This is a genomic window from Methanoculleus chikugoensis (assembly GCF_019669965.1).
Classification (GTDB): domain Archaea; phylum Halobacteriota; class Methanomicrobia; order Methanomicrobiales; family Methanoculleaceae; genus Methanoculleus; species Methanoculleus chikugoensis.
Genome location: NZ_AP019781.1, coordinates 2,296,252 through 2,406,923, shown reverse-complemented (window position 1 = coordinate 2,406,923; position 110,672 = coordinate 2,296,252). Strand labels below are relative to the sequence as shown.

The following is a 110,672-nucleotide window of genomic DNA, read 5'->3' as shown; positions in this document are numbered from 1 at the left end:
TGTATCCGGAACCCGGTTCCCCCGGGTGGAGAAGGCGCACCGGAGCATTGCTGTGTTCGCATCGACCGGGCGTGTACCGGAGGTCCCGGGACTATCTATCGCAAAAAGAGGTGTTATCCGATATAACTCAGTTCTTCGCGGCCTTTTGCCTCTTCGGCTTCCTGGATCTTTGCTATGATCTGCTCCATATCCCCGGCACGCTGCTGCAGCGAGGTGTGGTCGACCTCGATCCCGGTCAGGCGGGAGAGCACCGTAAGAAGGCTGTCGGCGCTCTTCGGGTCGACGATGTAGCCGCTCGTCTCGCCCATCAGGCAGATCCCCTCGATGCCCCGCGCCTCGCCGAGGCCGAGCAGGAGGCCCGAGGCCCCCACGATCATCCCGCCGCTCCCGGCGTTCTCAAACGACCCGCCGGATGCCTCCACCTCGGGGCGGAGATGCTCCATGTTGACGGCCGAGAGCACCCTCGGGTTCTCGACCAGGTGGCCGACACCGTAGCCTCCGAGCGCGTATATCCGCTCAACACCGAGGTCTTCGGCGATATCGAGGTAGTGCTCCGCGAGGATGTAGTGGCCCTCGGCCGAGTTGCTCTGGAAGTCGCCCACGAGGAAGAGGGCCGCCCTGCCGTCCTTCTCGTAGCGGTAGATCTCGTTGTTGGCGAGGTGAGTGGTGCCCCGCTCGTCGACAATCACCTGGGGTGGGAAGTGGAGGGAGGAGATCTCCCCTATCTTCTCGGCGCCGAGTTCGTGGATCAGGTGGTCGGCAACGAGTTTCCCGACGTGTCCTATGCCGGGCAGACCCTCGATCAGGACCGGAGCGCCGATATTGCCCTCTCGCAAAAAGGTTACTCTGACGTGTTCCATCTGCGTACGGCCCTCCTGTACCTACCGTACCTATCCTCGGGTGAAAAACGTGCCGGGTGGGCCGGCCGAGACGGCCGGCCGCAGACCGGGCAGAGATCCGAGAGCGTGTATCTCCGGTCGTGCGGACAGCGGCGAATGCGGCTGCTCATATCCTTTATCCGGCCTTCTGCTTCCGGATAAATTTGCCGGAGCCGCCGGCCCGCTCGACCACGCCGACGGCGGCGTTTGCCGCCTTCTCGATCGCCTTCTCGGCTTCCTTATAATCGGGCGCGGTCACTTTTATCCGATATTTCGGGGCTCCGACGTAGATCAGGTCGATATCCACATTCTCGACCTTCGGTTGCGCACTCCGGAGCGCCCGGCGGATCACGTTGACGCCGTCGGGCCGGGGCGACGACAGGATGAGGTTTCCCGTGATCGTCACCCTCGAGACCTTCACGTTCTCGTTCGCGACGGTGATGAGTGCCGCTTTGACCGGCTCATCGAGGTTCAGTTTATCCGCTGCCTCGCCGCCGGTGGTGACGATATCCTCGAAGGCCGGGTACAGCTGGCCGTATTCGCGGAAGATCGCCTCCTCGATGACCTTCCTGTCCACTCCCGAAGCCTCGGCGGCGAACCCGACCCATTTCGTGGCCTTCTGTTCGTTCTTCCACTCGTGGACCTTCTCGCGCCGCTGGTGCTCGTTTACATCTTTTAACGAGAGATCGATGTGGCCGCGATCGGGGTCGACGTTCAGGACTTTGCAGACGACCTTCTGTCCTTCTCGTACGAAGTCCCGGATATACTTAATCCAGCCCCGCGCTATCTCGGATATCGGTATGAGCCCTCTCCGCTCGTTGTACTCGTCCAGGGTCACGAACGCCGCAAAGTCCTTGACGTCCGCGACCGTGCAGACAACGAGTTCTCCTTCCTCGGGCCACTCTCTCTCATTCATGCAATTATCACTCAAGTACTGCCATTATCTCAGCTTTTATATCAGCCTTCCCGCCGTGAGGCTCCGCAAGGATACGTCCGCAGACGGTGCACTCCACGACGGTACTCGCTCTCTCAAAGACTACCTGCTCATTCTCGCAGTCGGGGCACTTTACCCGGAGGAATGTGCTCCTGTTCTCCCTGTTTACCCGGACCATACCAACTCACTCCGTAAGCTCGAATTTGCCGATCCTGAATCCCGGCCGGAGGTGCGCCTTGCCGCAGACCGTACACCGGTATCTGACGTTGATCTTCTTCGTCGGCTTGTCGCCGCCGGGCACCTTGTTGAACTTGCCCATGTTGCCCACCGTGCTCCTGCGCGCCTTCTGGCGGTCGATCCAGTTGAAGTGGCGCACTTTGCCCTTCTTTACCTTCACGACTTCGTGAACCTGGTGGTTCCTGCAGAACGGGCAGTACGTCTTGAATTTTGACGGCATTTTCATGATAGTAACCTCTATTCAATAGATTCGAGTACCTATATTACTTGTTAAGCCTAATATTTAAGGCTATGTCGTGCTCGCAGAGCACATCTGCATTGTTTTCCGGCAGGGTGACGATATCCCCCATCTTCAAGACGTATGTCCTGCCGTCCATCCCCATGAACGACTCCACATCGGAGCGGATATGCACGAGGGCGTAGGGAGACCGGGCGGGACGGGGAGCGGGAACCGCAGGTGTTCCCCGGGGTTCCGGGATGCCGTCGGCCTCGTCGCTCCGGCCGACGGCGGCCGCATCGTCGCCGCCGAACGGGGCGGCCTCGCCGTGGACAAGTGCCTCCCGGCACTCCTCGATGGCGCTGATGATCCGCTCGTACATCGCCCGCTCCTCCGGGAGCATCTTGCGGGCCTCATCCTTGCTGGCGTACTGCCCCTCCGCCTGCTGGAACGCAAGGTCGAGAACCTGCCGGGTCCTGACCGAGAAGATCTCCTGGACGGTCTCGGTGACGCTCCCGATCTCCTCGATGATCAGGCTTCCCATCCGGCTCTCCAGGGGGTTTTTGAGGTCGTAGTAGTCCGTCTTGCGCTTCTCGACGTACGCCCGGGCATCGTCGTAGAGGCCGGGATCGATGTAGGAGAGCCTTCCGGAGTGCTGCATATCGAGCAGCATCTGCCGGAGTTTCTCTAAAAGATCGACGGCCATACTTCATGCACCCCCGGCTATCTCCGCCATGCCCCGGCAGCAGAGGAAGATCGCGAGCGCTTCGGGGACGTTCTGGATCCCTGCGTTGAGCGTGTAGGTGTTCCCGAGCAGGGACGTGGTGAAATTTGCCTTCAGGTCGACCCGCACGTCGCGGTCGCCGAAGACCACGGCGTCCACGAGCGGATCGAACTCCGCGAGGTCCCGGATATCGAGCGGCACGACCCGCATGCCGCTGCCGCCGTGCAGCGACCCCGGCGTCCGGATCAGCCGCTTGATATCGGTCGTGACCGGTTCGTCCGCACGCGCCCCGGCGTCCCGGAGCCTCTCCTCAAAGTCGGGTGCGGCCACGATCGCCCGGACGACCCGGTTCTTGAGGAGATCCTCCGGGCGCCCAGCGGCGAGGCTGCCGATATCCGCAAGGAACTCCGCGGCCGTTCGCTTCCCGATACCGTCGAGTCCCGCAAGGTAAGCCGTTGCTTCCGGCGGGTCGCGAGCCGCAAGCCCCGCGAGGTGGGCGCGGAGCGCTTCCACGTAGCGCCGCCGCCACCCGGTCTCGCCGCCCGCCGGTGTGAGCATCGCATCCGGATCGAGCCCGATGCCGCAGACGTAATCGACGATCTCGCGCCGCTCCTGGCTGCCCCATCCCCGGACGGCGATCTCGGTGACGTGGATATGGTAGCCGCGCCCCCCGGAGAAGGCGATCCGGATCTGGTTCCTGGCAAAGCCGAGTTCGTCGATCAGCATCGCGAGCAGTTTCTCGGTCTCCTCCTTGACCCGCGCGAGCATCACCGCGTAGGGGCCGCGAACGATCTGGTCGGCGTCGAGATCGAAGATGAGGTCGGCGCCCGCCCAGTGCTTCTCGTTCATCGTCGGCGCCGACGGCGTCTGGTAGTAGGCCGTCGAGTAGTAGACGTGCGCGGGGACCAGGTTTTTCACGTACGCACCGAGTTCCAGCGGATCGGCAAACGCCATGTGCCGCCGCATCCGGACTTCGGCCGTGGGGTCGAAGAAGATGAATCCCCATTCGCGCTGCTCGAGGGAGGACGGAACGGTGAGGTTCTGCCGCTGGTAGTACTCGGCGAACCTCTGCTTCACAAACTCGAGCGTCGCGGGTTTCATGGGAACGTCTTGATCATATATGGCCCCACTCGTTCATATCCCTGTTTCCTGTAGTAGGGCCGCACCCCGACACCGCTCATCACCGCGAGGCGCCGGTAGCCGTGATCCCGTGCCTCCTCTTCGGCCGCGGAGAGGAGGACGCTCCCGAAACTGCGGTGCTGCCACTCGTCGGCGGATGCCGGGGCGCTGATCGGCACCACGCTCCCGTAGACGTGGAGCTCGCGCAGGAGTGCGGCGCCCGCGAGTTCGTCGCGGAAGGGGTTGTACGGGAACCGGAGCCGGGCGAACCCGACGAGGGCGTCTTTTGAACCCGCCTGGATGAAGCGCTCCTCCCCGCCGCACGCCCGGTAAACCAGGGTCGAGATCGCCACCTCCTCCGGTTCGGGCGCTCTCCCTACCTCGCGGCAACGGATGCACCGGCAGCGGAGCCCCTGCGAATGAAGCCGCGCCTCCGCGAGCTGCCGGAAGTTGCTGTGCCGCGAGCCCGCGACGATCAGTTTCGCCGGGATGTCGCGCTGGATCCGCTGGAGGCGAACGTATTCCGGGAGGAGGGACTTCGCGTAGGCGACGAGGTCGATCAGTTCCTCCTCGGTGTAGGGACGGTACTCTCCCCGCTCCCAGAGCGCCTCGATCTCTGATCCCGGCGTCACCAGGGTCGGGTAGATCTTCAGGAAGTCCGGTCGGAACCGCTCATCGGCGAAGAGTTCCCGAACCATCCGCCGGTCGTCCTCCATACTCGCCCCGGGGAGGTTCGGCATCATGTGGAACCCGACCTTCAGCCCGGCGTCCCGGAGGAGGCAGTTCGCCGCGACCGAGTCCGCGACCCCGTGGCCGCGGCGGTTGTGATCGAGGATCCGGTCGTCCAGGTGCTGGACACCGAGTTCCACCTTGGTCACGCCCATCGAGAGCATCCGGTCGATATGCTCCTCCCGGCACCAGTCCGGCCGCGTCTCGAAGGTGGCGGCGACGCACCGGACCCGTGCCGACTCGTTCGCGGCAAAGATGGCATTAAGATCGGGGTTCTCCTGCGCAGTCCCCGCCCGGGGGTAGTCGTTCATCGCCTGGACGGCGGCCCCGACGAACCACTCCTGGTACTCGAGCGGGCGGGCGGTCATCGTCCCGCCCATCACGATCAGCTCCGCCTTGTCGACGTGATGGCCCAGCGCCTCGAACTGCCCGAGGCGTGCCTGCACCTGGGCATAGGGGTCGAAGGCGTGCTCTCTCGCCCGGAGCGCCGCGGGCTCCTCTCCAGTGTAACTCTGGGGGGATGCAAAGGGGTGCTCCGGCCCGCCGGGGCAGGGGAGGCACTTGCCGTGGGGGCAGGGGTGGGGCGAGGTCATCACCGCAACGGGGGCAACCCCGGAGATCGTCCGCGTGGGCTTCACCTGGAGGGCCGGCCGGAGCCGCTCGCGCTCCTCGGGCGTGGCGGCAGCGAGGATCGCGGAGTTTTTGGGCATGTTCGCGCCGTGCTCACGGCAGACCTCGAGTTTGGTCTTCTGGACGTCGGCAGGGCTCGGACTGGTAGAAAGGATGCGGGAGATGATCTCCCGGAGTATATTGGTATCGTTCATCGTTTAGTGTTCGGTTGCAATACGTTCGGACTGAAAATCGGCATGGTATTCGATGTAAGGATTGTGATTGGCCCGTATGTGGTGGATGATCTCGCTCCCGAGCGTTAGAATTGCTTTCTTGTGTGTGACCTTATTCTTGTGGATATGGACGGGTGAGATGTGGAGAGCGTTATACTGGTCGGTCGGGACATCCTCCCCCGTCGTGCTTTCGTAGTACTTCCTGATGTGGACTAATAGCATGTGTAAGTGGAGCAGCTCTTCCTTTTGCACGATATCACCTTTCCTCGAAGAATACTACTGTCCGCGGGTAGATATAATTTGTTGGTGATCTTTTTATATGCACAAGATGCGGGCGGTCGGGGCGCTCGTAGGGCTCGCAATCGGCGATGCGCTGGGCGCGCCCCTGGAAGGTCTTCCGCCGGCTCCGTTGGCCGTAACGGAGATGCAGGGAGGCGGAATTCACAACGTCTCTGCGGGCCAGTATACCGACGACACCCTCCAGGCGTCAGCCCTGGCGCAGACCCTTCTTGCGTGCGGGGGATTCGACTCGGCGGACTTCGCCCGCCGCCTGGTTCGGGTGTACCACGCCCACCCGGAGTTCTTCGGGCCGACGTCCCGTGCCGTCCTCGATCTCATTGAGGCGGGTGTCGCGCCTACTGTCGCTGCAAGGATGGCGCACGAGGAGCGGGGCGGGAGCCGGAGCAACGGGAGCGTCATGCGCGGCATCCCGCTCGGCATCTTCTACCCGCCCGGAGAGGTGCGGGAGGCGAGCCTCGCCGCATCCCGCGTGACGCACTTCGACCCCGCCGCCGGCGAGGCTTCGGCGTTCGTCAACCGGATGGTCAGCGGGATCTGCCGGGGGGAAGAGGTTCCCGTGGCCTTCGACCGGGCGCTTGCCGCCTGCGAGGATCGTGAACTCCGCGGGCCCCTCGAGGACTACTGGGCGTATCCGCCGGAGCCGTCGCTCGACGCCGTCCTCTGCACCCACTGCGCCGTCAGGGTCTTCATGGACGCCGTCTCCTTCCGCGAAGCGGTGGTCACGGCGGTCAATCTCGGGGGCGACGCCGATACCGTCGGCGCGATCGTCGGCGGGCTTGCCGGGGCGCGGTACGGGTTCGAGGCGATCCCCGGGTCGTGGCTCGCCGCGCTCCGCGACCGGGAGGAGATCGTCGATCTCGCCCGGCGGCTCGCAGGGGTGAGCCGGGCTTAGGGGTCCGGGAACCTGATGGCTCTCTACCAGTTTCCTTCAGAATCAGGATCGGGTGCCCGTAGCCCCTGCCCCTGGAGTAAAATAAGCCCGTGAAGTGCGTTAGATCTCCCTTTGCAAGTCCTTTCACAGTATTTACTGCAATTTCCTCCGCCGTTTACAGAGTATGTATCATCTGCATTGTAGCGGCCTCGCGCCGGAAGCGTGGGGAGACTCTGGAGAAGAGCCGTGCACGGTTGCTCACTAGACATCGCCATGACTGCCCCTTCCAGCGCGGGAGGAGGAGAGGTTACACAGGAGAGCATACGCGATGGAGACAGGGGAGGGGGGCGAGCCCCCCTCCCCGTCGGCCCCACCCCCGATGGCGATATGCGACTGGCCGAAGGGCAGGAGCACGAGCACCGAAGGTGCGTAGTCCCCACAGTCCACTGCATGGGGAGATGCCGGGAGAAGGGTGATTCCCCGGCTCGTTTCCGGAAGCACGGCTTTCTCCGGCTATCGCCACGCACTGCCCCTGCCCCCGGGAGGGGGCGGGGGAGGAGCGCCGAAGGCGCGGGCGGAGTGGGGGTTGCCGAAGAAGGGTATAGGGGCATTCCCCGCCCCTTGTGAACCCTTTCGTAAATTTCCCTGCAACTCCCATCACCATCGTGGCGGAGCATCCGCCGCGATCTGGATGAGGGGTTGAGAAAAATACCAGAGCAGGTACGGGCGAGGTCTCGCAAAGAGCCGTCACACCGGCCGGAGTTCCACCAGTTTCAGTGCCCGGCCCCGCTCGCAGACGTCGGGAGCGTTGCCGAGAACCTCCCCGACGACGTACTTCTCCCCCTCGATGATGCCGTCGGGACGGCAGAGCCGGTAACTCCGGCACCCGGTTCTCGGGCAGGAGAACTCGTAGCTGATCCTCGAGTTCGCTATCGCCATATCGGCACCGATCAGCGCGACGAGGGGGGCCTCCATGACGTCGACCGCGATCACCGCCTCGTGGTGGACGGGGCAGTCGTGCCGGGTGTTCGTGCGGACGGCGGCAACGCGGTACTTCCTGCCCGGCTGCAGGTTGTGGCAGGCCTTGCGGACCCTGCAGTTCTCGCACTCCGGGCACGAATCGCCTTCGTATACGAAATCAAGCCCCTGCTTTGCGAGTTTCGTCCCGATCAGCGTCACCTTTGTCTTCCCTTTCGCCATCTCTCCTCACTCCCGGTAGAGCATCTTCACCAGATCCCGCGCCGACTCCTCGGTCAGTCCCATATCCAGGATGGTGAACCGTTCCGGCCGGATCGTCCGTGCGGCGAGCAGCGCCGCAACCGCCGTCTCGTCGTCGACCCCGATCTCGGCGGGGGTCGTCGGTGCGCCGATCGTTTTCAGCGAGTCGCGGATCCCCTCCCAGTCCCCGCCGTGGAGGTACATCGTGATGATCGCCCCGATTCCGCACTTCTCCCCGTGGAGCCCCTTCCCCGGCGCGAGCTGTTCCAGCGCGTGGGAGAACTTGTGCTCGCCACCGCTCCCGGGTCGGGACGACCCGGCGATACTCATCGCGACGCCTGAAGAAACCAGCGCTTTCGTCACGAGCCAGGCGCTCTCCTCGGAGTGAGGTTTGATGAGGTCGGCGTTCTTAAAGAGGATCTCGGCGGTCATCCGGGAGAGGGTCAGCGCGTACTCCGAGAGCGGTTCGCCCCGGAGACGGTGGGAGAGTTCCCAGTCGAGGATTGCGGTGTAGTTCGCGATGATATCCGCGCACCCGGACGCCAGCAGCCGGTGGGGCGCCGACGCGATGACGGCGGTGTCGGCGACGACGGCGATGGGGGGTTCGGCCGCGAGCGAGACGTTCCCCTCGGCGGTCGGAACCGAGGCGCGCGATGAAGCGATCCCGTCGTGCGATGCGGCGGTGGGGATGCTGATGAAGTGGCGGTCGGTGTTGTAGGAAGCGATCTTCGCCATGTCGATGATCCGGCCTCCGCCGACGCCGATGACGAACCCCGCCGTTGCCGCCGCCGCCTCGGCCTTCCTGATCGTCTCGAGAGGACCGCCTTCACCCGCGGCGAACGTCGCGATATCGTAGGAGCCGGAAAGGAGCGCCTCGACCCTCTTCCCGGCGACGTCCCGTGTCCGGCCTCCCGATACGATGAGCACAGAGTCGCCGAGGGCAAGGTCTTCGCAGACAGCCGGGATCTGCTCGATGACGTCGTGGCCGATGACGACGTCACGGGGGAGCTGCATCCATTTCGACTTGTCGAAGACCTTGGTTCTGAGTAGGTTTATGCGGTCTGCGCTCATTTAGATCAACAATGATTAGGGAGTTCCTCTACAAATACTACATCGATCCCATCCGTTACGGCGAGGCGTATACGCTCGTCGATACGTTGACCTATGCCCTGATCCTCATCGCAGCAGTCTACCTTGTCTATCGGGGGCTCCGGCGGTATAAGATTGCTATCGACGACGAGCTGGTGCTTGCAACCCTGCCTTTCGTCGTACTCGGTGGGCTTCTCCGGGTTGTCGAGGATACCGGGATGATCGCCTCCGACCTCCGGTTCCTCCTGATTACGCCCCTGATCTTCTTCTCGATCTTTGCGGTTGCGGTAATCGCTCTCTTTGCCGGAAAAATCGCGGAGAACGCCGGGCTTGTCAAGCGCTACAGCCGCTTCTACGCGGGGGCGGGGATCGCCGCCTGTCTTCTCGCCACAGCGGCGCTCGTCTGGTTCGGTCTTACCGAGACGACGATCGCGCTCGACGTCCTCGCCGTCATCCTGGTGCTTGCCTCTGTTACGTCGCTCGCCCTCTGGGCATTCTTCGTGTACGTGCTGAAGTGGGACTATGCCTCACACATTCTCTACAAACTCCTCATCTTCGGCCACATGCTGGACGCAAGCGCCACGAGTTACGGGATCGACATCCACCCTGTCCACTACGTGGAGCAGCACGTCGTGGGTGGAGCCCTGATCGATGCGACCGGCACCGCGTTCTCGATGTTCCTCCTGAAGCTCGCGGTGCTCGTCCCCGCCGTCTACGTCCTCGAGGTGTACCGGCGCGAAGGAAATCCCGATCTCTGGCACCTCATTCTGCTCGCCATGATCGTCGTCGGCATGGCGCCGGGGATACGCGATCTCGCGCGGATGGTGCTCCATGTCTGAGGCATCGCTTGCCCGGTCCACGATCTTCGCGGCCGTCCTCTTCGCGGTCTCGATCGGCATCGGTGTCGTTGTCGTGGCCCGCGACCCGGGCATAGGGGCAGAGGCCGCGACCCTCTTTGCCGAGCAGGTGATAGGCGATCTCCTCTCCGACCCCCCGGCGGTCCTTGCGGGGAAACTCTTCCTGAACAACCTGGTCGCCTGTCTCCTCCTCTTCCTCGGGGGAGCCTCTCTCGGGGTGGTCACGATGCTGATCCTCTCGGTCAACGGCCTCTTGATCGGCGCGTTGACGGAGCTCGTGCGGCAGCAGCAGGGGATGCTCTTCATTGCGGCGGCGCTCGTCCCCCATGGCATCTTCGAGATCCCCGCCTTCCTCATCGCGGGAGGCCTCGGTCTCCTCCTCGGGAGGGAGCTCATCGCCGAATGGCACGGCACGGCCGATGCCGCCGCGGAAGCCCTGCCTCTTGCCCGGCTCTTTCTCCGGGTAGTCGTCCCGCTCCTCGCGGTCGCCGCGGTCGTAGAGGCATTTATTACGCCGGCAATCCTAAGTATGATAGCTTAGAGAGGCAGATCGATAGGTTTTGAGGTACGAGTCGGATGGAAGAAGATACAGGAGCACTTCCCCGGAAAGAGAATTTTTCCGAGTGGTACAACGAGATTCTCTGGCGAGCCGAGATCATGGACGTCCGCTACCCGGTCAAGGGGCTGTACGTCTGGTACCCCCACGGGTTCGGCATCCGGAAGCGTGCGTATGGGATACTCCGGGACCTGATGGACCGCGACCACGCTGAGACGATGTTTCCGCTCCTCATCCCGAAGACCGAGTTCATGAAGGAGGCCGAGCATATCAAGGGCTTCGAGGACGAGGTCTACTGGGTCACCCACGGCGGCACGAGCGAGCTCGACGTGCCGCTTGCCCTCCGGCCGACGAGCGAGACCGCCATCTACCCGATGTACTCCCTCTGGATCCGGTCGCACACGGATCTGCCCCTGAAACTCTACCAGATCGTCAATACGTTCCGCTACGAGACGAAACATACCCGCCCGCTCATCCGTCTCCGGGAGATCACGTCGTTTAAAGAGGCGCATACCGTGCACGCGACGCGGGAGGAGGCAGAGGCGCAGGTCGAGATCGCGCTCGGCCTCTATAAGGAGTTCTACGACAGCCTCCGCGTCCCGGTGATCCTCTCCCGCCGTCCGGACTGGGACAAGTTCCCGGGCGCCGACTACACCATCGCGGTCGATACCATCATGCCCGACGGCAAGACGCTCCAGATCGGGACGGTGCACATGCTCGGCGACCACTTCTCCCGCACCTACGCCATCACCTACGAGGACGCGAACGGCGAGCGGCAGTACGCCTGCCAGACCTGCTACGGCATCTCCGAGCGGTCGATTGCGGCCACGATAAGCGTCCACGGCGACGATAAGGGACTCGTGCTGCCCCCGGAGGTTGCGCCGATCGAGATCGTCATCGTGCCGATCATCGTCGGGAAGCGGCGCGACGAGGTGCTCGCGTCGGCCGCGGCGCTTGAAACGGAGCTCCGCGACGCCGGGTTCGCCGTGAAGCTCGATGCCCGGGATATGCGGCCGGGCGCGAAGTACTACCACTGGGAGATGCGCGGCGTCCCGCTGCGGATCGAGGTCGGGCCGCGGGACATCGATGCGAACACGGTCATCGCCGTCACCCGCACGGGCAAAAAGACCACGCTCGACCGACGGGGCGTCGTCGAAGGGATCAACTCCGTCCTTGGAGCGTTCGGGGAGGATCTCTCGCAGGCGGCGAAGCAGGCGATGGCCGACCGGATAACCGCTGCCGCGACGCTTGAGGAGACCGCCGAGGCGGTGAAGAGCGGGGTTGCGGTCGTTCACTGGTGCGGTTCGCAGGAGTGCGCAGAAAAGATTGAGGCGGCGGTGGATGCAAGCGTCCTCGGTTCCGAGATCCGCTCGGACCTGATTGCCGTCTCGGACGGCCCGTGCATCGCCTGTGGAGGCGAAGGCACGTCCGCCCTGGTTGCCCGGACCTACTGATCAGCAGGACGGGCAGGTATACGTTTTTACGTGTTCGGGGGCCGCGAGGTCTCCCGAGATTACGGCTTTGCCGCCCAGGATGAATATTCTCCCGCATTTTTCGCATCTCTTCGGGAGCAGCCGTTCCCAGCGGCTCATCGGAACTTCCAGAGTGAACTGCATCTTCTCCGCGTCGGCGGGATTGCACTGGGTGAGCTCCTCGTACCGGGAGAGGATCTGCATGACCTGGAGCGGATTTGCTCCCTCGCTGCAGAACCGCTTGAAGACATAGAATTGAAAGATCATCCACCCGAGGTCAGAGCGCTCTATGGTCTCCTCGTACTCGCTGCACGTTCCGTCGTCTTCATCGAGGGAATACCCGCAGAGGGGGCAGCGCCCACCCACGAGTTCGTCCAGGTAGACCTCTTCGTGGCAGCTGGGACAGGTGGTGTGGGGGGTATGCATTCTGGAAGTCATGTTAATACTGGCCTCATACCTCTTACTCTTCCAGAGACACCGGGCGCGGGGCTTCGTGCCTTCCGGAAGCATTCCACGCGAGATGCGCGATCTCTACGATTGTCGTGAGGTTTACTACGTATTGCGCTCGGGGTGCTCTTATACGTGTCGAATGTGGCGCATGGATCCGCCCGCCCACGGTGCCGGAACCTGCCGCGATCCCCGCCCCCTGCAAACGCGAATGCCTGCAAATCGGTCATGTTATCTCGATCCGGACTGCCGGCATAGACTTTTATAGGTTGTCGTGGCACTCTGCGCGCATGGCATCCCCCGCGGCATCAGAAGTCTACGTCATCGATGCATCCGATCGCTCCCATGCCGTCGAGGCGCTCTGGCGCGAGATCGATCTCTCCTCCCTCGACGGAAAGGCCGTTGCGGTCAAAGCGAACTTCAACAGCGACGATCCGTTCCCCGCGACGACCCATCCCGATATGCTGGAGGCGATCCTTTCGCAGGTCCGCGACGCCGGTGCCCGGTCGGTCGTGCTCGGCGAGCGGAGCGGGATGGGAAAGACCGCCCGGGTGCTGAAGAACCGGGGCGCTGCCGGGGTAGCGGCCCGGGTGGGTGCGGAGGTGAGGGTGCTCGACTCGCTTCCCGTGGAGGGATGGGAGGCGATCCCGCCGGACGGCCTTCACTGGGAGCGCGGGTTCCTGGTCGCCCGGCTCTTCCGGGAGGCCGATGCGGTGGTCCAGACCTGCTGCCTGAAGACGCACCGGTTCGGCGGCCACGTCTCCCTCTCCCTGAAGAACACGGTCGGAGCAGTGGCGGCGAGGAACCCGGGGGACGGCTACAACTACATGGCGGAGCTGCATTCGTCGCCGCACCAGAGGAGGATGGTCGCCGAGATCAGCCGGTTCTGCCCCTGCGACGTCGCCGTCATGGACGCGACGGAGGGGTTCTCGACCGGGGGGCCAGAGCGGGGGAGCCGTATCGCTCCGAACGTCATCCTCGCGAGCACCGACCGGGTCGCCCTCGATGCCGCCGGGATCGCGCTTCTCCGGCACTACGGCTCGACGCCGGAGGTGATGCAGGGCCGGATATTCGCAATGGATACCGTTTCCCGGGCTGCACAACTCGGGGTCGGCGTTAAGTCGGCCGGGGATCTCCGGCTCGTCGCGCTCGACTCTGAGAGCAAAAACCTCGTCCTCGATATGCGGCGGATCCTGGACGAGACCGCCTGAGGCTTAGAAGAAGAGGTGTTCGAGCAGGATCCGTAGACCGATCGCGACAAGGATTATACCGCCGACGATGCCGGCCTTCTCCCCCATGATATGGCCGAACGCGCTCCCGAGGAGCACGCCGGCGGCGGAGAAGACGAAGGTGACGACGCCGATCGTGATTGCGAGTGAAACGATCGGGATATCCAGCACGGCAAACGAGACGCCGACGGCGAGGGCGTCGATACTCGTTGCGACGGCGAGCACCAGAAGGGTGGCCGTGCCGCTCTCGAACCGGACGCTCTCGCCGTCACCCCGCACCGCCTCGGCGATCATCTTCCCGCCGATCAGGGCGAGCAGCAGGAAGGCGATCCAGGGGCCGTAGGTTCCGACGAACGAGGCGAGCCCCATCCCCCCGAGCCACCCGAGCATCGGCATTCCTGCCTGGAACCCGCCGAAGAGCGCTCCGGCAATGACGGCCCACCGGAGTCGATCCTCCCGCAGACCGGCGCCTCCGCTGATCGAGACCGCAAATGCATCCATCGCAAGCCCGACGGCGATGAGAAGAGTCGTCGCGAACTCCATTGCTTCCTGAGAGGTTCGGCACGGTGCGGGATAACGGTATGGCCCGGCGGTTGATATAAAACGCTGGAGTGCCCTACCGATACGGAGAGATGATGGAGATGAGCACGCAAACGATCGGCCTCATCCAGACGGCGGTGAGCGAGGACCCCGACCGCAACCTGGAACGCACCCTTGAAGCGGCGAGAGCGGCGATCACGAGGGGTGCGCGGATCCTCTGCCTGCAGGAACTCTACCGCGCCCCCTACTTCCCGCAGTACGAGGATACGGACGCTTCCCGCTACGCCGAGACGATCCCGGGGCCGTCGACCGAAGCCTTCGCGGCACTCGCCCGGGAGCACGACGCCGTGGTCGTCGTGCCGATCTACGAGCGGACTGCGTCCGGCGAGCACTACAACACCGCCGTAGTGATCGATGCCGACGGCCGGCTCCTCCCCGCCTACCGGAAGGTGCACGTCCCCTACGATCCGCTCTTTTACGAGAAGACCTATTTCCTGCCCGGAGACCGCTACCGGGTCTACGATACCCAGTACGGCCGCATTGCCGTGCTCATCTGCTACGACCAGTGGTTCCCGGAAGCCGCGAGAGCGGTTGCGCTCATGGGCGCGGAGATTATCTTTTACCCGACCGCCATCGGCCGTATTGCCGGGGAAGAGCCGCCCGAGGGCGACTGGCGCGAGGCGTGGGAGACGGTGCAGCGCGGCCACGCGATCGCAAACAGCGTCCACGTCGCAGCCGTCAATCGGGTGGGAAAAGAGGGCGATATTCGGTTCTTCGGGAGTTCGTTTGTCGCCGACGCGTTCGGGAACGTCATTGCCCGGGCGAGCGAGACCGACGAAGAGGTTCTCGTCGTGGAGGTCGACCTCGCGGAGAACGAGACCGTCCGGGAAGGCTGGGGGTTCTTCCGGAACCGGCGGCCGGAGACCTACGGCCTGCTCGCCCGGAGGCTCCCGCCGGGCATGGCCCCGGCAATCTCCGGCTACCGCATGCCTGCGGAGTGGGAGCCGCACGACGCCGTCTGGCTCTCCTGGCCCCATGACCGCGAGACGTTCCCCGACCTTGCCGCGGTGGAGGGGATCTACGTCGAGATCATCGCGGCGCTCCGCGCCTCAGAGACCGTCGACCTGCTCGTCACGGGCGAAGCGATGCGCACCCGCGTCGAGGCGATGCTGGAGGAGGAAGGGGTCGATACGGGCGGCATCCGGTTCCACATCGCCGATTACGCCGACGTCTGGTTCCGGGATTACGGGCCGACCTTCCTCGTGAACAGAAAGACCGGGAACCTCGCGATGGTGAACTGGACGTTCAACGCCTGGGGAGGGAAGTACCCTGAACTCATGGAGGATACCCGGATCCCGCTTGCCATGAACCGCGAGATGGAACTCCCCCTCTTCACCCCCGGGATCGTCCTCGAGGGCGGTTCGATCGAGGTGAACGGGTGCGGCACGGTGATCACGACGGAGGCCTGCCTCTTAAACCCCAACCGGAACCCGGACCTCACCCGGGAGGAGGTCGAGGCCTACCTGGAGGCATACCTCGGCGCCGGCCACGTTATCTGGCTCAAGCAGGGGATCGCCGGCGACGACACCGACGGTCACGTCGACGACATCGTCCGGTTCGTGAATCCGACGACGGTTCTCTGCGCGCTCGAAGAGAACGAGGACGACGAGAACTACGCTGTTCTGCAGGAGAACTACGAGATCCTCCTCTCCTCGACCGACCAGGACGGCAACCCCCTGACCGTTATTCCCCTTCCCATGCCGGGGAGGGTCGGCGGCGCGGAGAGGCTGCCGGCGAGTTACGCGAACTTCTACATAGGAAACACCGTCGTGCTGGTGCCGGTCTTCGGGCACCCGAATGACAGGATCGCCGTAGCCCGGATCCAGCAGGCCTTCCCCGACCGGGAGGTCGTCGGGATCGACTGCACGGCGATGGTCGCGGGTTTCGGCGCGATTCACTGCATCAGCCAGCAGCAGCCGTCGGCGGGAACAGCCGCAGCACGGCCGGAATAAGAAGATCTGTTACCGTGATCCTGGTGATGCGCCGGCAGGAGAGCGAGGACGCTCCGGCCTCACCTTCCCGGGGGGATGGTGTGCCACCCCTCCATGCTCCTGTCCACCGGACCGGGTTACGGGCGCCGGGGATCTAAGGGTTCTGTCCCCTCGCCCTCCTCGGCCGTTTCTTCTTCCGGCGGCTTCTGGCGGCTTTTCTTCCGGTAGTTCCTGATGGACGAGAAGGGGAACTTCACCATATCCCGAAGACCCCCCGCCGGGGAGAAGTTGCGCATATCCCGCCTGACCCCTGCGATGAGTTCGTCGACGACCTCCTGCTCCTTCGCCTCCCCCTCCTCCTGCACCGCCGCAAGGCGGTGGAGGGAGTAGAGCCCGAGGAGGAAGGCGAACAGGAAGAAGAACTCCCACTGCTGCAGGTCGAGGGTGACAAAGACGAGTTCTCGCACCGGGTCTTTCCAGATCAGGGTCCAGATGAGTTCTCGCTCGGCAAAGAAGTCCACGAAGAGCCCGCCGAGGATCGGTGCGACGCCGGCGGCGACCGAGTTTGCAAAGGTGCTCGCTGCAAGATAACTGGTCGCCTGACCCTTTGGGGCCAGCTTCAGACCGATGTTTCCCGAGGCGAGCGAGACCCCCGCAAGCGAGATCCCCATCAGGATGTGGATGAGGACGAGCAGCGGGTAGGTCAGGATGTAGACGTTCGGGAGCGTGACGAACAGCCATGCGAAGATCGCGAGCATGAACAGCGGCCCGCTCACGGCAAGAACCGACTTGTTGGAGTAGCGGTCGGAGACCCGGCCCCACGAGCGGTAGAAGATGATGTTCATGACCTGGCTGAGGACGCTGAGGGCGACGACGAGCGAGATATCGAGGCCGATCCTCTGCAGCATGTAGACGGTGAAGAACGGCGATGCGAGATTGACGGCGAAGTTCCACGATCCGAGGAAGATGATGAGGTTCTTGAAGTTCAGGTCTGCGAACGGCTTTTTGATCGCGGCAAGCAGGCCGTCTTCCCCTTCTTCGACGACCATCCGGGGCTCGGGAGTGCGGGCGAGGAAGGTGATCCCGACGAGCCCGGCGATGAGCCCGAGAAGGAAGAGGACGGAGTAGCCGTAGGCGGCGAGGTCGGGGAAAGCGATCTCCCACGAGTCGATGAAGAACCCGGCGACGAGGCTGACGACGAGCGCAAGCGCCGTTGAGAGAGTCAGCCGGTGGGAGAAGAAGGCTCCGAGCCGGTCCTGCGGTATCAGGTCGCGCATCCAGGAGTTCCAGCCGCAATGGGAGATCGCCGAGAACGATGCGTAGAGGGCAATCGAGGCGATGAGCGCGATCACTCCCTGCCCCGGCGAGAGGAAGAACGGTATCAGGATGATGGGTATCCAGCAGAGGCGTGCGGCAAGCGATGCCGCCACCACCACGAGCCGCCTTATCCTGATGCGGTCGACGATGTAGATAGCGGGTATCTGCAGGAGTTCTGCGAGCGGCGGGATGGCTGCGAGCAGACCGATGACGGTGTTGGACGCCCCGAGTTGCAGGGCGAAGGCTACGAGGAAGATGCCGCCGGTCAGCGTCACCATCGCCTGGGTGGCAAGGCCGTCCCGGATGACAAGTTTCAGGCCGTGCTCGACCTCTTCTGCTGTCAGGCTCTTTTTTGCCTCGAAGATCGTGCGCCGTCTGCGTCCTCGTTTTATGCTCACGAAACCGGTCACCTCGATTGATCGTCCGCCATGAGATCCGCTACGGCGGGCGATTCTTCGAGCCCAATCTTATAAAAATGGAATTATATTAATCTGTTTGAATGAATCGCGTGGCTCTCCGGCAGTGGCGCGGGGGCGGTCGCGATCTCCGGGCGGTATGCCCGTTACGGGGGTCCACCGTCCCTCAACTTCCCGACGACCATGGCGTCCTGAAGTCTGGATAGAGTGTCAGCCCGCCGTCGACGTAGATCGTCTGCCCGGTGATGTACGCAGCCTCGTCTGAGGCGAGGAAGGCAAAGACCGCGGCGATCTCCTCCGGCTCTCCGGCGCGCCCCATCGGGATGTGCCCCTCGACATCCGCCTTCTTCTCGGGGTCGTCCATCCACTCCCGGTTGATCGGCGTTGCGATCGCACCGGGGGCAACCATGTTGACCCGGATGCCCTTCCCGGCGTACTCGAGCGCAAGCGTCCTCGAAAGAGCCCCGAGCCCCGCTTTGCTCGTGGCGTAGGGGGCGTACTGCGGTTTCGGGATCGTCTCGTGAACCGAGGTGTTGTTGAGGATGACGCCGCCTCCCCCGCGATCGAGGAAGTGCCGCACCGCCTCACGGGAGCAGAGGAACGCGCCCCGGAGGTTCACCGCGAGAACCCGGTCGTAGGCGTCCATGGTCACCTCGTGGGTCGGGCTTGCGGTCTGGATGCCCGCGTTGTTGATCAGGACATCAAGCCTTCCCCACGCCTTGAGGACATCCCGGAATATGCGTTCCACATCCTCCTCGCTCGCGATGTCCCCCTGGACCAGCATCTCCCGGCATCCTTTCTCGCGGATGGTGTTGCAGGTCTCCCGCACCTCATCGAGCGTGATCTCCGCCTCTTTCTCGCTCGAGTGGTAGTTTATGGCGACGTTCGCGCCCTCGTCCGCGAACCGGATTGCCGTTGCGCGCCCGATTCCGGTCGAGCCGCCGGTGATGAGGACGTTCTTTCCTTCCAGCCGTTTCATATCGCCTCGCCTTCTGGGTGGTCCGGGCACCCGGCCCGTCCCGCCTCCCGTGGGGCGGGTGGGTTATGAAGGTCTCGGGCGGGTGGTGCGAAATCCGGGGGACAATCAAAAAGCCGTAAATACCCTCTGCACGATGTCATTACAACTGGATCCTCTGTGCATGCACCCGAACCGCTATCGGTGACCGGGCAGAGGATGGGAGAGAACGCGGTATGACCGGAACCGGTGATGGAGATACTCGGATACTTGTCGTCGAAGATGACGGTCTCATCGCGTTCGACATAGCGACCCGGCTTGAAGATGCTGGTTATAGGGATGTTGCGGTGGCGGCGACGGGGGCGGAGGCGATCCGCCAGGCGGAGAATATGCGGCCGCACCTGGTCTTCATGGATATCACACTCAAGGGCGATATGGATGGTATCGAGGCGGCGGAGATCATCCGGAAACGCTTCGGCAGCCGCATCGTTTACGTCACCGCACACTCCGATCCGTCCGTCAGAAACCGGGCAATGGCAACGTCTCCTGCGGGATATATCCTGAAACCGTATACCGCCGCGGACCTGATTTGCGCGATCAGGTGCGCTCTCCGGTCGGAGTAGGTCCGGGAGGAGGCACAAGCAGCTCCTCTTCTCCGAAGGTGATCGTCACCGTCGTGCCGCCGTCGCCTCTTATTGAAACCTCGCCGTTCAGGTACTGCTCGACGAGGTATCGAACCATGGGAAGACCGGGAGTGGTGCCCGCGACGATCTCCATCCCCTCCGGGATGCCCACCCCGGTATCCCGGACGATGATGGTATATCTGCCTGTGTGGTCGCGGTCGACCGCCAGTTCCATCGTCCCGGTCATTCCGTCAGGAAACGCGTGCTGAATGACGTTGACGATCAGCTCGACGAGGATGAACCCGGTGAACTGGGCGAGTTCGAGCGGCATCTCGATCCCCGCGGCATGCACGTTCCAGGCGATCTTCTCCGGGGGCACGCCGTAAGTCCCGAAGAGAGTGCCGGAAAGGCGGGCGAGGTAATCCGCCATGCAGACACGGTCGAAGTTCTGCGAGAGGTGGAGTTCCTCGTGGGCGAGGGCGAGCGAGAGGATCTGCTGCTCGGTTGCCCGTACCGCTCTTCGTGCAGCTGGGTCGGCGAGGCGTGAGGTCTGCAGGTGCATGATGCTCGACACCACCTGGAGCGCGTTGCGCATCCGGTAGTGAATGACGTGGAGCAGTGCTTCCTTCTCCTCCAGCGCCTTTTCAAGGTCCCGCACCGCCTTGACCTCGCGGGTGACGTCTTCCAGGATGACGGTCGCTCCCGGTGTGCCGTCCTCGAAGACCACCGGGATGAACATCGCGCGGAACTCCACCGTGCGCCCATCTATCTCCCAGGGGAGTTCGCATCTGCCCTCCTGTCCCCGGAGCGCGGCGCGCGTCATCTCGCTGATCCTGGATGGGATGGGACGCTCCGGGAAGAATGCCTCGAGCGAACAGCCAGCGACCTCATCGTTGCCGGGACAGATTTCGGTACGGAATGCGGTATTGGCGAATACAATGCACAGGTTCCGGTCGAGGACGACGATCAGATCCGATGTCAGCCCGAGGAGCGCGGAGACCGGCACCCGGTGCGCGAGGGTGTAGAGTTTCGCCGCCGCAACCCTGCGCACCTCGACCCGGCCTGCGGCATGGAGCATACTCATGTATTTCGCCGTTACATTTCTGCCGATGCCGAGTTTTCTGGATATATCGAGGATGCTGAGCCCGTGAGGCTCCGGGCGGAGGAGTTCCTTGATCGCTTCGAGTTCCGGTATCTCATCAGCCATGCGGGTCTCATCCCCTCCATACCTTCTCCACTGCCATGGAGGTTATTTATGCCGGCCACCTCACATAATAGTTAATATTTCACCACCTCCGGAGAACCGGGCTCGGAGTGAAAAACTTTGAATTATCTCTCAAATAATTAAAATTTGTTTCAACGAAGCGAATATCATTTCAAAATCTTTATTGTCCCATCAGGGGAATCTGCATCCAGCATATGCATGCACATGTGCGTGCGTATGCGCGGGCAGATCTCACACCCGGAGTATCTCCCCGACATCCCGTGAGGAAAGGCCAGGTTCTCTACACCACCAGCCAAGACCCACCGGCGGCAGAGCACACCCGAATCATCGTACACACTGGGGCGAGAGCCCCTTTCCCATTGCCGCACGAGTTCCTCCTGACCCGTTCCGCCGGAAGGCGGGAGCATCGTCTCCGGGAGAATCATAAAAGGAATGATCTACGTGGAGAGTACACTGGAACCATCAGGCAGCGATGCCTTCAATGCCGGTAACGATTGTGGAATTAGCGCTGACTTCATAAGGGTGCTTAAAGGCGCCGCCGATGGGAATTTTGATCCTGGGAATCTCCCGGATGGCCTTAAAGGGAGCGGCATGGCGGAAGTTCTCATGAAGATTGCCGATACCCGAAAGGCGATCAATATGAATCCCATCCCTATGGTCACCGTGGATACCGACCTCAACTTCACCGACGCGAACGACACGGCGCTCGAACTCTTCGGATGGGATCGCGAGGAGGCCCTGCGCCAGAATGTCAAGGCCCTCGATGTCCTGGACCTGAAGGGCGAGCACATTGCCGTGACCCTGCGCGAGAAACGCCTGACCTCTTGCGAGGTGAAACTCCGGTGTCCGAAGGGTATCTTGATCCTCAGGGAATGGGCGGCGCCGCTGCTCGATTCCGCCGGCAACGTCAGGGCGGCGCACATGGAACTTATCGACATCACCCAGGAGAAGAAGGCGGCCGCAAATGTCGCAGCCTGGTACGAGTCGATCCTTGATGCGGTGCAGTTCCCGATTGCGGTCACCGACCTCGATATGAACTGGACGCTCGTCAATGCAGCGGCGGAGAAACTGATCGGCAAAAAAAGGGCCGATATCCTCGGAAAACCATGCTCCACCTGGAAGACAGGGATCTGCAACACCAACGACTGTGCCATAGCCCGCCTGCGGCGCGGCGAGACCCAGACCCTCTTTGATATGAACGGCGGCAGGTTCCAGGTCGACACCTTCTACGTGAAGGATGCGGACGGTGAGCCGATGGGCCACGTCGAGATCATCGAGGAGGTCACCGGCCGGGCCAGGGTCTCGGATTACATGGAGGCCGAGGTGAACCGGCTTGCCGAAAACCTGGAACGGCTTGCCAGAGGAGACCTTGACTTCGATCTCGCGGTCGTCGAGGCCGACGAGCACACTCAGGAGATGCACAGGGACTTCGCCAAGATTGCCGGAGACCTGGAGCGGGTAAAGGTGGGCGTCGGTCAGATGGTCGCCGATACCGAGCGGCTAACCCGGGCTGCCGCCGCCGGAAATCTGGCTCTCCGGGCCGATATTGCCGGTCACCGGGGTGACTTCCGCGCGATTCTCGAGGGCGTGAACGACCTCCTCGATGCCATCGTCGATCCGATGGAGGTGACGGCAGACTACATCAACCGGATCGGCCGCGGGGAGATCCCGGAAAAGATCACGGCCGAGTACCGGGGCGACTTCAACAAGATCAAGGAGAGCCTGAATTTGTGCATCGACGGCCTCGCCGGGCTTGCTGAGGCGGATCACGTCCTGCAGCGGATGGCCGTCAACGACCACACGGTGCGGATGACCGGGCAGTACCGGGGCATCTACGCGGAGGTTGCAACCGCGGTAAACGCTGTCCAGGATCGGGTCAATTACGTCGCAGATACCGTCGAGATGCTCAGCCGCGGCGACCTCTCCCGGCTCGATCACTATCGTCAGCTCGGCGGCCGTTCCGAGCAGGATCGGCTCGTTCCGGGATTCATCCGCACCTTTGAGGCGCTCCAGGCCCTGGTCAAAGATACGGATGTGCTGACGCAGGCGGCCCGGAAGGGAGATCTCGGAAAGCGTGCCGACACCGCGAAGCACGAAGGGGAGTACCGCACAATCGTGGAAGGAGTCAACGAGACCCTGGACACCATCGTCGTTCCCTTCAAGAAGATGCAGAATGCCGTCGTCCAGCTCGAGAGCAGCACACAGGAGACGAGCAAGAGTTCCGACGAGATCGCGAAGGCGACCGAGCAGGTGGCGGTGACGAGCCAGAAGTGCGCCGACCTTGCAAAGCAGGTTCTCAATCAGATCGAGAGTGTCGAGAGCCAGATGGCGGATCTCTCCGCCTCCAATGAGGAGGTTGCCGGCACGGCGCAGGAAGTACTCGCCGCGAGCAATGAGACGGCCCTGATCGGCAAAGAGGGCCTGGAACTCGGTGAGGCCGCCAAACGGAAGATGGGCGTTGTCGAGGAGATCTCGCAGCAGAGCATGGACGAGATCACCCGGCTCAACCAACAGATGGCTGAGATCGGCAAGATCGTGAAACTCATCAACGACATCGCGAACCAGACCAACCTCCTCGCGCTGAACGCCGCGATCGAGGCCGCCCGCGCCGGGGAGCACGGCCGCGGGTTCGCTGTCGTCGCGGGGGAGATCCGGAACCTTGCCGGAGAGTCCAAGCGTGCGAGCCATAACATCGAAGATCTCATCTCCTCTATCATCGCAAACAGCAACAAGACCGCGGCGAATATGGGGCAGGTCTACGCGGAGATCGAGGAAGGCGTCGAGAGCGTCAACCGCACCATCGCCGAACTGAAGAAGATCGTCACCGGGGCGGAGATGGTCAGTGGCGACATGGGCGAGATTGCCCGGGCGATCGAGGGGCAGGCCAACGTCGCGAACCGCGTGGTCGAGGCGATGGGTGAAGGAACTCGCCTGACCAAGGAGACCCAGGCGGAGGTGGAGAACCTGGCGTCGCTCTCCGAGGAGACGAGTGCATCGACCGAGGAGATCGGGAGCGCCGCGCACGAACTCAACAACATGGCAGGCGACCTCAAGGCAACCATGCAGCGGTTCTCCTTCTAGAGCGAGGTGCTGAGAATGGCAACCATAGGTGTTGTTGAGTTCCAGGTCGGGGGATCGCTGTATGCCCTCGACATCCACCTCGCGCAGGAGATCGTCGAGATGATGCCGATCACGCCGGTGCCGAGGGCGCCGCCCTACCTCGAAGGGATCATGAACCTCCGGGGTGAGATCACCAACATCATCAACCTCAATCAGCTGCTGGGTCTTTCCGGTCAGCAGAACACCGAGAACCAGAAGATCATCGTGCTGGCTCCCGAAGCCTCCGGCGGGTCGAAGATCGGGATCGTCGTCGACGACGTCCATAGCGTCATCCAGGTCGCGGAGACCGACGTCGAACGACTGGACGCAGCCATCTCGAGCCTGGCCTACATGAAGGGGGTCATCAAGTTGCAGGGCAGCGACGGGCTTGAGAGGGAGAAGAAGGGTGATAAGGACCTCGTCATCTGGATCGATATCCAGAAGGCCATCGGGGACCTGGTGAATGTCAGGGATGCATGATAGAAAGGTGCGGAGAAGAGCCGTGTCCTTCATTCGGAGGCATGCGGCGGCCCTGAAACATGCGGTGGCTCCCCCCTCCGCGAGCGTCGCCGGAGACGCCCGGATGCACGCCCTTCTCCGGCGCCTCGGGAGGACGGTGCGGGCGAGCCGGGTCTTCCTTGCTGAGGTCACCCGTAAGCCGGGCACGGGGGGGATCTATCTCCGTCTCCGGTACGGATGGGCCGACGGCGCGGCCGTTCCGATGGATAATATCGGGTGTCTCTCCTGCCGGGATCTGCCCCCCGGGTGGGAGGAACTGCTCCGGGCGGGCCGGCCCGTCCAGGGCTCTTCCACGCCTGCCCTGGTGATCCCTATCTTCTGCGGGCAGGAACTCCGGGGCGTCCTGAGCGTTCGGGGGTGCGCGGGAAGGAGGAGGTGGCGACGGTTTGAAACACATGCCCTGAAGGCGGCCGCGGTGGCTCTTACGTCGGCTGCGATCTGCCCCTGTTCGTGTGAAGCGTTGCACGCCGCCGAGGCCTACTATCAGGCCATCGTCGAAGACCTGACCGATCCCCTCTGCAGGCTCCTGCCGGACGGGACGGTAACCTATGCGAATGAAGCTTTTTGCGCCTTTTGCCGCCGTGAGCGTGCTGACGTGCTCGGGGCACGCGTGCAGGAGATCCTCCCGCCCGAGGTCGCGGGAGAACTGCCTGCCAGGGCGGGCCCGCCCGACGCTCTCACTCCAACCTTCACCCGGGTGTTCAGGGTCGGCGGAACTGACGGCGAGGAACGCTGGTACCGCAGCGTATGCCGGGCGATCTTCGACACAGGGGGTGCCGTCTGCGAATACCAGGTTGTCGGTCACGATATCACCGAACGCACGCGGCAGGATGCCCGGAACACCTGGCTGAACGACCAGAAACTGGCCATCCTGGCCGATGCCGCGTCCGATGCGATCGTCGTTCTGGACGACTCCGGGAGGATTACCTTCTGGAACCGCAGCGCCGAAGACCTCTTTGGACACACGGCGAGCGAGATCGTCGGCAGTGGCCCCGGGCGGCTCTTCCCGCCCGGATACACGCCCCTCCCACGCATTGAGGATATCAGGCATGCCATTGCGGCCGTGCCGCAGGGAGTCGCACGCCTGCTGTATCCCGACGTCACGTTCGCCCGGAAGGGGGGTTCGGTCTTCCTGGGGGAGCTCTCGGTAGCTGCCGTGCGGGCCGGGAGCAGATGGTACTGTGTCGGGATCGTCCGTGATATCACCGTACAGAGAGCACGGGAGCAGGTTCTCTGTGAGGAGAAAGACCGAACCGATACGCTTCTGCGGATCGCGGCACGGCTGAACGGCAGCATCGCACTGGATGCCGTACTCGATGCGCTCTGCGAGGAGACGGCCCGGGCGCTCCAGGTTCCGGCAGCGGTTGTCTTCCTCCTGGATCGCCACCGGGGTATGCTCGTGCCCGCCCGGTCGTTCGGGGTGCCTGAGGAAGTACGGGACTGCCTGCCGTGCATTCCGCTCCCTGTCTACGAGCGCGAACTCCGTAAGCAGGCCCCGGTCATCGCCGTTCCCGACCCGGTGCTCCGGGCGGGTGAGGGGTTTTGGAAGAGCACCCCGGAGCGCCCTCCCCGGGCGCTCGCGTCCGCCGCAATCCTCCACGAAGGGGTCCTGATTGGCTCCCTCGACGTGGTGATGTTCGATGCGCCGCGCACGTTCTCACCGGGAGAACTCGCGTTCCTGGGAGGGATCGCGAACCAGGCCGCGCTTGCCGTCGTCAACGCCCGGCACTTCGAGGAACTGACGGCGTACGAGCGCCGGCTGCAGGCGTCGCTCGACGAGAAGACGGCACTCTTAAAGGAGATCCACCACCGGGTGAAGAACAACATGCAGGTCATATCGAGTCTCCTCTCCCTGCAGGGCCGCCTGATCGAGAACTCCGCAGCCCGCGAATGCATCCGCGAAAGCGTGAACCGGGTGAAGTCGCTCGCGCTCGTCCACGAGAGCCTTTACCGGTCGGAGTCTCTCGCCGTCGTCGATATCGGCGCCTACGCGCGCCGATTTGCGGACGACCTGGTCCAGTCCTATGCCCTGCAGGCCCACGTATCCGTCACCGTCGAGACGGCGGAGGCGATCACCTTCTCCGGCGACACGGCGATCCCGCTCGGCCTCATCCTCAACGAACTCATATCCAACTCTCTCAGGCACGGGTTTGCCGGCAGGGACAGGGGGGCAATCGCGATCCGGATCGCCCGGCTGCCGGACAACCGGCTCGTCGTCGAGTACCGGGACGACGGCGTCGGGATGCCCCCGGACGTCATCGACCAGCCACCGGCGACCCTGGGGCTGCAGCTCGTCCGGATCCTCGCAGCACAACTTGGAGGGACGATCATGTTCCGGCCAGGGGAACCCGGGACGGTCATCGAGCTCATCGTCCCCGGCGAGCCGGAGGAGGTGGTGACATGCACCGCCTGACCGGCATGGCGGAGGATCGCGCTGTCCTCCTTGCGGAACCCGACCGCCCCGCCGCCGCAAAGGTCTCCTGCTGGCTGCAGGGAGAGGGGTATACGGTTGTGGGCGTGGTCGAGCGGGGCGACGAAGCCCTCGCGGCCGCAGCGGCATCCCGGCCGGGTTTTGTCGTCCTTGACGCATCCCTCCCCTGTCCGGAAAGCCCTCTCGCGACGGCTCTTGCGATCCGCGACCGGCTGAAGATCCCCGTCGTCTTCACGACGGCAAACCCGGTGAACACGCTGCCTCTAGGCGGGCCGGAAGGGCTCTCGCGGGAGGAGATCCTGGAGAAACCCTTCGGCCCGAACGACCTTGCCGCCGCGGTGGAGGCCGTTGCCGCACGCCACCGTTCCGGGTGCCTGCGCCGGGCATGGGACGAGGCGTTCAGGCGCGCTGCCGATTCCATCCCGTCTTTCGTCATGATTCTGGATGCCAACCGCCGCATCCGGTTCGTCAACCTCCCTGGAGCGATCTTTGCCGGACGCTCCCGTGCGGCACTCGCCGGGCAGGATGCCGTCGGGACGATTCTGCCGCCGTCCGACCGGGACGGCGGCTATATCCGGTTGCGGTTCGAAGAGGGGCGGGAGGTTGAATTTGTCGTCGACTGCGCCCCTGCCGGTAGGTGCCGGGTGTCCGTCCGGTGGACCTGCCACCCGGCACAGGGCCCCGGGGAACGTTGTGCCGGCTGGGTCTGTTTCGGCGCCGAGGAAAATGGAGTCCTCCTCCCGGACTCCGACTCCCGGGAGAGGGTGCTCCGGCAGCTCGAGGAGAACGTCGCGCAACTCATGACCCTCAACGACCGGATCCGTAATCCTCTTCAGGTGATTGCCGGACTGGCCGGATTCATGGACGGTGACGTCCGCGACAGGATCCTGCTCCAGGTGGAGATGATCGACGAGACTGTCCGGCAGCTTGATCTCGGGGCCCTTGAATCGACGTCGATCCGGGAGTATCTCCGCAAACACCACCGAATGGCGGCACCGTGAAGGTTCACCGCCACTCCTCGATGACGTTCCGGACAAGCGCCCTTCTGTCCGATCTATCGGCCGTGAGCGCCCGGAACTCCTCCTCGTAGATCGGTTTACCGACAGAGTAGAACGTCCCGAGCGGGATCGGCGCCTCCCGGTCGTAGTCCCATTCCCGGATCTTTCCGAGAGCGCTCTCGAATCTCCCGGTATCGACTTCGTCCTCCTTCATCTCGTAGGCGTGCTCGTTATAGTAGTCGGTCAGGTTGAAGTAGGTCGCGCAGATCTGGAGGACGTCGACGAACGAGAACCCCCGGTGCATGATCGCCTCCTTGAAGAGACCCTTCAGGTGCTGGACCTTCCTGGTGTAGCCGCGGGCGATATGGGTGGCCCCGGCGGCGAGCATGACTTCGAGCGGGTTTAAGGGGTGTTCCGTGATCCCGCCCGGGGTGGAACGGCCGCGGAATCCGGCGGGCGACGTCGGGGTGTACTGCCCCGTCGTCAGCCCGTAGACCCGGTTGTCGTGGACGATGACCGTGATGTCGCTGTTCCGCTTGGCCGCAAAGAGGAGGTGGTCGAGCCCCTCGGCGTAGATGTCCCCGTCCCCGACGTGGCAGATCACCTTTAGATCCGGGTTCGCAAGCCGTATCCCGGTCGCCGCCGGAACCGATCGGCCGTGGATGCCGTAGAAACTGTTGACGTTCAGGTAATCGACCAGTTTCCCGTGGCACCCGATCCCGCCGAGGAGAACGAAGTTCTCGATGGGTATTCTCTCCTCCTCCGAGAGTTCCGCGATGGCCGACTTCATCATGTGCTCTATCGAGAAGTTGCCGCACCCGGGGCACCAGGTGTTCTCTGCCGGGCTGATGAGATCGCCGGCGGGCCGGCCGGCCGGGGTCATGCGAAGACCTCCTTGAGGCGCGCCGCAAGTTCGTCGACTGCGAACGGCCGCCCGTCGTACTTCAGGACGGATCTCCCCGGGTCGAACCCCTGTTGCCGGAGGAGGCGGGCGAGCTGTCCGGTGGCGTTGTTCTCGACGCAGACAACGTTTCCCGCCCCGATCATCGCCTCTTTCCAGGCACGGGCGGGGAACGGCGCAAGCACGAGCGGCTGGACGACCCGCGCATCGAACTCCTCGGCGGCCTCGATGCAGGCCCACTTCTCCGAGCCCCAGCAGACGATCGTCCTCCCGGCATCCCGTGCGCCGTAGGTCCTGACGGTCGGGTAGGTGGAGAGTTCCTCCTTGAGGCTCTCTCCTTTCCGGAGCATCTTCTCCTGGAGTGCCGTGACCTCCCCCGCCGCCTCCGTGGTGAACCCGGCCTCGTCGTGGGCGTAACTGTTCGCCTTGACGATTGTCCCCGCCCTCCCGGGGAAGGCGAGCGGCGAGACCCCGCTTTTGATCCGCGCGTAGCGGCGGTACTCCCCGGTCCCGCCCCAGAGTTCCGGCTCCCTGTCCGGGTGCATGGTGACGGCCCCGAGGTCGAACGAGCAGGCACCTTCCGCGAGCGTCTTGTCGGTCAGGATGATCGAGGGCACCTGGTACTTCCAGGAGAGCGCCAGGGCGGTCGCCGACCAGGAGTAGGTCTCAGCAAGGTCGCCCGGGGCGACGACGAACCGCGGGAACTCCCCCTGGCCCGCGTTCAGGACGAAGTGGAGGTCGGTCTGAGCGGTGTAGGTCGGTATCCCGGTGCTCGGCCCGGGCCGCTGTCCCACAACGATCGTCACGGGGATCTCGGACATCCCGGCAAGCGAGAGCCCCTCGGTCATCAGGCAGAACCCGCCGCCCGCGGTCCCGACCGCCGCCCTCTCGCCGGCGTAGGCGAGGCCGAGCGCCATCATGATGACGCTGATCTCGTTTTCGGGGTGGATGACCCTGAGCGAGAGGTCTTCGGCCCGCTCCGCGAGAAAATGGAGGAGGTTTGATGTCGGCGTCATCGGGTAGGCGACGTAGGAGTCAAGTCCGCCGTGGACCAGCCCGAGCCCCGTGACCTCGTTCCCCGTCAGGACCGGGAGCGCCGGTCCATCGAGGGGCTCGACCGTGAAGACGCCTTCCACGGCGTCGTAACCCCGTCTGGCGACCCGGAGGTTCGCCTCCAGGTGCTTTGCGGGGACGCTTTCGCGGAGGACGTCCTCGAGGACATCCGGGCCGATCCCCGCCACCCGGGCAAGCGCCCCGAGCATCGCTGAATTTTTGGTGATCGGGGGTGCCTTCTCCTCTTTGACGATCGCGTCGAGCGGGAGACCGTAGCCCTCGCCCCTCATCACCTGCGAGGCGTCGTGGACGACCGTCGTGCCGCCGTGGATGCTTTCGCGGTGGTTCTCGATGCTGTTCTGATCGAAGGCGAGGAGGACGTCGACCGGGGTGCGATGCGCCCCGATCGCCTTCTCGGAGGCCCGGATGATCGCGAAGTTGTGCCCGCCGCGGATGAGCGAGGGGTAATCGAAGTACATGTAAGTGCGGTAACCGAGGCGGGAGAAGAGGCCGGCGATGGAGAGCCCCGCTGTGTTGATCCCTTCCCCCGCCTTGCCGCCGATCAATACAGAGTATTCGGTCATGGCGATCAAACGTGGCGTAGCCCGCCGGCGGGTATATACATTGTGCCATGGGAGAGTGTGCGACGAGCGTGATCCGGCCAGTCCAACCCGCGACGTGATCTCCCATATGTTCGTGATACAGGATAGCGAAATCTCACGCGAAAGCGCGAAGAGGAGCGGCAGCAACCATCTGCCGAACTTCGCGTTCTTCGCGTCTTCGCGTGAATCTGCGGCGTGTAATTGGCGATGCGATCCCTGCAGCACTCTCATCGTACTACCGGCGACGCCGTCTCGTCGAAGGGATTGCTCCGCATCGCAAGCGAAAAGAGGTACGGGTGGTTCCTCTGGAGATACTCCATGTAGGCGAGCCATTCTCCGATGAGTCGGCTGTACACCCGTTCGACGTCTCCCGCGAGGTGTTCGACGTCGCTTGCCGGGAGTCCGGCGAAGTCCCCCCGCCGTTCGAGTTCCTCGGTCAGGTGGAAGACCGCCCGCAGGAGGTCGGTGAACGACTCGTGCTCCAGGAGGACGGGGTTCTCGAGCAGACGGAGGAGGAATCCCCGTTGTTCTTTGAGGTACCGGCAGAGTTCCTGCAGGTCGGCGGCACCGACGGCGACCATGCAGGTGTGACGCCGGAGGCGGCCGCGCACCTTGGAGAACCTCTCCGGCGTCCAGGCGTTCGTCACGACGAGGTCGTGCCGGATCTTGGGAAGGTTCGGGTCGCGGTCAGAGAGGTACGTGAGGAGCCCGGTGCCGACCTCCGAGAAGAAGGTGCCGATGACCATGTTCAGCTTGTTCAGCCGGTCGCGCTTTGCCCGGACGCTCAGGAGTTCGTTGATCAGCAGGGTGACCAGGAGGACGTTTATCGGGAGGAACCCGAGCGCGTTGAAGATGTACTGGTAGGTGTTCTCGGGATCGCCGAGCAGGAGGTATTTTACGCCGTATATAGTGACCGATGAAGCGACCAGAAGAAGCCCGAGCCTTACTTCCCAGGTCCGAAGGCCGATGCGCATGATGCGGTCACATACTTCCGGCGGAGAAATAAAGGTTGGGCGTCGGGTGCCCCTCAGACCCGCAGGCGTGACGACCCGAGCGCCCTGACAGGTGCAGGAACCTTCCGCCCCTCTTCGATCCCGGCCTCGACCCAGGCGACCAGGTCGAGCAGACCTACCTCAAGGGTGACCTTCGGCTCGTAGCCGAGAACCTCCCGTGCACGGCCGATGTCTGCAAAGCAGTGGCGGATATCGCCGATCCGGCTGATTCCCATAATCTCCGGGGAGAGATCCTGCCGCCCGGTAATCGTCGCAAGAAGGTCGGCAACGGTTCTAAACGTACAGGGGCGGCCGCTTGCGATGTTGAACGTCCCGCCGACGGCACCGGGCGACTCGAGGGCCAGGCGGAAGGCGCGCGCCGCGTCGTAGACGCTCACGAAGTCGCGCTGCTGGTAGCCGTCCTCGAAGAGGTGTAGGGGAAAGCCCTGGAGCAGGCGGGACGCGTACTCGGTCAGCACGCCGGAATACGGGTTTGCATACCCCTGGTGCGGGCCGTAGACGGGGAAAAGCCGGAGAACGGTCGTCGGAATGCCGTAAGACTCCCCGATCAGCCGGCACATCTCTTCCTGGTCGTACTTGGAGACGGCGTAGACCGAGAGCGGCGACGCTTCCTTCGTCTCCGGGGTCGGGAGGGGGTAGATCACCTCCCCGTCGGGGCTCCGGGGCTCCCACCTGCCCCTTGCTGTCTCTCCCCGGGAACGGTGGATCTTCGGGTAGGTGGTGCCGTTGTACGAGCAGTACAGCCCTTCCCCGTAGACGGTGCTGCTCGAGGCGACGATGAGCCGCTTGATGGGATGTTCGAGCAACGCCTCAAGGAGAACGGCGGTTCCGGCGGTGTTGACGCTCATGTACTTCTCGATCTGGTACATGCTCGACCGCTCCCCGAGGACCGCCGCCAGGTGAATGACGGCATCGACCCCGTCGAGAGCCTCCTTGAGCTGCTGCGCGTCCCGGATATCCCCGACGAGAACCTCCGCGCGCCGGTCGAGGTGCTCGGGCCGGCGTCGCTCCGACCCGTGCACCTGCGGCATCAGGTTATCGAGGATGCGGACCTGGTAGCCGTGCTGCAACAGTTCCGTCGCGAGGTGCGACCCGATGAATCCCGCTCCCCCGGTGATGAGAACGGTCGGACTGGTATCCGTATGCATGGTATATCAGGCATTCCTGATGCACTCTTTGCATTAAATATTATCGTGAATGCAAAATATTAGTAAAAAATGTTTATTTAGGTCATTTGCATCTTCCGGGGTTGTTTAACCTCTCCCGGCCCGGTGTCGGGGGCATGGTCTGCGGCCGGCGGGGAGGGCTCTTCGCCGCTCGATGCGCTCCGTCTCACGAGTCGAGGATCGCCTCGGCAGCGTCGCGGTAAGCCCGCATCACGTACGGGATGCCGGAGACCGCTTCCGCCTCCTCGGTCAGGGTCATCAGGTCGTTCCGGCCGACCGTCTTGAGGCTGAAGTTCCGGGTTCCGGCCATGATCTGCTGGAGTCCGGTTCTGAACTTCTGGGCGTAGGTGTAGATCCCGATTGCTCCAAACGGGATCTCGTTCATCCGGCCGGGGTATCTCTCCTTGAGCTCCTCGTAGCAGACGAAGATCTCCTCGGCGCTGCTGCCGTACTTCGAGACGGTCCTGGGGATCTCGCCGGATTCAAGCCACGTAGCGATGTTCTTCCCGACCATGCCGGGGATCATCAGAGCGCGGCCCATGCAGACTGCCTTGACGTAGGGGCTTCCCATGGCGATCCCCTTGAAGACGTTGGCCTCGTCCGCGAACCCGCCGGCGATGGCGATGTCCGGGACGCGTATGCCCCGCTCCCGGAGCCTCTCGGCGAACCGGTAAGCAAGCGACTCGATGTAGAATGTCGGAATGCCCCACTCGTTCATCATCGGCCAGGGGCTCATCCCCGTACCGCCGGGTGCGCCGTCGATGGTGAGGAGGTCGAGCTTCGCTTCGGCCCCGTAACGGATTGCCATCGCGAGTTCGACGGCCGAGTAGGCGCCGGTCTTGAGGGTGACCCGCTTAAAGCCGATCTCGCGAAGCCGGTCGACCTCTTCGAGGAACTCTTCCCGGGTGACGAAGCCGAGACGGGAGTGCCGCTCGAACTCCTTCAGGGCGCCGTCCTTGAAGGCCGCCTGCACCTCGTGAACCCCCGGGTCGGGGAGGACGATGTACCCGCGATCCTTGAGCTGGCTCGCCTGGTCGAGGCTGCCGACCTTGATCTCGCCGCCGATGCACTTTGCCCCCTGGCCCCACTTCAGTTCGATCGCCTCCTGGTTGTGCTTCGAGGAGACGTACTCGGCGGTCCCGAGCCTCGTATCTTCCACGTTCAGCTGCACCAGAAGCTCGCCGTAGCGGTCTTTGAACTTCCTGTAGGACTCGATCCGGCGATCCATCTCGGGCGACCGGGCGACTCTGCCGTCATGATCGAGCACCAGTCCCGGATCGACGCCGCAGACGTTCTCCCCGCAGACGAGCGTGATACCCGCTATAGCGGCTCCGATGGCGAAGTGATCCCAGTTCGCCCGTGCAATCTCGGTCGACCCGAGCGCCCCGGTGAAGATCGGCACCCGCATCGGCACTCTGGTCGCCCACCCGTATTCGGTCCGGGTATCGACGCCCTGAAAGACGGCGGTGTCGGGATTGGCCTCGACGCCTTCCGGCAGCCCTTTTGCGCCCCGGGCGTAGCCCTGGATGTTCAGGTGCGAGTAGTCGATCGGGTAGTCTTTATCTGCGCCGGCCGTGATCTCGCCGAACGGGCCGGGGTAGAGTACTTCTCTGCCCCGGAACGAGGAGAGCCAGATCTCGCAGGATCCTTTGCATCCGTCGACGCACCGGCTGCAGATGCCGGACATCGGAACGACGTCACGGGAGCGGTTGGCCGTTCCCGTCGCATCGTTAGCGTTTGGTCTTCGCAGATTCATCGGCTGCACCTTCTTATTTTCGGATAGGAAGGTTCCTTCCACAGAATATAAATATTTCTAATGGGGGGGTTCTGCTCTTCCGAAACCCCGTCGGAATCTCGGTGTCCTGCAATCCGTTTCTCTTCCGCCCGATACGGTTCTCCGGCTCGCGCTGCCGGTCGGCGGTGTCGGGGGTTATTTATACTGTCGTATTCATGGTGTGCCGCGAGCGTGGCGAAAGGGTGAAATACATTGATGTGCATGAATGCTTTATGAACTTCAGGTTGCTATCAGCTCTGATTGTGCTTCTGCTCGCATTCTCGCTTTCCGCCGCCTGCACCGGCACAGGCGGCGACGCCGACCCCACAACCCCGCGGGCGACGGCGACGATCGGGGAGACACCTGCGGCCACGGCGACGCCGGTCTCGCTTACGCCCGGCCCGACGCAGACGGCACCGCCGGGAAAGGAGGTTGAGTTCCAGCTTACGGGCGGATACCCCTCACGGGTCACGAATGACCTGTACATCGCGTTCAGCGGCGGTAAAGGGCAGGATTACGTGACGAAGATCGATGTGCGCGTGACCAAGTCGACCGGGGAAGTCATCACCGACACCCTGCAGCCGATCCGCGGCGACGACATCATCATCCAGAACGCAAAAGGTGAGAACCGGGTTGAGATATCCGTATCCCTCGTCACGGGAGGCACCTATAAGGTCAAAGACCAGATTGTGGTAGTACCCTGACCGAAACAAACTTTTTTCTTATCGAGCGGGCCGGAGCGGAACCGTCCGGATACCCGTCTCGCTTTGCTCCCCCTGTTGTTGAACCGGGTTACCGGGCGGGTCCTTCCCACCTCATGTTCTCTCCACGCTCCACCGTACGAGCAGGCCGTCGTCGAGCCGGACGGCCTCGATGATCCGTAGCCGGGGAAAGTCTTCCTCCCGGAGAAAACCAGTGCCGTCGGCAGGTGTGGGGGCGTCCTTCCCTCCGATGACGATGCTGCCGACGAACGCCTGGAGTTCGTCGACAAGCCCCTGCTCAAAAAGCGTCCAGATCAACGTCCCCCCTCCCTCGACCATCAGGCGCCGGACGCCCTGCCGGTGCAGCTCTTCAAGCAGGCCGCGAAGATCGACGGTCTCTTCGCCGCCGACGATGACGGCGGCGTGCTTACCGAGGTCATCTACGGCTTTCTGGGGTGCCTTCTGTGAAACCGCGACGATGCGTCTCCCGCTTCCCTTGTGAAGGATATCCGCATCCAGGGGCGTCTTCCCCCAGCCGTCCACCACGATGCGGATGGGGTTCTCCTCCTTTCCGGCCGCCCTCCGCCGCTCCCGGAGTTCCGCGGACTTGACGGTGAGCGAAGGGTTGTCGGCGAGCACCGTGCCGATGCCGACCATGATGGCATCGCTCTCCGCTTTGATCCGGTCGACCCGCAGGTAATCCTCGTTACCCGAGATCCTCACCTGTCGCCGCTCTCTCGTCGAGATCTTTCCGTCAGCGCTCATGGCGATGTTGACGAAGACAAACGGGCGCATAATCTAGGGTTACACGCCGATCTTCATATATGCTCCTTTTTACGGCGGTATCGGGCCGGCCGACTCTCCTGCCGTCTCCCCTTCGCGAGGTGAGGAATATTCGGTAACAGTTCCAAAACTTCAAAGAATTGCACTTGTTTTTGTGAAACAGTATTGGTTATCGACCGGATAATTTCGAATTGCATATATACATCTTCCGGGAAACTCACTGTATTGTCTATGCCTCTGAACCGGAGCTTCTTGAGCTGTATTCGAGAGGATCTCTTTACCGAGACGGATATCGTCAAGATGATCGTGGTGGTCTCGTTCTCGGCAATATCGCTCATGCTCACGGCGGCTACACCGGTGAACGCTCAGCTCTTCTGTCCCCTGGTTTACTGCATCCCGATACTCCTTGTCGCCCTCTGGTTCCCCCGGCAGGCGTTCTGGACGACAACGCTCCTTGTTATCGGGTTTGTGATCATCCGGGTGTACCTATCGGGGCTCGGCTTTGCTGTCGACCCCGTGATGACAGGGCTGCACACGATGATATTCTTCTGGGTCTTCGGGGCTGCGACGCTCTTTTCGCAGGATTCGCACCTGGCCGCCTCCCGGTGCAGGCGGATCATCGAGGATACCCGGAATGCGAAATTCCTCTGCGACCCCGAAACCCTCCGCGTCGTCTGCGCCAGCAGAAAGTGTGCTGATATCCTCGGTTATGCACCCCGGGAGCTCGTCGGCATCCCGGCAGAGGCGTTCTGGGCGGACGAGACCGGCAAAGCGTGGTTCATCGAGGAGATGGAGCGGGAAGGCTACGTCGGAAACGCGGAGATGACGTTTTACACGCACAAAGGTGATGCGAGGAGAGTTCTTCTCTCCTGCAGGGTTCTCCCCTCCGAGAACCTCTTCGAGTGTACGGTCGTGGACACCGGCAGGCTTCTCGGCGAGAACGACGAGCTCATCCGGTCGAACGGGCGACTGCTGGACCTCATCCGGCAGACAAACGATATCTTCTTCATGCTGGATGCAGCGGGCTGCATCGTGCATTTCACCTGGGCTCGTGCGCCCGAGTACGGGATCTCTCCCGACGATCTCGTCGGGAAGGGTGTGGACGCCCTTCTTCCCGACGATCTCGCCGCGCAGAGCATGGAACGGATCCGGAAAGTGATCGGAGAACAGAAGAGTGCCTGTCACGATCTCGATCTGGATATCGCAGGCACCCGGCATACCTTCTCCATTTCGATCGCACCGTACAACGGGGTGGACGGTGCGTTCACGGGCGTCGTAGGTTCGGCACGGGACACCTCCGAGGTGCGGCGGCAGAGGCTTGCGTGCAGGCAGCTCTCCTGGGAAGTCGAACAGTGGAAGGGGCTCATCACCAAACTGGCCCACGAGTTACGCACCCCGTTGCAACCGCTTCTCGGCTATCTCCGGATGATCGTCGAAGATCCTGATTATTACGGCCTCACAAAGGAGACGGAAAAGATCCTCAAGACCTGTCTTGCGTGCGCCGACCAGGAGCAGGCTGTGGTGGAGAGGGCGATCGAGCTCAGTCTGCTCACGATGGACTACGTCGATCTGACTGTCCAGGAGATACCGCTCCGCGAGCTCGTTGCCGCCGCCGTCTCTGAGGGCGGATACGGGAAAAGTGCCCTGATTTACAACGAAATACCTGATAACGTCCGTATCCTGGGAGATCCCGACCGGCTTTCCATGGCGGTCACAGGATTGGTATCGAATGCTGTTAAGTATAATGAACCGCCAGAGAAAGTATGGATCCGGTATACGGGATCAAATGAGAATCATTATATTATGGTGTGTGATAATGGCATCGGTATCCCCGGGGATATCATCGAATCGATCTTCGAGCCGTTCTACATAGGAGATGCCAGGCAGGCCTGCACCGAGGGCAGCACCGGTCTTGGGCTCTCGATCGCGAACAAGTATGTCAAGTTGCACGGGGGAGACATAACGGTGACGAGTGAGGTGGGCGAAGGGAGCACCTTCACCATCAGGATACCAAGGGAGGTATGAATTTTGGGAAACAAGATTATGGTCGTCGACGATGACCTGCCGACGCTGGAAGTAATGGAACTGCTGCTCAAGAAGATCGACCGCGAACCGCTCCTGGTCCACAACGGATGGGATGCCCTGCGGGCGATCAAGAAAGAGAAGCCCGCGCTCATTATTCTCGATGTGATGATGTCTCCTATAGACGGATGGCAGTTCCTGGAAGAACTCAAACGAAATGACGAATACAGGGATATCCCTGTCTTGCTCTTCACCGCAAAACATGTCTGGCCGGAAGAGTATTCGAGATATGCGAACGATATCGTCGGTGTCCTGGAAAAGCCCATCTCTCTTGCCGAGTTGAAGGCCGCCCTGGAGAGGGCCCTTCCCCGGGACGCCTCTTCTCGCACGGACGACGACGCTCGTCGGACCCTGCCGATCAAGAGCGGGTGACCCCGTTTAGCACGCATCTCCGCGTCATCCTCCCGGGTTCGCCTGTCTTCCACCGAAAGGCATTTTATCGGTTGAGTGCGTATTGCCGGGTAGTGTTCCTCATATGATTGTTACGGATCTCCCCGGGTATCCCTCTCTCAGGGAATATCAGCGGATAGCTGGTACAAAGCAGTTTTCGGCGATCGAGGAACTTGCCGGGCGTCTCTCCGGCGTCAGGATCCAGGAGATCAACTCGACCCGCTACGGTGGCGGCGTCTCGGAGATCCTGATCTCGTACGTTCCGTTTCTCAACGCGCTCGGCCTCGATACAACCTGGAGCGTCATGGAGGCCGAACCGGCGTTCTTCGACGTGACAAAGACGCTCCACAACTTCCTTCAGGGCCGGGGAGGCGGGTTCTCACCGGAGATGATCGAGACATACTGGGAGGCCCAGCGGCAGAACGAAGGGTTGATCGAGGACGATTCCGACGTCGTGACCATTCACGATCCTCAGCCGCTCGGCCTCGTCGAGTTCCTGACGAACCGGGAACTCGAACGAAAGAGGCTACTCTGGCGGTGTCACGTCCAGCTGGAGACGGTGCCCACCACGACCGTCGGGAGCATCGGCAACATCCTGCGCAGGCTGGTCGAGAAGTACCACGCCGGCATATTCTCCAGTTTCCAGTATCTTCCTCTCTGGAACGTGCCGAGTTTCATCATCCCGCCGTTCATCGATCCCCTATCCGAGAAGAACCGTGATCTCCCCGTATCCGAGATCGATGCTACCCTCGCGAAGTACGGCATCGACCCGGAAAAGCCGATCGTCACCCAGGTCTCCCGGTACGACGCCTTCAAAGACCCGGTCGGGGTCATTCAGGCGTTCAAGATGGTTCGCCGGAAGATACCCTGCCAGCTCGTCCTCGTCGGCGGGCGGGCGTGTGACGACCCGGAATGTTTCATCGTCCTGCGCGAGGTCCGTGAGACGGCCGAGGACGATCCCGATATCCATATCCTCGACCTCCCGCCGGACAGCCACCGCGAGATCAACGCTATCCAGCGGGCGTCCGACGTGATCGTCCAGAAGTCCATCAAAGAGGGGTTCGGGCTGACGGTGACCGAAGGGCTCTGGAAGGAGAAACCCGTCGTCGCCGGGAGCGTCGGCGGCATACCGCTCCAGATCCGCGACGGCTGGAACGGCTACCTGGTCTCGACGATCCGGGAGACCGCCGACCAGATCCTCCATCTTCTCCGGAACCCGGAGTTGGCTCACGAGATGGGTGCACGAGGGAGAGAGTTCGTGCGGGAGTACTATCTCCTCACCCGGGGCGTGCAGGATCACCTCACCGCCATCGATCAGGTGGTCAACGGCAGGATCACCGCCCGGGACAGCGTCATCTGCTACCACCCACAGGTGGTGACGACCCGGATGGCCGGGTGCGCGGCCCGGCACTGATGCGTGCCCGCTCCGGCCGCTACACTCCGGCGGTGCACCTGCCCGCGTCGGCATCGTCACCCGATGGGGATCTTCTTGCCGCCGGGTCCGGACCGTCTCCTCATCTTCTTCAGGCGGATTTCGAGGACGCCGTTCTTGAACCTGGTCCCGGCGCCTTCTTCTACCACGCTCGCGGGCAGGCGTATCATCCGGCTCAGGGTGCCGTCTCCGCGTTCGTGGACGTAGTACTTCCCCGGCTCCTCCTCGACCGGCCCGGCGCGCCTCGCCGTTATTCGCAGAATCTGAGGGTTCAGCAGGTTGATCCGGATCTCGTCCTTTTCTGCGCCGGGCAATTCCGCAACGACGATCACCTCGTCGCCGTGTTCGAGAATGTCGACCCGGAATTCCGCAGAGAGGCCGGGGAAGTCGCGGCTGCCGCCGCGTGAGACCGGCGGCAACTCGCCTCTTTCCCCGCCCTCCCGATTGTTCGCTCTCTGATCCCCTTCCTGCCGCCGCCCGGGGCCGGAGGAGTCGTCTTCTCTTCCTGTCACGATCCTTGCCTCCTGCAGTCTGGTCTGTCGGATGGCCGGTCACCATCCGCGCCCCTCTCTCGAGCCGGCATACTTAACATTTCGTACCCGGTTGCCCTGGTCATCCCGGTCGCCTTCTCGTGCAGCAACACCTCCGGTGATGTATACGTTGCGGTCCTCCGGAGAGCCGGAACGGTGCCGGCCCGGATTATCCACCGGTGTCATCGGAACTGCTCTCGACGCGGGTTTGAGGATTGCTCTTTGCAAATTCGTCTGCCGGCCGTTAAGTTTTTGTGGCGTGACCGGCATGGGGAGCAACCCCCGGTTTTCCGGGGTGCGGGGGGACTGCAAGGTTCGCCGTCCGTGCCGCCGTACTGCCGGAGATGCCCGTGCCGATGGATATGCGGGGGTTATGGAGGAAGACGAGATGGCGCAATTCAAACCATTCGAGATGGAGGGCATGCCTATCGAAGAGCAGCCCATGAACTGGAAGGATATGGTTCCGGCCCCGTACGACAAGAAGGCGGTCGACGCCTACACCCGGACCCGGATCATCCTCATGAACGGGATCGAGAACAACGCCGTCCTGATGTCGCACGCGATCGAGCGGATGCACCCGGACCCCGGGGTGAAGAAGTCGATGGCCCTGATGCGGCGGATCGACTCCCAGCAGCAGGAGACGGTCAACTGGCTCAACCCGGCGGACCAGTCGATCATCGAGACCACGCTCGGCTACGAGCAGGTCGCGGTCGACCTCACCGCGAACCTGGCGCAGAACGAGCCGGATCCCTACGTGAAGCAGACGCTGGACTTTGCCCTGCTCGAGGACTTCGACCACCTCTACCGCTACAGTTGCCTCTACGACTACATCGAGGGCGGCGACCCCGACTCGATCGTCCAGGGCAGGACCGAGGTCAAACCCGGCCGGCCGACAAGCATCGAGCACCGCCACCCCTATGACTCGATGCGCAAGCACTACGACAAGGATACGGCCGATATCAAGACGAAGATGAACTACATCACGATCACCGCCGGAGAACAGCAGACGATGCTCTACTACCGGGCGCACGGGTTCATGTATCCCGACGAGATCGCGCGGCAACTGTATGCCGAGATCGCGGAGATCGAGGAGCAGCACGTCACCCAGTATGGTCTGCTCGGCGACCCGAACGAGACGATGCTTGAGAAGATGGCGATGATAGAACTCAACGAGGCGTACCTCTACTACTCCTTTGCGGAGCAGGAGAGCGACCCGAGGATCAAGGGGATCTGGGAGAACTTCATGAAGATGGAAGTCACGCACTTCAACGAGTGTGCACGGCTCATCAAGCAGTATGAGGGCCGCGATATCCAGGATATCGTGAAGGCCGACGTCATCGAGCCCCTGGTCGTCTTCGAGGAGAACAAAGACTACGTCAACAGCGTCATCGACGCCCAGCTCGATCTTGCGCCGAACAACATGGAGTATGTGCGGATGCGCGACCTCCCGGACGACTGGGCGAGTTTCGGCTACCAGCGCGTCATGAACGCAAAGGGTGTCCCGAGCGAGGAGGTCGTCGGGAAAGCGGGCCCGACCCTTGCTGAGCGCGACCAGATGCAGAGCATCAGGAAGGTCAAGCAGGAGATGGCTCGCCGGGTCGAGAAGGGCATGGCAGCGGTGCCGGCCCGGTGAATACCTTTTTTGCGTGATGGTCCGATGCGAGCGCTTTCACACCTCCGGTGCTCATGTTCACTTCGCTCGCACTTTTCGCGAGGCCGTATCGTTATCCCTGTCCCGATACGTCACGCGAAGAACGACGCTCCTGCGGAGCGGAGTTGGAGCACCGAAGGTGCGACCCGCGAAGTTCGGTGGATAGGTGAAGCATCCCTTCGCGGCTTCGCGTGATGCTATAACGGCCGCGACAGGATCCTGCGCCCGGCCGTTACGTATCCGGCGCCGGAGATTCGCCGCCATCGGCCTGCCGGAGAGTGAACCGGAACGCTGCTCCCTCCTCCGGATGACCCGGCACCCGGTCTTCAACCCATACCCTGCCGCCGTAGCGTTCGACAAGCATCCGGACGATCGAGAGGCCGAGGCCCTGGCTGCTTTCCTGTCCGAACCGGGCGAACACCGCCTCCCTGATCTCTTTCGGGATCCCCGGGCCGGTATCGGCGACGGTGACCTGAACCGTCCCTTCTTCCGCATCCTCGACGAGGATCTCTATCTCGACGTCCGGCCCGCCGTGCTTTACGGCGTTCCCGATGAGATTCGTAACGACCTCGGAGAGGAGGCCGTCGACGAGTACCGTCACGCACGATCCCTCGTAGGCGATACGGGTCTCCGGATAGCGGGCGATCTCCTCCCGGATCACCCCATCAAGGTCTACCGGGAGAAGCACCGTCCGGCTCTCGCGGATCTTCCGGATCGTCGCGACGTTTGCGGTGATCTCGATGCTCTTTCGGATACCGGCCCGGAGTTTCAGCAGGTACTCCCGCTCCTTCCCGGAAAGCCTCTCATCGAGCAGTTCGGCGTAGATGTTTGCGACATTGTCGGCGTTCCGGATGTCGTGGGTGAGGATGTCGAGGTAGAGGTTCGCCTCCCGATGCGCCTCCTCGAGCCTGGAGTAGAGTATCCCCCGGAGAACCCCGCTCCCGACCTCCCGCCCGATCGCTTCGAGGACCTGCCGGGTTTCCCGCGGGATCTCCGGTGTGCTGGTGCTTCCGACCACCAGCGCCCCGACGACGGAGGATTCTGCCACGAGCGGGATGAAGGCAAGAGAGGTGACGCCGAAGTCCGCGAGGACGTCAAGATCCCGGACATCCGCGTGCGCCGTCCCCTCGACGAACCACGGCTGGCCGGCGACGAAGACCCGGTTGTAGGGCCTGTGGTGGGTGTTGAGGGTCCTGTTTTGCATCAGGGTAAACTCAGAGACCTTCCGGTGGCACCGGATGACGGCATGCATCCGGTCGGCTCCCTCCAGCATGTAGATCGATCCGACATCGAACCCGAGGTTCTTGAGGGATGCGTCGAGCGCGTTGTCGAGCAGTTCGTCCAGGGTGAACGCGGATGCCGAGGCGGTGATGACCGCGTTCAGGACGGCAAGCCTCCTGTTCCGGATCCTGACCTCTTCCTCGGCCCGTATACGTTCCGTGACGTCGGCAAGCGAGAAGACCAGCCCATGGACGGCTCCTTGTGTATCCTTCACCGGCACGAGGCTCCAGTCCCAGCATGTCGTCCCGCGTTCCGGCTGGTTCTCGTAGACGAACGGTTTTGCGTATATCCGGAATGCCTCCCCGGTTTCGCGCACCTGCTCGAAGATTGCCTGGTTCTCCGGGTTCGGGAAGAGGTCGAAATGCCCTCGCCCGAGAAGTTCCTCCTTCGCGTACCCCGAACCTCCTGCATAGGCCGTGTTCACGCGAACGAACCTGAACCCGGGATCGAGGTAGGCGAGGTGGACGTCGGTGTGCTCCATGATCGTCCGGAGAACGTCGCTCTCTTTTGCAAGGTTCGCCGCGAGCAACTGGTTCTCGGCGAGCAGACGCTCCCGTTCCGCGTCCACCTGCGTCCTGTGGGTGATGTCCCGGGCAAGCAACAGGATCTCCGTGAGGCTGTCCCGGTCGTCATAGACGGCCGCAGCGGAAAGGGAGACGGGAATGGGCTCACCCGTCGCCGGCTGCACCCGGACCTCGATCCCCCGCAGGGGGCCCGGGGCTCCGTCCCCGAACTGCGCGACGAGGTCACGGTAGGCATTCCTGTCCTCGGGGGCGATGTGATCTGTTCCGGGCGTTCCGATCAGGTTCCGGCGGTCTTTCGCGAGGAGGAGGGCTCCCGCCCGGTTCACGTCGAGGATCGTTCCCTCTGGGTCGCAGACGAAGTAGCCGTCGGGGGCGAGGTCGAAGAGTTCCCGGTAGTGCCTCTGCTCCGCTTCGAGACGGCGGCACCTCTGTTCGCTCTTCTTCCTCGCGGAGATGTCGCTGACGAGGAGGAGTGCCGTGCCGTCGCCCGGAACCCTGACCGAGCACGCCATCCACCGGTCGGGAGCGATCCGGCACTCCAACCCGGAGAGCGGTTCTCTGTCCCGGAGCGCTTCGAGCAGCCGTCCGGCAGTTTCCACATCGTCGATGAGCGGTGCAAGATGGGTACGGACGAGCGCCATCCCGTCCGCCCCGGTGAGATCCCTGGTGTCCGGCAGCGATAGAAGGCTCTGAAAGACCCGGTTGACCCGCACGACACGTCTATCGGCGTCGAGCAGGAGCACGCCGTCTTCGAGTTCGTCAATGGTGGCGCGAGGGATGAGCAGTTCGTTGGATACTGGTGTGGAGGGCATGATACGTTCGGCCGTTCTGTGTATCTGGGGTGGAACCTGATCGACAGTAAACTTTGGCATGCAGTGTTCCGGAGGAAGCCGGTCTTGCAGGGGGCGATATCGGCGGTTATGCGTGAAGATTTTACGGTCTGTTCATGGGTGAGCATGCCCTGTCAACAGGGATAATTCTCTATTATTTTGCGCATATGGGTAATATGCTACAACTGAGGTGAACAAAAATGCCAGAATTCGATGGTACCGGGCCCCGGGGTATGGGGCCGATGGCCGGGCGGCGCATGGGCCGGTGTGTCCTGCCGCCGCAGCCGCCGGCAGAGGGCAGCACTGCCGGAGAGACGGGCGAGATCGCCCGCGAGGCACCGGTGCAGCAGTCGGTTTACAGCCTCGGGCGAGGCGGAATCCCATACGGGTGCGGCCGTGGCCGCGGCTTCGGCGGCGGACGCAGGCGCCGGCGGTGAACAGCAGAAAACTTTTTTTTTCGGGCCGGACGGCCTCTCGCAGGAAGAGAATGAAGCCGTCCTGCCGGGTGTGCAGGAGGACGGCTGAACGGGGGATCTATCTGTCCGGTTCCCCGGACAGAGCGTCTCTTGCTTCGCGGGCAAAAGCAAGCGTCCGCTCAGGGTTACGAACACCGTCTTTCTTGACGCCGGTATGCACGTCGACCCCGTACGGGCGGACTTTCCGTATCGCCTCTCTAACGTTCTCCGGTGTGAGCCCTCCTGCGAGTATCACGGGGATTGCAGAGCCCGCCACGATCTTCGCACTGATGTTCCAGTCGTGAGGGATCCCCGTCCCCCCGAGCCTCTCCCGGGTTCTGGTGTCGAGGAGGAGCGCGTCGGCGTAGGGTTCGTAGTGTTTTGCCGTCCCGACGGCCGACGCGTCCGTCACGTGAACGGCTTTCACGATCGTCACGTACGGGAGAGCGTCGCGGACGGCGTCCAGTTCGGCGGGTTCAACGGTGTTCTGAACCTGCAGCGTCGTGCAGCGCGAGTCTCTCACCAGCCGGATGAGGTCGTCCGTCTCCTGCAGGTGGGTGACCGCGACCGGTTCGATGAACGGCGGGAGATGCCGGATCATCCTCGCGGCTTCTGCCGCCGTTACGAAGTCGCTGCTTTTGTGGGTCACGCCCATGATGAACCCCACGGCGTCGCAGCCTGCATCGACTGCGCACCGCATATCCGCAAGGCTCGCGGTTCCGCAGAATTTGACACGCATCGGAATCACTCTACGAAGACGTCAGAAAAGTTGCTCGAAGTGCCCCCGCCCGGATTTGAACCGGGGACAACCAGATCTTCAGTCTGGCGCTCTCCCAGTCTGAGCTACAGGGGCTTCTGCCCTACAATGTTATCGGTTGTTCCTAATAAATACTGCGTTCCCCGGACGGTTACCCGCCGGCACCAGGTAGGGGAGCGGGAACGGACCCGTAACCGCCTGTTTATCACGTTGTACACCGATATAGAGAACAATGGCTGGAAGCGATCGAAAGCCGAATACCCGGGACACGAACCTCATGCAGGCGCTCTCCGGGAGGACGGAGCACGTCGTGCACCTCACGCACAACGACCTCGACGCCGTCGGGAGCGATGCCGTTCACCGCCGGAAATACGGAGACGTCTTCACCGTCTGGGCTTCGGTCGGCAAGTTTCTCTCCCTTTTCGACGCCGTCGCCGGCTCTCCGGGGCGGGGCGACCTCCTCAGCATATCGGACATCGGCTACCAGCAGGGCGTCGAGCAGCGGCTCGCGAAAGCGCGCTCCAACGGATGGCGGATCGAGTGGCGCGACCACCACCGCTGGAAGGACGAGGAGATCCGCGCCGTCGAGAAGAAGACGAGCCTCCTTCACGTCGACGTTTCCACCTGCGCGACCGGGATCGTCGCACGCGACCTCGCCCCCGGCGATGCGGTGGCCGAAGAGATTGCGCGGGTCGTCTGCGACTACGACCTCTGGAAACACCAGGATCCCCGGTCGAAGATGCTCGGCCAGGTGGTGATGCGGAAGGGCTGGCGTGAGTACGTCCGCGACAACCTCGTCCGGGGCACGATCGTCGACGCGAAGGTCGAGACCGAGTACAACGAGATCGTCCGGGAGATGGAGCGGGACATCAAGAAGAGCATCCGGCACACCACGATCATCGAGAGCGATCGCTACCGGATCGCGTTCGCTCCCCTCTACGGCTACCCGAGCGAGACCGCCCACGCCATCCGCGACGAGTTCAAGACCGAGATCGAGGTGATCGTCTCTTCGAACGGCCGCATCTCCATCCGTTCCGTCCCCCCCGTCGGCCACCTCATCGCCCGGGAGTTCTCAGGCGGCGGCCATCCCCACGCCGCCGGGGGAACGTTCTCCTTCACCCTTCTCGACCGGCTCCTCTTCTGGCTCATCAAGCGGAACCGCCACTACCGCCGCCTTGCAGAGAAAGCGGAGTCTATCGAGGAATGAACGCCCGGTCGACCAGATTTTTCCAGTAGTCCGGGCAGGAATCCTCGCAGTAGCCGCCCGCCTCGAGCATATCCGGGTCGGCGAATGTGGTGGCGGCCGCGAGATCCTTTCCCTTCGCGTCGAGCAGGATCAGTTTTTTGACGCGGAACCGCTCCATCAGGTCCGGCGCCCGGTCGAGATCGGCCGCCGGGAGGACGAGAGCGCTCTGGTATTCGAGCAGCAGTTCCAGGTCGAAGGATCCCGGGTTCCTCGGGAAGAAGAGAATTTTTCTCCCCGCAAGTACTTCGAGTTCGATCGCATCCGCTTCCTCTGCGACCAGAACGTGCCCCTGCACGCCTGCATCCCGCATCTCCCGCGCAAGACGGGAGTATAAGTCCGCGATCGTCTCGGAGAACTCTTCCTCGTCCCCGATACCGGCGTCGCGGAACCCGAGCATGTGGGGAGCGGGGAGGGAGAACCATGCATCTTTGCGTCTTGCCCTGACAAACCGGGCGTCGTCGGCCACGGCGGCCGGGTCGATCCCCGGCTCGCCGACGAGCACCCCGTCCTCCATGCCGAGGAATGCCCTGCTCAACCGCTCGCCGTAGAAGACGCCGCCGGCGGCGGGAACCGCCACCCCCTCCTGTCCGTCGAGCGATCGCTCGAGCCGGTAGGTGGTAAGATCCGCTTCCACCCCTCTCTTCCCCTTCAGCCACTCCGCGAGTTCCGGAACCGCGGGTGTTCCGACCTCGGAACCGAACGACCTCACCGGGATTCTAATCTGTCGTGCCATGCGCTGGTATCTTTATTAGCATCGCAACCAGAGTAGATAAGGATGAGTGGTAAGCCGTTGCTGGTAACGTGCGGGCTCCCGTACACGAACGGTCCCTGCCATATCGGGCACCTGCGGACCTACGTGCCGGCGGATTTTTACGTCCGGTATATGCGCCGGTCCGGGGAGGAGGTCGTCTTTATATGCGGTTCCGACAACCACGGAACGCCGATCGTGATCAGCGCCGAGCAGGAGGGCTCGACCCCCCGCGCCCTCTCGGAGCGGTATCACGAGCACTTCTACGAGACGTTCCGCCGGATGGAGGTCGTCTTCGACCGGTTCGGGATGACCGACGATGCCACGAACCAGGAGACCACCCGCTCGATCGTCGAACGGCTCATCGAAAACGGCTACGTCTACGCAGAGACCGTCAGCCAGAGTTACTGCCCGGAGTGCGAGCGCTTCCTCCCCGACCGCTACGTGGAGGGGATCTGCCCGCATTGCGGAGCGGTCGCCCGGGGCGACGAGTGCGACCAGGGGTGCGGGCAGCACCTGGAGCCCGGCGAGATCAAGGACGCGGTCTGCAAGGTCTGCGGCGGGAAGGCGGAGTACCGCGAGCAGGAGCATTACTTCTTCAGGCTCTCGGCGTTCCGGGAGTTCCTCCTCGAGTATCTCCCGAACCTCAAAGGCACGTCCACCGCCCGGAACTACGCGCTCGGGTGGGTGAAGGAACTCCTGCACGACTGGTGCATCACCCGGACGCTCGACTGGGGCGTCAAGTTCCCGGGCCGTGACGACCTCGTCGTCTACGTCTGGGTCGACGCGCCGATCGGCTACATATCGTTCACGAAGGAGTGGGCAGAGGCTGCCGGTGCCGACTGGAAGGACTACTGGTGCGGCGACGAGACCCGTGTTGCGCACTTCATCGGCGGGGACATCATCTACCACCACTGCATCTTCTGGCCGGCGCTCCTCAAAGGGGCGGGCTACGGCCTCCCGCACGCGGTGGTCGCGAGCGGCATGGTCACGATCGAGGGGCGGAAGTTCTCGAAGTCCCGCGGCTACGTCGTCTGGACGAACGACGACTACCTCGACCAGGGCCTTCCGGCGGACTACCTCCGCTACTACCTCCTCTCCTACACAAACCACACGAAGGAGCTCGACTTCTCCTGGAAGGTCTACGCCGAGCGGGTGAACAACGAGATCGTCGGGACGCTCGGGAACTTCATCTACCGGACGATGTACTTCGCCGAGAAGGAGTTTGCCGGCGTGCCCGATCTCGCTCCGCGGCCGGAGGTCGTCGAGGAGATCGAGCGGTCGCTCGCCGCTGTCGACGGTCTGATGCGGGACTACGACTTCAAGAACGCCGTCGATGCGATGATGGCGCTCGCGTCGTACGGGAACGGCTACATCCAGAACAACGCCCCCTGGAAACTGATCAAGGAGGACCGGGCGGCGGCACAGCAGGTGATCGCCGACTGTCTCCAGATCGTGAAAGCGCTCGCCCTCGTCTTCGAGCCGCTCATGCCCGAGTCGATGCAGCGGGCCTGGACGATGCTCGGCTACGAAGACGATATTGCGGATCACCCGATTGCCGAGGCCACGGAGCCGGTGAGGGCACGGGCGCTTGAAAAACCCACCACGCTCTTTACGAAGGTCGAGAAGGATCAGGTCGCCGCCCTTGAGGCGACCCTTAATCTGCGGGTGGAGAGGGCGAAGGAGGCGGCTGCACCGAAGATGCCGACCGTCTCGATCGATGAGTTCGCAACCCTTGACATCCGGATCGCGAAGGTCGTCTCGGCCGAGCCGATCAAGGGCTCGAAGAAGCTCTACAAACTCGTCGTCGACCTCGGCAGCGAGAAGCGGCAGGTGGTCAGCGGGATCGCACAGTTCTACGCCCCCGACGAACTGGTGGGCAAGGACGTCGCGCTGATCGCGAACCTCGCCCCGGCGAAGATCTTCGGCGTCGAGAGCCGGGGGATGATCCTCGCCGCCGGCGACGAGGCCTCCCTCCTGGTTCCTCTCCGCCCGGTCAGGCCGGGGACGAAGGTCCGCTGATCGGGACGACCCGGTCAACCCTGTTTTTCCTGAGCAACCGATCGTAGACGACGACCCGCCAGTCGCCGCCGGGTGAGAACGGCCGGACGCCGGGGTGGTGGGCCGTCGTAAAGACGAGGTCGGGCTCGTCGGTGATCCAGTAGCCGGAGCGGCCGTCGACGGGGAGGTAGAAGATGTATGCGGCCCGGCCGTCAGCGGGGGTTGTGTTTCTGAGGACTGCGGCATCCACGTTATGGAGCACTCCTTCCGGGTCGGTGAGGTAGACCCGGCACTCCGTGAGGTTGACGGCGTCCGCAGCAATCCATATCACCGATGTCCCGTTATAACCGGCGACGGCCTCCACCGGGGAGGCGGAGGAGCGCCCCGGGACCGTGATCCCCGCCGTCTCGCCGGGCGGGAGAAGAACAGCGGCTACGGCGGTCATCATCACTGCGGCGATGACGACGGCGAAGATCGTCGCCGTCCCGGTGGAGATAGGCCCCCGTCTCATGAGCAGCCTTTGTTGCGCATCCTGTATTTGATACTATGGGTTGAGCGGAGCGGGGAGAGGATGGGCGGAAAGCAGAAAGATGTATTGAAAAAAAAGCGGGGAGACTGACCGGGCGTTCTAAAGCCGGTCGAGCGCCTCGCGCCCGGTCATGCCGACGGCGACGCCGCGCTCCTCTGCATGCCTGTTCGCCCCCTTGATCTCGCCGCGGAGGAGATCCTCGACGGTCTCGATCGAGGATGCGCCTCCTGCGGGTTTGACACGCGCCGCGGGGTAGCCGAACCTTTCAAGCGCGTCGACGTCGAACGCACCGCAACCGACCATCCCCGCATCCGTCACCACCGCCACGAGGTTCACCGGGCCGAGGGGTATGACGTACCCGTCGGCGTCTTTTCCGGTCAGTCTGACCGTTTCGTGCTGCATGGGATGTAATTGGCCAGATGTCGTCATCAACCCCGCGGTTCGGGGCACAGTACTTCGCTAAAATGGCTGAGATAGTTTTCAAGGGGTCAAACCATCGACTTCCCTTCGCAACCTAACGGTTGCTCAAACTCCGGATGTTCCATCCATCGTCCTTCGCGTTCTTCGCGCCTTCGCGTGAGTTGATGAGCGAAGATACCAATACGGTCTCACGCGAAGATCGCGAAGCCGCGAAGTGCGACTGGCCGAAAGGCAGGAGCGTGAGCACCATCAGGTGCGAAGTGCGATGTTCCGTCAGGAACAGAGCTCGAGCACCGCAAGGTGCGAAGTCCGGTCTTCGAGTGCTGCCAACTCCTCGTTGCCGTATTGTACGAGGCCGCATTGCTCGGTGTCGGGCGCCGAAACGAGTGAATTACTGGGGCGGGGGGGTGCGCCGGGAAATTTCTTGAAACCCGACGGCGGGGACGCGTTATCTTCCCAGCGCTACGATCTCTTCCTCTCTTCAGGTTTCGCGAGATCGTCGATATCCTGAGATCCCCCGCCGGAAGAGATCGCCGGCATGATGAACCGGAAGAACTCGTCGGCGAACCGGTCGTAACTGAACCCCTCTGCCTCGATCGCCAGCTTCCATCTGTGTTCCATGGAGAGGATGCCCATGAAGGATGTCATAAGGTACATCGAGGTCAGGAAGGGATCGAGATCGCCCCGGATGGTGCCGTCGTCGATCCCCTCCCGGACCGCGTCCGCAAGCATCCTGCGGCAGGTGCCGTATCCCTTTCCAATCTCTGCGGTGTACGGGTTCTCCCGGGAAAACCGTTCGGAGCCGTAGAAGTGGATCAGTCGGAGGTATTCCGGGTACTCCTGCGAGAACCGGTAGTAAGCCCGCCCCATCAGGGTCACCTTGACGATCCCGGGAACATCTTTTTCCATGCACTCCAGGTACTTCTCCTTGAGGATCTCAATGCCACGCAGAACGATGGTGGCAAAGAGCGCCTCCTTATTCTTAAAATAGAGATAGATGGTGGCCTTGTTCAGTTCGACCTCCCGGGCGATGTCGTCCATCGAGACGTCTTCATAACCCCGGGAGAAGAAGAGACGCTCGGCTGCGTCGGCGATCTCGGTCTTTCGCTGTTTCTTCTCTCGTTGTCTTCTCTCGGCTATTCCCATATCTAATCTCCCGTTGCTGTCCGGTCTTCCCTCTCACGATGCACGCGCGGTCGAGAGCGCCTCAAGCAGCCACACCATGTTCTTCCCGGCATCATGGGCACGCCTGATTCCCTCTTCATCCCCCAGGATCGCACCGATCTCTCTCCCGATGCCGATAACGGGCTTTCCCGGGACGACCATGCCGGAATACACCATGAAGTTGATCATCGTGTTCAGGGCGGCGGTGGCTCCGGCCCGGCGCATGACGGTCACTGCAACGCCGACCTTGCGCTGGAAGAGGTCGTTATTGACCATTGCGACAAGCCCCGCCCGGTCGATCAATCCTTTCATCTCGGCCGTGACGTCCAGAAAGTACACCGGCGAACCAAGAATGATCCCGTCCGCATCGGCCATTTTATCGATGCAGGTGTTGACGATATCATCGTCAAAGACGCAATGCCCGTCCCGGCTCTCCCGGCATCTCATGCAGGCGGTACACCCCCGTGCCACGCCTCCGCTCAGGCTCACCTCTTCGGTGGCGATACCGGCGTCTTCGAGCTCTTCCAGGATGTGCCCCATCAGAATGGAGGTATTCCCCTTTCTCCGGGGGCTGCCGTTGATCGCAATCACCTTCGTCATCATCCATCACCCAGTCTCTTTTTCTCCATGCATATCCAGTCCCGATCTCTTCTCCCCTCTCGACGAGATCCGCCGGCCCCTTTCGTTAAATCTCCCGCCGGATCCAGGCCTCGATCAGCGCCCGCGAGATGCTCGCTCCTGTTGGGACAGCGGGCAGGGTGTCGCGGGTAAACCAGCCGGCGGCTTCGATCTCCTGGTTGTCGACCCGGATCTCCCCTCCGGCATGCTCCGCGACGAAGCCGATCATGAGCGAGTCGGGAAACGGCCAGGGCTCGCTCCCGAAGTACCGGAGGTTTCGCACCGCAATGCCGACCTCTTCACCGACCTCGCGGTGGACGGTCTGTTCGAGGTTCTCACCGGGCTCGTTGAAGCCGGCGATGACCGAGAAGATTCCCTGCGGGAAGCGGGGGGAACGGGCGAGCAGAACCTCCTCCCCCTTCTTGATCAGCACGATGACGGCGGGGGAGATCCGGGGGTAGATGATGCGGTTGCAGGCCGTGCAGACCCGTGCCCGCTCGGTCGTGAGCGGGCGGGTTGTTGCACCGCACCTGCCGCAGAAGGCGGTCGACCGCTCGAAGTCGAGGATCCGCACGGCATAGGAGGCAACGGCCATGTCGTCTTCCGGAACCTTTCCGAAGAGTTCCCTGACCGGCGACGGCTGCCAGCCGGCCGGCGGCGCGGCACCGGCAGCGACCTCGGCAGCGTAGTAGACGACGTCGTCACAGGTGCCGAGGTACGCCGGCGCACCGCACGCGAGACCGGCGGGGAGCGGGTCCGGCATGAGGACGGTGCCGGGTGCCGGTTTGCTCGCGAAGAGCACGGAACTCTCCCTGACCAGGATCCAGCGCTTCCGTGCAGGCGGTGTCTCCTCCGGCTCCGGGTAGACGGGGAGGAGGGGGCGGACTGCGTAGAACGAACGGTGCTCCATACATATATCCTCAGTCTGTATCCCTGAAATATCTCCCGATTGCCGGCATGAGTCTACCCGTTACAGGAAGTATTCTGGCTCCTTTCGCTCGCTATACAGCGTATGAAGGCGCATCGATGCGTCTTTGACCGGCCCGGGTTTCATCGATCTGGCATGTTGCGGGCAGTTTTTGGTGCACGCACAGCAGGTGATGCACGCTGCCGTGTCGATCAGGGCACTATCCTCCGGATCGATGGCACCGACGGGGCATCCGGCCGCACAGATCCCGCACTGGATACACGCATCGCTGACCGCGATAAAATCGACCGTCCACAGTCGCGAATCCCCCCGGTAAGGACGGCAGCCGGGTATGTCGAGATCGGCGATCCGATCGGCGGAGGGGATGGCGGCGAGTTTCTCCTGTATCATTCGCCCGAACGACTCTGCGTGGTGCAGATCGCCTGCATCCGGACGATCTTTCGCCGTCGGGGTCTCGTCGGTGGAGAACGAGTGCTCCCCGATGTAGGCTGCACCGGCGATCGGTCTGCATCCGCACCCGCTCAGGATATCCTTCAGCTCGATGAGCGCATCTTCATACACCCGGTTGCCGTAGACGACGACACATACCGCAGGCGTATTCCGGGCGGAGATCGCGTGCAGCCATTCGGTCAGGAGCGCCGGCACCCTTCCCATGTACACCGGCACACCGATGACGAGGAGCTCGTTCTCCGAAGTTCGGAGCGGCTGTACTCTCGCATCCGGCCGGGTGATGTCGAGCATCTCCACGCTGGCGGGATTCAATCCGCGTGCAATGCCCTCGACAACCGCTTTCGTTGTTCTGGTAGGTGAAAAATAAACCAGTTTCACGGACTCTATCTTCATTTCATGCACTCCATCGTTGTATGAACTCTCCACTCAACGCTTCTTTCCTTAATTTTTCTTAAGGGGCCTATCTTCAGGACCCGATCGCGCTCCTCGCCCCTCAGGAGGTATGGTTCCCGGGGTGAGTCTCGCCCGAGGAGTATGCCTGTCGGTCGTAATATAACTAATGGTTAGTTAATAACTCGCGGTTATATTTCATGGTACACCGGGTGCCATGCCGAACATCTCTCATCCCTGACCCGGAGGAGGTGCCGAAGTCCCCCTGGCTCTCTATGCCCGAGAACGAACGATGGGGATGGACATACCCGTTACTCGTGACTGAACTTCAAAAACAGACGGGCCTGGGGGGATTCGAACCCCCGGCATCCGGGTTAGAAGCCCGGCGCTATGTCCTGGCTAAGCCACAGACCCCTGTGGTATTCCCATACATTTTGGTCGCATGGGGATATTAACCCTTTGAGGGTCGGGAGATGGGTAAAAAAGGGGGTATTATCCGGCCCGGTAACATGCCGACCGGATGATCTCGACCTTGGTCGGGTCTCCCCACTTCCGCCCCTCCACGTCGCGTGCGATGGTCACCCCCCGGAACTGGACCTTGATCCGGGCGGACATTCGCTCCCTCTCCTCGTAGAAGAACGGGTTGGTGACCTCGATCCGTCTCATGCCGATGCTGAGGGCGAGGAGATCGACCATGATCCCCGGATCGCCGGGTGAGAGGTCTTCCTCGTTGATCGACGTCATGAAGATGCACTCGCCGGGGGCGGTCTCGGTCAGCGTGATGATGTTGTGGGCGCTGTTCAGCTCGAGGGTGCGGGCCTTGCCGCTCTTGAGTTCGGCAATGACCGACGGCGAGATTCCGGTTAACGCTGCGTACTTCATGGTTCCTCACCCGTACATCGGCAGCTGTTCTCTCCGGGGCGCGGCCTCGGTCTTCTGCACCTGCTCGGCTATCTGGGACATTGCAGCCTCGATCTCCACCGCCTGTTCGAGCAGCGGCTGGATGTCCAGGTTGAGGCCGTAGATCTGGTTCAGAACCTCGATCGTGGCCGCGGACGACCGCGGATCGGGGGTGTTCACCGTCTCGCCGAGGAGCCCTATCCCCGGGATGCCCCGCGTCTTGCACTCCGTGAGGAGGCTTGCCGCGACGCCGGATATGCTCCCCATCGGAAGGATGATCGTCTTCTCTTCGACGCGCTGCAGCGCTCCGCTGCTGGTCGCGACCCCGAAGACCCTCTTCTCCGGTTCGTTCGTGATGATCCCGGCGATCGTGACGACCTCTTTGATGTCGAACTGTGCGAGCCAGTCCATGATGCCGTTCGCCACCTCGTAGCAGATCGCCGGGTGGATGGGGACGTCGGAGATGACCGCGACGAGGTGATCCTTCTCGTAGAGGCGTACGGGGGCGTTGATCACGCCCTTCGTCATAAGGGCGACCGGGGGAAAGTATTTGCTCGTGATCGCCCCGATCTGCTCGAATTCCATCTGCTCGACGAGGTATTGCAGGGCGATACTCCCGACGAGCCCGCTCCCGGGAAAGCCGATCAGGACCGTCTTTTCGGCGCCCTCGAGCGCTCTGGATATAACCTTTATATCGTCCATGGGATCAATCACTCACTCCTGGATTAGTTTAACATAGCTGAATGTCCCTTAAAAATATTATGCAGGAATACCAGATCAAGCGCGGATACACGAAACAACTTGCAGAATCAATGATCCAGGGACTCCGCGACCAGTTCGGGACCGAACCCCGTGCGGCGGAGGACGGCCACTATAGCATCTCCTACGGAGCACTCCTGCGTCTTGAGGTCTGGGTGGGTACAGGAGGCAAAACACTCGTCGTCGATACTGAGGCGGACAAGATCGTCGACGACGAGACGATCATCGACACCAACCGCCGGTTCCGCAATTACCTCCAGCAGGTGACCGGGTATACGGCGAAAGAGCGGGCGAAGAAGGCCCAGCAGGCCGTAAAGGGGAAAGAGTAACCGGATTTTTCTTCGACCCGGTATCGCTTCTCTTTTGCGGGCTGTAAATCCGCGTTCTTCATTCTGATTTTCGGTGCAGTGAGGTAGAGTGCTCCTGCCGTTCTGATGTCGTTGCTTGTCACTTGTACGCAGGTCATCTCCCGCTTCAGTTCTCTGGCGGGATACACAAACCCATGCACGGCTTTCCATTGGCTATCGCCATGCACTGCCCCCGCCCCTCGTGGGCGGGGAACGACTGCCGGAACGGCAGGAGTTAAAGCACCGTCAGGTGCGGGGGAGGAGGCCGGAGGCCGGGAGGGGTGGGGGGCGAAGGGAGCGGTCTCTCAATCAGATCCGAAGCACCTGAGATGGGTGTCGGAGACAGGGGGGGGGGGTTGCCCCCCTCCCCGTCGGCCCCACCCCCAATGGCGATACCCCAACGGTCCACCGTAACGGGCTTTTCCCTCGTTTTGGTTGTTCAAGAGGCATGTGACGGACAGTGGCCTTCATCCTTATTGTATACAAGACCCTCTGCCCCGGCTCCACCGCCGAATCTCCATGGAGATACGAGGGGCGTGGGGGATGGACGCTTAAAGAACCATGCTCGAAAAAGCGTAAAAAAGAGTGAGCGTCCTATTCGATCACAATCGCCGGCTTGAACGGCAGCGCCCCCGAGGCTTTCGGGTGCGAGCTCGCCTCGGCGTCGAGGACCTTCACCGGCACGCCGAACTCGTGCTCCAGGAACGCCCGTGCGCCCTCGAGGACCGCCTGCTCGTCGAGCGGCGACGCTGTGAGCTGCTTCACGAGTTCGGGCGGCAGCTTCAGGACAAGTTTCGTGATCTGCTTCGCGGCATCGGTCGCCTCGCGGCCGCGCCTGCGCATCTCCTCGTTCTGCATGATCTCCCGCATCACCCTCGTCTTATCGGCCGATGCCGCGATGATCCGGAAGGCCTCGTGCTTCCAGGCGGGGGCGACGAAGAGGCTGATCGACGTCGGCTCCATCGGGATGAGTCTTCTGATCGACTCGATGTCCTCGACCGTCCGGGCGAGGAGTTCCTCGGCGAGCTCGATCGCCGGGCTGACCCTGCTCTCGTCTACCTCGGGCCAGGGGGCGAAGGAGACCATGCCTTTCCCGCCGACGTCGCTCCAGAGCGCCTCGCAGGTGAACGGGATGAAGGGAGCAAGCAGCCGCACCCAGGTGCGGCAGAGGTCCTGCATCACCGCCCCGCCGGTTGCGCCCTCGGGCAGGCGGCGGCGGTACCACTTCAGGTCGGCCTCCACACCGAAGAACGCCTCCTGCAGCGCCTGCCGGGTCTGGAAGAGATCGAGCGCCATGGTGGCGCTCTCGATGCGCTTCTGGAGCCTGCTCGCGAGCCAGGCGTCGATATCGTAGGCGCCCGTCGCTTCTTTTGCCTCCGTAACCGTGTTCCAGAACCGCTCGATCTGCTTCCTCGTCGACGAGACGAGTTCGTTCCTCCAGTCGAAGTCCTGCCAGGGCTCGGCGCTCCCGACGAGGAACATCCTGACCGTATCGGCCCCGAACTCCTCCACGGCGTCCTCGAGCAGGAAGACGTTGCCCTTGCTCGAGGACATCTTCGCCCCGTTCAGGAGCCCCATCCCGAAGACCACCATGCCCTGCGGCTGCAGTTCCTGCGGGAAGATCGCCCGGTGGTGGAAGAGCTGGAAGGTGAGGTGGTTCGAGATGAGATCTTTCGCCGAGAACCGGTAGTCGTAGGGGTACCAGTAGAGGAACTCGTTCCTGAGCCGGTCAAGCGTCTCGCGGTCGACGGTCTCGGGATTCCCTTCCCCGAAGAAGATGTACTCGAAGACCTCCGGTGTCAGGTCCTCCGGCGGAATGGCCTTTAAGTGGTGGGCGATCGTGTAGTAGGCCATGTAGATCGTCGAGTCGGAGAGCGGTTCGATGATCCAGGTCGGGTCCCAGGGGAGTTTCGTCCCGAGCCCCACCCGCCGGGTGCAGGCCCAGTCCTTCAGCCAGTCGACCGTCCGGACGAACTCCGTCCTGACCTCGGGCGGGACGAGCGCCATCCGCTCGAGCTGGGTCTTCACCTGCTCCTTCCAGCACGGGTCGCTGTACTCCAGGAACCACTGGTCGTGCAGGATCTTCACAAAGACCCGCCCACCGCACCGGCAGATCACCTGCCGGTTATCGAACTCGTACATCGGGATCGAGCCGTAGCGTTCCATCATCAGCGCCGCCACATCATCCCGGGCCTCGCGGACCGGCTTTCCGCCGTAGTTGTCAAAGACCTTCCCGCGGGAGAACTCCGCACTGTAGACCTCCTGGGTGAGCGCCTCCATCCCCGGATCGTTCTGGTCGCGGATACCCGCCCGCTCGACCGCGTCCTTTGCCGGGATCTCGCCGTAGCCCTCGACGGATATGAGCGGGACCGGCTGGATGCCCGTGTACTTCCCCTGCTGCTGCAGGTCGCGGAGCGCGATGTAGTCGAAGGGTGCGTGGGCGGGAACGCTCATCACGATCCCGGCCCCCATGTCCGGGTCGACGAAGGTCGCCGGGAGGACGGGGACCTCGCCGGAGAGTGGGTGGGAGACCGTCTGGTCGACGAGCACCGTTCCGGGGATCTCCTCTCCCACGGTGACCTCGTGGTCCTGCAGGGCGAGTTTCGCCGCAGCCTCGCGGCTTAAGACCCACTCATCGCCGTCGACCGTCGCCCGGACGTAGGTGACGGCCGGGTTCACCCAGAGGTTCGTCACGCCGTAGATCGTCTCGGGCCGGAGGGTCGCGCACGGGATCCTGGCGTCGCCCCACTGGAAGAGGACCAGGGTGAACTTGACGATCTCGGCCTTGTCGCCCTCGAGAAGGTCGTGGTCGCCGACCGGGTTCTCGCACTGCGGGCAGTACTTGACCGGGTGCGCCCCTTTGACGACGTGCTCCTCCTCGTGCAGGTGCTTGTACTGCCACTCGATGAACCTGCTGTACTGCGGGTCGACGGTGATGAATCGCCGCCGCCAATCGATAGAGAGCCCGCACTTCTGCATCACGCGCCGGTACTCCTCCGAGAAGTACCGGACGATCTCCATCGGGTCGATGAACCGGTCAAGGATATCCTGCGGCACCCGGTAGAGGTCGCGGTAGAGTCCTATCGTCTGCGTGTCGCCGTTCGCGATCCTCTTCGAGATCCCGATGACCGGGGTGCCGGTGACGTGGAACGCCATCGGGAAGAGGACCTGTTTCCCCCTCATCCGCTCGTACCGGGCAAGGACGTCCGGAACGATGTAGGTCCGTCCGTGCCCGACGTGCATCGCCCCGCTTGGATACGGGTACGCCACGGTCAGGTAATATTTCTCCTTCTCTGCCGGATCGGCCTCGAACGCGTGCTCCCACCGGGCGATGCACTCCCGTTCGTTGCCCTGCATATCTAATCCGCCCACTCTAAGCCTCCAGATTCTGGTTCCTCATATTTGGCCTGCCTCATACCGGCCGCAGCCGGATCGTCTCGCCCTCGTTGTAGCGCTTGATCATCTCCTGGGCGATCGTGCTGTTCTTGGCGAGGAGGATGTCCCCCTCCTCGTTCACCGTTGCCGTGAAGAGATACTCCTTCCCGGCGAAGACGTCCACAATCTTGCCCTTGTTCTCGGGAGATACAATCGTCAGCTGTTTCTTGTCGAGACGGATCTTGATGCCGCCGGCAAGGTGCATCTCCTCTTCGATGGGTTTCTGCGCCTCGAGTTCGCTCCTCGGCCGGATATCGATCCCGATGCCGAGTTTGTTCACGATCGCCGAGACGTTCTTGCCGCCCTTCCCGATCGCCGCCGGGACGTCCTTGTCCTCGATATAGACGACGGCCTTGTTGTCGCTGATGATCCGGACCTCGACCGGGCCGCTCGTGTACCGCCCGATCTCGCGCTGGACCTCTTTTCCCGCAACCTTCCAGGTGACGTTCTCCTCGGGCTCCGCTACCGGTGCCGGTGCCGCGACGACCGGAGGCTCCGCAGGTGCAACGACCGGTCCTACGGCGTTCTTCTTCCGGGCGAGCGGCATCACCAGGGTCTCCCCTTCGTAGCGGAAGATCTCGATCTCGGGTTCCTGCCGGGCGTGCTCGCGGACGACGATCACCGGGCGGATATGCACGTCGCCGGGCATGCCCTCCGGTGCCTTGACCGTCAGTTCGAGGTCGTAGATCTTCGTGATCGCGCCCTGGACGACGTAGATGACGGTGTTGATGATCTGCGGCAGGATGCTGTAGTCAACACGGTCACAGAACCGCCGGAGGCAGTCGTGCACCTCCATGGCATGGACCACGCCGACCATGCCCATCCCCGCGAGGCGCATATCCGCATAGACGGAGAAGTCCTCGTTTTTCCGGAGTTCATCGAAGATCACGTAGTCGGGCCGGACGAGCAGGAGGGCTTCGGCGGTGTTCGCCATGCTCCCCTCGAGCGCCGTGTACTGGGTGATGTGGTCGGGTACCTGCAGGTCCCGCGGGGCCTCCATCGTCTTCACGACGAAGTTGTTGTCGGCGAGGAACGTCGCAAGGCTCTGGGCGAGGGTGGTCTTCCCTGCTCCCGGCGGGCCCGCGATCAGGACGCCGCGGCGGTTTCCGAGGATCCGCTGCTTGATCTCCGGCGCCATGTCGTAGTCGTCGAGCGAGAGATCCACGAGCGGCCGGACGACGGTGATCTCCATCCCGTCCGAGAACGGCCGCCGGGCAATCGAGATCCGGAGCGATCCAATCTGGACGACCGTGATCCCCCGCTTCTCGAGTTCGATGAAGCCGTCCGGGTCGCGTTTCGCCCTCTCAAGGAGTTCCTGCGCCATAGCCTTGAGTTCGTACTCGGTCATCGGCGCATCCCGGAGGGTCACCAGGCGGGTCTCCTGGAGTTTCCCGATCTTTGCCACCGGCGGCGCCCGTTCCTTCAGCGTGATCGCGATCGTCTCCTCGTCGAGGTACTGGTCGATCGAGAGCGGCGAGAAGTCGCCGATCTGCGGCCGCAGGTAGGTGACGTCGAGCCCTTTTGCCTTCGCCACCTCCGCCTGCACGAGGTCGCTCGTGATGAACCGGGCGTCGTGGTCGATCGCGACGTTCCGAATCAGGGCGTCGATCTCGCCTCCGCTGGAGAGTTTCACCTGGTCGAGGCTCGGGCGTTCTCCGGAAAACTGGAGTTCGATGATCTTCTCCTCCGACATCCGGAAGAGCTCCTGGAGTTCGGTCAGACCGGAAAACCCTATCTCCCGTCCCTGATTCGCCTGGGCCTCCAGTTCGGCGACGACGGCTTCCGGTATGATTATTGTTGCGCCCTTATATTCTCCGGTTTTTATCAGCGATGTTATGCGTCCGTCTATCACGACGCTTGTATCGGGTACAATTTTCATAAAAAATCACCATAGTAATGAGGTCATTCACCCTTATTAGCGTATACCTTCTCCGGATCGAAGACCGTTTTAGCGATCTCCTCCCCCTCGACCGTCCGGTAGAAACACGAGGCGTGGCCGGTATGGCAGGCGGCACCGGTCTGCTCCACCTCGTAGAGGACGGCATCCTCGTCGCAGTCGACGAGTATGCGGCAGACCCGCTGGACGTGTCCGCTCTCCTCCCCTTTCTTCCAGAGTTTCCGTCTGCTCCTGCTGTAATAGTGTGCATATCCCGTGGTCCTGGTGAGTTCCAGCGCCTCCGTGTTCGCGTAGGCGAGCATCAGGACATCACGAGTCCGTCTTTCCTGCACGATGACAGGCACCAATCCGTCCTTGAACTGTATCTTCATGTCTATTCACATTCCCGCGATTGCCTTCATGATTACATAGAGAATATCTCCCATGAACAGTGCGGTCAGAAACCCCGCCGCGATAGGTATGATGAATGGAATGCCGTAGGATATCCAGACCCTGCCGGCCTTCCGGTAGAGGGCAAGTTCCCGCTGGTAGTCTTCGGGGTGCAGCCTGAGATCTTTTGTGTATAGCCGCCGCTCCCCCCGCACGATGCGCCCGAGCGATTCCGTAAACCCGACGAACCGCCTGACCAGTCTGCCGTCCTCCCCCTCCTCGATCTCTTCCATCACAAAACCGAACTCGTTCTGGATGCCCTTTCCATCGACCGGGAAGCCGAGGAAGAGGCAGGGCAGCGGGGCCCGGTTTCCCTCCAGGATGTTCTTCGCGAGTATTGCGACGGGTGCCGCGATATTGATGAGCACGGCGTTCGTCAGCACGCTGAACGGAAAGAACCCGAGAGGCGATGCGCCGAAGTACGGTTCGAGCGGGTAGAACGGGATGCAAGCGGTGATGATGATGAGGGCGTATGCATCCGCCCCCCCGAAGAGGTTTACCGCCTGGAAGAGGTAAAAAAACCCGCAGAAGATCGCGACCATGATGAGGTACGCCGCCGCCGTCCGCCAGTCCGCGAGGACGGCCAGCCCGTACACCCAGACGGCCGCCGGGATCGCGATCGCGAGTGCGGGACGCCAGGTCTTGTGGGGCACCCGCCGCTCCTTCGCGTCCAGGATGGACGCATATATGAGCGTAACCCCTATTGCAGCCGCTGCAATCATAAGGGGAACACTTACCACGAGCGGAAGAATCATGGGCAGGTACCTTATTCACCTGTTATCTCTTATTTCTGGCGATCTTTCTTTGCAGGGGATCGCTGCCGTTTCGATGCTTTTTCCGGCTGGATTTGGCATGATACGGCCACTCCTCGCCGGTCGGGCAGCCTGAAGGTTCCGGATCTCTGGTTGCAACTTCCTCCATGGCCGAAAATCCTTCGAAGGCGGCTGAGCGCAAACGGTCTCCTTCTATCTTCCGGATACGCTTCTTTCTCAAGGATATCTGTTAGAATCTCAATTCCATTATCACAAGGTATTAATAATAGCATACTGATGTGATATATTGTGATAGGGGGTAAAAATCCCCTTTCCGGCATATAATCTACAAAATACCGTACCTGAAGATTTGCATGGAGATAAACGACCTTATGGGCGAGATCCTTCGACAGTCGACGAGCGAGGGAGACTTCGCGCTTGATGAGTTGCTACGGTACAGCAGCAGCACTCTCATGACCGGAATAGGGGTTTCGGAAGAGAAGGGGCACTCATTTTTCCTTTTTTTCTCCGGGGGCGAACCGGACGGTGCCATGTTTGTCGATGCGAAGGGGACACTCTTTGGAGACTCGGCCGTCCTGCGCCTGACCGGGGAGGAAGAGTTCGAGCTCTTCACGGTGACGGCGCCGATTGTCGACGCGCTGGTCTCAAGGTGCCGGATCTTCGACAAAAGCCACCTGAAGAAGAACGGCCGCCTCGACATCCCGACCGTCGGCACCCCTAACCGGCAGCGGATAGGAATGCTGTACCTGATCGTGCGCGACGGCCGAATGCCTCTTGCCGGAGCCCACGTCGCGATCCGGAAGGGAAAACTCGTCATGACGAGCGATGTGACGGATTCCGAGGGAAAGGTCTGCTTTCGGCTGCTCAATGGGCGCTATATGTGTGTGGTCTCGGATCGGATTGGAGAGCGGGCACGGTGCATCGTTGAGATCCATGAACCTCAGGTAGAAGCGTACGTTGATATTGGGGGCACAGAGGATGAGTTCAGGTGAAGATGAAGAACGTGAATTGATAGCAGCAGTCAGGAGCCTTCTCTCACAACCCGGGAAACTGGGGGCTGGCGATGGAGGAACCACGGTGGAGAGCGTCGATGCGGGTTTGCCGTTCCCGTCTCCCGAGGAGGATGAGACGGTCCCGGAGGTTCTCAGGCCCGTCACCGATGAGATGAACGAGCAGCCGGAGTCGTCTCCGGTGCAGGCGCAACAGAGCGCGGGTATCCGTTCGCTCATCGAGACGGCGGCGATGTCGGACGACTCCGCCGAATCGCATGCATCCGCCGAGAAGGACCCGGTCCGTGCGCTTCTCGAACGGATCGGCCGGAGCAGTCCGGACGGCGCCGAAGAGGTCGTCTCCGCCCCGACGGTAGAGACGGACGATCTCCCTACAGGGCCGGAGATGCCGGCTGATCCGCCGGCGGCGGTTGAGAAACTCGCTGCGAAGCCGGATGCGCCGGCTTCTTCCCCCGGATACCATGCTCCCGCGGGAATCCTCGAACGGGTGAAAGGGTGGCGTGAGGGCGATAAATCCGGCACCACCCAATCGAAACCCCGCGTTGCGGAAGCGGTCGACGATCCCGGGATCGAAGAGGAGATCTCTGACGGCGTGGTTACGGTCGAGGAGCTCGGAAATCTGGCGGATTTAATCCTCCCGAAGAGCGCGACGTTCACGATCGATGAACTGAGCATCAACCGGGGCGAGAACCGCTTTGATTTCGTCGATAACGCCCGGGTCGTATCGGAGTTCGACGACATCTTCTCCCAGTCGTTCTCCTCCACTTCGCTTGCTGCGGCCGCCGCACAGGTGGTGACCCCGGTCGAAGAGGTTCCGCAGCCCCGGTTCGGGTTCCTCAAAAAACTTCAGGTCCCGAAAGTCGGCGTCGCGGTCGAGGAGTACAACGCCACGCTCCACGGTCCGCTCGTCGATCTCGCGATGCGGCCGTCGCCGGGGGTTGAGGAGATCGAACTCTACCCGGTGAACGAACCTTATGCCTATGTCCGGGTGACCTACGACAGCACGACGCACGAGTACACCTATAACGTCATCGAGCCCGTGCTCACTCCCGGGGAGCAGATGCTCTTCGCGGAGATCAAAGAACGGCTTTTTGAGACGCTCAACATCACTTCCCGTGACCTCACCCGCGAAGAAGCCCGCACAGCGCTTCGCGATGCGGCGAACACGATCATCGCCGACTACGGGATCCGGCTCGACCCTCTCGGGCGCGAGAAGATCCTCTATCACGTCGAGAAGGAGTTCCTCGGCGACGGGCTGATCGACCCGGTGATGCACGACAAGTACATCGAGGATATCTCCTGTGACGGTGTGGGCAGCGCTATATTCGTCTATCATACGACGTACGAATCGATGAAGACGAGCCTTATCTATCACGATCACGTGGAGCTCGACTCGTTCGTCACGAAACTCGCGCAGCGTGCCGGGAAATACATCTCCATCGCCGAACCGATGCTGGACGCCACGATGAGCGACGGATCGCGTATCCAGATGACGCTCGGAGCGGAAGTGACCGCACACGGCTCGACGTTCACGATCCGTAAGTTCCGGGAGGAGCCGATCACGCCGACGGATCTCATCGAGTGGCACACCTTCTCGCCGCTCGGGATCGCGTTCATCTGGCTCGCGGTCGAGAACGCCAAGTCCTGCATCTTTGCCGGCGGGACGGCGTCCGGAAAGACGACGACCCTGAACGCCATATCGCTCTTCATCCCGCCGCTCGCAAAGATCGTCACCCTCGAGGATACCCGGGAACTGAAACTGCCTCACCCGAACTGGATCCCGAGCATCACCCGCGACTCGTTCTCGCAGGACGGGCGGGGCGAGATCGATATGTACGAACTCCTGCGCGCCGCTCTCCGGCAGCGTCCGGAGTACATCCTGGTCGGTGAGGTCCGTGGCAAGGAGGCCCTGACCCTCTTCCAGGCGATGAGCACCGGCCACGTCACCTACGCGACGATGCACGCCGACTCGGTGGCGAGCGCCGTCCACCGTCTGGAGAACCCGCCGATCGACGTGCCGAGGAACATGCTCTCTGCCCTCTCCCTGATGTCCATCCAGGTGCAGGCCCGTATCGGCGGTCAGCGGATCCGGCGGAACAAGCAGCTCATCGAGATCCTGGACATCGATCCCCGGACGAACGAACTGATCACGAACGAGGTCTTCCGGTGGCACCCGGCAACCGACGAGATCCGGTATTCCGGCAAATCCTACATCCTCGAGCAGATCATGGAAGACCGGGGCTGGAGCGAGGAGCGGATGCGCGAAGAGTTGAAACGGCGGCAGGAAGTCCTTGAATGGATGCGTATCAAGAAGATCCGCCACTTCAGGGACGTGAGTAAGGTCCTGATCTCCTACTTCCGCGATCCGGAGACGGTCGTCCAGCGGGTGCGTGTCGACCTCTACGGGGAAGGTGGTTCCGCATGAACAGTTACGAACGGTTCTGCTTCAATCTGATCGGGCACAACCTGAAGAAGAAACGGGGAGACTACATCAGCCTCCGAAACGACCTGATGGGGGCCCGGATGACGACTCCGTTCGAGGCGTATCTCGCGACCGCGTACGTCTCCTCGGTCGCCGTGGGGCTGGTCGCCGCCGTGCTGATCGGGCTTCTGACCTACCTCCTGCGGGTTCCCGATATGATCGTCTACCGCGGAGCGGTTCCGCAGGTCCTGTACGCGTTGAACGACTACAAGATGCTGCTCGGCACCGCCGCCATCACGATCATCTCCCTCCTGGTCTTCGGCGGGCTGACCTACCTGATCTTCCTCCTCTATCCCGGTATAAAGGCGGGAGAACGACGCCGGAACATCGATGCCACCCTCCCGTACGCCATCAACTACGTCACCGCCATGTCTTCAGCCGGGATCACCCCCGACGAGGTCTTCCGGCTGCTCGGCCAGAGCACGATATACGGCGAGAGCGCTGTCGAAGCGCGCTATATCTCCCGGGAGACCGACTTCTTCGGGAAGGATCTCCTCGAGGCCCTGCGGTCGGTCTCGCAGGCGACGCCGAGTGAACGGATGCGGGAGTTTTTGCAGGGAGCCGTTGCGAGCATCTCCAGCGGGAGCAACCTCACGGAGTACTTCCGCACCAAGGCTCACCAGTACACGCTCGAGAACAACCAGCAGCAGAAGACGTTCTTAGAGACGCTCGGGCTGATCGCGGAGTCCTACGTCACCGCGATGGTCGCCGGCATGCTCTTCTTGATCATCCTGCAGTCGGTGATGACGATCCTCTCGGGCGATTCAAACCCGTTCTTCCTCTACATCATCATCTACCTGATCGTCCCGTTCGGGAGCATGATGTTCGTCATCCTGATCAGTTCCATGACTCCGGAGGTGTGATATGGGATTTAAAGACCTTTTCAACGATTTCTTAAACAGGAAACCCACGGATGGGGAGATGGTTCCGGCGGTCGAACTGGAGTCCGACCGGTTCGTGGAACAGGACCAGGAGATCTTCAGCAGGGTTGAGAACAGGCGGAAGTACCAGGAAGGGTTTTACCGGTTCCTCAAACACCCGGTCAGGGTGATGATGGAGGAGCCCTACACCGTCCTCTTCGTATCCGTTCCGGCCGCGCTTCTCCTCTTCATCGGCGGGTTCGTGAGCGTGGTGACGTCCTACGGCATCGGCGCTCTCTTTACGACGACGATGATCGACGACTTCTTCGTCTTCGCGCTCCTCATCGCCATCGTGCCGCTTGCCCTCCTCGATTTCAAGGAGGCGTGGCGCATATCGAGCGTCGAGGCGTCGCTGCCGAACTTCTTCCGCGATGTTGCCGGGATGAACGATTCGGGCATGACGCTCCCGCACGCCATCCATATCGTCTCGGAAGGCGAGTACGGGGCGCTTACCCCGCATATCCGCAAACTGGATACCGAGATGTCCTGGGGCGTCCCGTTCGTGGAGGCCATCCGCCGGTTCGGGAAGGCCGTGAAAACCCCGCTCGCGGAGCGGAGCGTCGACCTGATCGCCCACGCGAGCTCCGCCGGCGGCGACGTGAGCGAGGTGCTGCGGGCGGCGGCGCACGATGCATACGAGTTCTTCAACCTGCAGTCGGAGCGCAAAAACGGGATGATGATCTACATGATCATCATCCTGATGTCGTTCTTTGTCTTCCTCTTCGTGATCGGGGTGCTCTCGGGCACCTTCCTCACCACGATGGCGGAGGCGGGCGAGGCGGTGGCCGCGTCGGGTTCGAGCTCGGCCCAGTCGTTCATGGGCAACGTGGATCTCTTCCTCTACAACCGGATCTTCAGCCACTCCGCGCTTATCCAGGGATTGTTCTCAGGACTTGCAGCGGGTATCATGGGCGAAGGCCGGGTGGTCGCGGGGCTGAAGTACTCGGCGATCATGGTGTTTATCGCCTGGATTGCGTTCCGGTTCATCATCTGAGAGAGCCGGGACTGGTTTCTTTTTTTGTGAAAGCCGAATGATCGGTATTCGAGCATCAAAAGCCTTCGAGTTGAGAGGGCCGCACGCGAAGCCGCGAAGGGGAGTTGCCAACACTCAACTCCCGTACTTCGCGCCTTAACGAACCGTTCGCAGTTCGAAACCCTTCGAGTTTCTCATGTTCCGGACGTTCCGTCCCTCACATAAAAAATTCCAGAATCGCATCCATATCCACATGCTCCTCGAAGTGCCGTGCCAGATCGTCGTAGGATGCCGCGGCCCCGAGGGCGCCCGCGCTCGCGTCCGTCACCGGCTCGAAGGCTACGCCCCGCCGTTCCGAGAGGTGGGCGAGGAGGGCGTTTACGGCGCTGGGGTTCCGGAAGAGGCCGTGCATGTAGGTTCCGAAGACCAGGCCGTCGGGGGTTGCGGCCCCTTCGCCGGCGAACGCTTCGGGCAGTTCTCCCCGCTCCGTCTCGCCCATGTGAATCTCGTAGCCCTCCACCTCCTCCATCGCCGTGAGGATGGGGCCGGGGCCGGTCGCCCGGCGCCGAACCTGCACCGTCGTCTTGCGGTAGCCGGAAAACGCCGTCACGACGTCGAGGAGCCCGAATCCCGGGTACTCTGCGAGGTTCTCCGACTCGATGCCGGCGTCAACGATCCGGCTCCCGAGCATCTGGTAGCCGCCGCAGATCCCGATGATCGGGACGCCCCGCTTCCGGGCGAGCCGGAGTTCTTCACCCACGCCGTGGCGGTTCAGCACGGCGAGATCCTCGACGGTGTTCTTGGTCCCGGGGAGGATGATGCAGTCGTAGCCGGAGAGCGTTGCGCCGGGCGGGACGTAATCCACCGTGGCGTGCTCTTCGAGGAGCTCGAAGTCGGTGAAGTTCGCGATCCGGGGGAGGCGGAGGACGGCGATCCTGACCGGGCGGGCGGTCGATCGCTCTCTTTTATCGGCGATCGAGAGTGAGTCCTCGCTCGGGAGGGGGATATCGGCGAAAGGAACCACCCCGAGCACCGGGACACCTGTGAGTTCCTCGAGTTTTGTGACGCCGGAAGCGAAGAGCCCGGGATCTCCCCGGAACTTGTTGACGATGACCCCGGCGACGAGCGGCCGGATATCCTCCGGGAGGAGGGCAAGCGTCCCGTAAACCTGGGCGAAGACCCCGCCCCGCTCGATATCGGCGACCAGGAGGATGGGGAGGCGGAGCGAGCGTGCGAGCCTGATATTTGCGATGTCACGGTCGTAGAGGTTCACCTCCGCAGCTCCCCCGGCACCTTCCACCACCACGTTCCCGAAGCGTCTCCGAAGACGTTCGAACGCAGCAACGGCCTCGGTGAGAAGCGTATCGGTCTCCCTGTAGTAGTCCCGGATCTGCACATCCTTATAGGGCCGGCCGAGGAGCACCACCTGCGAGACCGAATCCGCCCTGGGCTTGAGGAGAACCGGGTTCATATCGGCCTCCGGTTCGACCCCGGCCGCGAAGGCCTGGACGGCCTGGGCGATCCCGATCTCGCTCCCGTCGGCCGTGACGTAGGAGTTGAGGCTCATGTTCTGGGATTTGAACGGCGCAACCGGGATTCCGCGGCGATGGAGCGCACGGCAGAGCGCCGCAACGGTCACGCTCTTGCCCACGTGGGATGCAGTTCCGAGCACGATGAGAGACATTGCCGGCAGAAGAGTTGGGCACGACGGGTTATTAAGGGCGGGGTTCCATCAGGTATTCTATGGAGTTCTCCCCGCAGGCCCGCCTCCTCCTGGAGAGCCGCTATCTCCTTCCGGGCGAGACGCCGGGCGGCCTCTTCTCCCGGGTCGCCGACGCCGTGGGCGGGACGGCACGGTCCCGCGAGTTCTTCTCGCTCCTCTCGGGCCTCCTCTTCCTCCCGAACTCCCCGACCCTGATGAACGCGGGAACCGCTGCCGGGCAGCTCTCGGCCTGCTTCGTCCTTCCGATGGAGGACACGCTCGAAGGGATATTCGGGACCCTCGGTCACATGGCGCTCATCCACCAGTCCGGGGGAGGGACCGGGTTCTCGTTCTCGCGTCTCCGGCCCCGGGGCGACGCCGTCAACGGGGTCACGGGCGCCGCAACCGGGCCGGTCTCGTTCATGCGGGTCTTCGATGCCGCGACCGGGGCGGTCAGGCAGGGCGGCCGGCGCCGAGGGGCGAACATGGGGGTGCTCGCGGCCTCCCACCCCGACATCGAGGAGTTCGTCACCGCAAAGCAGGAAGGAGGGCTCTCGAACTTCAACATCTCGGTCGGCGTCGACGAGAAATTCTTTTCGTGCCTTGCGACAGGGAAGGAGTACGACCTCACGAACCCCCGCGACGGCACGATCTGGAAGAGCATCGACGCCCGATCGCTCTGGCATCTCATCGCCGCGTCCGCCAGCGCCTCCGGCGAGCCGGGGGTGCTCTTCCTCGACGAGATCAACCGCCGGAGCACCACCCCGCATCTCGGCTCCATCGAGGCGACGAACCCCTGCGGCGAGCAGCCGCTCTACCCCTACGAGAGCTGCAACCTCGGAAGCGTCAACCTCGCCCGGTGTGTTAGAAAGGACGACCTCGACGGGGACCTGCTTGCAACGGTCGTCCGGTGCGGCGTCGACTTCCTCGATGCGGTCATCGATGTGAACCGCTTCCCCCTGCCCGAGATCCGGGAGAAGACCCTCGCGACCCGCAAGATCGGCCTCGGGGTCATGGGGTTTGCCGAGACACTCATACGCCTCGGGATACCCTACGAGTCGGAGGAGGCGCTCCGGTTTGCCGGGAGCCTGATGGAACGGATTCAGGAGACAGCCCGGGAGCGCTCGGAGGAACTCGCGAAGGAAATGGGGTCGTTTCCGGCGATCGAGGGTTCGGTCTTCTCAGGCGAGATGCGGAATGCCACCGTCACCACCATCGCCCCCACGGGCTCGATCCACCTCATCGCCAGCACGACGAGCGGCATCGAGCCGGTCTTCTCGCTCGCCTACGACCGGACGATCGACGGCCGGCCGGTCAGCGTCGTCAGCGACCTCGTCGCCGGGTTCCTGCCCGGGACCGCCGGAGGGAAGGACGTGGCAGAGCACGTCCGCCGCCACGGCACGGTCGCCGGCCTCCCCCTCGACGAGCATGCCCGCGACCTCTTCAGGACGGCCATCGAGATCGCACCGGAGCACCACGTCCGGATGCAGGCGGCGTTCCAGAAGCACGTGGACAACGCCGTCTCGAAGACCGTGAACCTGCCACAGAGTGCAACCGTCGACGAGATCGCCCGTGTCTTCTCTCTCGCCCATGATCTCGGGTGCAAGGGCACAACCGTCTACCGCTACCGGAGCAGACCCGACCAGATATTCTCGCTAGGGTGCGATGTCTGCCGGATTGACGGATGACATGCCAAATAATATATAACGAGAGCTGAAAGGTACATGCAATGAACGGTGGGATATGTCCGACTTGCGGACTGCCAAAGGAACTGTGTATCTGTGAAGAAGTAGCAAAAGAGCAGCAGAGAATCAGCGTAAAGATAAACAGGCGCCGGTACGGGAAAGAAGTCACGGTCATCGAGGGCCTCGACCCCTATGACATCGATCTCGAAGACCTCTCTAAATTCCTGAAAGCGAAACTGGCCTGTGGCGGCACGGTCAAGGACTCCTCGATCGAGCTGCAGGGCAACCATCGCGAGCGGGTGAAGGACCTGCTCGCCCAGAAAGGATACAACATGGAAAATATCAGTTGACCGGGCTGTCCTCCATAGAGGATCCGGACACTTTTTTTACGACGACACTGCACCGGATGAGGATATTCCCTCTCCGGACGGGAGACACTATAATCAGCAGACAGGTACAATACAGAGGGTAGACGACCTATGGCAATGAGATGTTCGTTTGCGCTCGATTCCGACCTGATGGAGCAGATCGACCGGTTTGCCAGGGATCACGCGTTCGACAGAAACGAGGCGATTCTCGAGTTGATCGAGGCCGGTCTTGCCTCCAAGGAGGCGGGGGCGGTGACGGTCCGGCAGCCGCGCTCGTTTGAGGAGTTGAACCGGCTCCAGCAGGAACTTGAGGATGTCAAAGAAGTCCTTACCGAGCTTAGGAACGAAGTCCGGCTGGTCCACCACACGATCGAGACCGACTGGAACAAAGAGGCGAAGGGCGTTCCGTTCCAGACAAAGCACCCCTGGGAGTTCTGGCGGAAGTAGCCCGGTTAACTGATGATATTCGCGATGCTGCGGAACCCCTCGCCGGAGAGGTCGTCGCAGAGAACCGCCTCGACCTTCGCCATATCGATATCGGGTGCGTCCCGGCACCGGCTGCAGTAGGCCCGTGCCGGCGACGGCAGTTCTATTCCTTTGACCACAACGCGGGCGGAATGGACGCAGAGCCTGCATTGATCGACGGGAACGCTCTCTTTTTCCGTGCACCGGACCCGGCCCCGGACGACCGTAAGACGCCGGGGTTCATTCATAGGCTTCGACCCGGTATCCCGCACGGCCGAGGATCGCGGCAACTTCGATTTTCCAGGCGGTATCGTCGTCGGTCGCGAGCGGTGCGACCCCCTCATCCCAGCACCGGCGGAGAGCGGCATCCTCGGTGACGAGGCTTCTCCTCCCCTTCACCCTCCCGGCCTCCCGCCCGCCGGAATCGAAGATCCGCATGGTGCAGCAGATGTACGACCGGCAGATCAGCGGGCGGCTGTTGTGGATGGTGCAGACGTACTTCCCCCTCTCTTCCGGGAGAGGTCGGAGGAACGGACACCACGATGGGTGTCTGTCGTTCTCGGAGGTCTCCCTGAAGGTGTCGAGGAACCGCTCCTCTACCCGGGCGCGGAACGTGCCGCCGACAACCTTCTGCCGGCAGAGGAAATCGCGGCTCGTGAGCCTCTTCTCGACCTCGATGAGCGCGCCGCCTGCCTGCATGCAGCACCTTCCGCAGAGGTTACATTCGAACGCCGTCATCCTGTAGATTCTTTGCATAACGATGGATAAAGGTTCGCGAACGAGTGCTTTGCCGCCCCAATAGGGTTAAATCGATACGCATACAATGGAGTGGCATGAAGGTGTGCATTATGTGCGGAGGGGAGGGCACACGGCTCCGCCCCCTCACATTCGGGCGCCCTAAGCCGTGTATTCCGATCGTCAACAAACCCTCGATCCAGCACCTGGTCTCACACCTCGCGAACCTCGGGTTCAACGACGTGGTAATCACGCTCGGCTACATGAGCGAGTCGATCGAGGCGGCCCTCGGGGACGGCTCGCTCTTCGGGGTCAACGTCACCTACGTCCACGAGAAGACGAAACTCGGGACGGCGGGAAGCGTCAAGAACGCCCAGAAATACCTTGAAGAGCAGCCGTTCCTGGTCGTCGGCGGCGACCACGTGGTGGGCCTGAACCTGCTTGAGTTCTACCGCGAGCATCTTGGAAACGACTCGATCACCACGATAGGCCTCATCAGCATCGACGACCCGACGGAGTACGGGATCGCCGAGATCGATGCAAACTACCAGATCAAACGGTTCAAGGAGAAGCCGAGCCCGGGCGAGATCTTCTCGAACCTTGCGAGCACCGGGATGTACGTCTGCGACCCGGAGATCTTCGACCATATCCCGACCGGCGAGAAGTTCGACTTCGCCCGGAACCTCTTCCCCGAACTGATGGAGAAGGGTTACTCCCTCAAAGGTTGGCTTGCCCGCGGCAACTGGTCGGACGTGGGGAGCCCGAGGTCGCTCCGCGAAGCGGAACGGTGGAAACTGCAGGATATCGGGTTCACGAACATCTCCGGCGACCTCTACATCAAGGGCGCCCGGATCCTCGGCCCGGCGCAGGTAGGGAGTTGCGTCTCGATTGCGGCGAACTCCCGGGTGATCGGGCCGGTCTCGATCGGCGCCGGAACGATCATCGAGGAGAACGTCATCATCGGGCCGTATACGAGCATCGGGGAGGGCTGCATCATCAAGAACAGCGCGAAGATCTTCTCTTCGTCCATCTACAACCGGGTGGTGATCGGGAGAGACAGCACCGTCAGCGGGAGCATCATCGACAACGACACCCTCATCGGCAGCGGGTGCAACATCGAGCACGACACGGTCATCGGGCCGCACGTGGTCATGAAGAGCGGCGTGGTCATCCACTCCGGGACCCGGCTCTGGCCGGAGGTGATCATCCCGGAGGGGACGGTCGTGAAAGAGCACGTCTTGAACGAGGACTACGATACCCGGACCGAGGGGTCGTAGAGTCCGAGGACTCCAGACCCTTCCGGTTCTCTTTTTACCCGCCAAGACTGCTCCTGCGGGCGATTTTATCCGCAACGTGCCCGCGGAGCGTGGAGCCGAGTGCCTCGCTTTAGATCATGAGGCTCAGGACGATGATCTCCGAGCCGTCGACCCCGTGGGCCATGACCACGACGTCCGCCGGCGTGCCGTTGTTTGAGACCCCGCCCCCCGTCCAGGCGGTCTCCGATCCTTTAACGGCCGGAACTCCTCCGAGCGGCTCGACCGTCGCGGCAAAACCGCTTGCAGCGCACGCGGAGGCGTTCGAGACGTCGACTCCGTTCATGAAGATCGAGAACGGTAGATCGGGGTCGAGCACGGAGGCGGGAGGCACCTCCTCGACGGTGATGACAATGGTGTCGGGAGCGGTGCGTTCTCCTGAGACTGCGATCGTCATCAGCGCTGTTCCGGGGTTCACGTCGACCATCCCCGCACCGAGCATTGCATGGGCGGTGAGCGGGGGAAGAACCGCGACGACGAGGATGATGGCGGCCGTGGAGCAGAGGAGGAGCCGCGATGCCGCGGCACCCTCGTCCGGCCCGGCCGCTCTCTCCCTGAAGAACGAGACGATGAAGGCCCCGAGTGCGGCGAGGGCTGCCATAGCGAGGCCGATCACGAGGAGGGGGAGAGGGTGGTTCACGAGGGTAGAGCAGATCGCAGAGAGGAGATCCCCGGCTCCGGCGGGGCTCCCGTGGTCGAAGATCAATAGGGTCGTAAAATGAAGTTCGTTGATTAAAAATGCTACAAATCCGGCGATCCCGCCTGCAAGGACGGCCGCACTCCTGTTTGCCCTGCCTTCCCGCGAGAGGGCGACCGGGAGCATCCCGGCAAGGAGGAGGGAGAGGATGCCGAGCACCAGGTTCTGGTACGTGCCGATGCCGTCGAAGAGCCCGTGGTTGTAGCAGGCGATATCGCCCCAGCACCATGTATGGACGTGGGTCAGGAGCGCCAGCAGTCCGCCGCCGACCAGCCCGGCGAAAAGCGAGGCAGGGAGGAGGCGCTTGAGGTTTTGCAGAGTCGTCGGGCGGTCGGATGTCATGGATTCACCCTGAACTTATGGTTTCCGATAGCTATCTTTACCTTTCCGGAATTCACCTGCAGGGTGGGTGACGTTCACGGCGATTCAGCCCCCCGCCCCGCCGCTGCCTGGACTGCGTAGATCACCACCGCCCACGCGGCGGCAAGGCAGAACCCGAGGGCCATCCAGACAAGGGGAGAGATCCAGGGGGCAGGACGCAATCCGTGCCAGACGGCATGCATCATCATGAGCGGGTAGATGAGGATGCCGAAGGTGAGTGAGCCGGAGACGAGAACAGCCCGGAAAGGTCGCTTCAGGGGGAGATGGCGCCTGAGGAGAAGGTACGGCGCGATCACCCCGAGACCGATGAGCGTGAGGGCCGACAGGAATACCATGAGGTTCAGCAGGGCATCGAGAAGAACCGATACGCCGAGGGGCTCGCTCGTGGGGAGGTAAAACGGCGGGATTGGCATCCATGTCGAACCGGTCAGGTAGGCGGAGATGAGGGAGAGGAACAGGAGGACGGCGGCGAGGAGCGGAATCGCAACCGCGAGTCGCCTTTTTTGGGTCTCCAGTTCGGTCAGCGCACCCGCAAAGAGGAGAGCGGCGGAGCACCCGAAGAGGAGGGGCATCAGGAGGAGGATGCCGGCATACCGGATCATCTCGGAGATGTAGAGGAACGGTTTCGCCTCCGGCATCCGGCTCGGTCGTACCTCTTCATCGAGCCCCTCGCCGGGAGCCCGGATCGCCGACGGGGTGAGCCGCTGTGCGATCAGCGCTTTGAGGGACCTGTCCGGGTCGGGGCCCACGGTGTTACCGTATGTCCCGTAGTAGACGATGAAGAAGTCGTTGCTCCTTCCGTCGTCAAACGGCCTCTCGTAGGTGAGGATGTAGCCCCTCGTGGTCTTGCCGACAAAGAGCCAGGCGGGGTATTCCCGCTCCGCGTCGGAGCGCTCGAACCCGGCGGCAAGGAGGTGGTCGCCGAGATCGAGCGTGGTCTCCGAGACCTCGCCGATACCGGCCAGCGATTCGAATAGTATCCTCTTCTCGTCTCTGAAGGTTCCCTGGTTATTGTACCACCATTGATCGACGACGTATTGTTCGTCCGTATGTTCGCGGATGTACACTGCGCGAAGGGCTGTTCCGGAGAGGGGGGAAGCAGGAGGGCGGATCATGAAGCGTTCCTCGTCGATGAGATAGTTGCCTTCGATCGTGGGGACGGTGAACCGCGAAGATTCGCTACCCCCCGGGCCATAGGGGATGAACCATTTCATCTTCAGCCCGGGGTCAGGGTAATCGTGGCCCATAAGGAACAGCCCGGGTTCGAGATACCCGGGGGCGAACCAGACGAGGAGGAGACAGAGGAGAAGCAACCCGAAGACCCGGGCCTGCTGCGGCGGGTTGCCGCTCCCCTTCAGGAGATGGCGGACGACCAGTGGGATGGAGAGCACCGCCGCCCCGGCGACCCCGAGGCAGAGGACGGAGAGGGTCGAGAGGGAGAGGGAGAGCCAGGGGATGAGGGACGGAACGGGATCGACTGTAAAGATCGCCGTCGCCAGGCAGGGGAAGAGGAGGGTGCCGAGCACTGCCGCGGCGGCATACGGCCGCTTCATCGGGGCGTACCGGTCGATGAGGAGGATGGGCACGATCGTCGCGAGAGAGAGGAGGCCGATGCCCGAGAAGGAGATGACGGCGCTCATCAGGACGTCGACGGCGGGCGATAAGCCGAAATAATCCCACCCGGGAACGTAAAACGGCAGTATCATCTGCATCGATCCCCCGAGGTAGGCGGGGACCAGGTAGAGCAGGACGAGCGCGACGGCCAGGGCGAGTAACCGCACGCCCGATCCGGCCTTCCTCCTCATCAGTGCAAAGAGAAGTGCCGCGGAGCACCCGAAGAGAACGGCCGCGAGCAGGTATACGCCGCCGTATTCGAAGATGATGAACGGATAGGTGTTGCCCCCGCCGAAGAGTTCCGGCGCGAGGAAGCCCGGGAGGAACCAGATGAGCAATATGCAGAGCAGGTACAGCACGGCGATCGTCGCCGGGTGCGGCGGCTGTTCCCCAAGATGGTCTTCTGTCCGGCGGGTGATTGATTCTCGTATGCCTCTCATCTCGACGCTCCGGTAGGCCTGGTCTCATGCCCGTTCTCGTCCGCGAAAAGCCATGTCGGCTGCGAAACAGCACTCTTGAAAAGCCTTCAGGACAACTGAGGCTCGTCATCGCTCTGAATTAGGAGCGGACGTTTCGGATGGTTCGAAATGCTATTTAATATCAGATATACTTTCTGATGGATTCAATCAGGTTAAGTAGACTTTATGCTCATCAGAGCATGCAGCCGGGACGTCGGAGCAATACCCGTATGGGACGGTTACGGCACCCCCGGGTTACTGTATCGAGATGCCCGGGCAGAATCTCCGGGCTGAAAAAAGACTGAAATCCCCTCCTCCCGGCGGAGGGGCTCCTCACCCGTGCCGCACAAGCCGGTGCGTCAGCGCGACGAGGGGATGGCGGGCGTAATCGAGCACCTTGATATCGTCGAGCGTTTTCAGGTTCAGTGTCCGGGCCGTCCGCTCCATCCCGAGCTCGATGTTCTCCCTGACCTCGATGATGTAGGCGTCGAGGTTCGTGATCCCGAGCCGTTTTGCCGCGATCGCGCGGTGGTGCCCGTCGACCAGGATCCAGCGGCCCGGCCGCCGGACCACGATCAGGGGTTCGGCGAGCCCTTTCTTGATCTCGTACATCCGCCCCTCGAGTTCGTCCTCGTAGATCTTCGACTGGGTGGGCAGGAGGTCGTTGATCGGGACCGAGCCCCGCTTCAGGGTCGGCTCGACCCCGTAGAGTTTTTTCAGGGTCTCGATGAACTTGAAGACCTTCTCCGGCGAGACGTGCTCGATCTGCGACCTGATGACGTCGGCGTTCGACATAATCCCGATGAGCTCGTTCTTCTCGTTGACGACCGGGAGTTTCTGGATGCCGGAACGGAAGATGACGCGGGCTGCATCGTTCACGCTCATGTCCGGATCGGCGACGATGAGATGACGGGACATCACCTGCTCCACCGGTGTCGACGGATGGGCAAAGAGGAGGTCCCGTGCCGATATGTAGCCCACCACCTCTTTTGAGTTCTCCACGACCGGAAAACCGTCATGATGCGTCTTTTTTATGGTCTCGATGACATCCCGGACCGTCCCGTGGGCGTTGACGGTGACGACGTCGTAGGTCATGTAATCCTTGACCCTCTTCTTATCCATCATGATAGTGTCACGCTGGCCCGACATGAAATGTTCGGTTGAACCCGGCAATGCCCCCGAAAAATGGTTATTCAATGGGGATCGTCGTCCCGGTCTCGCTCGGCGCTTTCTTCAGCCGGACTTCGAGAACCCCGTTCTTGAACGATGCGGCGGAGCCCTCCTCGGTCACTTCCGCCGGAAGCAGCACCATGCGGCTCATCTGGCCGTAGATGCGCTCCCGCATGAAGAAGTCACGGCTCTCCTCCCCGGTCTCTTCCGCCCGCCTGCTGGTGATCTCCAGGTGCTGGGGATCGGTGAGCCGGACGGCAACGTTCTCCTTCTCGACGCCGGGCAGATCGGCAACGACGATCACCTCCTCCTCGTGGTCGCGGACATCCACGCGGAAGTCGCGGACCGCCGGGACGATCCGGCCACGGACCTCTTCTCCCCGCGCGCCGATCCCACCGAGCATGGACTGGAACCTGCTCTCCATCTCGGCCATCAGGTCGTCGAAGTCCTGCCAGATCGTCCGGTATGGCCCTCGTTCGATTCTTGCCATTGTAATCACTCCTGTAGACTCGGATCGCCCCGGATAAGCGGGTCGCCCAAGGCTAACCTTTAGGTAGTGTTTATAGAATATAAATGTGTCTCAAATTCCCCATTTCTCTCCAGGACAATACCATTTTATTTTACCAAACGGCGATTGTACTCATAATGAAAAAGACACAGCAGAAGACCTCGAAGGACGACAACTCCCCGTGGATGAAATGGGCCTACGTGGGAATTGCCCTTCTGGTTGCGGTTGCCATGGTGGGCACCTACCTCGCCCCGATGTTCGAGAAGAAACCGGCCGCCCAGGTAGGAAACACGGCGGTGGTCGACTACACGATTTTCAGCGAGGACGGGCGCCCCCTCATCACGACCGACCAGAACCTCCTTGAGAGCGAATACAAGAAGGGGAACGTCGTCCTCCTGACCCAGCGTCTGGAGATGCCCGTCGGCGGGCAGGTCTCGGGTGAGAATATTGCCGTTATCCCTGTGCTGTACCCGGAGATCAGCGGCTTCTCGGGATTCGGCCTGCTCGGCTTCGAGACCAACGCAATCTCCGTGGGGCTCGTCGGGATGCGGACCGGCGAGACGAAGACGATCAGTTTCTCCTACGGGGAGAACGACCTTGCCATGAACCTGAGCGAAGAGGATGCAGACGGCATCGGCCTCAACTTCACGAAGACGGCGGTGGGCGACCTGGTTCCGCTCGGGCTGACGACGACGCCGGATATCCCCCTCGGCAACGAGAGCAATGAGAGCCCTGCGCTGCGCTTCGGCAAGGTCACCGCCAAGAGTCCCGACTCGATGACCATCGCGCACCGCTACGGCAGCGCCCGGGTCACGCTCGGCGTTATCACCGGGTGACGGCACCCCCCACAGTTTTTTATAATCTCCCTGCGACCTGCCTTACATGGCGGTAAAGGTGATCAGTTTCTACCAGGAAGGATGCATGGGGTGCGAGGAGCAGACTCCGGTCCTGCGCGAGGCCGAGAAGGACCTTGGCATCAAGATAGAAGAGATCGATGCCGTGAAGAACCCGGAGTATATCAAGAAGTACAATCTCCGGGTGACGCCGACGACCATCGTCCTCGATGGCGACGAGGTCAGAGAGCGGATGGAGGGGCTCGTCCACCGTGAAGACCTCGAGGCCGCGATCCGCCGCCACCTCACCGAGCCCCTGCCCCGGTGAGGGTCAGCGCCCCCGGGTGCGGCCCTCAAGGTACCCGTAGATCCGCTTCACCCTGCGGGCAAACGTCTTCCACCCTTCTTTTCGTATAACCGGGCCGTCGCGGAGTTTGATATGCGAGATACGGATCCGCCGGCCGCCGAAGGTGTAGGTCTCCCCGACGACGAACTCGTCCTCGCCGTCGGCGGTCTGGTAGAGCGGGATGGTCGTGCGCCCGGTATGGATCGACGCCTTCACCACGACCTGCTCGATCCCCCGCGTCCAGAGCGTCGTCACCTCGCCGGCCTTAGCCCGGCGAACCCGCTTTGGCCCCACCTCGATGCCGGTGACCTCGACACCGAAGACCTCGTCGCCGCACTCCGCGACGATCCGGTCGCCGAGGGAGACGGCCTCGTCGTCGAGCATCTCGACGCTGCAGACCATCGACTCCGTCTCCCGGCTCACGATGGCCCTGATGGTAAGGATCTCGGGTTCGGGCGGCCTCGGTATCCGGTGAACCTGGCCGCACTCGCTGCACTGCACCACCAGTTCGGCGGCTTCCCGGAGAACCTGGTGTTCGCACTCCTCTTTACAGACGGGGCAAACGATGCTGATCATTCATTAGCAATAGCGTCCCTCTCCTAATTAAGCATGAAGGCGAAGGATATCGTGCGGGCGCGGGGGCACCCGCTGGTCAGGGGAACCCATCGAACGACGTTTGAGGTGACAAAGGACGAGACGCTGACAGAGACCGGGGACTGCATCATCGCCGTCGCCGCCGACAAGGGTGCCGCCGACCTTGATTCCGGCCTCAAAGCGCTGCTGTGCGACGACCGGGCGGTGCTCACGACCCGCCTTACCGCGGGGGGCAAAACCGTCGAGGTGACGTCGCGGGGGAGCGCGGCGTTCACCCTCGATCACCCCGCCGACCTCGTCTGGCGGCGGAGCGACTTCGTCTCCGACCGGACGGTGGGCATCCGCTCCGACCGGGTCGCGGCGACCCTCCCCCGGGAGTTCATCGAGGCGCTCCGGCGGGAGGAGGAACTGGTGGTCGAACTCGAGGCGGAGATTCCTGAGGACGGCGGGCCGAAGGAGAGTTACAAGTAATTATGCCGAACTTCGCGTTCTTCGCGGCTCGAAGCCTGCGGCTTCTCAAACTCCTTCCCCAGGGTGAAGTCGTTCTTCGCGTGAGTTAACGGTATATAGGCGACGATACGACCTCGCGCGAAGTGCGCCCTCCCTCACCGGCTGTCCCCCGCCCCGTCCCGGATCTCGCCGAGAACCAGTATGCCGATTCCGAGGAGCAGAACGGCCGCGAAGATCCCGACGGTCAGGATCACTCCCGCCGGGAGCCCCCCGAGGAGATCCCGGACCGCGACGACGCCTAGAACAAAGACCGTTATCACAGCCCACGCCTTCTCGTCCACAATGATGCGTGGCGCGCCGTCTATGGTATATCCGTTTTGAAAAGAGTTCACCTTCCATGACCGGTCCCCGCGATGCCGCCGGGGATAGGTTTATCCATTCGCGGTGCGGGGAACGGGTGAGATATGCAACCGCTCACCCCGGCGCTCGAGGACCTCCTCGAACACCTGGAAGATCTCGACCGCCGCCTCGGCTCGCTCAGGGCCGGCGAGGGTGCGGCTCCCGCGGGGGACCTGCTCCTGCTCAAACCCGATCTTGCTGAGATCTACGATCAGGTCGACGCGTTGATCGCCGACATCCGGAGCATCGACGCCGCATACCGGCGGTACCACGACCGGTTCCTCAACCTTCCGGCGGTCTGCCTCTGCACGGGCGTGGACGGCGTCGTCCTGGAGGCGAACCGGGCGGCAGGCGCCCTGCTCGGGATCGCTCCCGCCCGGTTGCAGGGCCTGCCTCTCGATGCGCACCTCCACCCGGAAAGCATCCCGGCGTTCCGGTTGGCTGTCGCAGCGCTCGGCCGGGGCGAAGAACTACCGGCGCAGGAGTTCCTGCTCGTCCGTGCCGACGGCAGCACTGTGCCGGCAGCCGCGGCCGTTTCGGCCTCTTACGGGCCCGGCGGCCGTGTAACGGAGTTCCAGTGGGTTTTCCGCGACATATCAAGAGAGAAGCAGTTTGAGGAAGCCCTCCGGGAGAGCGAGGAGCGGTCCCGGACGGTCGTGGAGAGCCAGACCGAGTTGATCTGCCGCCGGCTCCCCGACGGCACCATCACCTTCGCGAACGACGCCTACTGCGGCTACGTCGGCATCCCGTGCGGCGACCTCATCGGGCGGCGGTACGCCCTCACCATCCCGGCCGATGACCAGGCCCGGATCCAGGAGAGCCTCGCCTCCCTCACCCCCGACCACCCGGTATCGACGGTCGAGCACCGAGTGATCATGCCGGACGGCAGCGTCCGGTGGCAGCAGTGGACGGATACGGCGTTCTTCGACGAGAGAGGTTCCGTCGTCGAGTACCAGTCGGTCGGCCGGGACATCACCGATGCGCGGATGGCGGGGGAGGCGCTCCTTCTTGCGAACCGGAAACTCAACCTGCTCTCCGATGTGACCCGGCACGACATCTTAAACCGGCTCACCGTGCTCACCGGCTACCTCGCCCTCTTCCGGGAGCAGGTGAGCGACCCGGAGTTGCTGGAATACTGCCGGAAAGAGGAAGAGGCCATCCGGGACATCCAGCGCTACATGGCCTTCACCGCGGAGTACCGGGATGTCGGCGTGACCGCCCCCGCCTGGCGGGATATCAGGCGGATCGTCAGCGAGGCGGCGGCGGCGCTCGATCCGGGCAAGATCGCCGTCGAGGTGCGGACGGGCGATCTGGAGGTGTATGCCGACCCGCTCATCGTCAGGGTCTTTGCAAACCTCATCGACAACTCGCTCCGGCACGGCGGACGGGTTACCCGGATATGCATCTACCCCGAAGAGTCCGACCGGGGGATCAGCCTTGTCTACGAGGATGACGGCATCGGCATTCCCTATGAAGTAAAAGAGAACCTCTTCAAGCGGGGTTTCGGGCGGCAGACCGGATTCGGGCTCTTTCTCTCCCGGGAGATCCTCGCCATCACCGATCTTTCCATACGTGAGACCGGCGAGCCCGGGAAGGGTGCACGATTCGAGATCGGGGTCCCGCCGGGGTTCTACCGCTTCACCGGTCGCGGCCAAGCTCGGTGAGTTTCATCTCGGCTGTGCCGAGGAGGTCTTCGCACTGCTTGACGAGGAGCGCGCCCCGCTCGTAGATGGCGATGCTCTCCTCAAGGCTCGTCTCGCCGTCTTCGAGTTTCCGGACAATCCCCCGCAGTTCTTCCAGCATCTCTTCAAATGTCTTCGTCATACGTTCTCTCCTCAACGACGGCAACCGCCCGGCCGTCCATCATCCTGATCGTCACGCGCTCTCCCGGCGCGAGGCTCGCGGCGCTTCTCGCGACCCTGCCGTCCGCCTCGACGATGCAGTAGCCCCGCTCCAGGATCGCGAGCGGGTTTTGCCCCGCAAGGCTCGCGCGGACTTCCGCGAGGGCCGCGCGTTCCCGCTGCACCCGGGCGGCCGCGGCCCGCCTGAGCAGTTCCTCGTGCTCGGCGAGGCGCTGCATCCGCTCGTTGATACGGCGCGCGAGCCGCCGGGGGTGCATGCGCTCCCGCAGGTCCTCGACCTCGGCTCCCGCGGCGGCAAGGCGGTGGAGGAGGAGCGAGCGCATCCTCTCCTCGAACCCGGCGAGTTCCCGGAGCACCTCCCGGCGTTCCGGCACAGCGCGTTCCGCCGCCGCGGACGGCGTCGGCGCCCGGAGATCCGCGGCGAAGTCGCAGAGGGCGGTGTCCACCTCGTGCCCGACGGCGCTGATCACCGGCGTCCTGCACGCCGCAACCGCCCGCACGACGTCCGGGTGGTTGAAGGGGAAGAGGTCCTCGAAACTTCCTCCCCCGCGCCCGACGATGATCACGTCCACGAGCCCGTCGATCCGCCGGATCGCCTCCGCAATCTCGACGTGCGCCCCATCTCCCTGGACGGCCGTCGGGGAGAGGAGAACTTCCGCCGGGTAGCGCCGGGAGATGACCGAGAGGATATCCGCGAGCGCCGCGCCGGTCGGCGAGGTGACCACGCCGATCCGCTGCGGGAAGAGTGGCAGAAGGCGTTTCCGCCCGGGATCGAAGAGCCCCTCCGCGTCGAGCTCCTGCTTCCACCGCTCGACCATGAGGTGGCGTTCGCCGAGGCCCGCCGGGAGCATCTCCCGGACGATGAACTGGTACCTGCCGTGAGGCTCGTAGACCTCTACGGACCCCCAGGCGAGGACGTCCATGCCGTCTTTGGGCGCGAACGCGAGCGTTGAAGCGGAGGTGCGCCACATGACGCAGTTGATCACCGCGGAGTTCCTTCCGCTCCTCTCCGAGAGCGAGAAGTAGCGGTGGCCGGAGGCGTGGTTCTTGTAGTTGGTCACCTCCCCCCGCACCCAGATCTGGTGCAGGCGTGCGTCGTCGAGGAGGTCGCAGATGAGCCCCGAGACCTCCGAGACCCCGAAGATAGGGGTTCCGAACCGTTCCGAGCCGGTGGAATGACCGCCGAGCATCATCACAATCTATTAGACCGATGGTTTATATCAACTAGTGTTATGGGCCGTTTCGCCGTCTCGACCATGTTCTTCCACGAGTATCCCTGCGACCATATCTTCGACTACATCGCCGAATCCGGCCTTGACTCGCTTGAGTTCTGGGTCGAGACGCCGCACTTCTGGCTTCGCGACCGCCCTGAAGACGAACTTGCCGGCTGCATCGCGGGCCACCCGGAACTCTCGCCGATCACCGTCCACGCCCCGTCGCTGGACCTGAACCCCTGCTCCATCAACCCCCGGGTCGCTGAGATCTCGGTCGACTACGCCATCGAGGCTATCCGGATGGCGGAGCGGATGGGTGCCGCCGTGGTCACCGTCCACCCCGGGAAGCGAACGGCGAAACGGCACCCGAGCGCCTACGACTACCGGCGGTTCGAGGCGTACATCGCCCGGCTCCGGGAGGTGGCGGAGGAGACGCGGGTGAAGGTGGCGATAGAGAACCTGGAACCCCGGGTCAACGCCCTCCTCTCCACGGCGGAGGATGCCGCCGAGGTGCTCGAACGGGAACCCTGGCTCTGGTTCACGCTGGATATGGGGCACGCCATGATGACGTCGTGCGACGAGGCAATCCGGTTCATCGATCTCTGCATCGAGAGGATGACGAACGTCCACGTCAGTGCGCTCGGCGGGAACGGGCGGCCTCACCACCCCATTCATGACGACCCGGAGGCATTGCGGGTGCTCGCGGAACTTGCCGACCGCGGCTACGGCGGATACCTCACGCTGGAGCTCGAGGACATGGTCTTTCCCGGGGCGCTCTCGTCCGAAGAGAAGGTCGTGCTTCTTTCCCGGGAATCGGAGGCGTTACGGGAGGCATTCTCGTGAAGCGCTGGTTTTATATCATCTGCCTGCGACATAATTCATAAAATCCCGGGAATCAATCAATACCGGATGCTGCCGTTGATGCGGCGTGGAGTAAATGGTAGTCGTAGACCTTCTGACCATAGAGATCATTTTATTCATTGTTTGTCTGCTCCTTTCGGCCTTCTTCTCAAGTTCGGAAGTTGCCCTCATATCAATAACCCGGGCGAAAGTCCGCGCCCTCGTAAACCAGGGTAAAAAAGGAGCGAAAACACTCGATACGGTGAAACATTCGACCGACGCCCTCCTGATCACCATCCTGATCGGGAACAACGTCGTCAACGTGGCCGCGGCATCGCTCGCGACCGCGATCGCCATCGGCATCTACGGCGACGTCGGTATCGGGATAGCGACCGGGGTTACGGTCATCCTGATGCTGGTCTTCGGGGAGATCGGGCCGAAGATGTACGCCTCCCGGCACACCGAGGCACTCGCGCTCCGCGTCGCCCTGCCGATCCTCTACCTCTCAAGGGTGCTGTACCCGGTGCTCTGGGTCACTGACCGCATCAAACAGCAGTTCGCCTTCAGGCCCGGCGTGACCGAACCGGTCGTCACCGAGGAGGAGATCAAGGAGTGGATCGACGTCGGCGAGGAGGAGGGAACCATCGAGGAGGAGGAGCGGGACATGCTCTACTCGGTGCTGCGGTTCGGGGACACGACGGTCCGCGAAGTGATGACGCCGCGGATAGACGTCGTCATGATCGAGGACGTGTCCACGCTCGAGAACGCCCTCGCCATCTTCAACGAGACGGGTTTCTCCCGGATCCCCGTCTACCACGAGCAGATCGACAACGTCGTCGGGCTCCTGAACGTGAAAGACGTCTTCTCGGCGGTTTTCCGGCAGCAGACGAGCGCGACGCTCGGGAACCTGATGTACGAACCCTACTTCATCCCGGAGAGCAAGAAGATCGACGAACTCTTGAAGGAGCTCCAGGTGAAGAAGCAGCACATGGCGGTCGTCCTCGACGAGTACGGGTCGTTTGCCGGGATCGTGACCGTCGAAGATATGCTCGAAGAACTGGTCGGCGAGATTATGGACGAGTTCGACGAGGAGGAGCCCGAGGTGCAGCAGGTCGAAGAGGGCGTCTACCTGGTCGATGCGCGGGCATGGGTGGAGCACCTCAACGAGGACCTGGAGTTATCCCTCCCGCTGACGGATGCCTACGAGAGCATCGGCGGCCTCGTCATCGACCGGCTGGGCCACATCCCCCGCCGCGGCGAGGTGGTCAAGATCGAGGAGAGCAACATCACGCTGGTGGTGATGCAGATGCGGGGCCGGCGGATCGTCAAGGTAAAACTGATCGTCGCCCCCCAGAACGGGCCGGGCGAGGCCCGGTAAGGAACCCGGAGAACGATACGTATGCGTAGAGAGTTGCCTGTCGATAAGAAACGGATTGCGTTCCTCGCCTCGGGGCGAGGATCGAACTTTCAGGCGGTGGCCGACGCCGTCGCGGCCGGAGATATCCCCGGGATCTGCGCCGGGCTCGTCACCGACAACCCCGGGGCGTACGCGATAGAGCGAGCGAAAAACGCCGGTATCCCGGTGACGGTCGTCGACTACGCGCGGTTCCCCTCGAGGGCCGCCTACGAGGAGGCCCTCCTCGCAGCGATGCGGGGCTGCCGGGCCGACCTCTTCGTCCTCGCGGGCTACATGCGGATCCTCGGGGCCGGGATCGTCCGCGAGTTCTCGGGCCGGATGATGAACATCCATCCCGCTCTGCTCCCGGCGTTTTCCGGCCTGCACGCGCAACGGCAGGCGATCGAGTACGGGGTGAAGGTCGCGGGCTGCACCGTCCACCTGGTCGACGAGGGGATGGACACCGGCCCCATCATTGTCCAGCGGTGCGTGCCGGTCCTCCCGGACGACGACGAGACGACGCTCGCCGACCGGATCCTCGCAGAAGAACACGAAGCGCTCCCGCTCGCGGTGAAACTCTTCTGCGAGGATCGCCTGGAGGTCGACGGCCGGCGCGTGCGGGTTCGCTGACCGCGACCATCTACCGCATATATATTCTCCCGCCTCCAACCTCAAGACCCACCACTGAGACGGATCGCACCATGGCAGACACTACACGAAGATCAGGCTCCCGGAGACTCGCTCGCGAGAGGATTACCGTTCTCTTTGCGCGTGCCGCGGAGTTCTACCCGGAGAACCCCGGCTGGAGCAACCGGTGCGTGGAACTGGCCCGCAGGATCGGCATGCGTCATCGCGTCCGGATAGAGCGGCCGCTGAAACGCCGCTTCTGCCGCCGGTGCTACACCTACCTGGTCCCGGGCTCGAACGCCCGGGTCCGGGTTCACCGGGGCCGCGTGGTCGTCACCTGTCTTTCCTGCGGGCACCGGTCACGGTTCCCGGTCGGGAGGCCCCGACAATGAGCAGAGAATCGTTCCAGGATATCAAGCCCACCATCTGGATCGGGAAACGCGGCATCACGAACGTCATGATCGACGAGATCCGGCGGCAGCTCAAGGACCGGAAGGTCGTCAAAGTGAGATGGCTCAGGAACACCGAGGTCGATCCCGAGGAGATAGCGGCGTCGGCCGGCGCGGTCCTGGTCGAGGTCCGGGGGCGGACGCTGGTCCTTGCGGAGCGGCGGAACCGATCGCCCGGGCACAATCCTCGAAATATATAAAACATCACTGGACGAATATGTAAAGACTGTTAGCGAGAGTGAGGTTCATCTATGACGACTGTATATGACATCCCTGCCGATATGCTCATCCGGCAGGTGGCAGAAGAACTCAAGAAAAATTCGCAGATTCAGCCCCCCGACTGGGCCGCTTTTGCAAAGACGGGGGTACACAAAGAGATGCCCCCCGAGAATGACGACTGGTGGTACGTGCGTGCGGCGGCTGTTTTCCGGCGAATCTACACCGACGGCCCTGTCGGTATCCAGAGGATGCGTTCCGCTTACGGCGGAGCGCTGAACCGTGGTTCGGCTCCGAACCGGTTCAAGCGGGGAAGCGGGTCGATCGTTCGGAAGATCTTCCAGCAGCTCGAAGCGGCAGGATATGTCGCCCACGGCGTTGGGGGGCGCACGGTGACCCCGGCGGGCAGGTCCTTCCTCGACAACGTTGCGAACGGCCTGAAATCTGAGGCCGCCAAAGCTGCCCCGGGCCTTGCGAAATACTGATCGAGAGGGGTATGACTGATGGTAGACGACGAACTCTCTGAACTTCGCCGCCGCAGGATGGAACAGATGCAGCGGCAGGCGATGGATCAGCAGGCTATGGAGGACGAGGCCGCACGCCAGCAGCAGATCGATGCACAGGTCCGCGCCGCGCTCATGGAGATCCTTGAACCTGAAGCGAGGGAGCGGCTCAATACCATCAAGTTGACCCGACCGGAGTTTGCAAAAGCGGTCGAGCAGCAGCTGGTGATGCTGGCCCAGAGCGGCAGGGTCCGGCAGCGGATCACCGACGAGCAGCTGAAAGCCCTGCTTGCCCAGCTGACGCCGTCGAAGAGAGAGTTCAGGATTACGCGGAAATAATGGAAGCAGGTGTGCTCTTCTCGGGTGGGAAAGACAGCGCGCTCGCGGCGATCATGCTCGCGCGCGATTACGGCGTGGAACTGAATACCTGTGTATTCGATCCCGACCGCGAGGTTCCCGGGGTACGGGCCGCAGCGGCCGCTCTGGGCCTCCCCTTCCGTAAAAGGGTCCTCGGGAGAGATCTGCTCTCTGAAGCCGTCGACCTGCTCCTCTCATGCGGATACCCGAACGACGCAATCGACATGGTTCACCGGACGGCGGTCGAGACCCTTGCGGCCGAGTATGCTGTGGTCGGCGACGGCACACGCCGGGAAGACCGGGTTCCCCGGCTCGAACGCTCCGAAGTCCAGCACCTGGAGATGACCACCGGCTGCTCCTACGTCCGGCCGCTCCTCGGCTACGGAAAAACCGAGGTGGAGCGGCTCTGCGAGCGATTGCTTGTGGTGCGGTACGGGGAGACGGGCAGCATCGGGAACGGCGACTATGAAGGAGAAATCCGCAGCGCCCTTTGTGCCCGCGGCATCGATCCGGCGTCGTTCTTCCCCTCCCGCCACCTGCAGTCGCTGGTGGTCGCTCTGAGAGAGACCTGAATATTACGAGAGTGAAGATTATGAGCAAATTGATGAAGGGCCGGAAGATCCGGCTGGCAAAGGCATGCGAGCAGAACCGCCGCGTGCCGGCATGGGTGATGATCAAGACCAACCGTGCGGTTGCGTCGCATCCGAGGCGACGCAACTGGAGACGGAGTTCCCTGAAGGTGTAAGGTTATGGCAGAAGCATTGAAGGAGCATATCTATATCATCCCTCTCCGTGAGGTGAAGCGTTCGCCCCGGTGGAAGCGGGGGAACACCGCGATCAAGGACATCAGGGCGTTTCTCGAGCGGCACATGAAGAGCGAGGACGTCAAACTCGATAAGAGCATCAACGAGAAGGTCTGGGAGAACGGCAGTTCCAAGCCCCCGAGAAAGATTCGCGTCCGTGCGATGAAGTTCGAGGACGGGCAGGTCCAGGCCGAGCTCGCCGAGGAGTGAAATGACAGGGACGATCGATCTCGCCGGCGATCCGAACATCGGCGTTTATGCCCGGGTATTTGAGGATATGGCGATCGTGTATCCCGGGGCCCCTGAGGCGTTCACCGCGACCCTCGCACGGGAACTCGATCTCGAGATCGTGAGCACCTTCATCCAGGGAAGCAGCATCATCGGTTCGCTCGTTGCCGGAAACAGCCGGGGCTTGATCGTCAGCGGCCTTGCCGCAGACGAGGAACTGGCGGTCTTGAGCGAGTACCGGGACATATTTCTGCTCGAGGGGCCCATGAACGCGGCCGGCAATGTTATTCTCGCAAACGATTACGTTGCCGCCGTCCACCCCGAGATGCCGCTCGATGTTGCAGAAGAGATCGGGTCGTTCCTCGGGGTGCCGGTGGTCCGGCTAACGCTAGGCGGCATCAAGACCGTCGGCATGGCCGGGTTCGCGACGAACAAGGGTATCCTTGTCCACCAGAGAGCCAACGATACGGAGATCGCGAGCCTCGAGCGGGTGGTCGATCTCCCGATTGGGCTCGGGTCGGTCAACATGGGCAGCGGTCTCGTGGGTACCGGACTCCTTGCAAACAGCAGGGGTTACGTCGCAGGTTCCGTCACGACCGGGTTTGAGCTGGGACGAATAGAAGAAGTCTTTGGGTTTTTGGAGTGATACAACCATGGAGAACCAGATGTTTGAAGTTGTAGGCGCGTGCAAGATCAACAACGAGTGGAAACCGTACCGCAAGGTCATCGGCGCTCTGAACGAGAACCTGGCAAAAGAGAAGGTTCTTGCCGATATCGGGAGCAAACACCGCCTGAAGAGAAGTTATATCTCGATCGAATCGGTTAACGTAGTAGCTGGTGAATGACGTGAACCAGGCAGATCCCCGCGAGATACAGACCCTCCAGATGTACCTGAACGAGTACGGGCAGCAGATCGAACTCATGACGCAGCAACTCGCGATGATCGAGCAGCAGCGGCTTGAGGGCACCGCCGCCATCGAGACCCTCCGCGCGATCCAGGAGAACGCGGACGGAGTCGTCCTTCTCCCTGTCGGGGGAGGCGCGTACCTCCGGGTGAAGGTGCTCGACGCCGGCCACGTTCTCGTGAACATCGGTTCAGATGTCTCCGTCGAGAGGGCCACCGCAGACGCGGTGGAGTATCTGGGGGATCGGCTAACCGAACTTGAGGCCGTGGCAAAGAAGGTCTCGGGCTCGGTCGAACACCTTCAGGGCCAGGCAACGGAGATCTCCCGGCGTCTCGAGGCGGCGTATCGGGGGGCCCGGCAGGCTCAGGCAGGCCAGGGCGGAAGTTCATAATGTTTGATTCCTTAAAGAAAAAACTTCAGAATATCAGGACGAAGTTCGCCTCGAATATCGAGGAGGCTGCCGGGCCGGAACCGGAGCCGCAGGTTGCAGAACTGCCGGAGGCTGCGGAGGTTCAAGCACCTGTCCCCACCCCGACCACCCGATCCGAACCTTCCATCACGGAAAAGAAGGTGCAGGAGGCCCGGGAGAACCCCACGTTTTTTGAGAAGGTGAAAGTCCTTGTCCGGGACCGGGAGGTCCTCCTCCAGGAGAAGGACGTCGAGGAGCCGCTCTTCGAACTCGAGATGGTTCTCCTTGAAAACGACGTCGCGCTCCCGGTCACGGACGAGATCATCGCCCGCATGCGCCGCGATCTGGTGGGCAGGCGCCGTAAGATCGGCGCATCGGTCGACGACCTGGTCGTATCGACCCTGCGCTCCGCGCTCTGCGGGGTGCTGGGCGACGGTCTTGACCTTGCCACCTACATCCGCGAGCATGAGCGACCGGTGAAGATCCTCTTTACGGGCGTGAACGGGACCGGCAAGACGACGACCGTCGCGAAGGTCGGGCAATACCTGCAGAAGAACGGTTTTACGGTCGTGATCGGTGCAGGCGACACCTTCCGTGCGGGTGCGATCGAGCAGATACGGGTTCACGCCGACCGCCTCGGGATCAAGACGATCCAGCACCAGGCGGGCGCCGACCCCTCTGCGGTCCTCTTCGACGCCGTCCAGTACGCGAAGGCGCACGATATCGACGTCGTCCTCGCCGATACGGCGGGAAGGTTCCACAACCGGGCGAACCTCATGAACCAGCTCGATAAGATCCGGCGGGTCATGAAGCCCGATCTCGTCGTCTACGTCGACGAGGCGGTCGCAGGAAACGACGCGGTCATCCGGGCCGACGAGTTCAACAAGGCCGTCGGCACCGATGCGGTCGTTCTGACGAAGGCGGATATGGATCCGAAGGGAGGCGCGGCGATATCGGTCGCCCACACCGTTGGAAAACCGATCCTCTTCCTCGGTACCGGCCAGGGCTACGACGACATCATGCCGTTTGAACCCCGCGTCGTGGTGAACGAACTCCTTGGAGATGATGCCTGATGCTCGATAACCTCGGCACGTCCTTGAAAGACGCCGTCAAGAAGCTCGCCGGCAAGACGGTGATCGACCGTGCGGCGGTCGACGAACTGGTGCGCGACCTGCAACGTGCGCTCCTCCAGTCGGACGTCAACGTCAAACTCGTGATGCACCTTTCCCAGGCGATCAAGCAGCGCGCTCTCGATGAGGAGCCCCTGAAGGGGATGGGCGTCCGCGAGCACGTTCTCCGGATCGTCTACCAGGAACTCGTCCGGCTGATGGGAACGCCCGGCGAGGTGGCTCTCGGGCCCCAGACGATCCTGATGGCGGGGCTGCAGGGGAGCGGGAAGACCACGACGACCGCGAAACTCGCCCGCTACTTCCAGCGCAAGGGGCTGCGGGTCGGGGTGATCTGCGCCGATACCTTCCGGCCGGGCGCCTACGAGCAGTTGAAGACCCTCTGCGACCGGATAGCCGTCCCGTGCTTCGGCGACCCGAAGGAGGCCGATGCCCTCAAGATCGTCCGCGAAGGCCTCCCGAAGTACCGCAAGCTTTACGAGGTCATCATCATCGATACTCAAGGGAGGCACGCCCTCGAGGAGAACCTGATCGAGGAGATCGTCAACATCAACGAGATCGCGCACCCGGACCACCGGTGGCTCGTCATCGACGCGGCGCTCGGTCAGCAGGCGAGCGAACAGGCCCGGAGATTCCACGAGGCGATCGGGATCGACGGTGTCCTGGTCACGAAGATGGACGGCACGGCGAAGGGCGGCGGCGCTCTCTCGGCGGTAGCCGAGACGCAGAGCGGGATCGTCTTCATCGGGAGCGGCGAGACGATCGAGGACCTTGAGAGGTTCGACCCGGACGGGTTCATATCTCGGCTGCTCGGGATGGGCGACTTAAAAGCGCTCGTCGAGCGGGCGGAGGAAGCGGTCTCGACCGAGGATCTCGACGTCAACGCGATGCTCAAGGGGAAGTTCACGCTCCGGGACATGTACAAGCAGCTCGAGGCGCTCAACAAGATGGGGCCCCTGAAGCAGATCATGAGCATGCTCCCTCTCGGCGGGATGCAGATCCCCGACGACGCCTACGACATCACCAGCACGAAGATGCAGCGCTACAAGGTGATCATGGACTCGATGACGTCTCCCGAGCTCGACGACCCGTCGATGATCGGGAGCTCCCGGATCCAGCGGATCGCCCGGGGCGCCGGCGTGACGCCCGACGACGTCCGCGACCTCATCAAGTACTACAAGATCATGCAGCGTGCCTTAAAGGGCATGCGGGGCATGGGCGGCGGCAAGTTCAACATGCAGCGCATGATGAAGAAGTTCGGCGGACCCAGCAAATGAGGCGGTTTGCCGTCGTGGGCCACCTTGCCGCAACGAGCGGCACTTTCAGCCTCAACGATCTGCCCGGGAGCGGCGGGAGGATGGACGTCCTCTGCCGCGCCGTCAACTCGTCATTCTTCCTCTCGCACGATCTCCGGCGCGACGTGGAGTGCTACCTCGTTCTCCTTGGAGAGCCAGGGCCCGAGAAGACCGTCCTCTTTCGCGGCGCCGAGGTGCGTCACCTCTCGCCGGACGAGCGGAGCAGCGGTGCCCTGATCAAGAAGGCGCTCTCGATCCCCTGCGGGACTGAGTTTCGGGAGTCGACCCCGGGCGTTTACGTCCGCCGCGGCGGGCTTGCCCGGCTGCTCACCGAGATACCGTTCGCGGTGCTCGACGAGGCGGGGGAGGACGTCAGGACGGCCCCGGCGCTCCCGGAGAACTATCTCCTCTCGGATCACCACAACTTCGCCCCCGAGGAGGAAGCTTTGATCGCGGGCTCTCAGCGCTACTCGGTCGGCCCGCGGTCGCTGCACGGCGATCATGCCATCACCGTTCTCCAAAACGAGATAGACCGGAGGGAATCCTGATGGATATCATACAAGAGATAGAAGCGATCCTTGGATATGGCGAGACCTGCGACCACTGTCTCGGGCGATTTTATGGGAAACGGTCGTTTGGGCTGACGAACGAGGAGCGGGGCAGGGCGCTCCGGATCACCCGCGAGCTTACGGCAAACGAGCCGCACTGCGAACCCGACCCGGACTCCTGCTGGATATGCGCCGGAGAACTCTCCCGCACCGAAGAATGGGCGGAGAAGGTCGTCGAGGCGCTCGCCGGCATCGAGTTCGAGACGTTCCTCATCGGGACGAAGGTGCCGCCGATCGTCGCGGAGAGCGAGGAGATGGTCTGGAGCGATCTCTCGCTCCACGATCCCGAACCGCTGAAGGCCGAGATGAACCGGGAGGTCGGAAAAGCCGTCTCGGCCCTCACGGGGAAGACGGCCGACCTGAAAAAACCCGACGTCGTCGCGATCCTCGATCTCGGGGAAGGCACTGTCGAGGTGCAGGTGAACCCCGTCTTCTTCTCCGGCCGCTACCTGAAGTACGAGCGCGGCATCCCCCAGACCCACTGGGATTGCCGGGCGTGCAGGGGGGCCGGGTGCGAGAAGTGCGACTTCACGGGCAAACAGTACGCCGACTCCGTCGAGGAACTGATCGGCCGGCCGGCGATCGAGGCCTTCGACGCGGAGAACGCCGTCCTGCACGGTGCCGGGAGAGAGGATATCGACGCCCGGATGCTCGGGTCGGGCCGCCCCTTCGTGATGGAGATCGAGGCGCCGCGGAAGCGGTCGGTGGATCTTGCGGCGCTCGAAGCGGAGATCAACCGTGCAGGCGAAGGCCGGGTGGCGGTTCACCTTGACGGATGGGCGGATCGGAAGATGGTGCAAAGCCTTAAATCCGACAAAGCGCATAAAAAATACAGGATCCTGGTCGAGATCGACGGTTCTGTAACCCCAGATGAGTTCAGGGCGGCCCTCGATCAGTTAAAAGGTGTAACGATACGACAGCGCACCCCCCTGCGGGTGTCACACCGACGGGCAGATAAAGTTCGGGAACGGCGTGTCCTCGATATCGGATGCACGGGCACGGAAGACGGCAGATACTGGGTCGAAGTCGTCGGCGAAGCGGGCCTCTACATCAAAGAACTGGTATCGGGAGACGGCGGCAGAACCCAGCCCAGCCTTGCCCGGATCCTGGGGCGCACCGCAAGTGTTGTCAGCCTCGATGTGGTGCTGGTCAAAACTGCAAACGAGTATGGTGAGTAATCATGGCACATCACAATGGACCACGCAAGAAGACGCGGTATAAGTTCAAGAAGGACCTCAGAAAACGTGGCATTCCGCCGGTCAGCTCGGTGATTCAGAACTTCGAGATCGGGCAGAAGGTGCACGTCGTGGTCGAGCCGAGTGTCCAGAAGGGCATGCCCCACCGGAGGTTCCACGGGAAGACCGGCACGGTCATCGGACAGCGCGGACGCGCATGGCTGCTCGAGGTCAGGGATGGAGATTCGGTAAAACAGGTGATTGCGAGACCGCAACATCTAAAAGCGCAGAAAGTATAATCCTCAACAGGAGTGGTTGGCATGAAGGTAAAACGCATTGTAAGTGAAGAGCGGATGCTGCTTCCCGAGCTGCGGGACACTCTTCTCGTGGTGGAGGCAGCCCGGATCGAGTCCGGAGAAGAGATGTCCTATGAGCTTCGTAAGAGTATCGAGCATGCCAACCAGCTCTCAAAGACATCTTCCGAGAAGGCTCGCGCCCTTGTCGACGAGCTCCTGAAACTCGAGAAGATGAAAGAGGATATCGCCTACCGCATCGCGAATCTGATGCCGCGAACCCGTGACGAACTGCGGGCAATTTACGCCAAAGAACGGTTCAATCTTACAACGGAAGAGCTGGACGAGATCCTTGACCTGGTAATGACCCACTTCTGATTGAAGGGGTGGTGCCAATGAAGACCGAAAGGAAAGAGGAGAACGCGGTAGTCATCGATGTCCTCCCCATGGGATACGTGAGCGAGCAGCGTCCGGCCTACAAGCGCGAACCGGTCGTCCAGGCGGTCGGCGTGGACCAGTTCAAGTTGCTCGAGCTCGTCCCGAAACAGGGTGCGGATATTCAGATCTACGATCGCGTCTATATCGGCGATGCGGAGCGGGAGAAGATCGAGCGCGTTAAGCGGCGGATCAGTTACGAAGACCTGACGGCGACGGCAAAACTCGAGTTGCCGTTCGTGATCGAGCAGATCGTCGGCGAGAACGAGCAGCGGTTCGTCGACTTCTTCAACAAGTCCGTGCCCATCACGCCGAAGTTTCACATGCTGCACCTGCTCCCCGGCATCGGGAAGAAACTGATGTGGGAGGTTCTCGAACAGCGGGAGAAGAAGCCGTTCGAGAGTTTCGCCGACATCTCCGGGCGGATCAAGTCGCTTCCGCACCCGAGCCGGATGATTGTCAGCCGGATCCTGCGCGAGATCGAGGATCCGGACGAGAAGTATCACGTCTTTACATCGAGATGAGTGCTCCGAGGGATCAGCATTTTCTCGTCGACCGTAGAGCCGTCGAGAAGATTGCCGGTTTTGTCGAGGTCTCCGGCAGGAGGGTGCTCGAGATCGGGCCCGGCGAAGGGATCCTCACCCGCGCCCTCCTCGACCGGGGCGCAACCGTCATCGCGGTAGAGATCGATCCGGCTCTCGTGGAGGAGCTCGAGATTGGCTTCGCCGACGAGATCGAGGAGGGCCGTCTCGAGATCATCCGCGGCGATGCAAAGAAAGTGGATATCCCGCCGTTCGATATCGTCGTCGCGAACCTCCCCTACTCCGTTTCTTCGAAGATCACGTTCCGGCTGCTCGAGATCGGCTTTGAGGTCGCCGTCCTGATGTATCAGAAGGAGTTCGCCCAGCGGATGATTGCGCCGCCGGGAACGCCAAACGTCGGCCGGCTCTCGGTGATGGTGCAGACCTACGCCTCGGTAAAACCGCTCCTCGACCTCGGGCCCGGCTCGTTCCGGCCGCAACCCCAGGTCCGCTCCTGGGTGGTCCGGATCACGCCGCACGAGCCGCCCTATCCGGTCGCGGACAGGTGGGTCTACGCGGACGTCGTCCGGGTGCTCTTCTCCCACCGGAGGAAGACCGTCCGGAAGGGCCTCCGGAGCGGGAAGGATGCATTTCCCGCCCAGGCGATCGAGCGGGCGATCGCGGAGTTGCCCGACGATCTCCTGCAGCGCCGGCCCGAAGACCTGACGCTCGAGGAGTTCGCGCTGATCGCGAACACGCTTGCCGGGAGTTAGTGATGCTCCCCGACCAGGTCTATCCTCCCGCCGAGGACTCGTTCCTCCTCCTCCGGGCGGCGCAGCGGGAGGTCCGGGAGACCGACCGGGTGCTTGAGGTCGGGACGGGGAGCGGCTACGTCGCGGCCGGGCTTCTCGGCAGGGCGACGAGCGTGGTCGCGACCGATATCAACCCCCACGCCGCCCGGTGCGCCCGCGCCCGCGGGGTGGCGGCGGTCCGAACCGACCTCGTCGCGGGGCTCTCCGGCCCGTTCGATCTCATCCTCTTCAACCCGCCCTACCTCCCGACGGCTCCCGATGAGCGGATGGACGACTGGCTGGAGTACGCCCTCGACGGCGGGCCGACAGGAAGGGTCGTGATTGAACGGTTCGTCGCGGATGCCGGGAGGGTGCTCTCGCCCTTCGGGCGCATCCTGCTCCTCGTCTCGTCGCTGACCGGGCTCGACGAAATCCGGGAACTCTTCGCCCGGGCGGGGTTCGTCTCGTTCGTCGTCGACGAGGAACCGCTCGAGGGGGAGCGGCTCTACGTTCTGCGGGCGATGCGGGACCTCTGCCGGATGGGGGCGTGAGGCTCCTTCGGGCATCTTTACGGCCCCGCCTCTCCTGATACGACTTTAGTTGAAATTCTTCTTATTCCGGTACTCCCCACAGCCTGATCCGGGGCCTGAAATGTCTCAATTTTTTAATTTGTGCGATTATCGATGTTTTAACGATCGGTCAAGCTTTATCTTACTTCACCTCACATAATATATGTTACCTTGACGATGCAACATTCCAATAATCTCCTCACCGAAGGATCGGTCGGAAAAGGTCTCTGGGTCGTGGCTCTTCCGATCATCATCAGCAACTTTCTCGCGAGCATCCTGGAGGTGGTGGATATGTATTTCATCGGCAAACTCGGCGATGTCCCGATCGCTGGCGGAGCGATGAGCATATCCATCATAATGGTGCTTACAACAGTGATCTTCGGGACCGTGACGGCAACGGCTGCATTCGTCTCGCGAGCCTACGGTTCGGAGCGGCTTGAGCGCATCCCGGTGATCCTCGCGCATTCGCTGTATCTGGCACTCGCCTTCTCGGCGATCCTCATGGTCATCGGCATCTTCTGGTCACAGGATCTCCTCCTGCTCCTTGGAGCGGAGAGCGAGGTCGCAGTGGTGGGAGCACGCTTCCTCTCCCCGATGCTGATGGGAATGTTCGTCTTCGTCACGCTGATGATCCTGACGACCGTCTTTCAGAGTACGGGAGATTCACGAACGCCGATGTACGTGATGATCGCGGTGAATATCGTGAACATTGTCCTGAACCCGACGCTGATCACGGGTCTTGGCGGACTCCCGGCGCTTGGAATAGCCGGATCCGCGTATGCGTCCCTTACATCGCGTACGATCGGCGTACTGCTTCTGATCGGGGTGATGTATCTGCCGTCCAGAAAGAACAGGCCGGTCAGGTTCCCGAAGAAGTGGACGCTTGAGCCACAGTTGATCAAGGACATCGTGAAGATCACGATACCCTCGGCGGTACAGAGCGGGGTCAGGAGCTTTGCGTTCCTGGGGATGACGGCGATCGTTGCGCTGTACGGGACGGCGGCGGTGGCGGCATACGGCATCTGCCAGCGTCTGGATATGCTGGGCCTGATCTTCGTGATGGGGCTCTGCACGGGAGTCGCGGTGATGGTCGGGCAGAACCTGGGAGCGGGAAAAGTGGAGAGAGCGGAGAAAGCGGTCAGGATCGCGATGATCGCGAACGCATCGTTCATGGCGATGGTGGGTATCCTCTATCTGTTGTATGCGAAGAATCTCCTGGCGCTCTTCGGCGCGACGGGCGAGTCGCTTTCAAACGGCATCCTGTTTATGCAGATAATCCCGATGTCGTACTTCGTGATCGCTATGGCGATGACGATGGGATTTGCGATGAACGGTGCGGGGATGACGAGACCCGGCATGTACGCGGCGATCGCAGGGCAGTTGATCGTGCAGGTGGGTCTTGCTGCGATCTTTGTTACGATGGGTCTGCCGCTGCAGTACATCTGGTACGCGGTGGTCTGCGGCACCGTTGTGGTGTTCCTGTGCGATCTGTTCTTCTACCGGCAGGGAGCCTGGAAGACGAAGAAACTGAATCTCGGCGGAGAGAATTAACCCGGAGAATCTCCGGCAACCTTTTTTCGACCGGCCCCGCAAGGAGCCTCCGGACGTTTTTGTCCGCTGCGATCCTGTGCCGGTGTCTTGATGTTCTGTGACGGCGATACCTCGTCCGTGAGAGCCTGAGCGCTGTTCCGGTCGGGCTAACTTGCACGGAGGAAGTATCATCACGCATGCCTGGAACCCGGATGACTACCACCGCCACTCCGCCGCCCAGCGGGCCTGGGCACATGAACTGATTGAAAAGCTCGCGCTTGCCGGCGACGAGCGGGTGCTCGACCTCGGGTGCGGGGAGGGGAAGGTGACCGCGGAGCTCGCGGCCTGCCTCCCCTCCGGTTCGGCGCTCGGCCTCGATCTCTCCCGCGATATGATCGCCTTTGCCCGGGAGCGCTTCCCCCCGGAACGGTATCCGAATCTCCGGTTCATGGAGGGCGACATGCTCGATCTGCCGTTCGATGAGGAGTTCGATGTCGTCTTCTCGAACGCTGCCCTGCACTGGGTTCCTGACCACGGCAGGGTATTTCAGGGCATCGCTTGCGCTCTCCGGCCGGGAGGGAGGATCATCCTCCAGATGGGCGGGAGCGGCAATGCCGCGCCGCTCTTCGAGATCGCGGACGAGATGCTCGCGGAAGAGCCGTGGAGGGGATTCTCCAGCGGTCCGTCCTCCCGTTACGCTTTCTACGGCCCAGAAGAGGAGCGCGAACTGCTGGAAGCGGCAGGGCTCACGCCCCTGCGGGTCGAGTTGATCGGGAAGGACATGATATTCGATCTGCTTGAGGGCCTCATGGGGTGGGTCCGGACCACCTGGCACCTCTACCTGGAGCCGCTGCCCGAAGACGTCCGACCGACGTTCATCGAAGGGGTGGCGAACCGATACGTGGAGAGGTTCCCCCCGGCCGACGGCCGCATCCACGTCCCCATGGTGCGCCTTGAGATGGAGGCGGTCAAAGGGCTGGAGTGAGGGAGTCCGGTCTCCTCGCTACCGCCGCTCCGTCCCGGGGTGGGCGAACGAGCGGTTTGCTGCGGACGCCCGGTAGGGCACCCCGTAGAACCGGCGGTAGAACTCGTCCGCCTCCTCATCGATCCGGAAGGCGAACCGGTCGGGGTGGAGGACGTTTGCGATCGTCATCAGGCCGAGGATCCACCGGGGACTCCCGAAGTCCCAGGAGGGGTGCATCGCGTAGACCCGCCCGTTCCTGGCCGCCGGCACGTCGAGATTGTGCTCCGCGCAGTATCGGAGAGTATCCTCCACCGTGGAGGTAAGGAAGCCCGACGTGAAGAGATACTCGGGCGCAAGCGCGATGAACTCCTCCCGCGGTATGCTGACACCCGGTTTTCCTTCCCGGCCGATCGCCCGGTTGACGTAAGTTCCGCCGGCAGCCTCCACGAGTTTCCCCTCGAACCTGCCGGGGTTGAGGGCGAAGAGCGGATGCCCCATCGCGTAGTAGACCCGGGGGCGCGGGGCATCCACCACCCTTTCCCGGACGAAGTCCAGCCGCTCCCGGATGTAGGTGCAGAGTTCCCTGCCTGCCTCCTCGCGCCCGGCCCGATGCGCGAAGTCCATGACGAGATCAAGGTATGCGTCGATGTTGTTCATCCGGTCATGCAGTTCTTTCCCGAGCATCCCTGTCCGGAGCACCTCGCTCCAGATCCGGGCGAGGTCCGCCTGCCCCTCTACACCGAGGCAGGCGAGGATCGCCCAGACCATCTCGAGCCCCCTGGTCGCCCGGTAGCCTCCCATCATACCCGGTTCGTAGAAGACTTCGGGGTTCGCGGCACCCCGGACCGGCAGGGCATGCCCGCACGCACAGGCTGTCCGGGCCTCTCCGGCGAGGTGGGCGCCCATCGGCCCGAAGAACTCGCGTTCGATGCAGGGTTTTTTGCATGCCGGGCAGAAGGTCGTCAAGTTCGCTGTTCCCGGCGAGTTGAAGAGGTAGGCCCAGGGGAGGATATTGCGGAGGCGGTCGCAGAGTTCTTCGCTCGCGTAGATCGTCGGCTCCTCGCCGAGCCCCGCATCGCCGAAGGGGACGAACCGCATCACCTGAAGAGGAATATGGGGGGAGATCGCCGCGAGCATCCGTGCTGCCCCCATCACCTCTTCTTCCCCGCCGCGGCGGTAGACGATCGAGACCTCGACGTGCACCCCGCCCTCGTGGAGCAGCCGGATTGTGCGGTAGGCCGGTGCGGCGCTCTTCGCACCGCAGGCACGGTAACTCGCATCGGTTGACCCCTTGAGCCCGACGTTCGCGAAGTCTATCCGTTCGCGGAGGTAGAGCGCGGACGCTTCGGTCATGTAGCCGTTCGTGGAGCAGCCGACGAGAAGCCTCTGCTCCCTTGCCCTCTCCGCAAGACGGCAGAAGGTCGGGAGAGAGGCGATCGGGTCGTTCAGCGCGAAGGCGATCCCGGTACAGGCATGATCGGCTGCGAGGCGGAGGAGATCCCCGGTCGTGAGTGCCGTCCCGGAGGCTGCAAGCGATTCGGCGTGCCCGACGAGTATCTCCGAGACGCACCCGCCGCACGAGAGGTTGCACCCGACCGTGCAGACCTGAAGGAACTTCGCGCCGGGGAAGAAGTGCAGCATCGGCAGCGTCTCGATGGCGACGGGGAATGCGGCGAGGAAGGTGTCGGGGAACCGTTCGACGATCCCGGTGCCGTCATGCCGGTACATCCGGCACCTCCCGCTCCCACCCGGCGGGATATCGCACCCGACCTCGCAAATATTGCACTGCATCCGCTATTACCTCTCCATGATTATCCAGAACGCGGCTTCATCCTCGTGGATATCGTATGCCGTTATCCCTGCCTGTTCCAGTTCCCGGCGGATGGCATCCTTGTTCTTCCGTGAGAGGCGTTCCGCGGCCTTTGCCTCCCATTCCGGGTCAATTTCGCGCATCTTCTCTGTAATTGCTGCCTTCAGGGCAGGAGTGCCGAATCCTCCGCCAACAAACGTCCTTCCGCCGGGCCGGAGAATCCGCCGGATCTCCGAGAACGCCCGCACCCGATTCTCCCAGAAGAAGAGCGAGCCGCGGCTCACGATGAGATCGACGGAGCCGTCGTCGTAGGGCAGGTCATTGACGTCGCCGCGGACCGGGTGTACGCGATCGGCGAGCCCGGCCTTCCGGATATTGTGTTCTGCTATCTCAAGCATATCGGCCGATGAGTCGAGAGCGTCGATAACAAGGTCGCTTGCGGCCGCGAGCGCCATTGCCAGGTGTCCCGGCCCGCATCCGATATCGATGCATCTGCCTGCGGAAATACTGCAGGTATCGAGGATCTGCTGGGCGATGACCGGGTATATCGGCGCAAACGGCCCTTTGGCGATGGCATCCATCCTCCCGGCACCTCTGCCGGTGAACTGGTTATGTGGTTGCTCGGTCATGGTATCACCTTTCCTGCCACAGGTACGCAGATCCGCCGGTTGATCGGATCGCCGAGGTGTACGATATGAACGTCCGTGCCGTAGGCACGACGCATCGTATCCTCGCCGATAACCTCCTCGGGGCACCCTATGGCAAGGATTCTTTGATCTTTCAGGATTGCGACCCGGTTCGACGTCAGAAGCGCGTGATCGGGGAAATGGGTCGCAACGACAATGGTCATTCCGTCCTCTGCGAGTCCCCCGATGACGTTGAGCACCCGCACCTGATTGCCGAGGTCCAGGTGGGACGTCGGCTCGTCGAGGAGGAGAATCCCCGGACGCTGTGCAATCGCCCGCGCGATCAGGACAAGTTGCCACTCGCCGCCGCTGATCCCTGTGCATGGCCTCTCGGCGAGGCGAGAGATGCCGACCCGGTCGAGAGCGTCGGCAGCAATCTCTTCGTCCTCTGCCGACGGGGTTGCAAACGGGCCGAGGTGGGACGCCCTGCCCATCAGGACGATGTCCCTGACCATGAACGGAAACGGCGAGACCTGCGTCTGGGGAACGAACCCGATCTGCCGGGCGATCTCGTGCGGCTGCATCCCTGCGATGTCGCGGCCGTCAAGAAGAACGCGGCCCTGCGAGGGGGAGATGAGCCCGGCCATGCACTTGAGAAGCGTGGACTTCCCCGTGCCGTTCGGACCAAGGAGCGAGTATACGCATCCTTCTTCCACGGCGAGCGTGATGCCCGTAAAAACGGCGGCTCCGCCCGGATAGTTGAACGATATATCCTCTACGCTGATGCGGTTCCCCATGCTCACCACCCCGGGTTGTTCCGCCGGAGGAGTATCGCAAATATCGGCGCCCCGATGACCGCCGTCAGGATGCCGATCGGGATCTCGGCAGGGGCTGCCGTCCTTGCGATGGTGTCGACGACGATCAGGAACGATCCACCAAGAAGGACCGAGACCGGCAAAAGGTAGCGGTTGTCCGGTCCGACGAGCATCCGTCCCATATGCGGGATGACAAGCCCGATCCACCCGATGATCCCGCTCATGCAGACCGCAGCAGCGGTGATCACCGTCGAGAGCAGGATGATGACGACCTTTAAGCGCTCGGTGTTCACCCCGAGCGCCCGTGCCTCCTCGTCGCCCATCGTGAGGACGTTGATTCGCCACCGGACAGCAAGCAGCCCTCCTATCGAGACTGCGACGATCGGGCCGAGGACCATCAGGTCCGGCGCCGAGACGTGGTTGAGCGACCCGAGCAGCCAGAAGACAATCGCCGGCATCTTGTTCATCGGGTCGGCCACGTACTTCACCATCGAGGTGAGGGCCGAGAAGAGCGATGCGATCACGATGCCCGAGAGGACGAGCATCAGGATCGGCGTCGTGCTCCTGACCCGGCTGAGCCCGTAGGCCATCCCCACGGCGAGCAGGCCGAAGACGAACGAAAGGATCTGGACGAGGACGAGGCTGTCCGAGAGGAGGATGCCGATCGCCGCTCCGAAGCCCGCGCCGGAGGCCACGCCGAGGATCTGCGAGGAGACCAGGGGGTTCCTGAACATCCCCTGGAACGAGGCCCCGCTGACGGCAAGCCCGGCTCCGACGAGGAGGCCGGCGATGATCCGGGGGATGCGGACGTTGACGACGGCGGAGGCCGCTGTTGCTCCCCAGGTCGCCTCGATTGGGAAGACCGAGCTCAGGATCACCGCTATAACCGTCTCAGGCGGGAGCATGTACCGGCCGGCCATCAGGGCGACGAACGCTGCAACCCCGAGCACGCCGAGGAGGAGCACCAGGATGGTGCCGGGATGCTGCTCACCCCAACTCCTGCTGAGTGCCTGTCCCGGCGTTGCAGCTGCCGTTCCGGTCGCCGGGGCTCCCCCTCCTCCCCCCCCGTGCGCATCCCGGGTGCCTGTCGGCTCTGGTCTCATCCGGACTGCTTCACCTGGCCGAACGTCACGCTGCCGTAGGTGCCGTCGATGACTTTCTGCGCCTGCGCATCGGTGATGGGGAAGCCGTATATCTCAGTGTAGAAGTCCTTCACCCGGTCGGTGAGCGGAACGTCCTCGAAGCGGTTGGGGTAGGCAGCGTAGGAAAGCCAGAGCGGGTAGAGGACGGCGGACTCGGCGGACGGCCGGCTCCAGAGGAAGAGTCCGGTAGGTTGCTTGTAGACACGGCCGTCTTTGACGGCACTGAGTTCTTTCCAGCGGCTGTCGTTTTCAAGGTCGGCGGGGCTGCCGGTATCGATGATGATGATGTCGGGGTCGACGGCAAGGACCTGCTCCATCGAGATCTCGTTGATACCCGTGTGCATTCCCTCCTGCTGTCCCTGCGTGGTCTCGATGCCGGCGACAGCGTTTCTGCATCCCGCAGCGTCGGTCCACTCGGTAAAGAACGTGTCGCCTCCAAGCGTCTGGAGATGGCTTACGCCCTCGCCCAAGAAGATGGTGACGCGTTCGTCTTCGGGGATATCGGCAGTGCGTTCACGGAGGAACGCGAGGGTTCCATCAAGGTAATCGATGTAGGCCCGTGCCCTATCGGGGTTCTGGAAGACCTCGCCCATGAAGGTGATCTCCTGCCGCATCTCATCGAACCCGTCGCTCATTGTCCCGGAGAGGCAGATGACCGGGATATCGGTTTGGGATTCCACGATCTTCCCGTCGACATCGAAGGCGATGACGCAGTCGGGGTTCGCGACCAGGAGCTCTTCGATGTTCACGTTGCCGTTTGTCGTCCGCGGCGCCGGTTTATCGATGATGCCCGGGTCCATCTCCTGCATCATCTCCATCATCTGCGGTCCTTTCGTGACTGCAGTGACACTGGCGTTCGCTCCGAGGAGGTAGGGCACCTGGCTGATGGGGCCTCCGAAGACACCGAACGTCGCCCCCTCTGCAGGAAGCGTGATCCGGTTTCCCTCCATGTCGGTGATCGTTCGTGTCGCGGCCGGATCTTCCAGCGTTGTTGTTGTCGTGCAACCGCAGCAGAGTATGCCTGCTGCGATGATGAGTGTGCAGAGCATGTAACTGGTTTTCATTATTGTTACTCCTGTAATCCGGTATACAGCGGGAACAGACCACCATCGGGAGCGGTCCCGCCGAACTGGTGAGAAATCTCTTCGGGAGGTAAAAAACGGTTCTCTTTTGGGCTTGGGTTAATTGATGTGGATTAACTCGGCCGGATTGCAGAGATCTCGAGGCGAAACGCTAAACGTCTCCGCCCGGTGTTGCCCCCGTTTTTTTCCTGCCCCGGGCCTGCATGGGACCTGGGCGGGAAAGTCGTTCTTCGGGCCGCCGCAACTCGCACCTTGGGGTGCTCGAGCTCCGTTCCTTCGGAACGTCGCTCACCAGAAAATTATATATCCGGATGCATGGTATTCGGGCAGCATATGCGCATACGGGAGAGGACCCTGACAATTCTGCTTGTTCTGTCGCTTGTTGCGAATGTCTTCCTCCTGGCCGTTGTTCTCATGCCGTCGGACGACCTCTCCCCGGCGCTCTCCAGACCCGGGGAGGCCGAACCCCTCCCGACCGCGACCGTCGCCCCCCTCCTCCCCGTGGAGGCGGTCGAAAACGGAAGCGCCGCCTCGATGCAGGCGCCGGTCATCCTCCAGAAGATCGAGGTCGACCGGGGCGGCCCGTTCTTCTACGAGGAGATGACCGAAGAGGGGGCGATGGTGAACGTCTCGGTCGAGGTCGTGCCCGGGAGAGGGAGGGTGCTCGTCCAGACGACGCCTCTGATGGGGATAGCCTTTCAGGACGCCGCGAACCTCGCGGTCGTCGTCGCCGCCAACCGGTCCCGTGCGGATCTTACGAAGAGCGACATCATCTTCAGCATCCAGGGGCCGGAGGATATCTCCGAGATCGACGGCCCCAGTGCGGGGGCGCTGATGGCCGCGCTCCTCCTCTCGGTGCTGGAGGATGTCCCGCTCAACGAGAGCGTGACCGTGACGGGAACCATCGACGAGGATGGGAGGATCGGCCCGGTCGGCGGGATCCTCGAGAAGGCCGAGGCTGCTCGCCGCGGCGGGAAGACGCTCCTCATCCTCTCCGACGAGAACAATCAAGTGTTCGATTACCATGAGGGAACCCGATCGTTCGGCGGACTGCGAATATCACGGCAATGGCCGCCCATTGTGGATTCAAAAGAGTATATCGAGGAGAACCTCGGCATCCGGGTGAAATACGTGAATACTGTCGACGACCTGCTCGCCGATCTTCGTGCCCCTGCGCCCGACCCGGCAGCCTGACTGAAGGATATTTATCTTCTCCCGGGCTACGTACCGGATAGTATGAGAACAGAGAGACTGCTGATCGCCGGGGTCTTCGTGGTTGCCCTCGTCGTTGTCCTGGCGGTTCTGCTGCCGGGGCTCTCCGCGCCGCAACCGCCCGACCCCGGCCCGACCCAACCGCCTACCCCGGCTCCGACCCCGACCCCGGCACCCGTTCCCGGGAACGGCACCTACGTCAACGCCACCTACGGGTATGCCGTCACCTGCCCGGAGGGGTGGTTCTACACCGAATCCGGCGAGAGCGTCTGGTTCTCCTCGCCGGATAAGCACGAGGAGGTTCGCGTGAACACGAACCCGCTTTCGACTCAAGGGGACGTCGAGAACGTTCTCGAAGCGCTGAACGCGACCTACGCCGAGAATCTCAAGACCGATATCGGTGCCGAATGGGTCTCGACGGAGGAGATCTCCCTTGACGGCGTTCCGGCGTACGAGTCGGTCTTCTCCGTCCCCATCGTCGATGAGGACCGGTATACCTTCGTCATCCGTTACGGCGTCAACGACGGCGTCATCTACTCGGTCATGCACACGGTCTTCCCCCCCGAGTACGATGTTTACAACGTCGACGCGGCTCCGACGGCGGAGTCGTTCCGTTTCCTCTAACTTTTTTTTGCCCCGCACCCCTATCCGGAAGCACCGAGAGTAACAGCCCTGACCGTGAGTTCGGGATCATCAGAAAAAAAGGTGGCGGGGAGATGGTGTTGTCGAGAGACAATCATCTCCGGCAGGACGTTTAGGGGTGTTTCCCCGTCACCTGTTCTTTCCCAGCAGGATCTCGCGGGTGACCGGAGAGGAGGGCCGCGGGCGAGAATACCGATCTGCTATTCGACAGTCCGGTCGTGTATCTGGGCCCGTACCAGTTATCCTCTCTCATACGGAGGCGAATCTGCTGGACTGGTATCGTATAGTTCAATCCGTTTCGTCTGCAGCGGGTGTCCGCTGCGACGTATAATCATACTGATCTCCCGGGATAAATCCATTATGATACGCTATTTTGTTTTTTGGGGCGTCTTTTTCCCGTTGATTTTTAAAAAAAGGGTTTATCGCCGGTATTTCAGATCGCGGCGCCCGGGTGATTTCATCCCCGCCTGAACATCCCGTCGAGTTTGCGTCTGTCGAACGCCACGACCGTCGGCCTCCCGTGGGGGCATGCCCAGGGGGTCTTCGTCCGGGCGAGTTGCATGAGGAGACGCTTCTGCTGCTCGGGCGTGAGGATGGCGCCGGCCTTCACCGCCCCACGGCAGGCGACGATGCAGGTGACCGCCTCACGCCGGTCAGGGGCGGTTCGTGACTCGTCGGCGAGGAGGTCGGCGATCGCCTCCCGGATCGTCCCGGGGTCTTCGGCCGCGCCGAGGGCGGCCGGCACTGCACGGACGGCGAAGGTGTCCCGTCCGAACTCCTCCACGACGAACCCGCCGTCTGCGAGGAGAGGGATCGCATCACGGAGCGCAGCGGACTCCTTCGGGGGGAGCGAGACGACGACGGGCGTGATCAGTTCCTGCGACCCGGCCGCCCTGTCGCGCTGCTCCGAGACCTGGTCGTAGAGGATCCGCTCGTGGGCCGCATGCTGGTCGATGAGGTAGAGGGTGCCGTCGCTCCCCTCCGCCACGATGTAGGTCGCGGCCACCTGTCCGATCGGCTCCATCGCGGGGAGGAGGTTCTCTCCGCCTTCCGTCTCCGTCCGGCGGAGCTGCCTGTCAGAGAGGGTGAAGCTTCGGTGGCCGGCCGTGTAGGATGCCCCGGACTCGGCGACCGGCGGCGGTGACGGCACCGGTTCGGCCCCCCCGGGTACGATCTGCTGCTGAACCGGCTCGTCCGGGGTTTCGCGTGTGAGGTCGTGCTTTGTAAGTGCCTCTTCCACTGCGGCCGCAATCGCCCCCGTGATCTCCCGCTCCCGGGAGAGGCGGACCTCCCGTTTGGTCGGGTGGACGTTGACGTCCACGAGACCGGTGTCGATCGAGAGTTCGAGGAATGCCACCGGGTAGCGGTCTTTCGGGAGGAGGGTGCCGTAGCCCTCCCGGACGGCGGCGGCGATCTGCCGGGAGGAGATGCTTCTCCCGTTGATGCTGACGGAGATCTGCGAGGGGTTCCCCCGGCTCTCCGACGGCCGGGAGATGTAGCCGCCGATACGGAGGAACGGGAGCCTTCCCTCGACCGGGACGAGCGACCTGGCGAGTTCGGCGCCGTAAAGCCCCGCGATGGTGGTTAAGCCCCCTCCCGATCGCTGGGTCGCCATCCGCTCCTTGCCGTTCTGCACCACCCGGAAGGCGACCTCGCCGTGGGCAAGGGCGAGACTTTCTGCGACCGCGTAGACGTGGGCGAGCTCGGTGTTCCTGCTTTTGAGGAACTTCCGACGGGCGGGGGTGTTGTAGAAAAGGCGTTCCACCGCGACTGTCGTCCCCTCCGGTGCTCCCACCTCGCTTTCCTCCACAACCTCGCCGCCCCTGACGACGATCCGCGTCCCGGCGAGCGCTCCCCCTCCCCGTGGACGGGTGACCAGGGTCACCTCCGCGACGGCGGCGATGCTCGCGAGCGCCTCCCCCCGGAACCCGAGGGTGCGGATGGCGGAGAGGTCGGCGATCTCCCGGATCTTGCTCGTTGCGTGGGGGTGAAACGCGAGGGCCGCCTCCTCCCCGCTCATGCCCTCCCCGTTGTCGGTCACCCGGATCTTCGTGATCCCCGCCATGTCCGAGGAGACGTCGAGGAGGATGCTCGTCGACCCCGCGTCGATCGCGTTCTCCAGGAGTTCCTTCACCACCGATGCCGGCCGCTCCACGACCTCGCCGGCGGCGATCTGGTTCACGGTGTCGGGGTCGAGGACGCGGATCTTCGTCATCGCTCACTCCTCTCCCCGTTCGCGAGCCTCTGGAGCCTGCAGAGGGTGTTCAGCGCCTCGATAGGAGTCATCTCATTGGGATTCATGGTTTTGAGTTCTCGGACCGCCGGGTTCTC

At 62.6% G+C, this 110,672-nt stretch carries 114 protein-coding genes and 2 tRNA genes (1 of these 116 running past the window's edge); 58 read left to right on the top strand and 58 right to left on the bottom strand.

Translation table 11 applies throughout. The annotated features are described in order from the left end of the window. Nucleotides 1-113: 113 nt before the first annotated feature. From MchiMG62_RS12100 to MchiMG62_RS12060, 9 genes are read right to left on the bottom strand one after another with little or no spacing between them, the layout of a single operon-like run. A complete protein-coding gene (locus MchiMG62_RS12100; protein WP_221057176.1) occupies nt 114-860 on the bottom strand; it encodes a proteasome assembly chaperone family protein in 747 nt (248 codons plus the stop codon). Beyond that, on the bottom strand, nt 842-1,009 hold the full coding sequence (locus MchiMG62_RS12095; RefSeq protein WP_074368826.1) for an RNA-protein complex protein Nop10: 168 nt from the start codon (nt 1,007-1,009) through the stop codon (nt 842-844). The genes MchiMG62_RS12100 and MchiMG62_RS12095 overlap by 19 nt, the downstream gene beginning before the upstream one ends. Before the next feature lie 5 nt (nt 1,010-1,014). Beyond that, entirely contained in the window at nt 1,015-1,794 is a 780-nt protein-coding gene (locus tag MchiMG62_RS12090; protein ID WP_221057175.1) for a translation initiation factor IF-2 subunit alpha, read from the bottom strand. Nucleotides 1,795-1,801: 7 nt separating this feature from the next. Next, entirely contained in the window at nt 1,802-1,990 is a 189-nt protein-coding gene (locus tag MchiMG62_RS12085) for a 30S ribosomal protein S27e (protein ID WP_011844885.1), read from the bottom strand. Nucleotides 1,991-1,996: 6 nt separating this feature from the next. Beyond that, nucleotides 1,997-2,275: a 50S ribosomal protein L44e gene (locus tag MchiMG62_RS12080; protein WP_011844884.1), complete on the bottom strand. Its 279-nt coding sequence runs from the start codon at nt 2,273-2,275 to the stop codon at nt 1,997-1,999. Between the two features lie 37 nt (nt 2,276-2,312). Next, entirely contained in the window at nt 2,313-2,972 is a 660-nt protein-coding gene (locus MchiMG62_RS12075) for a hypothetical protein (RefSeq protein WP_221057174.1), read from the bottom strand. A gap of 3 nt (nt 2,973-2,975) precedes the next feature. Then, entirely contained in the window at nt 2,976-4,091 is a 1,116-nt protein-coding gene (locus MchiMG62_RS12070) for a DNA primase small subunit domain-containing protein (RefSeq protein ID WP_221057173.1), read from the bottom strand. After that, on the bottom strand, nt 4,088-5,662 hold the full coding sequence (locus MchiMG62_RS12065) for a tRNA uridine(34) 5-carboxymethylaminomethyl modification radical SAM/GNAT enzyme Elp3 (protein ID WP_221057172.1): 1,575 nt from the start codon (nt 5,660-5,662) through the stop codon (nt 4,088-4,090). The genes MchiMG62_RS12070 and MchiMG62_RS12065 overlap by 4 nt, the downstream gene beginning before the upstream one ends. Nucleotides 5,663-5,665: 3 nt before the next feature. Then, nucleotides 5,666-5,932: a UPF0058 family protein gene (locus MchiMG62_RS12060; protein WP_221057171.1), complete on the bottom strand. Its 267-nt coding sequence runs from the start codon at nt 5,930-5,932 to the stop codon at nt 5,666-5,668. A gap of 67 nt (nt 5,933-5,999) precedes the next feature. On the opposite strand from MchiMG62_RS12060, the gene MchiMG62_RS12055 reads away from it, so the two are divergent. Next, nucleotides 6,000-6,872 (top strand): ADP-ribosylglycohydrolase family protein, encoded by an 873-nt coding sequence (locus tag MchiMG62_RS12055; protein ID WP_221057170.1) that lies wholly within the window; start codon nt 6,000-6,002, stop codon nt 6,870-6,872. Nucleotides 6,873-7,598: 726 nt separating this feature from the next. Here MchiMG62_RS12055 and MchiMG62_RS12050 read toward each other — a convergent pair. Further along, nucleotides 7,599-8,051, bottom strand: coding sequence for a UPF0179 family protein (locus MchiMG62_RS12050; RefSeq protein ID WP_221057169.1), 453 nt, complete (start codon nt 8,049-8,051; stop codon nt 7,599-7,601). Nucleotides 8,052-8,057: 6 nt separating this feature from the next. After that, nucleotides 8,058-9,140 (bottom strand): NAD(P)-dependent glycerol-1-phosphate dehydrogenase, encoded by a 1,083-nt coding sequence (locus MchiMG62_RS12045; protein ID WP_221057168.1) that lies wholly within the window; start codon nt 9,138-9,140, stop codon nt 8,058-8,060. An 11-nt stretch (nt 9,141-9,151) separates the two neighbouring features. Here MchiMG62_RS12045 and MchiMG62_RS12040 point away from each other — a divergent pair, with 11 nt between their 5' ends. From MchiMG62_RS12040 to proS, 3 genes are read left to right on the top strand one after another with little or no spacing between them, the layout of a single operon-like run. Continuing rightward, a complete protein-coding gene (locus MchiMG62_RS12040; RefSeq protein ID WP_221057167.1) occupies nt 9,152-9,997 on the top strand; it encodes a DUF63 family protein in 846 nt (281 codons plus the stop codon). After that, complete coding sequence (locus MchiMG62_RS12035; RefSeq protein ID WP_221057166.1) at nt 9,990-10,556, top strand: stage II sporulation protein M; 567 nt, start codon at nt 9,990-9,992, stop codon at nt 10,554-10,556. Before MchiMG62_RS12040 ends, MchiMG62_RS12035 begins: the two co-directional genes overlap by 8 nt. A gap of 35 nt (nt 10,557-10,591) precedes the next feature. Further along, nucleotides 10,592-12,025 carry a proline--tRNA ligase gene (proS, locus tag MchiMG62_RS12030; RefSeq protein ID WP_221057165.1) on the top strand — a complete coding sequence of 478 codons (1,434 nt, stop codon included), beginning with the start codon at nt 10,592-10,594 and terminating at the stop codon, nt 12,023-12,025. On the opposite strand, the gene MchiMG62_RS12025 is transcribed toward proS, so the two are convergent. Then, entirely contained in the window at nt 12,026-12,469 is a 444-nt protein-coding gene (locus MchiMG62_RS12025) for a hypothetical protein (RefSeq protein WP_342367216.1), read from the bottom strand. A gap of 311 nt (nt 12,470-12,780) precedes the next feature. Between MchiMG62_RS12025 and MchiMG62_RS12020 the strand changes: the two genes are divergently transcribed. Further along, nucleotides 12,781-13,701, top strand: a complete 921-nt coding sequence (locus MchiMG62_RS12020; RefSeq protein ID WP_221057163.1) for a DUF362 domain-containing protein — start codon at nt 12,781-12,783, stop codon at nt 13,699-13,701. A 3-nt stretch (nt 13,702-13,704) separates the two neighbouring features. On the opposite strand, the gene MchiMG62_RS12015 is transcribed toward MchiMG62_RS12020, so the two are convergent. Beyond that, nucleotides 13,705-14,262, bottom strand: a complete 558-nt coding sequence (locus tag MchiMG62_RS12015; protein ID WP_221057162.1) for a manganese efflux pump MntP — start codon at nt 14,260-14,262, stop codon at nt 13,705-13,707. 92 nt (nt 14,263-14,354) lie between these two features. Between MchiMG62_RS12015 and MchiMG62_RS12010 the strand changes: the two genes are divergently transcribed. Further along, on the top strand, nt 14,355-16,271 hold the full coding sequence (locus tag MchiMG62_RS12010; protein ID WP_221058780.1) for an agmatine deiminase family protein: 1,917 nt from the start codon (nt 14,355-14,357) through the stop codon (nt 16,269-16,271). A gap of 116 nt (nt 16,272-16,387) precedes the next feature. On the opposite strand, the gene MchiMG62_RS12005 is transcribed toward MchiMG62_RS12010, so the two are convergent. Together MchiMG62_RS12005 and MchiMG62_RS12000 are read right to left on the bottom strand one after the other, a co-directional pair. Further along, complete coding sequence (locus MchiMG62_RS12005; RefSeq protein ID WP_244987712.1) at nt 16,388-17,965, bottom strand: MFS transporter; 1,578 nt, start codon at nt 17,963-17,965, stop codon at nt 16,388-16,390. Nucleotides 17,966-18,149: 184 nt separating this feature from the next. Then, nucleotides 18,150-18,962, bottom strand: a complete 813-nt coding sequence (locus tag MchiMG62_RS12000) for a glucose 1-dehydrogenase (RefSeq protein WP_221057161.1) — start codon at nt 18,960-18,962, stop codon at nt 18,150-18,152. Nucleotides 18,963-19,174: 212 nt separating this feature from the next. Here MchiMG62_RS12000 and MchiMG62_RS11995 point away from each other — a divergent pair, with 212 nt between their 5' ends. Further along, a complete protein-coding gene (locus MchiMG62_RS11995; protein WP_221057160.1) occupies nt 19,175-19,561 on the top strand; it encodes a response regulator in 387 nt (128 codons plus the stop codon). On the opposite strand, the gene MchiMG62_RS11990 is transcribed toward MchiMG62_RS11995, so the two are convergent. Further along, nucleotides 19,536-20,768, bottom strand: coding sequence for a sensor histidine kinase (locus tag MchiMG62_RS11990; RefSeq protein ID WP_221057159.1), 1,233 nt, complete (start codon nt 20,766-20,768; stop codon nt 19,536-19,538). The two genes, MchiMG62_RS11995 and MchiMG62_RS11990, sit on opposite strands and share 26 nt — an antisense overlap. A 609-nt stretch (nt 20,769-21,377) precedes the next feature. Here MchiMG62_RS11990 and MchiMG62_RS11985 point away from each other — a divergent pair. The 4 genes from MchiMG62_RS11985 to MchiMG62_RS11970 are packed head-to-tail and all read left to right on the top strand — an operon-like array spanning nt 21,378 to nt 27,836. Then, entirely contained in the window at nt 21,378-23,867 is a 2,490-nt protein-coding gene (locus MchiMG62_RS11985) for a methyl-accepting chemotaxis protein (RefSeq protein ID WP_221057158.1), read from the top strand. Nucleotides 23,868-23,882: 15 nt separating this feature from the next. Beyond that, on the top strand, nt 23,883-24,365 hold the full coding sequence (locus MchiMG62_RS11980; RefSeq protein WP_221057157.1) for a chemotaxis protein CheW: 483 nt from the start codon (nt 23,883-23,885) through the stop codon (nt 24,363-24,365). Between the two features lie 22 nt (nt 24,366-24,387). Then, nucleotides 24,388-26,817 carry a PAS domain-containing sensor histidine kinase gene (locus MchiMG62_RS11975; protein WP_221057156.1) on the top strand — a complete coding sequence of 810 codons (2,430 nt, stop codon included), beginning with the start codon at nt 24,388-24,390 and terminating at the stop codon, nt 26,815-26,817. Continuing rightward, a complete protein-coding gene (locus MchiMG62_RS11970) occupies nt 26,805-27,836 on the top strand; it encodes a PAS domain-containing protein (RefSeq protein WP_221057155.1) in 1,032 nt (343 codons plus the stop codon). Before MchiMG62_RS11975 ends, MchiMG62_RS11970 begins: the two co-directional genes overlap by 13 nt. A 4-nt stretch (nt 27,837-27,840) precedes the next feature. Here the strand turns inward: MchiMG62_RS11970 and MchiMG62_RS11965 are convergent, their stop codons facing one another. From MchiMG62_RS11965 to MchiMG62_RS11945, 5 genes are all read right to left on the bottom strand, one after another. Continuing rightward, entirely contained in the window at nt 27,841-28,716 is an 876-nt protein-coding gene (locus MchiMG62_RS11965) for a thiamine pyrophosphate-dependent enzyme (protein WP_221057154.1), read from the bottom strand. Next, nucleotides 28,713-30,371, bottom strand: a complete 1,659-nt coding sequence (locus tag MchiMG62_RS11960; RefSeq protein ID WP_221058779.1) for a 2-oxoacid:acceptor oxidoreductase subunit alpha — start codon at nt 30,369-30,371, stop codon at nt 28,713-28,715. Before MchiMG62_RS11960 ends, MchiMG62_RS11965 begins: the two co-directional genes overlap by 4 nt. Before the next feature lie 245 nt (nt 30,372-30,616). Then, a complete protein-coding gene (locus tag MchiMG62_RS11955; protein ID WP_221057153.1) occupies nt 30,617-31,363 on the bottom strand; it encodes an MJ1433 family protein in 747 nt (248 codons plus the stop codon). A gap of 53 nt (nt 31,364-31,416) precedes the next feature. Beyond that, the gene (locus MchiMG62_RS11950) at nt 31,417-32,550 is read right to left on the bottom strand and encodes an NAD-dependent epimerase/dehydratase family protein (protein ID WP_221057152.1); all 1,134 of its coding nucleotides are present in this window, start codon (nt 32,548-32,550) and stop codon (nt 31,417-31,419) included. Nucleotides 32,551-32,734: 184 nt separating this feature from the next. Beyond that, nucleotides 32,735-34,324, bottom strand: coding sequence for an FMN-binding glutamate synthase family protein (locus MchiMG62_RS11945; protein WP_221057151.1), 1,590 nt, complete (start codon nt 34,322-34,324; stop codon nt 32,735-32,737). A gap of 281 nt (nt 34,325-34,605) precedes the next feature. Here MchiMG62_RS11945 and MchiMG62_RS11940 point away from each other — a divergent pair, with 281 nt between their 5' ends. Beyond that, nucleotides 34,606-35,046, top strand: a complete 441-nt coding sequence (locus MchiMG62_RS11940) for a hypothetical protein (RefSeq protein ID WP_244987711.1) — start codon at nt 34,606-34,608, stop codon at nt 35,044-35,046. Nucleotides 35,047-35,157: 111 nt separating this feature from the next. Here the strand turns inward: MchiMG62_RS11940 and MchiMG62_RS11935 are convergent, their stop codons facing one another. Next, on the bottom strand, nt 35,158-35,838 hold the full coding sequence (locus tag MchiMG62_RS11935) for a 2,5-diamino-6-(ribosylamino)-4(3H)-pyrimidinone 5'-phosphate reductase (RefSeq protein ID WP_221057149.1): 681 nt from the start codon (nt 35,836-35,838) through the stop codon (nt 35,158-35,160). A 240-nt stretch (nt 35,839-36,078) separates the two neighbouring features. On the opposite strand from MchiMG62_RS11935, the gene MchiMG62_RS11930 reads away from it, so the two are divergent. From MchiMG62_RS11930 to MchiMG62_RS11920, 3 genes are all read left to right on the top strand, one after another. Continuing rightward, the gene (locus MchiMG62_RS11930) at nt 36,079-37,851 is read left to right on the top strand and encodes a sensor histidine kinase (RefSeq protein ID WP_221057148.1); all 1,773 of its coding nucleotides are present in this window, start codon (nt 36,079-36,081) and stop codon (nt 37,849-37,851) included. A 3-nt stretch (nt 37,852-37,854) separates the two neighbouring features. Then, nucleotides 37,855-38,280: a response regulator gene (locus MchiMG62_RS11925; protein WP_244987710.1), complete on the top strand. Its 426-nt coding sequence runs from the start codon at nt 37,855-37,857 to the stop codon at nt 38,278-38,280. Between the two features lie 103 nt (nt 38,281-38,383). After that, the gene (locus tag MchiMG62_RS11920) at nt 38,384-39,712 is read left to right on the top strand and encodes a glycosyltransferase (protein ID WP_221057147.1); all 1,329 of its coding nucleotides are present in this window, start codon (nt 38,384-38,386) and stop codon (nt 39,710-39,712) included. Between the two features lie 56 nt (nt 39,713-39,768). Here the strand turns inward: MchiMG62_RS11920 and MchiMG62_RS11915 are convergent, their stop codons facing one another. Beyond that, nucleotides 39,769-40,242 (bottom strand): Hsp20/alpha crystallin family protein, encoded by a 474-nt coding sequence (locus MchiMG62_RS11915; RefSeq protein WP_221057146.1) that lies wholly within the window; start codon nt 40,240-40,242, stop codon nt 39,769-39,771. A gap of 406 nt (nt 40,243-40,648) precedes the next feature. On the opposite strand from MchiMG62_RS11915, the gene MchiMG62_RS11910 reads away from it, so the two are divergent. After that, on the top strand, nt 40,649-41,893 hold the full coding sequence (locus MchiMG62_RS11910) for a ferritin-like domain-containing protein (protein WP_221057145.1): 1,245 nt from the start codon (nt 40,649-40,651) through the stop codon (nt 41,891-41,893). Nucleotides 41,894-42,143: 250 nt separating this feature from the next. Here the strand turns inward: MchiMG62_RS11910 and MchiMG62_RS11905 are convergent, their stop codons facing one another. Next, nucleotides 42,144-44,588, bottom strand: a complete 2,445-nt coding sequence (locus tag MchiMG62_RS11905) for a sensor histidine kinase (RefSeq protein WP_221057144.1) — start codon at nt 44,586-44,588, stop codon at nt 42,144-42,146. A gap of 158 nt (nt 44,589-44,746) precedes the next feature. On the opposite strand from MchiMG62_RS11905, the gene MchiMG62_RS11900 reads away from it, so the two are divergent. Next, nucleotides 44,747-44,983, top strand: coding sequence for a DUF5320 domain-containing protein (locus MchiMG62_RS11900; protein ID WP_221057143.1), 237 nt, complete (start codon nt 44,747-44,749; stop codon nt 44,981-44,983). 97 nt (nt 44,984-45,080) lie between these two features. Here the strand turns inward: MchiMG62_RS11900 and MchiMG62_RS11895 are convergent, their stop codons facing one another. Beyond that, complete coding sequence (locus tag MchiMG62_RS11895) at nt 45,081-45,740, bottom strand: phosphoribosylanthranilate isomerase (RefSeq protein WP_221057142.1); 660 nt, start codon at nt 45,738-45,740, stop codon at nt 45,081-45,083. Nucleotides 45,741-45,780: 40 nt separating this feature from the next. Continuing rightward, nucleotides 45,781-45,854: transfer RNA gene (locus MchiMG62_RS11890), tRNA-Phe, on the bottom strand. Between the two features lie 136 nt (nt 45,855-45,990). On the opposite strand from MchiMG62_RS11890, the gene MchiMG62_RS11885 reads away from it, so the two are divergent. Then, nucleotides 45,991-46,965: a DHH family phosphoesterase gene (locus MchiMG62_RS11885; RefSeq protein WP_221057141.1), complete on the top strand. Its 975-nt coding sequence runs from the start codon at nt 45,991-45,993 to the stop codon at nt 46,963-46,965. Here MchiMG62_RS11885 and MchiMG62_RS11880 read toward each other — a convergent pair. Then, the gene (locus MchiMG62_RS11880; protein ID WP_221057140.1) at nt 46,952-47,737 is read right to left on the bottom strand and encodes a hypothetical protein; all 786 of its coding nucleotides are present in this window, start codon (nt 47,735-47,737) and stop codon (nt 46,952-46,954) included. The two genes, MchiMG62_RS11885 and MchiMG62_RS11880, sit on opposite strands and share 14 nt — an antisense overlap. Nucleotides 47,738-47,779: 42 nt before the next feature. Between MchiMG62_RS11880 and metG the strand changes: the two genes are divergently transcribed. Next, nucleotides 47,780-49,774, top strand: a complete 1,995-nt coding sequence (metG, locus tag MchiMG62_RS11875; RefSeq protein ID WP_221057139.1) for a methionine--tRNA ligase — start codon at nt 47,780-47,782, stop codon at nt 49,772-49,774. Here metG and MchiMG62_RS11870 read toward each other — a convergent pair. The 9 genes from MchiMG62_RS11870 to MchiMG62_RS11830 all read right to left on the bottom strand — a co-directional run bounded on the left by MchiMG62_RS11870 (nt 49,749) and on the right by MchiMG62_RS11830 (nt 55,854). Next, nucleotides 49,749-50,264 carry a hypothetical protein gene (locus tag MchiMG62_RS11870; protein WP_221057138.1) on the bottom strand — a complete coding sequence of 172 codons (516 nt, stop codon included), beginning with the start codon at nt 50,262-50,264 and terminating at the stop codon, nt 49,749-49,751. The two genes, metG and MchiMG62_RS11870, sit on opposite strands and share 26 nt — an antisense overlap. Before the next feature lie 117 nt (nt 50,265-50,381). Then, on the bottom strand, nt 50,382-50,684 hold the full coding sequence (locus MchiMG62_RS11865; RefSeq protein ID WP_221057137.1) for a YunC family protein: 303 nt from the start codon (nt 50,682-50,684) through the stop codon (nt 50,382-50,384). Nucleotides 50,685-51,164: 480 nt separating this feature from the next. Next, on the bottom strand, nt 51,165-51,848 hold the full coding sequence (locus MchiMG62_RS11860) for a TetR/AcrR family transcriptional regulator (protein WP_221057136.1): 684 nt from the start codon (nt 51,846-51,848) through the stop codon (nt 51,165-51,167). Between the two features lie 33 nt (nt 51,849-51,881). Then, the gene (locus MchiMG62_RS11855) at nt 51,882-52,469 is read right to left on the bottom strand and encodes a flavodoxin family protein (RefSeq protein WP_244987709.1); all 588 of its coding nucleotides are present in this window, start codon (nt 52,467-52,469) and stop codon (nt 51,882-51,884) included. Nucleotides 52,470-52,551: 82 nt separating this feature from the next. Continuing rightward, nucleotides 52,552-53,394, bottom strand: a complete 843-nt coding sequence (gene nudC, locus MchiMG62_RS11850; protein ID WP_221057135.1) for an NAD(+) diphosphatase — start codon at nt 53,392-53,394, stop codon at nt 52,552-52,554. Nucleotides 53,395-53,454: 60 nt separating this feature from the next. Beyond that, nucleotides 53,455-54,255, bottom strand: coding sequence for an EFR1 family ferrodoxin (locus tag MchiMG62_RS11845; protein ID WP_221057134.1), 801 nt, complete (start codon nt 54,253-54,255; stop codon nt 53,455-53,457). 336 nt (nt 54,256-54,591) lie between these two features. Beyond that, nucleotides 54,592-54,666, bottom strand: a tRNA-Arg gene (locus MchiMG62_RS11840). Nucleotides 54,667-54,744: 78 nt separating this feature from the next. Then, nucleotides 54,745-55,134, bottom strand: coding sequence for a DUF473 domain-containing protein (locus MchiMG62_RS11835; RefSeq protein WP_221057133.1), 390 nt, complete (start codon nt 55,132-55,134; stop codon nt 54,745-54,747). Nucleotides 55,135-55,140: 6 nt separating this feature from the next. Then, complete coding sequence (locus MchiMG62_RS11830; RefSeq protein WP_221057132.1) at nt 55,141-55,854, bottom strand: proteasome assembly chaperone family protein; 714 nt, start codon at nt 55,852-55,854, stop codon at nt 55,141-55,143. Nucleotides 55,855-55,913: 59 nt separating this feature from the next. On the opposite strand from MchiMG62_RS11830, the gene MchiMG62_RS11825 reads away from it, so the two are divergent. Further along, on the top strand, nt 55,914-56,240 hold the full coding sequence (locus MchiMG62_RS11825; protein WP_244987708.1) for a DUF5611 family protein: 327 nt from the start codon (nt 55,914-55,916) through the stop codon (nt 56,238-56,240). Nucleotides 56,241-56,852: 612 nt separating this feature from the next. On the opposite strand, the gene leuS is transcribed toward MchiMG62_RS11825, so the two are convergent. The 4 genes from leuS to MchiMG62_RS11805 are packed head-to-tail and all read right to left on the bottom strand — an operon-like array spanning nt 56,853 to nt 62,774. Beyond that, on the bottom strand, nt 56,853-59,615 hold the full coding sequence (gene leuS / locus MchiMG62_RS11820) for a leucine--tRNA ligase (protein ID WP_221058776.1): 2,763 nt from the start codon (nt 59,613-59,615) through the stop codon (nt 56,853-56,855). 55 nt (nt 59,616-59,670) lie between these two features. Next, nucleotides 59,671-61,572, bottom strand: coding sequence for a PINc/VapC family ATPase (locus MchiMG62_RS11815; RefSeq protein ID WP_221057130.1), 1,902 nt, complete (start codon nt 61,570-61,572; stop codon nt 59,671-59,673). A 23-nt stretch (nt 61,573-61,595) separates the two neighbouring features. Then, complete coding sequence (gene hisI, locus MchiMG62_RS11810) at nt 61,596-61,961, bottom strand: phosphoribosyl-AMP cyclohydrolase (RefSeq protein WP_221057129.1); 366 nt, start codon at nt 61,959-61,961, stop codon at nt 61,596-61,598. 6 nt (nt 61,962-61,967) lie between these two features. Next, nucleotides 61,968-62,774 carry an A24 family peptidase C-terminal domain-containing protein gene (locus MchiMG62_RS11805; protein WP_221057128.1) on the bottom strand — a complete coding sequence of 269 codons (807 nt, stop codon included), beginning with the start codon at nt 62,772-62,774 and terminating at the stop codon, nt 61,968-61,970. A 371-nt stretch (nt 62,775-63,145) separates the two neighbouring features. On the opposite strand from MchiMG62_RS11805, the gene MchiMG62_RS11800 reads away from it, so the two are divergent. From MchiMG62_RS11800 to MchiMG62_RS11785, 4 genes are all read left to right on the top strand, one after another. Further along, nucleotides 63,146-63,784: a hypothetical protein gene (locus MchiMG62_RS11800; RefSeq protein WP_221057127.1), complete on the top strand. Its 639-nt coding sequence runs from the start codon at nt 63,146-63,148 to the stop codon at nt 63,782-63,784. Nucleotides 63,785-63,869: 85 nt separating this feature from the next. After that, a complete protein-coding gene (locus MchiMG62_RS11795) occupies nt 63,870-66,227 on the top strand; it encodes a type II/IV secretion system ATPase subunit (RefSeq protein WP_244987707.1) in 2,358 nt (785 codons plus the stop codon). Further along, entirely contained in the window at nt 66,224-67,147 is a 924-nt protein-coding gene (locus tag MchiMG62_RS11790; RefSeq protein WP_221057125.1) for a type II secretion system F family protein, read from the top strand. The genes MchiMG62_RS11795 and MchiMG62_RS11790 overlap by 4 nt, the downstream gene beginning before the upstream one ends. Nucleotide 67,148: 1 nt before the next feature. Continuing rightward, nucleotides 67,149-68,198, top strand: a complete 1,050-nt coding sequence (locus tag MchiMG62_RS11785) for a type II secretion system F family protein (protein ID WP_221057124.1) — start codon at nt 67,149-67,151, stop codon at nt 68,196-68,198. Nucleotides 68,199-68,394: 196 nt separating this feature from the next. Here the strand turns inward: MchiMG62_RS11785 and MchiMG62_RS11780 are convergent, their stop codons facing one another. Beyond that, nucleotides 68,395-69,861, bottom strand: coding sequence for a cobyric acid synthase (locus MchiMG62_RS11780; protein ID WP_221057123.1), 1,467 nt, complete (start codon nt 69,859-69,861; stop codon nt 68,395-68,397). 59 nt (nt 69,862-69,920) lie between these two features. Between MchiMG62_RS11780 and MchiMG62_RS11775 the strand changes: the two genes are divergently transcribed. The 3 genes from MchiMG62_RS11775 to MchiMG62_RS11765 all read left to right on the top strand — a co-directional run bounded on the left by MchiMG62_RS11775 (nt 69,921) and on the right by MchiMG62_RS11765 (nt 72,379). Beyond that, nucleotides 69,921-71,567 (top strand): adenosylcobalamin-dependent ribonucleoside-diphosphate reductase, encoded by a 1,647-nt coding sequence (locus MchiMG62_RS11775; protein ID WP_221057122.1) that lies wholly within the window; start codon nt 69,921-69,923, stop codon nt 71,565-71,567. Between the two features lie 41 nt (nt 71,568-71,608). Further along, nucleotides 71,609-71,914: a stress response translation initiation inhibitor YciH gene (yciH, locus tag MchiMG62_RS11770; protein ID WP_011844832.1), complete on the top strand. Its 306-nt coding sequence runs from the start codon at nt 71,609-71,611 to the stop codon at nt 71,912-71,914. 129 nt (nt 71,915-72,043) lie between these two features. Continuing rightward, entirely contained in the window at nt 72,044-72,379 is a 336-nt protein-coding gene (locus MchiMG62_RS11765; protein WP_221057121.1) for a ribbon-helix-helix domain-containing protein, read from the top strand. A 5-nt stretch (nt 72,380-72,384) separates the two neighbouring features. On the opposite strand, the gene MchiMG62_RS11760 is transcribed toward MchiMG62_RS11765, so the two are convergent. Both MchiMG62_RS11760 and MchiMG62_RS11755 read right to left on the bottom strand, forming a co-directional pair. Continuing rightward, nucleotides 72,385-72,645 carry a hypothetical protein gene (locus MchiMG62_RS11760; protein WP_221057120.1) on the bottom strand — a complete coding sequence of 87 codons (261 nt, stop codon included), beginning with the start codon at nt 72,643-72,645 and terminating at the stop codon, nt 72,385-72,387. Beyond that, nucleotides 72,638-73,135, bottom strand: a complete 498-nt coding sequence (locus MchiMG62_RS11755) for a YkgJ family cysteine cluster protein (RefSeq protein WP_244987706.1) — start codon at nt 73,133-73,135, stop codon at nt 72,638-72,640. Before MchiMG62_RS11755 ends, MchiMG62_RS11760 begins: the two co-directional genes overlap by 8 nt. 95 nt (nt 73,136-73,230) lie before the next feature. Between MchiMG62_RS11755 and MchiMG62_RS11750 the strand changes: the two genes are divergently transcribed. Next, nucleotides 73,231-74,409, top strand: a complete 1,179-nt coding sequence (locus tag MchiMG62_RS11750; protein ID WP_221057118.1) for a nucleotidyltransferase family protein — start codon at nt 73,231-73,233, stop codon at nt 74,407-74,409. Nucleotides 74,410-74,518: 109 nt separating this feature from the next. Here MchiMG62_RS11750 and MchiMG62_RS11745 read toward each other — a convergent pair whose 3' ends face one another. The 4 genes from MchiMG62_RS11745 to MchiMG62_RS11730 all read right to left on the bottom strand — a co-directional run bounded on the left by MchiMG62_RS11745 (nt 74,519) and on the right by MchiMG62_RS11730 (nt 79,255). After that, entirely contained in the window at nt 74,519-75,484 is a 966-nt protein-coding gene (locus tag MchiMG62_RS11745) for a hypothetical protein (protein ID WP_221057117.1), read from the bottom strand. A gap of 74 nt (nt 75,485-75,558) precedes the next feature. Next, nucleotides 75,559-77,577: a hypothetical protein gene (locus tag MchiMG62_RS11740; protein ID WP_221057116.1), complete on the bottom strand. Its 2,019-nt coding sequence runs from the start codon at nt 77,575-77,577 to the stop codon at nt 75,559-75,561. A 351-nt stretch (nt 77,578-77,928) separates the two neighbouring features. Beyond that, a complete protein-coding gene (locus MchiMG62_RS11735; RefSeq protein ID WP_074368768.1) occupies nt 77,929-78,717 on the bottom strand; it encodes a CBS domain-containing ParB/RepB/Spo0J family partition protein in 789 nt (262 codons plus the stop codon). Nucleotides 78,718-78,784: 67 nt separating this feature from the next. Further along, nucleotides 78,785-79,255: an Hsp20/alpha crystallin family protein gene (locus tag MchiMG62_RS11730; RefSeq protein ID WP_221057115.1), complete on the bottom strand. Its 471-nt coding sequence runs from the start codon at nt 79,253-79,255 to the stop codon at nt 78,785-78,787. 155 nt (nt 79,256-79,410) lie between these two features. Between MchiMG62_RS11730 and MchiMG62_RS11725 the strand changes: the two genes are divergently transcribed. Both MchiMG62_RS11725 and MchiMG62_RS11720 read left to right on the top strand, forming a co-directional pair. Next, nucleotides 79,411-80,109 carry a hypothetical protein gene (locus MchiMG62_RS11725; RefSeq protein WP_221057114.1) on the top strand — a complete coding sequence of 233 codons (699 nt, stop codon included), beginning with the start codon at nt 79,411-79,413 and terminating at the stop codon, nt 80,107-80,109. A gap of 46 nt (nt 80,110-80,155) precedes the next feature. Then, nucleotides 80,156-80,434 carry a thioredoxin family protein gene (locus MchiMG62_RS11720; protein ID WP_221057113.1) on the top strand — a complete coding sequence of 93 codons (279 nt, stop codon included), beginning with the start codon at nt 80,156-80,158 and terminating at the stop codon, nt 80,432-80,434. Nucleotides 80,435-80,437: 3 nt separating this feature from the next. Here MchiMG62_RS11720 and MchiMG62_RS11715 read toward each other — a convergent pair whose 3' ends face one another. Beyond that, nucleotides 80,438-81,028 carry an HVO_0476 family zinc finger protein gene (locus MchiMG62_RS11715; protein ID WP_221057112.1) on the bottom strand — a complete coding sequence of 197 codons (591 nt, stop codon included), beginning with the start codon at nt 81,026-81,028 and terminating at the stop codon, nt 80,438-80,440. 33 nt (nt 81,029-81,061) lie between these two features. Here MchiMG62_RS11715 and MchiMG62_RS11710 point away from each other — a divergent pair, with 33 nt between their 5' ends. Further along, on the top strand, nt 81,062-81,517 hold the full coding sequence (locus tag MchiMG62_RS11710) for a DUF371 domain-containing protein (RefSeq protein ID WP_221057111.1): 456 nt from the start codon (nt 81,062-81,064) through the stop codon (nt 81,515-81,517). A 134-nt stretch (nt 81,518-81,651) separates the two neighbouring features. On the opposite strand, the gene MchiMG62_RS11705 is transcribed toward MchiMG62_RS11710, so the two are convergent. Then, nucleotides 81,652-81,837: a hypothetical protein gene (locus MchiMG62_RS11705; RefSeq protein ID WP_221057110.1), complete on the bottom strand. Its 186-nt coding sequence runs from the start codon at nt 81,835-81,837 to the stop codon at nt 81,652-81,654. Nucleotides 81,838-81,960: 123 nt separating this feature from the next. On the opposite strand from MchiMG62_RS11705, the gene MchiMG62_RS11700 reads away from it, so the two are divergent. Beyond that, the gene (locus tag MchiMG62_RS11700; protein WP_221057109.1) at nt 81,961-83,559 is read left to right on the top strand and encodes a PAS domain S-box protein; all 1,599 of its coding nucleotides are present in this window, start codon (nt 81,961-81,963) and stop codon (nt 83,557-83,559) included. Here the strand turns inward: MchiMG62_RS11700 and xseB are convergent. Both xseB and xseA read right to left on the bottom strand, forming a co-directional pair. After that, complete coding sequence (gene xseB / locus MchiMG62_RS11695; protein ID WP_221057108.1) at nt 83,534-83,719, bottom strand: exodeoxyribonuclease VII small subunit; 186 nt, start codon at nt 83,717-83,719, stop codon at nt 83,534-83,536. The two genes, MchiMG62_RS11700 and xseB, sit on opposite strands and share 26 nt — an antisense overlap. Further along, nucleotides 83,703-84,950, bottom strand: a complete 1,248-nt coding sequence (gene xseA, locus MchiMG62_RS11690) for an exodeoxyribonuclease VII large subunit (RefSeq protein ID WP_244987705.1) — start codon at nt 84,948-84,950, stop codon at nt 83,703-83,705. Before xseA ends, xseB begins: the two co-directional genes overlap by 17 nt. 39 nt (nt 84,951-84,989) lie before the next feature. Between xseA and MchiMG62_RS11685 the strand changes: the two genes are divergently transcribed. From MchiMG62_RS11685 to MchiMG62_RS11570, 24 genes are all read left to right on the top strand, one after another. Beyond that, nucleotides 84,990-85,814: a sugar phosphate isomerase/epimerase family protein gene (locus MchiMG62_RS11685; RefSeq protein ID WP_221057107.1), complete on the top strand. Its 825-nt coding sequence runs from the start codon at nt 84,990-84,992 to the stop codon at nt 85,812-85,814. A 94-nt stretch (nt 85,815-85,908) separates the two neighbouring features. Beyond that, the gene (locus MchiMG62_RS11680; RefSeq protein ID WP_221057106.1) at nt 85,909-87,189 is read left to right on the top strand and encodes a hemolysin family protein; all 1,281 of its coding nucleotides are present in this window, start codon (nt 85,909-85,911) and stop codon (nt 87,187-87,189) included. Between the two features lie 21 nt (nt 87,190-87,210). After that, nucleotides 87,211-87,837, top strand: a complete 627-nt coding sequence (gene purN / locus MchiMG62_RS11675; RefSeq protein WP_221057105.1) for a phosphoribosylglycinamide formyltransferase — start codon at nt 87,211-87,213, stop codon at nt 87,835-87,837. A 71-nt stretch (nt 87,838-87,908) separates the two neighbouring features. Beyond that, nucleotides 87,909-88,226: a ribonuclease P protein component 4 gene (locus MchiMG62_RS11670; RefSeq protein WP_221057104.1), complete on the top strand. Its 318-nt coding sequence runs from the start codon at nt 87,909-87,911 to the stop codon at nt 88,224-88,226. Next, complete coding sequence (locus MchiMG62_RS11665; RefSeq protein ID WP_221057103.1) at nt 88,223-88,483, top strand: YhbY family RNA-binding protein; 261 nt, start codon at nt 88,223-88,225, stop codon at nt 88,481-88,483. Before MchiMG62_RS11670 ends, MchiMG62_RS11665 begins: the two co-directional genes overlap by 4 nt. A gap of 51 nt (nt 88,484-88,534) precedes the next feature. Then, nucleotides 88,535-88,984 carry a 30S ribosomal protein S19e gene (locus tag MchiMG62_RS11660; protein WP_221057102.1) on the top strand — a complete coding sequence of 150 codons (450 nt, stop codon included), beginning with the start codon at nt 88,535-88,537 and terminating at the stop codon, nt 88,982-88,984. Nucleotides 88,985-89,002: 18 nt separating this feature from the next. Beyond that, entirely contained in the window at nt 89,003-89,341 is a 339-nt protein-coding gene (locus MchiMG62_RS11655; protein WP_054848053.1) for a DNA-binding protein, read from the top strand. After that, nucleotides 89,341-89,931, top strand: a complete 591-nt coding sequence (locus MchiMG62_RS11650; RefSeq protein ID WP_221057101.1) for a DUF7411 family protein — start codon at nt 89,341-89,343, stop codon at nt 89,929-89,931. Before MchiMG62_RS11655 ends, MchiMG62_RS11650 begins: the two co-directional genes overlap by 1 nt. Nucleotides 89,932-89,951: 20 nt before the next feature. Further along, nucleotides 89,952-90,104, top strand: coding sequence for a 50S ribosomal protein L39e (locus MchiMG62_RS11645; RefSeq protein WP_054848054.1), 153 nt, complete (start codon nt 89,952-89,954; stop codon nt 90,102-90,104). A gap of 4 nt (nt 90,105-90,108) precedes the next feature. Continuing rightward, nucleotides 90,109-90,372 carry a 50S ribosomal protein L31e gene (locus tag MchiMG62_RS11640; protein ID WP_221057100.1) on the top strand — a complete coding sequence of 88 codons (264 nt, stop codon included), beginning with the start codon at nt 90,109-90,111 and terminating at the stop codon, nt 90,370-90,372. A gap of 1 nt (nt 90,373) precedes the next feature. Next, nucleotides 90,374-91,036, top strand: a complete 663-nt coding sequence (locus MchiMG62_RS11635; RefSeq protein WP_221057099.1) for a translation initiation factor IF-6 — start codon at nt 90,374-90,376, stop codon at nt 91,034-91,036. Nucleotides 91,037-91,043: 7 nt separating this feature from the next. Further along, the gene (gene rpl18a, locus MchiMG62_RS11630; protein WP_054848057.1) at nt 91,044-91,235 is read left to right on the top strand and encodes a 50S ribosomal protein L18Ae; all 192 of its coding nucleotides are present in this window, start codon (nt 91,044-91,046) and stop codon (nt 91,233-91,235) included. Next, nucleotides 91,228-91,686 carry a prefoldin subunit alpha gene (pfdA, locus tag MchiMG62_RS11625; RefSeq protein ID WP_342367214.1) on the top strand — a complete coding sequence of 153 codons (459 nt, stop codon included), beginning with the start codon at nt 91,228-91,230 and terminating at the stop codon, nt 91,684-91,686. The genes rpl18a and pfdA overlap by 8 nt, the downstream gene beginning before the upstream one ends. Continuing rightward, the gene (ftsY, locus tag MchiMG62_RS11620; protein ID WP_221057098.1) at nt 91,686-92,777 is read left to right on the top strand and encodes a signal recognition particle-docking protein FtsY; all 1,092 of its coding nucleotides are present in this window, start codon (nt 91,686-91,688) and stop codon (nt 92,775-92,777) included. The genes pfdA and ftsY overlap by 1 nt, the downstream gene beginning before the upstream one ends. Next, the gene (locus MchiMG62_RS11615) at nt 92,777-94,108 is read left to right on the top strand and encodes a signal recognition particle protein Srp54 (RefSeq protein ID WP_221057097.1); all 1,332 of its coding nucleotides are present in this window, start codon (nt 92,777-92,779) and stop codon (nt 94,106-94,108) included. Before ftsY ends, MchiMG62_RS11615 begins: the two co-directional genes overlap by 1 nt. Continuing rightward, nucleotides 94,105-94,674, top strand: a complete 570-nt coding sequence (trmY, locus tag MchiMG62_RS11610) for a tRNA (pseudouridine(54)-N(1))-methyltransferase TrmY (RefSeq protein WP_221057096.1) — start codon at nt 94,105-94,107, stop codon at nt 94,672-94,674. The genes MchiMG62_RS11615 and trmY overlap by 4 nt, the downstream gene beginning before the upstream one ends. Next, complete coding sequence (locus MchiMG62_RS11605) at nt 94,674-95,912, top strand: tRNA pseudouridine(54/55) synthase Pus10 (protein ID WP_221057095.1); 1,239 nt, start codon at nt 94,674-94,676, stop codon at nt 95,910-95,912. Before trmY ends, MchiMG62_RS11605 begins: the two co-directional genes overlap by 1 nt. Before the next feature lie 2 nt (nt 95,913-95,914). Beyond that, the gene (locus tag MchiMG62_RS11600; protein WP_054848058.1) at nt 95,915-96,208 is read left to right on the top strand and encodes a 50S ribosomal protein L21e; all 294 of its coding nucleotides are present in this window, start codon (nt 95,915-95,917) and stop codon (nt 96,206-96,208) included. Between the two features lie 21 nt (nt 96,209-96,229). Then, complete coding sequence (locus MchiMG62_RS11595) at nt 96,230-96,580, top strand: RNA polymerase Rpb4 family protein (protein ID WP_054848059.1); 351 nt, start codon at nt 96,230-96,232, stop codon at nt 96,578-96,580. A 17-nt stretch (nt 96,581-96,597) separates the two neighbouring features. Continuing rightward, nucleotides 96,598-97,161, top strand: coding sequence for a DUF655 domain-containing protein (locus MchiMG62_RS11590; protein WP_221057094.1), 564 nt, complete (start codon nt 96,598-96,600; stop codon nt 97,159-97,161). Next, the gene (rsmA, locus tag MchiMG62_RS11585; RefSeq protein ID WP_221057093.1) at nt 97,158-97,931 is read left to right on the top strand and encodes a 16S rRNA (adenine(1518)-N(6)/adenine(1519)-N(6))-dimethyltransferase RsmA; all 774 of its coding nucleotides are present in this window, start codon (nt 97,158-97,160) and stop codon (nt 97,929-97,931) included. Before MchiMG62_RS11590 ends, rsmA begins: the two co-directional genes overlap by 4 nt. A 2-nt stretch (nt 97,932-97,933) precedes the next feature. After that, nucleotides 97,934-98,500: a HemK2/MTQ2 family protein methyltransferase gene (locus tag MchiMG62_RS11580; RefSeq protein WP_221057092.1), complete on the top strand. Its 567-nt coding sequence runs from the start codon at nt 97,934-97,936 to the stop codon at nt 98,498-98,500. Nucleotides 98,501-98,695: 195 nt separating this feature from the next. Further along, nucleotides 98,696-100,069 carry an MATE family efflux transporter gene (locus tag MchiMG62_RS11575; protein WP_221058773.1) on the top strand — a complete coding sequence of 458 codons (1,374 nt, stop codon included), beginning with the start codon at nt 98,696-98,698 and terminating at the stop codon, nt 100,067-100,069. Between the two features lie 151 nt (nt 100,070-100,220). Next, nucleotides 100,221-101,033 carry a class I SAM-dependent methyltransferase gene (locus MchiMG62_RS11570; protein ID WP_221057091.1) on the top strand — a complete coding sequence of 271 codons (813 nt, stop codon included), beginning with the start codon at nt 100,221-100,223 and terminating at the stop codon, nt 101,031-101,033. Between the two features lie 18 nt (nt 101,034-101,051). On the opposite strand, the gene MchiMG62_RS11565 is transcribed toward MchiMG62_RS11570, so the two are convergent. The 5 genes from MchiMG62_RS11565 to MchiMG62_RS11545 are packed head-to-tail and all read right to left on the bottom strand — an operon-like array spanning nt 101,052 to nt 106,469. After that, on the bottom strand, nt 101,052-102,803 hold the full coding sequence (locus MchiMG62_RS11565; RefSeq protein WP_221057090.1) for a radical SAM protein: 1,752 nt from the start codon (nt 102,801-102,803) through the stop codon (nt 101,052-101,054). Between the two features lie 6 nt (nt 102,804-102,809). Beyond that, entirely contained in the window at nt 102,810-103,451 is a 642-nt protein-coding gene (locus MchiMG62_RS11560; protein ID WP_221057089.1) for a class I SAM-dependent methyltransferase, read from the bottom strand. Next, nucleotides 103,448-104,245, bottom strand: a complete 798-nt coding sequence (locus tag MchiMG62_RS11555; protein ID WP_221057088.1) for an ABC transporter ATP-binding protein — start codon at nt 104,243-104,245, stop codon at nt 103,448-103,450. The genes MchiMG62_RS11560 and MchiMG62_RS11555 overlap by 4 nt, the downstream gene beginning before the upstream one ends. 2 nt (nt 104,246-104,247) lie before the next feature. Continuing rightward, nucleotides 104,248-105,366: a FecCD family ABC transporter permease gene (locus tag MchiMG62_RS11550; RefSeq protein WP_221057087.1), complete on the bottom strand. Its 1,119-nt coding sequence runs from the start codon at nt 105,364-105,366 to the stop codon at nt 104,248-104,250. Beyond that, the gene (locus MchiMG62_RS11545; protein WP_221057086.1) at nt 105,363-106,469 is read right to left on the bottom strand and encodes an ABC transporter substrate-binding protein; all 1,107 of its coding nucleotides are present in this window, start codon (nt 106,467-106,469) and stop codon (nt 105,363-105,365) included. Before MchiMG62_RS11545 ends, MchiMG62_RS11550 begins: the two co-directional genes overlap by 4 nt. Before the next feature lie 351 nt (nt 106,470-106,820). Here MchiMG62_RS11545 and MchiMG62_RS11540 point away from each other — a divergent pair, with 351 nt between their 5' ends. Then, nucleotides 106,821-107,681 carry a S16 family serine protease gene (locus tag MchiMG62_RS11540; RefSeq protein WP_221057085.1) on the top strand — a complete coding sequence of 287 codons (861 nt, stop codon included), beginning with the start codon at nt 106,821-106,823 and terminating at the stop codon, nt 107,679-107,681. 42 nt (nt 107,682-107,723) lie between these two features. Further along, the gene (locus tag MchiMG62_RS11535) at nt 107,724-108,323 is read left to right on the top strand and encodes a PsbP-related protein (protein ID WP_221057084.1); all 600 of its coding nucleotides are present in this window, start codon (nt 107,724-107,726) and stop codon (nt 108,321-108,323) included. Nucleotides 108,324-108,798: 475 nt separating this feature from the next. On the opposite strand, the gene mutL is transcribed toward MchiMG62_RS11535, so the two are convergent. Beyond that, entirely contained in the window at nt 108,799-110,556 is a 1,758-nt protein-coding gene (mutL, locus tag MchiMG62_RS11530; RefSeq protein WP_221057083.1) for a DNA mismatch repair endonuclease MutL, read from the bottom strand. After that, nucleotides 110,553-110,672 carry the final stretch of a DNA mismatch repair protein MutS gene (mutS, locus tag MchiMG62_RS11525; RefSeq protein WP_221057082.1) on the bottom strand. Its footprint extends 2,502 nt past the window's final position, so only the last 120 of its 2,622 coding nucleotides appear in the window; the start codon falls outside the window, past its right edge — the gene reads right to left on this strand; the stop codon is at nt 110,553-110,555. The genes mutL and mutS overlap by 4 nt, the downstream gene beginning before the upstream one ends.

Coding starts and splice junctions, on each gene's coding strand:
- MchiMG62_RS11615 (WP_221057097.1), top strand. CDS start 92,777: ATGCTCGATAACCTCGGCACGTCCTTGAAAGACGCCGTCAAGAAGCTC.
- MchiMG62_RS11665 (WP_221057103.1), top strand. CDS start 88,223: ATGAGCAGAGAATCGTTCCAGGATATCAAGCCCACCATCTGGATCGGG.
- MchiMG62_RS11745 (WP_221057117.1), bottom strand. CDS start 75,484: ATGACATCCGACCGCCCGACGACTCTGCAAAACCTCAAGCGCCTCCTC.
- metG (WP_221057139.1), top strand. CDS start 47,780: ATGAGTGGTAAGCCGTTGCTGGTAACGTGCGGGCTCCCGTACACGAAC.
- ftsY (WP_221057098.1), top strand. CDS start 91,686: ATGTTTGATTCCTTAAAGAAAAAACTTCAGAATATCAGGACGAAGTTC.
- MchiMG62_RS12010 (WP_221058780.1), top strand. CDS start 14,355: ATGGAGATGAGCACGCAAACGATCGGCCTCATCCAGACGGCGGTGAGC.
- purN (WP_221057105.1), top strand. CDS start 87,211: ATGCGTAGAGAGTTGCCTGTCGATAAGAAACGGATTGCGTTCCTCGCC.
- MchiMG62_RS11985 (WP_221057158.1), top strand. CDS start 21,378: ATGGCGGAAGTTCTCATGAAGATTGCCGATACCCGAAAGGCGATCAAT.
- MchiMG62_RS12085 (WP_011844885.1), bottom strand. CDS start 1,990: ATGGTCCGGGTAAACAGGGAGAACAGGAGCACATTCCTCCGGGTAAAG.
- MchiMG62_RS11800 (WP_221057127.1), top strand. CDS start 63,146: ATGGAGATAAACGACCTTATGGGCGAGATCCTTCGACAGTCGACGAGC.
- MchiMG62_RS12025 (WP_342367216.1), bottom strand. CDS start 12,469: ATGCATACCCCCCACACCACCTGTCCCAGCTGCCACGAAGAGGTCTAC.
- MchiMG62_RS11605 (WP_221057095.1), top strand. CDS start 94,674: ATGGATATCATACAAGAGATAGAAGCGATCCTTGGATATGGCGAGACC.
- rpl18a (WP_054848057.1), top strand. CDS start 91,044: ATGGAGAACCAGATGTTTGAAGTTGTAGGCGCGTGCAAGATCAACAAC.
- MchiMG62_RS12015 (WP_221057162.1), bottom strand. CDS start 14,262: ATGGAGTTCGCGACGACTCTTCTCATCGCCGTCGGGCTTGCGATGGAT.
- MchiMG62_RS12100 (WP_221057176.1), bottom strand. CDS start 860: ATGGAACACGTCAGAGTAACCTTTTTGCGAGAGGGCAATATCGGCGCT.
- MchiMG62_RS11860 (WP_221057136.1), bottom strand. CDS start 51,848: ATGGGAATAGCCGAGAGAAGACAACGAGAGAAGAAACAGCGAAAGACC.
- MchiMG62_RS11700 (WP_221057109.1), top strand. CDS start 81,961: ATGCAACCGCTCACCCCGGCGCTCGAGGACCTCCTCGAACACCTGGAA.
- MchiMG62_RS11565 (WP_221057090.1), bottom strand. CDS start 102,803: ATGCAGTGCAATATTTGCGAGGTCGGGTGCGATATCCCGCCGGGTGGG.
- MchiMG62_RS11900 (WP_221057143.1), top strand. CDS start 44,747: ATGCCAGAATTCGATGGTACCGGGCCCCGGGGTATGGGGCCGATGGCC.
- rsmA (WP_221057093.1), top strand. CDS start 97,158: ATGAGTGCTCCGAGGGATCAGCATTTTCTCGTCGACCGTAGAGCCGTC.
- MchiMG62_RS11790 (WP_221057125.1), top strand. CDS start 66,224: ATGAACAGTTACGAACGGTTCTGCTTCAATCTGATCGGGCACAACCTG.
- MchiMG62_RS11960 (WP_221058779.1), bottom strand. CDS start 30,371: ATGACCGAATACTCTGTATTGATCGGCGGCAAGGCGGGGGAAGGGATC.
- MchiMG62_RS11590 (WP_221057094.1), top strand. CDS start 96,598: ATGAAGACCGAAAGGAAAGAGGAGAACGCGGTAGTCATCGATGTCCTC.
- MchiMG62_RS11910 (WP_221057145.1), top strand. CDS start 40,649: ATGGCGCAATTCAAACCATTCGAGATGGAGGGCATGCCTATCGAAGAG.
- trmY (WP_221057096.1), top strand. CDS start 94,105: ATGAGGCGGTTTGCCGTCGTGGGCCACCTTGCCGCAACGAGCGGCACT.
- MchiMG62_RS11725 (WP_221057114.1), top strand. CDS start 79,411: ATGAAAAAGACACAGCAGAAGACCTCGAAGGACGACAACTCCCCGTGG.
- MchiMG62_RS12050 (WP_221057169.1), bottom strand. CDS start 8,051: ATGGCGAAAGGGAAGACAAAGGTGACGCTGATCGGGACGAAACTCGCA.
- MchiMG62_RS11855 (WP_244987709.1), bottom strand. CDS start 52,469: ATGATGACGAAGGTGATTGCGATCAACGGCAGCCCCCGGAGAAAGGGG.
- MchiMG62_RS11760 (WP_221057120.1), bottom strand. CDS start 72,645: ATGAATGAACCCCGGCGTCTTACGGTCGTCCGGGGCCGGGTCCGGTGC.
- MchiMG62_RS11825 (WP_244987708.1), top strand. CDS start 55,914: ATGCAGGAATACCAGATCAAGCGCGGATACACGAAACAACTTGCAGAA.
- MchiMG62_RS12095 (WP_074368826.1), bottom strand. CDS start 1,009: ATGAGCAGCCGCATTCGCCGCTGTCCGCACGACCGGAGATACACGCTC.
- MchiMG62_RS11600 (WP_054848058.1), top strand. CDS start 95,915: ATGGCACATCACAATGGACCACGCAAGAAGACGCGGTATAAGTTCAAG.
- MchiMG62_RS12075 (WP_221057174.1), bottom strand. CDS start 2,972: ATGGCCGTCGATCTTTTAGAGAAACTCCGGCAGATGCTGCTCGATATG.
- MchiMG62_RS11650 (WP_221057101.1), top strand. CDS start 89,341: ATGGAAGCAGGTGTGCTCTTCTCGGGTGGGAAAGACAGCGCGCTCGCG.
- MchiMG62_RS11750 (WP_221057118.1), top strand. CDS start 73,231: ATGAAGGTGTGCATTATGTGCGGAGGGGAGGGCACACGGCTCCGCCCC.
- MchiMG62_RS11880 (WP_221057140.1), bottom strand. CDS start 47,737: ATGGCACGACAGATTAGAATCCCGGTGAGGTCGTTCGGTTCCGAGGTC.
- MchiMG62_RS11550 (WP_221057087.1), bottom strand. CDS start 105,366: ATGAGACCAGAGCCGACAGGCACCCGGGATGCGCACGGGGGGGGAGGA.
- MchiMG62_RS12090 (WP_221057175.1), bottom strand. CDS start 1,794: ATGAATGAGAGAGAGTGGCCCGAGGAAGGAGAACTCGTTGTCTGCACG.
- MchiMG62_RS11545 (WP_221057086.1), bottom strand. CDS start 106,469: ATGAAAACCAGTTACATGCTCTGCACACTCATCATCGCAGCAGGCATA.
- MchiMG62_RS11970 (WP_221057155.1), top strand. CDS start 26,805: ATGCACCGCCTGACCGGCATGGCGGAGGATCGCGCTGTCCTCCTTGCG.
- leuS (WP_221058776.1), bottom strand. CDS start 59,615: ATGCAGGGCAACGAACGGGAGTGCATCGCCCGGTGGGAGCACGCGTTC.
- MchiMG62_RS11945 (WP_221057151.1), bottom strand. CDS start 34,324: ATGAATCTGCGAAGACCAAACGCTAACGATGCGACGGGAACGGCCAAC.
- MchiMG62_RS11995 (WP_221057160.1), top strand. CDS start 19,175: ATGACCGGAACCGGTGATGGAGATACTCGGATACTTGTCGTCGAAGAT.
- MchiMG62_RS12045 (WP_221057168.1), bottom strand. CDS start 9,140: ATGAGCGCAGACCGCATAAACCTACTCAGAACCAAGGTCTTCGACAAG.
- MchiMG62_RS11680 (WP_221057106.1), top strand. CDS start 85,909: ATGGTAGTCGTAGACCTTCTGACCATAGAGATCATTTTATTCATTGTT.
- MchiMG62_RS11685 (WP_221057107.1), top strand. CDS start 84,990: ATGGGCCGTTTCGCCGTCTCGACCATGTTCTTCCACGAGTATCCCTGC.
- mutL (WP_221057083.1), bottom strand. CDS start 110,556: ATGACGAAGATCCGCGTCCTCGACCCCGACACCGTGAACCAGATCGCC.
- MchiMG62_RS11980 (WP_221057157.1), top strand. CDS start 23,883: ATGGCAACCATAGGTGTTGTTGAGTTCCAGGTCGGGGGATCGCTGTAT.
- MchiMG62_RS12055 (WP_221057170.1), top strand. CDS start 6,000: ATGCACAAGATGCGGGCGGTCGGGGCGCTCGTAGGGCTCGCAATCGGC.
- MchiMG62_RS11965 (WP_221057154.1), bottom strand. CDS start 28,716: ATGACCCCGGCCGGCCGGCCCGCCGGCGATCTCATCAGCCCGGCAGAG.
- MchiMG62_RS11785 (WP_221057124.1), top strand. CDS start 67,149: ATGGGATTTAAAGACCTTTTCAACGATTTCTTAAACAGGAAACCCACG.
- MchiMG62_RS11575 (WP_221058773.1), top strand. CDS start 98,696: ATGCAACATTCCAATAATCTCCTCACCGAAGGATCGGTCGGAAAAGGT.
- MchiMG62_RS11885 (WP_221057141.1), top strand. CDS start 45,991: ATGGCTGGAAGCGATCGAAAGCCGAATACCCGGGACACGAACCTCATG.
- MchiMG62_RS11935 (WP_221057149.1), bottom strand. CDS start 35,838: ATGCGCCCGTTTGTCTTCGTCAACATCGCCATGAGCGCTGACGGAAAG.
- MchiMG62_RS11655 (WP_054848053.1), top strand. CDS start 89,003: ATGGTAGACGACGAACTCTCTGAACTTCGCCGCCGCAGGATGGAACAG.
- hisI (WP_221057129.1), bottom strand. CDS start 61,961: ATGAAGATACAGTTCAAGGACGGATTGGTGCCTGTCATCGTGCAGGAA.
- MchiMG62_RS11835 (WP_221057133.1), bottom strand. CDS start 55,134: ATGAAGTACGCAGCGTTAACCGGAATCTCGCCGTCGGTCATTGCCGAA.
- MchiMG62_RS11950 (WP_221057152.1), bottom strand. CDS start 32,550: ATGCATACGGATACCAGTCCGACCGTTCTCATCACCGGGGGAGCGGGA.
- MchiMG62_RS12020 (WP_221057163.1), top strand. CDS start 12,781: ATGGCATCCCCCGCGGCATCAGAAGTCTACGTCATCGATGCATCCGAT.
- MchiMG62_RS11830 (WP_221057132.1), bottom strand. CDS start 55,854: ATGGACGATATAAAGGTTATATCCAGAGCGCTCGAGGGCGCCGAAAAG.
- MchiMG62_RS11815 (WP_221057130.1), bottom strand. CDS start 61,572: ATGAAAATTGTACCCGATACAAGCGTCGTGATAGACGGACGCATAACA.
- MchiMG62_RS11955 (WP_221057153.1), bottom strand. CDS start 31,363: ATGCGCATCGGCCTTCGGACCTGGGAAGTAAGGCTCGGGCTTCTTCTG.
- MchiMG62_RS11765 (WP_221057121.1), top strand. CDS start 72,044: ATGGCAATGAGATGTTCGTTTGCGCTCGATTCCGACCTGATGGAGCAG.
- MchiMG62_RS12065 (WP_221057172.1), bottom strand. CDS start 5,662: ATGAACGATACCAATATACTCCGGGAGATCATCTCCCGCATCCTTTCT.
- proS (WP_221057165.1), top strand. CDS start 10,592: ATGGAAGAAGATACAGGAGCACTTCCCCGGAAAGAGAATTTTTCCGAG.
- MchiMG62_RS11670 (WP_221057104.1), top strand. CDS start 87,909: ATGGCAGACACTACACGAAGATCAGGCTCCCGGAGACTCGCTCGCGAG.
- MchiMG62_RS12000 (WP_221057161.1), bottom strand. CDS start 18,962: ATGAAACGGCTGGAAGGAAAGAACGTCCTCATCACCGGCGGCTCGACC.
- MchiMG62_RS12080 (WP_011844884.1), bottom strand. CDS start 2,275: ATGAAAATGCCGTCAAAATTCAAGACGTACTGCCCGTTCTGCAGGAAC.
- MchiMG62_RS11645 (WP_054848054.1), top strand. CDS start 89,952: ATGAGCAAATTGATGAAGGGCCGGAAGATCCGGCTGGCAAAGGCATGC.
- MchiMG62_RS11870 (WP_221057138.1), bottom strand. CDS start 50,264: ATGAGACGGGGGCCTATCTCCACCGGGACGGCGACGATCTTCGCCGTC.
- MchiMG62_RS12035 (WP_221057166.1), top strand. CDS start 9,990: ATGTCTGAGGCATCGCTTGCCCGGTCCACGATCTTCGCGGCCGTCCTC.
- MchiMG62_RS11710 (WP_221057111.1), top strand. CDS start 81,062: ATGAAGGCGAAGGATATCGTGCGGGCGCGGGGGCACCCGCTGGTCAGG.
- MchiMG62_RS11595 (WP_054848059.1), top strand. CDS start 96,230: ATGAAGGTAAAACGCATTGTAAGTGAAGAGCGGATGCTGCTTCCCGAG.
- MchiMG62_RS11920 (WP_221057147.1), top strand. CDS start 38,384: ATGATTGTTACGGATCTCCCCGGGTATCCCTCTCTCAGGGAATATCAG.
- MchiMG62_RS12070 (WP_221057173.1), bottom strand. CDS start 4,091: ATGAAACCCGCGACGCTCGAGTTTGTGAAGCAGAGGTTCGCCGAGTAC.
- MchiMG62_RS11735 (WP_074368768.1), bottom strand. CDS start 78,717: ATGGATAAGAAGAGGGTCAAGGATTACATGACCTACGACGTCGTCACC.
- MchiMG62_RS11640 (WP_221057100.1), top strand. CDS start 90,109: ATGGCAGAAGCATTGAAGGAGCATATCTATATCATCCCTCTCCGTGAG.
- MchiMG62_RS11720 (WP_221057113.1), top strand. CDS start 80,156: ATGGCGGTAAAGGTGATCAGTTTCTACCAGGAAGGATGCATGGGGTGC.
- MchiMG62_RS11740 (WP_221057116.1), bottom strand. CDS start 77,577: ATGAGAGGCATACGAGAATCAATCACCCGCCGGACAGAAGACCATCTT.
- xseA (WP_244987705.1), bottom strand. CDS start 84,950: ATGATGCTCGGCGGTCATTCCACCGGCTCGGAACGGTTCGGAACCCCT.
- MchiMG62_RS11865 (WP_221057137.1), bottom strand. CDS start 50,684: ATGCAGCACGAAACGGTCAGACTGACCGGAAAAGACGCCGACGGGTAC.
- MchiMG62_RS11660 (WP_221057102.1), top strand. CDS start 88,535: ATGACGACTGTATATGACATCCCTGCCGATATGCTCATCCGGCAGGTG.
- MchiMG62_RS11535 (WP_221057084.1), top strand. CDS start 107,724: ATGAGAACAGAGAGACTGCTGATCGCCGGGGTCTTCGTGGTTGCCCTC.
- MchiMG62_RS11845 (WP_221057134.1), bottom strand. CDS start 54,255: ATGAAGATAGAGTCCGTGAAACTGGTTTATTTTTCACCTACCAGAACA.
- MchiMG62_RS11730 (WP_221057115.1), bottom strand. CDS start 79,255: ATGGCAAGAATCGAACGAGGGCCATACCGGACGATCTGGCAGGACTTC.
- MchiMG62_RS12040 (WP_221057167.1), top strand. CDS start 9,152: ATGATTAGGGAGTTCCTCTACAAATACTACATCGATCCCATCCGTTAC.
- yciH (WP_011844832.1), top strand. CDS start 71,609: ATGAACGGTGGGATATGTCCGACTTGCGGACTGCCAAAGGAACTGTGT.
- MchiMG62_RS11905 (WP_221057144.1), bottom strand. CDS start 44,588: ATGCCAAAGTTTACTGTCGATCAGGTTCCACCCCAGATACACAGAACG.
- MchiMG62_RS11895 (WP_221057142.1), bottom strand. CDS start 45,740: ATGCGTGTCAAATTCTGCGGAACCGCGAGCCTTGCGGATATGCGGTGC.
- xseB (WP_221057108.1), bottom strand. CDS start 83,719: ATGACGAAGACATTTGAAGAGATGCTGGAAGAACTGCGGGGGATTGTC.
- MchiMG62_RS11540 (WP_221057085.1), top strand. CDS start 106,821: ATGCGCATACGGGAGAGGACCCTGACAATTCTGCTTGTTCTGTCGCTT.
- MchiMG62_RS11755 (WP_244987706.1), bottom strand. CDS start 73,135: ATGACGGCGTTCGAATGTAACCTCTGCGGAAGGTGCTGCATGCAGGCA.
- nudC (WP_221057135.1), bottom strand. CDS start 53,394: ATGGAGCACCGTTCGTTCTACGCAGTCCGCCCCCTCCTCCCCGTCTAC.
- MchiMG62_RS11780 (WP_221057123.1), bottom strand. CDS start 69,861: ATGTCTCTCATCGTGCTCGGAACTGCATCCCACGTGGGCAAGAGCGTG.
- MchiMG62_RS11555 (WP_221057088.1), bottom strand. CDS start 104,245: ATGGGGAACCGCATCAGCGTAGAGGATATATCGTTCAACTATCCGGGC.
- MchiMG62_RS11580 (WP_221057092.1), top strand. CDS start 97,934: ATGCTCCCCGACCAGGTCTATCCTCCCGCCGAGGACTCGTTCCTCCTC.
- MchiMG62_RS11805 (WP_221057128.1), bottom strand. CDS start 62,774: ATGATTCTTCCGCTCGTGGTAAGTGTTCCCCTTATGATTGCAGCGGCT.
- MchiMG62_RS11990 (WP_221057159.1), bottom strand. CDS start 20,768: ATGGCTGATGAGATACCGGAACTCGAAGCGATCAAGGAACTCCTCCGC.
- MchiMG62_RS11560 (WP_221057089.1), bottom strand. CDS start 103,451: ATGACCGAGCAACCACATAACCAGTTCACCGGCAGAGGTGCCGGGAGG.
- MchiMG62_RS11715 (WP_221057112.1), bottom strand. CDS start 81,028: ATGATCAGCATCGTTTGCCCCGTCTGTAAAGAGGAGTGCGAACACCAG.
- MchiMG62_RS11775 (WP_221057122.1), top strand. CDS start 69,921: ATGGAGTTCTCCCCGCAGGCCCGCCTCCTCCTGGAGAGCCGCTATCTC.
- MchiMG62_RS11635 (WP_221057099.1), top strand. CDS start 90,374: ATGACAGGGACGATCGATCTCGCCGGCGATCCGAACATCGGCGTTTAT.